This is a genomic window from Pseudomonas sp. QLc11A (genome assembly GCF_052112305.1).
Classification (GTDB): Bacteria; Pseudomonadota; Gammaproteobacteria; order Pseudomonadales; family Pseudomonadaceae; genus Aquipseudomonas; species Aquipseudomonas laurylsulfatiphila.
Genome location: NZ_JAVAJJ010000021.1, coordinates 1 through 115,343 on the forward strand (window position 1 = coordinate 1; position 115,343 = coordinate 115,343).

A 115,343-nucleotide genomic window follows, 5' to 3' on the forward strand; every position below is an offset into this window, starting at 1 on the left:
CAGGTGGGGTGATTGGGGGGGGTGGTTGTGTTCGGTGTTCGGTGTACATATCCATTTCTGCGGTAACGGCGGCTTATGGTTCCGCCCTTACGGCGGGTCACTTTGAAAAGCGCAAAGTAACCAAACGCTCTTGCCCCTGACATTCGGTGCCTCGCCTAGGCTCGGCATGCCCTCGCTCCGGTCCTGCTCCGTGGGCCCGCCGCCATCGGCCATCCATGGCCGGCGACGGCTAACCCGGCATCCATGCCGGGTTGCCCACTGCGCAGAACCTCCACTCGGCCTCACGAGGGGGCGTGTACCGCAACAGCGTCCGAGGCGACCTACCGGTCGGCCTGGTTGCTGGGTGCGCTCGTCTGTTATGTACCTGTGGCTGTCAGGCCGTCTTCGCGAGCAGGCACACAGAGGACGTGGTTGTACACGGATTTTGCGCTCGACACCGCTCCCACAGGGATTGGGGACATCTGCAAATACCAGGTCAGTTGCCAGGCCGCCTTCGCTGGCAGGCCATTCAATTGCAGTTGATCGGCGTACACCCACGCTTCTCACCACTCATCAGGCCGAGCGTTAGCTCGCCTGCAGCTCTTGATCTTGATCCACCCGCCCCCTCGGCAGGCTGAGCGCAGGTGTTCATCCGGGGATTGGCGCGCAGCGCCGTTCGACGCAGTCGAACTCATTGCATGTAGGTCGAAGCGAAGCCGACCGGAGGGCAATGCCCCCGGATGAATACCGGAGCGAAGGAACGCCGAGCTTTAGCGAGGGGCCGTACGTAAGGGGCGAGACCTTTTGGTTCCTTTTGGCTGGGCCGGCACTCCGGGCGTTTGCCAAAAGGGACTCGCCGTAAGGGCGAAACCATAAGCCGCCGTTACCCAAAAAACGGATATGTACTCAATCACCCAAGAACCTGGTCGGCCCGAAGGCCGCCAAGGTCAACAGCAGACTCAAGCCAAACTCTTGCTGACCACCTCAAACACATCACTGGACAACTGCCCCGAAGCCCGAATCCGCTCCAGCTCCCCCTTCATCAAAGCCTGCCGAGCGCTGTCGTACTTGCGCCAGCGAGTCAAAGGCGCCAACTGACGCGACGCGATCTGCGGGTTAAACCCGTTCAACTCGATCACCAGATCCGCCAGGAAGCGATACCCGGAACCATCCGCCGCATGGAAGTTGATCAGGTTCTGCCCGGCAAACGCGCCGATCAACGCCCGCACCTTGTTCGGGTTCTTGATGTTGAACGCCGGGTGTTGCATCAACGCCTTGACCCGCGCAAGTCCGCCCGGCAACACGCTACCGGCCTGGACACTGAACCATTGGTCCATGACCAGCGGGTTGTCCTTGAAGTGTTCGGCGAAGCTGGTCAGGGCCTTGGCCTTCTCGGCCTCGAACGGCGAGTTGACCAATACGGCGAGTGCAGTCAGGCGCTCGGTCATGTTGTCGCACGCGTCGAACTGCTCCAGCGTCGCCGCCAGAACCTCCGGCTTGCCGCTGAGCATCAGGTACGACAGCGCAATGTTCTGCAAGGCGCGACGGGCAAAATGTTCCGCCTCGGCCACGTACGGCGTTTGCTTCGAAAGTTCGCGGTTGGCCTGGTAACGCAGCCACAAGCCCTCGAACAACGCGTCAGCCAATTGCTTGCGGGCAAACTCGCGGGCGTTGTGAATCGCTTCGACGTCCGCCACTTCGCTGATTTCGGTCAGGTACGCTTCGCTTGGCAGCGAGAGCATTTCGGCGACCATGGCCTGATCCAGCGATTCGTCCGAGAGCACCGTGCGCAGTGCCGACACCAGGCGCTGATCGAGCACCAGCGTTTCGCCCTTCTGCTGCTGGGCGATCAGCTCTTGCAGCACCTGCACCGACAGTTGCTGGCCGGCATCCCAGCGGTTGAAGCCGTCGCTGTCGTGCTGCATCAGGAACATCAACTGGTCGCGGTTGTACGGGAAGCTCAGTTTCACCGGTGCCGAGAAGCCACGCAGCAACGACGGCAGCGGATGTTCGGCGATGTCGACGAAGGTGAAAGTCTGCTCGGCTTCGGTCACCGAGATCACCCGTGAAGTGCCTTGCGCGGTGGTTTCACCAGCCAGACGCAGGGCAATCTCGCCACCCTTGCTATCGAGCAGCCCCAGCTCAACCGGGATCACGAACGGCAGTTTTTCAACCTTGTCCGGGGTTTGCGGGCAGCTCTGGCGGAAGGTCAGGCTGTAGGTTTTCGCCGCGGCATCAAAGGACTCGCTCACCGCCAGACGGGGTGTACCGGCCTGGCTGTACCAGCGCTTGAACTGGGTCAGGTCGACGCCATTGGCATCTTCCATGGCCTTGATGAAGTCATCGCAGGTCACGGCCTGACCGTCGTGGCGTTCGAAGTAAAGGTCGCTGCCTTTGCGGAAGCCTTCGGCGCCGAGCAAGGTGTGGATCATGCCGACCACTTCCGAGCCCTTTTCGTACACGGTCAGGGTGTAGAAGTTGGAAATCTCGATGAAGCTGTCCGGGCGCACGGCGTGGGCCATGGGGCCGGCGTCTTCGGCGAACTGGTGGGTGCGCAGGTACGCCACGTCCTGGATGCGCTTGACTGTGGCCGAGTTCATGTCCGATGAGAAACCGGCATCGCGGAACACGGTGAAGCCTTCCTTGAGCGACAGCTGGAACCAGTCGCGGCAGGTCACGCGGTTGCCCGACCAGTTGTGGAAGTATTCGTGGGCGACGATCGCCTCGACCCGCTGGTGCGCGGCGTCGGTGGCAGTTTCGGCCTTGGCCAGCACGGCACTGGAGTTGAAGATGTTGAGGCCCTTGTTCTCCATGGCGCCCATGTTGAAGTCGTTCACGGCGACGATCATGAAGATGTCCAGATCGTACTCGCGACCGTAGACCTCTTCGTCCCAGCGCATGGACTTCTTCAGGCTGTTCATGGCGTGCTGGCACTTGTCGATGTTTTCCGGCTCGACGTAAATGCGCAGCGCCACGTTGCGCTCGCTCAGGGTGGTGAAGCTGTCTTCGACGCACCACAGGTCACCGGCCACCAGCGCGAACAGGTACGCCGGTTTCTTGAACGGGTCTTCCCAGGTCGCCCAGTGCCGGCCATCTTCGCCGGGGCCGGAAGCGATCGGGTTGCCGTTGGACAGCAGCACCGGATAGCTGTGCTGCTCGGCGACGACCGTGGTGGTGAAGGTGCTCATCACGTCCGGGCGGTCGAGGTAATAGGTGATCTTGCGAAAGCCCTCGGCCTCGCACTGGGTGCAGAACATCGTGCCGGACTTGTACAGGCCTTCCAGCGCGGTGTTGGTTTCCGGATGGATCCTGACGCTGGTATCGACCGTGAAGGTCGCGCTGGTCGGGTGCAGGGTCAGGTGATTCTCGGTCAGCTGATACTGCGCAGCAGAAAGCGCCTGGTCGGCCAGGGTGACCGACAGCAATTCCAGCTGCTGGCCATCCAGCACCAGCGGCGGCAGCCCCGGGCCACGCTCGGGGTTGCGGCGCATCACCAGTTGCGCATGGACCAGGCTGTGGTCCTCGTACAACTCGAAGGTCAGGTGTGTTTCGTCGATCAGGTACTCGGGCGCCTGATAGTCCTTGAGGTAGATCATCTTCGGTTGTTCGGTGCGCATGCTGGAGTCCTTACTGATGCACGGCGAGCTGGTAAGCCGTGTATTTACGAATGTTGATCACGCCGGTGTCGAAGATCAGGTATTGGCCCTTGACCCCCATCAGCGTGCCTTCGGCAATCGGGTTCTTGTCCAGGTTGAAGCTGACAATCTTCGCCGGGTATTGCTCGACCGGGTAGCGGATTTCCAGCGGTTCGACGCCGGTAACCGTCTGGATCGCCTGCAAGCCGAAACGTTCCTGCAACCCTTGCAAGCCTTCGGCACAGCTGTCGAACAGTTGATCGCGGACCTCGGCCAGGTTGACCGCCGCCGCATCGCCCTTGAGTAAAGCACGCCAGTTGGTCTTGTCCGCCACCTGGCTGCGAAACAGATCCTCGACGAAACCCGACTGTTGCCGGGTCGAGACGCGCACGATCGGCAAGGCCTGGCTCGCACCCTGGTCGAGCCAGCGGGTCGGCAACTGGGTAGCGCGGGTAATCCCGACTTTGATCCCCGACGAGTTGGCCAGGTACACCACGTGATCGGTCATGCAGAACTTCTCGCCCCACTCCGGCTCACGGCAGGTGCCGGCGTCGAAGTGGCAGCGCTCCGGGCTCATGATGCACAGGTCACACTGGGCCAATTTGGTCATGCACGGGTAGCAGTAACCCTGGCTGAAACTGGTCTTGGTCTTGCGTCCGCAATGGGTGCAGTGGATCGCCCCCAGGTATTCCAGGCGCACCGTAGTCCCGATCAACGGATTGACCGGAACCTCGGTGTCGCCCAGACGGAAAGCGTATTGCACGTTCGGCCCGTCAAGGCGTGCCGACATTTTGCTGATTGCACCGCGGCCAATCTCGATCAATGGATGGCATCCGACTTGAACAGGATATTCGGCACTTCGATCGACTTCGAGGCGCATTCCTGCGGCCCCATGTAGCCGGTACGCTGGTCTTCGGGCAGGTTCTGGATTTCCCAGGCGATCATCGCCTGCAGCGACAGCTCGCGTTGTTCGGCGGTGAGTTTGCCACCGTCGGACCATTTGCCGATTTCCACGGCCAGTTTCAGGCTTTCGTAGATATCGGAGGTGATGTTCTGGATCATTTCGTTAAAAGAGGACATTGGGTCTCCGTCTCTTTATTGCATGTTCTTGAATTAGGCGGCCAGTTTACGGCGGTTATACAAACCGCCCAACAAACCGGTGAAGCATCCGATGAGTAACCCGCTGACGTGGGCCGCGTTGGCGATTTCGCCGAAGCCGATCATCGAGACCAGCCCGGACAGGCACAGCAGCAACCACACCAGCATCATCACCAGCACGCCGCGCGGCAGGCGATAGGCCGGGTTCGGTGCCAGCAGCTGGAAGATCCAGCAATGCCCGAGCAGGCCGTACAGTACGCCGGACAGACCGCCGAACAAGGTCGGGCCGCTGAAGTAGTATTGGGCGTAGTTGGACACCAGGCTGAACAGCAGGGTCAGGCCGATCAGGTTGATGCTGCCCTGGCGCGACTCGATACGCCGCCCCAGTTCCCAGTACCACATGCCGTTCATCGCCAGGTGCAGGATGCCGAAGTGGATCAGCATCGGCGTGAACAGGCGCCACCACTGCCCCGCCGCCAGGCTGTCGGCCAGCGGTGTGAAGTGGATGTATTCGCCGACTACGCGAAATTTCAGGAAGGTCAGCCAGCGCATCGTTTCCAGGTTGTCACCGAGCAAGGTGATCGCACCGACGATGAGGCTCAGCAGCAATACCAGTGCAGTGGCCCTGGCGTATTTCAACTGTTCGACAAAGCCCGGACGCTTGACGGTCTGCGCCACCGGAATGTCCAGTTGCTGATCGGGATCGCCCCCAGGAAACCGTTCGTACAGTGCGCGCACGTCTTCACTGATATTGTCCGGCACCCACAGCACTTGCTCGCCCGCTTCTTCGCTGACCCGATGGGGCACTTGCATGCGTTTGAGCAAGGTGACGAACCCGCTCAAGTCCACCGCCAGGGGCAGACGCAATACCGCTACAGCACTCATTGCAGCACCTCCGGCCGCTCGACATCGACCCAGACGAATTTATCCGGATCGAGGCGGGTTTCCTGATCCAGTCGGTAGGCAACCAGTTTGCCGTAGAGCACTGCGCTGTAATCCAGGCAGGCCAGGTTCGGGCGAATCGGTGCCGGCTTGCCGCTGCGCCAGTAATGGCCGACGAACAACAACGGTTCATCGACGCCATAGCGCAGCAAGCTGTTCTTTTCAGTGGACGTCAGCGGCGTGCGGGCCACGGGCTCAGGCAGCGCGTCCGGCTGGAACACGATGTCGCCGTAGGTTTTCGGATCGTCTTCCCAGAACTTGGTGCGAAAGAACGAACGCACCAGGCCGTCGCCGCTGGTCATGGTCAGGCCATGGGGCAAGCGCATGTCGGTGCCGCGCAGCAGGCGATCGAACACGGTGCAGGCAAACGAACCCGACTCCGCCGACGCCTGGAGAAAATGCTCGTCGACACAACCGTTGGGGAACAACGCCCGCAGCGGCTCGATCAGCCCGGCATCCCAACAGGCGTGGACCACGCGAAAACGCCCGGCATCGACGAACAGCGGCAGCTCATAGAACCATTGCTGGAAGTCGTGCCAGTCAGCCGGATGGCCTTCGAACTGGGTCAGGGTTTCTTGCAGCAGGCGGGCATGGCGCGGCGTGTGCTCGCGCACGAACTGCTTGCCGCTGCCGGGCAGCGCCGGGGTGCTCCAGCCCAGCGCATTGAACTCATGGTTGCCCATGATGCACAGCGCCTGACCGGCCTCGACCATGTCGTGGACGATGTGCAGCGCCTCGCGAATCCGCGGGCCGCGGTCGATGATATCGCCGACGAACACCGCCATGCGCGAGGCATGCCGCCAGACGCCACCCTGTTTGTGATAACCGAGTCGGTCGAGCAAGTGCTCCAGGGTCAGGGCGCAACCGTGCACGTCACCGATCAGGTCGTAGCTACGCGCGGGATCGAGCATCAGTCGCCTCCACCCCCCAGCTTGCTGCCCCAGCCGAGCTTGGTCCGGCAGACTTCGTAGTAGTTGTGGTCGAGCGGGTGAATCAGCCGCAGTTTCTGGGCCTTTTTGCTGACGGTAATGGTGTCGCCGGGCGCGCAGGTGAAGTGGTTCTGCCCGTCACACGAGACTTGCGGGTAAATCTGCATATCCTTGGACACGACGATTTTCAGCTCACTGTTGCCATCGACCACGATCGGTCTGCCCGACAAGGTATGGGGGTACATCGGCACAATAACAATAGCGTCGAGCTTGGGGTGCATGATCGGCCCGCCGGCAGACAACGCGTAGGCGGTGGAACCGGTCGGCGTGGCGACGATCAGGCCGTCGGCCTTTTGGCTGCAGACGAACTGGCCGTCGATGTACAGCTCGAATTCGATCATTCGCGTGGATTTGCCAGGGTGCAGCACGACGTCGTTCAGGGCATCGCCCTGGCCGATCGCCTCACCGTGGCGGCGGACCTCGGCCTGCAGCAGGAAGCGGTTTTCCACCAGATAGTGGCCGTCCAGCACTTCGGCGACCTTGGCTTCCAGCTCGTCGGGGCGGATGTCGGTCAGGAAACCCAGGCTGCCCCGGTTGATGCCGAGCACCGGAATATTGTGTTTGGCCAGCGCCCGGGCAGCGCCGAGCAGACTGCCGTCACCACCGACCACGATGACCATGTCGCAGACTTCGCCGAGCATCTTGCGCGACGAGGTTTGCAGGCCGTGCCCTGGCAGCACTTCGGCGATGGTGTCTTCGAGGATCACGTGCAGGTGACGATCGAGCAGAAACCGTTTCAGTCGGCGGACGGTATCCAGCACCTGGGAACTGCCCAGGCGACCGATGATGCCGATATTGCGAAATTGCTCCATGAGGCTCCTGCGGGGATCTGTGTGGCGGCGAAAACCACGATTATGGGCGAAAGCCGCCCGTAGACAAAATCCTTTCAGCTTCAAGGGTGTGCCTGGGTTTCGGGCTATGCTCGCAAGATGATGCTATTTCCGGATTTGCTCCACCTGCCCCATCAGTTACGCCATCCCGAAGTGCGTGACCTGGCGTGGGTCATCCTCGCCCCGCCCATGCTGGACGATACCCCGTGGCCGCAACGCCACCCGTTGGCTGGCAGCGACTGGGTGCAGGCTCCCGACCGGCTGGAGCAGTGGCTGCGACAGCTGGACCGGGACAGTTATGGCTTGCTGCATTGGCTGGCCCAGGCCCGCACCCGCCGCCTGGGTCTGTACTACGAACGCCTCTGGCAATTTGCCGTGCAGCACGCGCCGGGCATTGAACTGATTGCCGCCAACATGCCGATTCGCCGCGAAGGGCACACCCTGGGTGAGCTGGACATGCTGCTGCGCGACCGCGACGGGGTGCATCACCTGGAACTGGCGATCAAGCTCTACCTCGGCCCGCAATCGGGCGACGGACACGACACCGCCCAGTGGCTGGGCCCGGGCTGCCACGATCGGCTCGACCGCAAACTGGCGCACCTGAGCCAGCATCAGTTACCGATTTCCGCACGTCCCGAGAGCCGTGAAGTACTGGCGGCGCTGGATATCCAGGCCTTCAGCGCCCATTTATGGCTGGGGGGTTATTTGCTGTACCCCTGGCCCGGACAGGCCGCCCCGCCGTCGGGTGCCCATCCGCAGCATCTGCGCGGTCGCTGGCTGCATCAAAAGGACTGGCCGGCGCTAATTGCCCAAAGCCCGCCCGGTCGCTGGCAACCCCTGCCCCGCCATGCCTGGCTGGCACCGGCGCACTATTGGGCGGAGCACACCTGGACCCCTGAACAGATGCGGGCATGGCTCAATGACCTTGACCCGCTGGCGCCGGCACAACTGCTGGTGCGCCTGACGGAAAATGCCAACGGTGACTGGGAAGAGGCCGAACGCCTGTTTCTGGTGGCGGATCTTTGGCCGAATGTGCCGGGACAGGGTTGAGTCCAGTATTGCCTGAGCCGGCCTCCTCGCGAGCAAGCCCGCTCCCACAGGGTTCCTCAGTGGATACAAGACTTGCGTTCGGCTGAGGCCCAATGTGGGAGCGGGCTTGGTCCGGGCGGCGATCCGACGAAGGGGCCAACACGGTCTAAAGAGATAACCACCCAGCGCTTCGCACGCCAAAGCGCTGGCTAACGACCATCAGACTTTCTTGTGCTGCTCGACCCATTGCCCATAGGCATTGATGAAATTTTGCAGGAACGGCTTGACCGACTCGGATAATTTGCCCGCCTCGTCGAACGCCGAACCGGCGTTCCCCAGATAGGCCTCCGGTTGCTGCATCAGCGGCACATTGAGAAACACCATGGATTGACGCAGGTTGTGGTTGGCACCAAACCCGCCGACGGCCCCCGGCGAAACGCTGATAACCGCGCCCGGCTTGCCGTTCCAGGCACTTTTCCCATAGGGGCGCGAGCCCACGTCAATCGCGTTTTTCAACGGTGCCGGCACCGAGCGGTTGTATTCCGGGGTCACGAACAGCACCGCGTCGGATGTACTCACTTGTTGTCGGAAAGTGCTGTAGGCTGCCGGCGGTGAAGCGCCATCGATGTCTTCGTTGTAGAGCGGCAGATCGCCAATTTCGACGATGTTCAGCTTCAGATTGGCCGGTGCCAGGTCAGCCAGGGCCCGTGCGACCTTGCGGTTGATCGATTCCTTTCTCAAGCTGCCGACCACGACGGCGACCGAATAGACGTTGCTCATGGGAATGTCTCGACTGTCCGATAGGAAGAGCTTGTAGTTATAGATGACGATTCAAGCAGCGGGCGACTGAAAACGCCGTCCCTGATTATTTTTTCCCTGTAGGAAAACTTACCTCACCCAGACACGGTCTACAGAACCGCAAATTGAGTGATTTATCTCCAGAGGTTCTAAGCAGATGGCAGCAGTACTTGTCGGTCAGTTCCATGCAAGAGACGCGCAAGGCCGTATTTATTCGGTGCACGAGTTCCAGGAATCCACCCCGGCGGTAGACGGTTCCGGGCCTGTCACCACTTATAAGCTGGCCATTGGCGACCGTGTCAACAAGGTCGACGACAATCAATTCATGCTGGTGCAAACCGGCGTGACCATTACCCGCGAACCGCAAACCGTCAGCGCCTCATAACCCGTCGTTATGAGCAGAAGTCATATGCGCGGACTTGGGGTAGGATTCAGCCACTGACTCCTCCACCTGCTGAACATGGACTTCACGCATGCGCTTACGCCATATCGAAGTGATCCAGGCGCTCCTGCAGACCGGTCACCTGGGCACCGCCGCCGAATGGCTGCAGTTGCCAGTGACCGAAGTCGAGCGCTTGCTGCGCGACGCCGAGGATCAGTTGGGGTTCATGTTGTTCGCCAGCGTTCGCGGACGATTGCAGGCCACCCGCGAAGCGCAGCAACTGCAGGTGGAAATTGTCCGGGTCTACGACGCGCTCGAACCGGTGCAGCTTCTGGCCAACAGCCTCAGGCAATACCTGGCGCCGCCGCTGCGCATCATCTGCACCCCGCCCCTGGCCAACCAATTGTTGCCACACAGTATCGCGGCCCTGCGCCGACGCCTGCCCGACGCGCCTTGCACACTGCTGAGCCAACCGACCCGCGAGATCGTCAGAAGCCTGCTGCTGCGTGAAAGCGATCTGGGCCTGAGCCTGCACGACCCCGATCACGCCGACCTCGATTGCCAGGTGATTGCCCAGGGCAAACTTCAGTTGCTCGCGCCCCACGGCTGGCTGCAACCGAAGCAGAAATACATTTCACTGCAGGACCTGGCCGGTCAATCGATGATCGGCCTGGAGGGACACGACCCGCTGAGCCCGGCACTGGAAAACAAACTGCACGGCTTGCGCCCTGCCCCGGTGATTCAAACCCGGGTGCAGACGCACCAGATGATGCGCAGCATGGTCGAGGCCGGCGAAGGCCTGGCCATCGTCGACCCCTTTACTGCCGTCGGTGCCAAAGCCTCGGGACTGGACAGCTGCCCGCTGGCACCCGCTATCCCGATCAGTCTCTACGCCCTGTCCCTGAAAAACGCCGAAGCGTCTCCGGCGGTTCAGGCCCTGTTGGCCATCGTCACGGAACAAGCCGCGGCGATGCTGACGAACTGAGCGGGTTTTCCAGCGGGTTTTCGAACAATCGATACCAGAACAGCGCCACTTCGGCGGTGTTCGGATCGATGCCCCGATAGCGCAGGTGGTCGATCCCGCCGATCATGTAACCGCAGCGTTCGTAGAGCCGGCAGGCCCCCAGGTTGTTGTTCTGGGTTTCGAGCATGATGCCCGGGAGTTTCTTCTTGCGGCTCCAGAACTGCGCCACATCCAGCAGGGCCTTGGCCACACCGTGCCGTCGGGCCGGTGCATGCACCGCCAGTTCGTCGATATGGGCAAAGCCGTTCCAGTTGGTACTGACCACCAGGTGCCCCACGGGCTGGTCATCCAGATAAGCCATGAAGATCGCGCTGTCGGCGGCATTGCGAAAGCTGCTGAACTCCTCCGGATCGATGCCGTAGCACTTGCGATAAGGTGTGATCGGCGTCACCGGCCACAGTGCGACCGGTTTGCCGATTTCGGCCGCACCATAGGCCGCGACTTCGAAACTGAAGTCACTGCCCCAGATGTACGCGGCAAAACCTTCATCGGCAACCCGTACCGACAACCCTGGGTAATTCGGATTTATAACCGGCTGCATACTGGGAAAGGTCCTCACTCCTTGATGCAATCGACGGTGTAGCACCGCCCACTGCCCTGATCTTCGTGTTGCAATCCGTGCACATCAGCAACGAACCCCGGAAAACTGCTATCGAACGTGCGGGCAAACGCCAGGTAATCGATGATCGAGCGGGTCGACTCGGTAAAGCGTTCACCCGGCATGATCAACGGAATGCCGGGCGGATACGGCACCAGCATCACCGCGGCGATCCGTCCGTGCAGCGCATCGATCGATACGGCTTCGACTTCACCGCGCACCAATTGATCATAGGCGTCCGCCGGCTTCATCGCGACTTCCGGCAGTACGGTGTACATGCGCTTGAGGTGCCTGGCGGTGGCATTGCTGCGATAACAGGCATGCAACTGATCGCACAGATCACGCAGGCCCATGCCCTGATACCGCGCGACATTCTCCTGCGCCACGCAAGGCAGGCAACTGGCCAGGCTGACGTTGGCGTCATAACTGCGCTTGAACTCCAGCAATTCGGTGAGCAGCGTGCTCCACTTGCCCTTGGTGATGCCCATGGAGAACAGCACCAGGAACGAATACAGCCCGGTCTTCTCAACCACCAGGCCACGCTCCCAAAGGAACTTGCTGACCACCGCCGCCGGAATCCCACGCTCGCTGAGGGCACCACCGGCCGTCAGCCCCGGCATCACCAGCGTGACCTTGATCGGGTCCAGCAGCACATAATCGTCAGTCACGCCGCCAAAGCCGTGCCAGTCGGCCTCCGGCTGCAGCAACCAGTCCTCGGTGACGACCCGCTCGATGCCTTGCGCCGACGGCGGTTGCCAGATCGAAAACCACCAGTCATCAGCGGCAATATGCTGGCGCAAGTTAGCCAGCGCCCGGCGAAAACTCAGGGCTTCGTCGAACATTTCCTGCAACAGCGAACGCCCGGCCGGCCCTTCCATCATCGCCGAAGCCACATCCAGCGAGGCGATGATGCCGTACTGCGGCGAGGTCGAGATGTGCATCATGAACGCTTCGTTGAAGCGATCCCGGTCCAGTTGCCGCGCGCCGCCGTCGCGAACGTGAATCATCGACGCCTGACTGAAGGCCGCCAGCAACTTGTGGGTGGAATGGGTGGTGAACACCAACGGACTGCCTTCATCACGGGACGTGCCCATGCCGTAGCGCCCGGCAAAAAACTCATGGAACGCCGCATAGGCGTACCAGGCCTCGTCGAAGTGCAATACCTCGACGCTGTTGCCCAGTTGCTGCCTGATCAGTTCGGCGTTGTAGCAAAGGCCGTCATAGGTCGAATTGGTCACTACGGCAAGCTTGACCTTCGGTGCACGCCCCTTGGTCAGCGGGCTGGCGTCGATCTTGGCCTGGATCGATTCGCGGCTGAACTCGCTCAGGGGAATCGGGCCGATGATCCCCAGCTCATTACGCTCCGGACACAAGTACAGCGGGATCGCGCCGGTCATGATGATCGAGTGCAGCACCGACTTGTGGCAATTGCGATCCACCAGCACCAGGTCATCGCGAGCGACCACCGAATGCCAGACAATCTTGTTGGCCGTGGACGTGCCATTGATCACGAAAAAGGTGTGATCGGCACCAAAGTTGCGGGCTGCGCGGGCCTCGGCTTCAGCCAGGGGGCCGGTGTGATCGAGCAAGGACCCGAGCTCCGGCACCGACACCGAAAGATCCGAGCGCAGGGTGTTTTCCCCGAAAAACTGGTGAAACGCCTGCCCGACCGGACTTTTGTGATACGCCACCCCTCCGCCGTGACCGGGGGTGTGCCACGAGTAATTGGAATCCGCGGTGTGCTGCACCAGGGCCTTGAAGAATGGCGGCAACAGGCCATCAAGGTACTTGCGCGCAGCACGGGCCACCTGCCGGGCAAGAAAGGGCACGGTGTCTTCAAACAGGTAAAGAATGCCGCGCAGCTGGTTGAGCTCGGCCATGGCATCGGCGGGCGCGTTTTCCAGGGTCACTTTTTCGCCCAGGGCGAAGATCGGCAGATCCGGCGCACGCACTCGCGCCAGACCGATCAGTTCGGCCATGTTTTGCAATAAATGGGAATGGGTGCTGGCGTCCTCAGACGCTATCAACATGCAGGACAGGCCATGGTACGTCGACGCCACCAGTCGTCCTTCGGTGTAGTTCACCGCCGAAACGACGCTGAACCCTTCCTGCTCCAGCTCCCGGGCAATCCCCCGCACGCGGTCGCCGGCGACGCTGTCGGCCTTGATGTCGCGATGGACAATCAGGACCGGGAATTTCAAATCTTTATACATGAGGCTCAGTGTCCTGAGGCGGCAGACCAGAGCCTGCCAATCACCTCAGGGTAGAGTGTTACCGCGCAAGTGGCGAGCGGGATGCACCACTTTGTGGCGACGAGAGCGCTTCCCTGTGGCGAGGGGGCTTGCCTGTGGCGAGGGGGCTTGCCCCCGTTGGGTCGCGAAGCGACCCCCAACAATCTTTCGGATAAACCGCAGAGAATGGAATTATGTCTGCTTCGCAGCCGAACGGGGGCAAGCCCCCTCGCCACAAAAGCAGTGGTTGCAAAATGGGGGGAGTTACGCCTGCGCCTCAGCCTCAGCCAACTGCACCCACAACGCCGGGGCACCAGCGGATTTGCCGATGATTTCCAGGCGCGCCGCGTGGCGGGCCAGGTCGTCTTCGCTGGCGCGGATGATGCGCGTTGGCTGGCGATCCGCCGGCAAACGGCGGATTTCGGTGGCCGAATTGTCCGCCCCTTCACCGGAGCCATTGCCATCGGAGGCGTTACCGGCCAGGGACAGGCTGGTCTGCCCGCCGGTCATGGTCAGGTAGACGTCGGCGAGAATCTCGGAGTCGAGCAAGGCGCCGTGCAGCTCACGGCCGGAGTTGTCGACGCCATAACGTTTGCACAAGGCGTCGAGGCTGTTGCGCTGCCCCGGGTGACGTTCCCGGGCCATCATCAGGGTGTCGAGGATCGTGCAGTGCTGCGTGATGTCCGCGCGGTCCTGCTGCCCCATCAGGGCGAATTCGTTGTTGATGAAGCCAACGTCGAACGCCGCGTTATGGATGATCAGCTGCGCGCCCTTGATGAACTCGAAGAATTCTTCGGCCACCTCGGCAAAACGCGGCTTGCCCACGAGGAATTCGTTGGTAATGCCGTGGACGCCGATGGCGCCCTCGTCACTTTCGCGATCGGGCTGCAGGTACACATGAAAGTGCCGGCCCGTCAGGCGTCGGCCGATCAACTCGACACAACCGATTTCGATAATCCGGTGGCCGTCGGTCACCGGCATGCCGGTGGTTTCGGTGTCGAGTACAACGGATCTGGTGGCCATCAGTGCTCAGCTCTCAATCGGTCAATCGTGCAAAAGCGGTGATGTTAACACGCTCGCCCGGGTCTTTCAGGTGGACCGTGTTGCGCCCTTCGCGAGCGGGCTCGCTCACAAGGGCTCTTCGGCATATGGAGATCAACTGTGGGAGCGAGCCTGCTCGCGAAGGCCACGACTCGGTCCAGCAGTCGAGCCCAAATCAGTCCTGCTTGTACCCGCGCACTTCGTCAACGCCACGGTTGGCCAACTGGTCGGCGCGTTCGTTGCCGTGATGGCCAATGTGCCCGCGCACCCATTTCCAGGTGACCTTGTGGCGGTTGACCTGCTCGTCGAGCAACTTCCACAGATCAGCGTTTTTCACCGGCTCCTTCGCCGCGGTTTTCCAGCCGCGCTTCTTCCAGTTGTCCATCCACTCGTTGATGCCCTTCATCACGTACTGGGAGTCGGTCACCAGCAGCACCTCACAGGGACGCTTGAGCTCTTCCAGGCCACGGATCGCACCCATCAGCTCCATGCGGTTGTTGGTGGTATTGGCTTCGCCGCCCCAGAGTTCCTTTTCAACGCCCTTGCACACCAGCAGTGCGCCCCAGCCGCCAGGGCCGGGGTTGCCCTTGCAGGCGCCGTCGGTGAACAGTTCTACGCTATCGCTCATGCCAATCTATCCAGAAAATGCGCTGGCCCGCCGATCGCAGATCGACGACGCCCGAAGCCGGGACAGGCCCGGCCGCAAATGAAAAAGTGTGTGTTACGGTTCGATATTGCGACGGTTGACCTTGGCCATCGGCAAAGGAATCAATTTGCCCATCGGCTCGCGCCGCTCCTGACGGACCGGTCGCAGGCCCACCACGATCTTGCGCGCCACCAATAAATAGAAGCCGCCACCCGACAGTTGCCAGTCACCGGCCTTGCGCTCCCATCCGGCCAGGCGGGTTTGCCACGCCGCAGACGCAAGCGGCGGACGATAGCACCCGAAGCGGCGTTTCTCCAGCGCGAAGCCCAGCAGGTTCAGCCAGTCCGCGACCCGTGACGGCGAAATGCAGCGCGCCTTGCGCAACCCATCCTGGGCAAACACATGCCGCAGGCCCCAACTGCTCCAGGGATTGATGCCGACGATCAGCAGATGCCCGCCGGGGCGCACGCTGCTTGCAGCCTCGCGAAGCAACCCGTGGGGCGACAGGCAGAAATCCAGGCCATGCTGCAACACCACCACGTCGGCAGCGTGCTCGCTCAGCGGCCAGGCCTGTTCTTCACAGACGATCTCGACCCCCGGCAACGGCGCGCCAAGGCGTACGTTGCGCTGCACCTGCGGCGCTGACGGCGGGGTCTGGGCCGACGGACCGTAATGCACCAGATAGCCACCAAAGAACCGCCCGAGCTCGTCTTCGAGCATGCGACGCTCTTCGTCCAGCAGGAATTGCCCGATCGGACCTTCCAGCCACTCGCGGGCGGCGCTGATCAACGCCAGCCAGTCAGGATCAGCCTGTGCGAACGCTTTATCAGTCATTGCATTCTCCAACACGCCAGGAAGTTCTAAGATGCGCCATTGTTTTCCGCTTGGCGAATCCGACGATGATACAGATCACAGCCCTGCCCGCCTTCACCGACAACTACATCTGGTTGTTACAAGACCACCGCAGCAAACGCTGCGCGGTGGTCGACCCGGGTGATGCCGCCCCGGTACACGCCTGGCTTGCGGCCAATCCGGGCTGGGTACTGAGTGATATTTTGATCACTCACCACCATCATGACCACGTCGGCGGGGTCGAACAGCTGAAAAAAGCGACGGACGCGAAAGTCTATGGTCCGGCCAGCGAAAAGATCCCGGCGCGGGACGTTGCGCTCAAGGACAACGAGCGCATCAGCGTGCTCGGGCTGGACTTCGATATCTTCGCGGTCCCCGGCCACACCCTGGGACATATCGTCTATTACCATCACGGCTTGCTGTTCTGCGGCGACACCCTGTTTGCCGCCGGTTGCGGGCGGTTGTTCGAAGGCACGCCACAGCAAATGTACAGCTCGCTGACACGTCTCGCGGAGTTGCCGGAAGACACGCTGGTCTACTGCACCCACGAATACACCCTGAGCAATCTGAAGTTTGCCGCAGCCGTCGAACCGAACAATCCGGATACGGCCGAACGCCTGGCCAAAGTCACCCGCCAACGGGAATCCGGGATCATGACGCTGCCGTCGACACTGGCACTGGAAAAGCTGACAAACCCGTTTTTGCGCGCCGGTGAAACATCCGTTAAAGAAAAAGCGGACGAACGGACCGGCACCGATAACTCGGCGCCCGATATGGTTTTTGCTGCGCTTCGCGCTTGGAAAGACACGTTCTAAAGGGGTCCCCAAAGGCTGTAACAATTCTGAAAGGTTGACCGCGCAGGGTGCGCTTTCTAGAATCGCCCGACATTTTTGCCCGGAACTTACTTCCAGCCAATGTCGTCACCTATTCGCAAAGCCATCAGTTCCGACGCATTGACCCGCCTGGCTCAAGCCATTGCGGTGGCTGTGTCCGCCACCCTGGCGGGCTGTTCCAGCCATGCGCCGCAGACCGATGCGGCGCACACGCAGAACATCGCCGCGCGCGCCAAGCAGAAGCCGATCTGGCTCAGCGAAAAGCCCAGCCCGCAAATTCCACAGGACGTCTGGGAGCGTATGCGCCAAGGCTTCCAGTTGCAGGACGGGCTGGGTGTCAACCCGCGTATCGAGCAGCAGCGCCTGTGGTTCGCCAGCAATCCGTCTTTCCTCGAAAACGCCGGTGAACGTGGCAGCCTCTACATTCACTACATCGTCGAGCGCCTTGAAGAACGCAACATGCCGCTGGAACTGGCCCTGCTGCCAGTGATTGAGAGTGCCTACAACCCGATGGCCTATTCCCGGGCCAACGCGGTGGGTCTTTGGCAATTCATCCCGTCCACCGGGCGTTACTTCAACCTGCGCCAGACCCGTTTCTATGATGGCCGTCGCGACATCACCGCGTCGACCACCGCCGCGCTGGATTACCTGACCCGCCTGCACGACATGTTCAACGGCGACTGGATGCTGGCCCTGGCGGCCTACAACGCCGGCGAAGGCACCGTCAGCCGGGCCATCGAGCGCAACGAGCGTCTCGGTCTGCCGACCGATTACTGGAACCTGCCACTGCCCTCCGAAACCCAGGCCTACGTGCCGAAGTTGCTGGCGCTGTCGCAAGTGGTGATGGCGCCGGAAGCCTACGGCGTGAACCTCAACCCGATCGCCAACGAACCCTATTTCCAGGTCGTCGAAATCAACCAGCGCATGGACCTGTCCAAGGTCGCTGAAGTGGCCAACATCGACGAAGATGAACTGTTCCAGCTCAACCCGGCCTTCAAGCAGCGCACCACCATCGACGGCCCGCAGCACCTGCTGGTGCCGACTTCCAAGGCGCAACTGCTGACCAGCAGCCTGCAGACCATGCGTCCTGAAGAGTTGATCAGCAAGAAATCGCTCAAGCCGGTCTTCGAAGGTGCCGACGACACCCAGGTCGCCAGCGCCAGGCGGTCCTACCGGGTCAAGCGGGGGGACAACCTCGGCTCCATCGCCAAGGCCAACAACGTTGACGTGAAGGACCTGCAACGCTGGAACAAACTGACCGGCAAGAATCTCAAGCCCGGCCAGACCCTGGTGATGCAGGACAACAGCAAACGCAGCTCCGGGCGCGTCAACACCGTGATTGCCGCCAACTCCAAAAAGCAGCAGACCAAGTACAAGGTCCAGCAAGGCGACTCGCTGTACATCGTGGCCAAGCGCTTCAACGTCGAGATGCAGCACCTCAAGCGCTGGAATCCTCGTGTCGGCCAGGCGCTGAAGCCCGGCCAGATGTTGACAGTGGCCAATCCGCATTAAAAAAGAGCCCCTGATTTCAGGGGCTTTTTTATGTCTTCACAGTTTTTGTGGGCTGCTCAAAAACCTGTGGGAGCGAGCTTGCTCGCGATGACGGCGTATAAGTTTGCATTGATGGCGACTGACACGCCGCCATCGCGAGCAAGCTCGCTCCCACAGGGATTGTGGCCCGGCCGATATTACGCATTTGCCCCCCGTCTTTTTCCTGTCCATACAAGCTGTTACTGTACGGTCCACAAAGCCCAAGCCGCCTGGATCGGATCTCCTATTTGAAGCGTCCCCTGCCCCTGCTCCTGATCAGCCTGGCCTTGAGCTCCACCGCAAGCGCGACGATCAGCGAAAGCCATGGTTATGCGCAGTTCGGCACGCTCAAGTACCCGGCCCGATTTACCCACTTCGACTGGGTCAACCCGCAAGCGCCCAAAGGCGGTACGTTGCGGGTGATGGCGTTTGGCACCTTCGATACGCTCAACCCGTACACCTTCAAGGGCACCAGCCCGGTCACCACGCCGAACTTCCTGCAATACGGCATCAACGAACTCAACGAACCGCTGATGGTCGGCACCGGGCAGTACGCGCCGTCGGGTGACGAGCCCGCGTCCAGCTATGGCCTGATCGCCCAGTCGGTGGAGTTCAGCGAGGACCGCAGTTGGGTGGTGTTCAACCTGCGTCCTGAAGCACGCTTCCATGACGGCACGCCGATTACCGCCTTCGACGTTGCGTTCTCCTACCGCACGCTGCTCAAGGAAGGGCATCCGCTGTACCGCACCAACCTTCAGGAGGTGCTGCGGGTCGACATCCTCAACCCCCAGCGCATCCGTTTCGTGTTCAAGCGCGCCGGCAATCCGCTGCTGATCCTGCGCCTGGGCGAAATGCCGGTGTTGCCACAGCACTACTGGAAGGGCCGTGACTTCAAGGCCACCACGTTCGAACCGCCACTGGGCAGCGGGCCGTACCGCATCACGACGGTCACGCCAGGACGCCAGATCGTCTTCGAACGGGTCAAGGATTATTGGGGCAAGGACCTGTCGGTCAATCGCGGCAAGTACAACGTCGACCGCATGGAAGTCGAGTTCTACCGCGACAGCGACGTCGCATTCGAGGCGTTCAAGGCCGGTGAATTCGACATCTATATCGAGCATCAGGCGAAGAACTGGGACACCGGCTACAACTTCCCCGCCCTACGCCGTGGTGACGTGATCAAGGCACAGATTCCCCACCAGATCCCGACCCAGACCCAGGGCCTGTTCATGAACAGCCGCCGACCGACTTTCTCGGATGCCAGGGTCCGTGAAGCACTGGGGCTGATGTTCAACTTTGAATGGACCAACCGCGCGCTGTTCAGCGGTGCCTACAAGCGCGCCATGAGCTATTACCCCAACAGCGAGTTCTCGGCCGGCGGCTTGCCGGTCGGGCATGAATGGCTGTTGCTCAAGCCCTACCGTGAACAACTGCCGGCCAGGCTCTTTACCGAGCCGTTCAGCCTGCCGCAGACCGATGGCCGCGGCATCCCCCGGGAGACCTTGCGCAAAGCCCTCGGCCTGCTCGCCGAAGCCGGCTGGAAGCTCAATGGCCAGCACCTGCAAAACGCCGCAGGCCAACCCTTGCGCCTGGAGCTGTTGCTGGTCAACCCGAATCTGGAACGCATCCTCCAGCCTTATGTCGAGAACCTCGCCAGCATCGGCATCGATGCGCGGCTGCGCACGGTCGATCGCGCGCAATACAAACAGCGCCTCGACCAGTTCGATTTCGATATGATCCTGATGACCCTCAACCAGACCCTCAGCCCGGGCCTGGAACAATGGCAGTACTTTCATTCCAGCCAGGCGGGGGTCAAGGGCAGCAAGAACTACGCAGGCATTGCCAACCCGGTGGTCGACCATCTGCTCGAACAGTTGCTGGCCGCCCAGACCCGTGACCAGCAAGTCGCCGCCGGCAAGGCCCTTGACCGCGTGCTGCTGTGGCAGCACTACATCGTTCCCAACTGGTACCTCAATTATCACCGTCTGGCGTACCGCAACCGGCTCGCCTTTGTCACCACGCCGCCTTACACCCTGGGCCTGAATGCGTGGTGGCTGAAATCTTCGGAGAAAGATCAATGACCCCCATCCGCACCCTGCTCCTGCAGGCCAGCGGCCTGTTGTTCGCCGGACTGGCCTGCGCCGCCCCGCAACACGCCGTGACCCTGTACAACGAGCCGCCGAAATACCCGGCCGACTTCAAGCACTTCGACTACGTCAATCCCGACGCGCCCAAGGGCGGGATCTTCCGCCAGGCCGGATTCGGTGGCTTCGACAGCCTCAACCCGTTCATCAGCAAAGGCGTGCCGGCGGATGATATCGGCATCATCTACGACACCCTGGCCAAGCAAGGCCTGGACGAACCGTTCACCGAGTACGGCCTGATCGCCCGGCTGATCGAGAAAGCCCCGGACAACGGCTGGGTGCGCTTCTACCTGCGCCCCGAAGCTCGCTTCCATGACGGCCATCCGGTACGCGCCGAGGACGTGGTGTTCAGCTTCCAGATGCTGACCAAGGACGGCGCACCGATGTACCGCGGTTACTACAACGACGTGGCCGAAGTGATCGCCGAAGACCCGTTGACCGTGCTGTTCAAGTTCAAGCACACCAACAACCGCGAGCTGCCGCTGATCCTCGGCCAGTTGCCGGTGCTGCCCAAGCATTGGTGGGCCGACCGCGACTTCAACAAGGGCAACCTCGAGATCCCGTTGGGCAGCGGCCCGTACAAGGTCGGCGAAGTGAAGGCCGGGCGCTCGGTGCGCTACGAGCGGGTCAAGGATTACTGGGGCAAGGACCTGCCGGTCAATCGCGGTTTCTATAACTTCGACGTGATGACCACCGATTACTACCGCGACAACACCGTGGCCCTGGAAGCGCTCAAGGCCGGGCAGTTCGACTACTGGCTGGAGATGACCGCGAAGAACTGGGCCAACGCCTACAACATCCCGGCGGTCACCGAGGGCCGACTGGTGAAGGAGCAGATTCCCAACGGCAACCCGACCGGCATGCAAGGCTTCGTGTTCAATATGCGTCGCCCGGTGTTCCAGGATGTGCGTGTGCGCCAGGCCCTGTCACTGTTGCTGGATTTCGAATGGACCAACAAGCAACTGTTCAACGGGGCCTATGTGCGTACCCGCAGTTACTTCGAGAACTCGGAAATGGCTGCCACCGGCCTGCCTGACGCCGAGCAGGTGGCGATCCTCGAACCGTTCCGCGCCAAGCTGCCGTCGCAGGTGTTCAGCGAAGCCTTCCAGAACCCGACTACCGACGGCAGTGGCATGATCCGCGCCCAGCAACGGCAAGCCTATCAACTGTTGCAGGAGGCCGGCTGGCGCATCGTCGATGACAAAATGGTCGACGCCACCGGCAAGCCGGTGGTCATTGAGTTCCTGTTGGCCCAGACCGAATTCGAACGGGTACTGCTGCCGTTCAAGCGCAACCTGAGCGACCTGGGTATCGATCTGGTGATCCGCCGGGTCGACGTCTCGCAGTACATCAACCGCGTGCGTTCCCGGGACTTCGACATGATCGTCGGCAGCTTCCCGCAGTCCAACTCACCGGGTAACGAACAACGGGAATTCTGGATGTCGGCCGCCGCCGACAAACCCGGCAGTCGCAATTCCATGGGGCTCAAAGATCCGGTGGTCGATCAACTGGTCGAGCGACTGATCAACGCCGATTCGCGCAAAAGCCTGGTGGCCCATGCCCGCGCGCTGGACCGCGTTCTGCAATGGGGCTATTACGTAATACCCAACTGGCACATCAAGACCTGGCGCGTGGCGTACTGGAACCACCTCGGCCACCCGAAGGTCTCGCCCAAGTACGACATCGGCACGGCCACCTGGTGGGTCAAGCCCGACATCAAGCCGGCGATAGAAGTCGAAACCATACTGCAGGCCGATCCTGCGGGCACGGAGTAATCAGATGCTGGCGTACATTTTTCGTCGACTGTTGCTGATCATTCCGACCCTGTTCGGCATCTTGCTGATCAATTTCGTGATCATCCAGGCCGCCCCGGGCGGGCCGGTGGAACAGATGATCGCCAAGCTCGAAGGCTTCGAAGGCGCCACCAGCCGCATCGCCGGCGGCGGTGCCGAAGTCTCGGTGGCAGGCTCGGCCTATCGCGGCGCCCAGGGCCTGGACCCGGCGCTGATCAAGGAAATCGAGCACATGTACGGCTTCGACAAATCGGCGCCCGAACGCTTGTGGATCATGGTCAAGAACTATGCGTCGCTGGATTTCGGCGACAGCTTCTTTCGCGACGCCAAGGTCATCGACCTGATCAAGGAAAAGATGCCGGTCTCGATCTCCCTCGGGCTGTGGAGCACCCTGATCATGTACCTGGTGTCGATCCCGCTGGGGATCGCCAAGGCCACGCGACACGGCAGCCATTTCGACGTCTGGACCAGTTCGGCAATCATCGTCGGCTACGCGATCCCGGCGTTCCTGTTCGCCATCCTGTTGATCGTGGTATTCGCCGGCGGCAGCTATCTGGACTGGTTCCCGTTGCGCGGGCTGACCTCGAACAACTTCGATGAACTGAGCATGGGCGGCAAGATCCTCGACTACTTCTGGCACCTGGCGCTGCCGGTGACCGCACTGGTGATCGGCAACTTCGCGACCATGACCCTGCTGACCAAAAACAGTTTCCTCGACGAGATCAACAAGCAGTACGTGATCACCGCCAGGGCCAAGGGCCTGACCAACCACCGCGTGCTGTACGGCCATGTGTTCCGCAACGCCATGCTGCTGGTGATCGCCGGTTTCCCTTCAGCCTTTATCGGTATCTTCTTCACCGGTTCGCTGCTGGTGGAGGTGATCTTCTCCCTTGACGGCCTGGGCCTGATGAGTTTCGAAGCGGCGATCAACCGCGATTACCCGGTGGTGTTCGGCACGCTGTTCATCTTCACGTTGCTGGGGCTGGTGGTGAAACTGATCGGCGACCTCACCTACACCTTTGTCGATCCGCGCATCGACTTCGAAAGCCGGGAGCATTGAGATGAACCTGTCCCCTCTCAATCGCCGACGCTTTGAACTGTTCAAGGCCAACAAGCGTGGCTGGTGGTCGCTGTGGCTGTTCCTGATCCTGTTCGGCGCCAGCCTGGGTGCCGAGTTGATCGCCAACGACAAGCCGCTGGCGGTGCATTACGACAACAACTGGTACTTCCCGGCGCTCAAGCGCTACCCGGAAACCACCTTCGGCGGCGAATTTCCGCTGGAAGCCAACTACAAGAGCCCGTACATCCGCGAACTGCTCAAGGCCAAGGACGCCTGGGTGCTGTGGGCGCCGATTCCCTACAGCTACCAGAGCATCAACTACGACCTGAAAGTCCCGGCCCCGGCCCCGCCCTCGACGGACAACCTGCTGGGCACCGACGACCAGGGCCGCGACGTGCTGGCCCGGGTGATCTACGGTTTCCGCATTTCGGTGCTGTTCGCCCTGACCCTGACCGTGTTCAGTTCGATCATCGGCGTGATCGCAGGCGCCTTGCAGGGTTTTTACGGCGGCTGGGTGGACCTGGCCGGGCAGCGCTTCCTGGAGATCTGGTCCGGGCTGCCGGTGCTGTACCTGCTGATCATCCTTGCCAGCTTCGTGCAACCCAACTTCTGGTGGCTGCTGGGGATCATGCTGCTGTTCTCGTGGATGAGCCTGGTGGACGTGGTGCGCGCCGAATTCCTGCGCGGGCGCAACCTGGAATACGTGCGTGCCGCCCGCGCCCTGGGCATGCAGAACGGCGCGATCATGTTCCGCCATATCCTGCCCAATGCGATGGTCTCGACCATGACCTTCATGCCATTCATCCTCACCGGCGCCATCGGCACATTGACCGCCCTGGACTTCCTCGGTTTCGGTCTGCCGGCGGGCAGCCCGTCGCTGGGTGAACTGGTGGCCCAGGGTAAATCAAACCTGCAGGCGCCCTGGCTGGGCATCAGCGCCTTTGCGGTGCTGGCCCTGATGTTGAGCCTGCTGGTGTTCATCGGCGAATCCGCTCGCGATGCCTTCGACCCGAGGAAGTGAAATGAATCAGGACAATCTGATCGAAGTGCGCAACCTGTCCGTCGAGTTTGTCGTCGGCAATCGTTGTCAGCGGGCCGTCGAAGGCGTCAGCTTCGACATCAGGCGCGGCGAAACCCTGGCCCTGGTCGGCGAGAGCGGTTCCGGTAAATCGGTGACCGCGCATTCGATCCTGCGCCTGCTGCCCTACCCGCTCGCCCGCCATCCCTCCGGCACCATCGAGTATTCCGGGCAGAACCTGCTGGACCTGAAGGAAAAAACCATCCGCCACATCCGTGGCAACCGGATTGCAATGATCTTCCAGGAGCCGATGACCTCGCTCAACCCGCTGCACTCGATCGAAAAGCAGATCAACGAGGTGCTGGGCATCCACAAGGGCCTGAGCGGCAAGGTGGCGACCAAACGCACCCTGGAACTGCTGGAGATGGTCGGCATCCCCGAGCCACACAAGCGCCTCAAGGCCCTGCCCCACGAATTGTCCGGCGGCCAGCGTCAGCGGGTGATGATCGCCATGGCCCTGGCCAACGAACCGGAACTGCTGATCGCCGACGAGCCGACCACCGCGCTGGACGTGACCGTTCAGCTGAAAATCCTCGAATTGCTCAAGCAATTGCAGGCCCGCCTGGGCATGGCGCTGCTGCTGATCAGCCACGATTTGAACCTTGTGCAAAGAATTGCGCATCGCGTATGTGTCATGCAGCAAGGTTGCATCGTCGAACAGGCATCGTGCGAAGAATTGTTCCGCGCGCCGCAGCATCCGTACACTCGGGAACTGCTGGCAGCGGAGCCCGGCGGCAAGCCTGCCAGCAACGTGATCGGCCCGCCCTTGCTGGCGGTCGAGGACCTGAAAGTCTGGTTTCCGATCAAGAAAGGCTTGCTCAAGCGCACGGTGGATTACGTCAAGGCGGTCGACGGCATCAACTTCAGCCTGCCCCAGGGCCAGACCCTGGGGATAGTGGGTGAAAGCGGTTCCGGCAAATCGACCCTGGGCCTGGCGATTTTGCGGTTGATCGCCAGCAAAGGCGCCATTCGCTTTGAAGGCCAGCCGCTGGACAGCCTGACACAGCAACAGGTCCGGCCGCTGCGGCGGCAGATGCAAGTGGTGTTTCAGGACCCGTACGGCAGCCTGAGCCCGCGGATGTGCGTGAACGACATCGTTGGCGAAGGCCTGCGGATCCACAAGATGGGCACCGAGGCGGAACAGGAACAAGCGATCATTGCAGCACTCAAGGAGGTAGGCCTGGATCCGGACACCCGGCACCGCTACCCCCACGAATTTTCCGGCGGGCAACGGCAGAGAATCGCCATTGCCCGGGCATTGGTGTTAAAACCGGCGTTGATTTTGCTGGACGAGCCGACTTCGGCCCTCGACCGCACGGTACAACGCCAGGTAGTGGAGCTTTTGCGTTCGCTGCAAACCAAGTACAACCTGACGTATCTGTTTATCAGCCATGACCTGGCTGTGGTGAAAGCGCTGAGCCACCAGCTGATGGTGGTCAAGCATGGCCAAGTGGTCGAACAGGGAGACGCGCAAAGCATTTTTGCCGCCCCCCAACATCCGTATACACAGCAGTTGCTGGAAGCCGCTTTTTTGGCTCCGGCCACTGCGCAATAACCTGAAAGAGGAGCAACACATGGGTTTTCTCGCCGGTAAGCGCGTACTGATCGTCGGTGTCGCCAGCAAGCTGTCCATCGCATCCGGCATTGCTGCCGCCATGCATCGCGAGGGCGCTGAGCTTGCCTTCACTTATCAGAACGACAAACTCAAGGGTCGTGTCGAAGAGTTCGCACAGAGCTGGGGCTCCAACCCTGACCTGTGCTTCCCGTGCGACGTGGCCAGCGATGAAGAAATCGCCAAGGTCTTCGTTGAGCTGGGCAAGAAGTGGGACGGCCTGGACTGCATCGTGCACTCCGTGGGCTTCGCCCCGGGCGACCAACTGGACGGCGACTTCACCGAAGCCACCACCCGTGAAGGTTTCCGCATCGCTCACGACATCAGCGCCTACAGCTTCGTGGCCCTGGCCAAGGCCGGCCGCGAAATGATGAAAGGCCGCAACGGCAGCCTGCTGACCCTGTCGTACCTGGGCGCCGAGCGCACCATGCCGAACTACAACGTGATGGGCATGGCCAAGGCTTCCCTGGAAGCCGGCGTACGTTACCTGGCCGGCTCCCTGGGCCCGGACGGTACCCGCGTCAACTGCGTATCGGCCGGTCCGATCCGTACCCTCGCCGCTTCCGGCATCAAGAACTTCCGCAAGATGCTGGCCGCCAACGAAGCGCAAACTCCGCTGCGCCGCAACGTCACCATCGAAGAAGTCGGCAACGCCGGCGCCTTCCTGTGCTCGGACCTGGCGTCCGGCATCAGCGGTGAAATCATGTACGTGGACGGTGGCTTCAACACCACGGCCATGGGCAGCCTCGAAGAGTAATCTTCGGTCAGCCAATAAAAACCCGTCTCTTTTGGCGGGTTTTTTATGCCTGTGATTTCCCCGGCCGATGCAGCCGCCCCCTGTAGGAGCGAGCTTGCTCGCGAAAAACCCGGGCACGCCGCGTTCATCCAGACTGCGCGCGTTATCGTTAACGACCTTCGCGAGCAAGCTCGCTCCTACAGGGTTAGAGTTGTGTCAGGCATTGGGCGAACAACTGCTGAATCGGCTGAGTCCGCTGACTATAGCGCTGCAACAACACAATCTCCCGATAGAACGTCAACTCGCCCAAGGGAATGACTCGCACCCCGGCCCCATGCTCAAGCCACAACCCCGCCTGCGGCAACAACGAAATCCCCAACCCACACTCAACCATTTTGACAATGGCCTCCAGCTCATCCAGTTCCAGCGCCCCGTGCACCTCGATCTGCTGTTCGCGCAAGAACCGCGTCACCAGTCGCCCGCCAAACGAATTGCGGTCGTAGCGCACATGCGGGTGCTCGGCGAGCAGTTGCAACGGGGCATCGCCGTCCAGGTTCGCCGGTACGATCAGCACGAACGGCTCCCGGCGAATCACCTGCGCGGACAATTCCTTGGGCAGCTCGAATGGCGGCTTGATCAGGATCGCCAGGTCCACTTCCCCGGTGTCCACCTGACTCAGCAGGTTCAGTGACACACCCGGCACCAGCCTGGGCTCCAGCAAGGGCGCCTGCTGGCGCAATCGCAGCAGCGCCTGAGGCAGCAGCCCGGTCTGGGCGGTCGCCACCGCGCCGATTTTCAACTCGCCACGGTACTCGCTGACATCGTCACTGACCGCCATGCGGCTGAAGGTCTCGAGCATTTCCCTGGCCATCGGCAATGCACGCTGCCCCGCCGCATTGAGCAGCGCCTGGCGGCCGGTGCGGTCGAACAGACGGATGCCCAGGGCCTGTTCCAGATTGCGAATCTGCGCGCTGACCGCCGACTGCGTCAGGCCGATGTGCATGCCGGCCGCGGCGAACGTGCCGTGACGCGCCACGGCGACAAAGGTTTTCAGTTCTCGCAGCATGGCGGCCTCGATTGATCGACATTATTTGAGCTCGACGCAAAAATTATCGTCTTTCAATCAAAAAGCACAGGACTAAACTCAACCCACGCCCACCCACCAACGAGGTTCGCCCGATGCAGCTCTCCCCTTTTCACCTGGCCATTCCGGTCTACGACTTGCCCGCCGCCCGGCACTTCTATGGCGCGGTGTTTGGCCTGGAAGAAGGTCGGTCGAGCGACCATTGGGTCGATTTCAATTTTTTCGGCCATCAACTGGTGATTCACCTGGCGCCGAAAAACCCTTCGCAAGAGGCAGCCCACACCAACGCCGTCGATGGCCACGATGTGCCGGTGCCGCATTTTGGCGTGGTGCTCGGGATGGCGGAGTGGGAAGCGCTGGCCGAGCGGCTGAAGTCGCTGGGAACTCGCTTCGTGATTGAGCCGGGGATTCGTTTTCAGGGGCTGGTGGGCGAACAGGCGACGATGTTTCTGTTCGATCCTTGCGGGAATGCGCTGGAATTCAAGGCGTTCAAGGATATTGGGCAGTTGTTTGCCAAGTGAGGATATGCGCTGCCTGTTCGGCCGCCTTCGCGGGCAAGCCCGCTCCCACAGGGTCTTGTGGTCATCCGATCATTTGAGAACACCGCCGGCCATTGTGGGAGCGGGCTTGCCCGCGAAGAGGCCCGCCAACACAACACAGCCCTAACGGCTCATCAAACTTTCAGCCTCCCCCAACAGCTCCTCGATCGAACCATGCACAACCGGGTCATATTCGACCTGCACAACACTGAAGCGAATGTCATAACTGCGATGCGCCGCAGCGTTGCGCTCGTCGAGTATCTCATTGAGTCGTGCCTTGATCGCCCCAGTCTCCACGGTGCCAGACCCTGTCAGCAGCGCCACGAAGCGGTCGCCTTCGAGCCGGCCGACCACATCGTTTTCACGAAAGCCGATACGCAGGACATCGGCGAAGGTCTTGAGCGCATCGTCACCTTTGGCCCGGCCATACAGATAGCTGATGCGCTTGAACTCATCGAGGGAGAAGTACAGCAGCGTCGCTGGCGTCTCCAGCGCCCGGCAAGCCTCCAGCCCGAGGCGGGCCAGCGCGGTGAAGCCATGGCGATTGGACAGCAGCGTCAGCTCATCCATGCTTGCCATTTGCACACCCGCCAGCTCTCGCTCGGCCTGGCGCGCCATTTCACGCAGCCGCTCCCGTTCTTGCTGTGGCGTGAGCAACGGGCTCGCGGAACGGCCCGATTTGCCCGTTTTGCCTGAGATCAACATCGTTCACTCCCATTGCTGGTATGCACGTTAGAGTCGCCCATACCCGCATTGACTCCCTGCAAGCGTGCCGTTGGTCAGCTACCCGCCACCGGACACGGCCCTCCTGCGTCGGCCCAGCGTTTGAATTGGCTGACGAAGATGTCGTGCGGCACCGGCACCGGCGCGCGATTGCCACCCGGGTTCCAGCCCCACAGCACCAGTTTGTCGTCGCTGACGTGCTTGATCAGCGCGGCGAAGTCCCGGTCGCCGTTGCTGGTGCGATCCTTGATCATCGCGCACAGACGGTCGGCCGGCAGGCCGATCCAGGCCATCCGCTGCGCTGCCGGCGGCAGGCTCCAGTGTGGCGCCCCGGGCGGCGCATGAGGACCATAACTGGCCGGTGGATTGCTTTGCCCATGGCAGGTTGCACAGGGCAACCCGGCGGCGCCCTTGCCGTCCATACCACGCACGACATTCATCGCGTGGGGCACGCCGGTATCGAATTGCAGCGGCGAATCCCCGGGAATGTGGCAGTTCTGGCAACGCGGGCTCTGGAAGACCTTCTGCACGGTGTCGAACGCCTGCAAGGCCTCGCGGTCTTCGGCGAATACATGCGACGCGTAGGCCACAAGACAGATCAGAATCACCGTCCCGAGCAACCAGTGGTGACGTTTCATCTCACACCCCCGACAGTTGCAAGGGCAGCTCGCGCAGACGCTGCCCGGTCAGGGCAAACACCGCGTTGGCCACAGCCGGCGCCGTGGGTGGCACACCGGCTTCGCCGATACCGCCGGGTTTGTTGCTGCTGGGCACGATATACACTTCGACCACCGGCATTTCGTTGAGCCGCAGCACCTGATAGTCGTGATAGTTGGACTGCACCACCTGCCCGTCCTTGAGCGTCAGCTTGCTGTGCAAGGCGAAGCTCAGGCCAAAGGTGATGCACGACTCCATCTGCGCGGCGATGCTCTGCGGGTTGACCGCAATGCCGCAGTCCACCGCACACACCACGCGGTGCACGCGGATGGCGAGATTGTCCTGGGACACCTCGGCCACCTGGGCCACGTAACTGCCGAAGGATTCATGCACCGCCACCCCCAGGGCATGGCCATCGGGCAGCGACGCCGTCCAGTTGGCCTTCTCCACCGCCAGGTTCAATACACCGAGGTGGCGCGGATGGTCCTTGAGCAAGGTGCGCCGGTACTCCACCGGGTCCTTGCCCGCCGCCGTCGCCAGCTCATCGATCAGCGACTCCATGACAAACGCGGTGTGGGTGTGCCCCACCGAACGCAGCCACAACACGCTGATCCCGGTTTGTGGCGAGTGCAGTTCGATCTGGTGATTGGCCAGCCCTCCGATGTAGGGGCTGTCGGCCACGCCTTCGACCGAGGTCTTGTCGATCCCGTCCTTGACCATGCTCGCTTCGAGCGAGGTCCCGGCCATGATCGACTGCCCGACCATCACATGCTTCCAGGCCAGCGGCAGGCCGTCAGCGCCCAGCCCGATACGCGCATGGTGCAGGAACGCCGAACGGTAATAGCCGCCACGGATGTCGTCCTCCCGTGCCCACACGGTTTTCACCGGCACACCGGCGGCCTTGGCGACATGCACCGCTTCGCTGACGAAATCCGAGGTCGGATTGGCCCGGCGCCCGAAGCCGCCGCCGAGAAACTCGGTATGGATCTTGACCTGCTCGGGTTTGAGCCCGGTGATTTGCCCGGCGACCATCTGGTCCAGGGTCTGGAACTGGGTGCCGGTCCAGATTTCGCACTTGTCCTTGCTGATGCTCACGGTGCAGTTGAGCGGTTCCATCGGCGCGTGGGCCAGATAAGGCACACTGTATTCGGCGTCGATGGTCTTGGCCGCTTTCGCCAGCGCAGCCGGGGTATCGCCCGCCTGACCGGCGTTCAGCCCAGGGGTAGCGGCGAGTTTGCGGAAGCTTTCCAGCAGCGCCTGGCTATTGAGCCCCGCGTTCGGCCCCGGGTTCCACTCGACTTTCAGCGCATCGCGCCCCAGCTTCGCCGCCCAGTAATGATCGGCAATCACCGCAATGCCCGTCGGCACTTGCACCACTTTGTGCACGCCGGGAATCGCCAGCGCCTCGGCGCCTTCAAAGGATTTGACGCTGCCGCCAAAGGTGGGCGAACGGGCGACCATCGCCGTCATCAGCCCATCGAACTGCACGTCCATGCCGAATTTCGCCCGGCCGGTGATTTTCTCCGGTGTGTCCAGACGCTGGGTGGGTTTACCGATCAGCCGCCAGTCTTTCGCGTCCTTGAGTTTGATCGAGGCGGGGTCCGGCGGTGGCAGCTGTCCGGCGTCATCGGCCAACTCGCCGTAGGTGGCGCGATGCTCACCGGCAACCACCACGCCCGACTCTGTATGAATTTCGGAGGGAGCAACGTTGAAACGCTTGGCCGCGGCATCGATCAACATCAAGCGCGCCGCCGCGCCGGCCTGACGATAGCGATCGAACTCCATCCAGGTCGAGGTCGAGCCGCCGGTGATCTGCATCCCGCCAAACCCGGGCATACCGTAGTCGGCGGCCGATGCAGGGGAATGCTCGACGCGGATCTTCGACCAGTCGGCGTCCAGTTCCTCGGCAATCAGCATGGTCAGGCCGGTCCAGATGCCCTGGCCCATTTCCGAATGGCCGAGCAACACGGTGACGCTGTTGTCATTGCCAATACGCAGGAAAGCGTTGGGGGCAAACACGTTGCCCTGATTCTCCGCGCCCATGGCGAACCGATGGGCGCCGGGCATGACAAACGCCACCACCAGCCCACCGCCCAGCACAGCACTGCCCTTGAGAAAACCCCGGCGCGATAACGCGTTGATGCTGTTCATGGCCACCTCAACCCAGCTCGGCGGCGCGCTTGACCGCCGCGCGAATCCGCGGGTAAGTGCCGCAGCGGCAGATGTTGCCGGACAGCGCCTGATCGATGTCGCTGTCGGTCGGTTTGGGAATTTTCGCCAGCAACGCCGCCGCCGACATGATCTGCCCGGACTGGCAGTAACCGCACTGAACCACGTCGAGTTCCGCCCAGGCCTTTTGCACCGGATGCGAGCCGTCCGCCGACAGGCCTTCGATGGTGAGAATCTTTTGTCCATGGGCGACGGCAGTAGCCGGTGTGATGCAGGAGCGTAGCGGCGCGCCATCGACGTGCACTGTGCAGGCTCCACATTGGGCCATGCCGCAACCGAACTTGGTGCCGGTAAGGTGGGCGACATCGCGCAAGACCCAGAGCAACGGCATGTCGGCGGGGACATCCAGCTCCTGATCCTGGCCATTGATGTTCAGGGTGAGCATGGCGCGGTTCCTCAGACTCACGGTGATCTGAAGGGGCGTCGCTGCAGCCTTGTACAACCTGCGCGCGCCTCGGGTATCCCTTCAGCTAAGCGCAGATTTGCCGCCAGACCATTGCGCATCGACCACCGGTCATGCAAAGGCCGCCTCGATGGACGGCCCTGGAACCCTTCACTAGAGCCTTGGCCCCAACAAGATCCCGGTGTAGCGCCAGACAAAAACCGCAAAAGCGCTACACCACAACAGCGCCGACAGCGCCAATCCAAGACTTGAAAAAGGCACCAGCCCTACCCGGCACGCCCCCGCCAGCAACACCAGGGCAAACCCTGCAACGACCGCCCCGGACGGCTGCAGCAAACGCCCGGTATGCCCCAGACTGACCCGCGCGATCATCGCCAGAATCAACCCGCCGATACCGCCGACGGCCAGCGAATGGGTGGCCAGGCTTTGTTGCGCCAGCCAACCCAGGTGCCACAGCGCCATGGCCAGTGTCGCCACGGCGAGCCAGGCGTAAGCCAGGTACAGCGACCACAGCAGCGACACGCGCCACAGGCCGCGGTCATGCCAGCGCCACAGGCGCAGCAGATGCAAAGCGCTGATCAACGCAAACAGCGGCGCCAGCCACACACGGGGGACGTCATTCAAACCGGCGGCAAAGGACAGCGCCGCCAGCATGGCGCTGACCAGCAGCACCTTACCCGGCAACGGATGGGCCGCAGCCGTTGCCGGGCGGTTCAAGCCGCGCTGGATAAAGAACGGAATCACCCGCCCGCCAATCACACTCATCAGCGCACCGACCAACCACAGGGCGGCCAGCACGCCATGCCGTTGCAGGTTGCCGTCATCAACGGCAAAACCCAGCAAGGTCAATGCCTGACACCCGGCCAGCAGCGACACCATCAACAGAATCGGATAATTCTCGCGCTTGCCCGCCGCCACCAGGTCGCGCCCCAACGCCCATGCCAGCAGCGGCAGAAAAGGCACCTGCAAGGCCAGCAGCAAGGATGCAGGCATCGGCAGCCACCAGGCCAGCCGCGCCAGCAGCCACACCAGCACCAGGCCGATCAGCGGCCAGCCCTTGAGCCCCGGTCGACCTGTCCAGTTCGGCACCGCGGTCAGGAGGAACCCGGCGATGATGGCAGCGGCAAATCCGAAGGGCATTTCATGTCGATGCCAGGCCAGCATGCCGCCCACGGGTTGCGCTTGGGGTAAACGGCCGTACAGCCACATTGCCCAGACCGCCACGGAGAAGCTGGCGAACCCGGCCCCGGCCAGAAAGAACGGCCGAAAACCAACACTGAAAAGCGCTGCAGCGCCAAGCTTACGCATCAAGCCACCACCCGGAGCAGGCTTGGGCTCTGGCGATATCTCTGAGGGTTGCTGAAGTAGTCGGACATTTTGCGTTTTCCTGAAGGCGTTCAGTTGTACCTCTTCTGCATCATGTTTCGTGCCAATGAGATATCTCCCGGTAAATCAATGACCTCAGAAAGTCGCAGTCAATATGACTCATGCAAAAAATAGTCCTTATGACACACACAAGAGTCATAACGACTGCAAGCTCATTCGAGCCCGGGCCGAACCTGATAAAAGCAAACCAATATCATTTGCACAGTCATAGGCCTTTTGTTTTAATCGCGATCAATTCTTATTTGCATAAGCGTGCAGATCGCCCATGGACATGTGCTCACGATGACGGTTGCCGACTCCTCCTGCGTCCAGAACCTCTACGCCAGCCACCATCACTGGCTGCACGAGTTGTTGCGCCGGCGCTTGAACAATGCGTTCGATGCCGCCGACCTGGCCCATGACACCTTCATACGGGTGCTCAAGCGTCCGCAGGTGTTTGACGGGGAAACCCACGAACGCTCTTACCTGGCGACCATCGCCCGGGGTCTGTGCATTGACCACTGGCGTCGTCGCCAGCTGGAACAGGCCTGGCTCGAGACCCTGGCCGCGCAGCCCCAGGCCGTCCAGCCTTCGCCGGAGCAGCGGGCGATCATCGTCGAAACCCTGTACGAAGTGGATGCCATGCTGCAGCGCTTGCCCCAGCGGGTGCGTGATGCGTTCGTTCTGGCGCAGATGCATGGGCTGCCCTACCGAAACATTGCCGAAGAAATCGGCGTGAGCGAGCGCATGGTGAAAAAGTACCTGGCCCAGGCGCTGATGCATTGCGCAATGCTCGAAGCCGAACTCGACGGCCTGCTGATTCAATGACCCGCGCCGCCAGAAACGCCATCAGCCACGCCAGCCTCGAACAGGCGGCAAGCTGGTACGTGCAACTCAACGATCACCACGCCAGCGAGCAGGAACGCGAGCATTGGCAAGCCTGGCTGGCGCAAAGCGGCGAGCACCAGGCCGCGTGGCACTATGTCGAGCGTGTGAGCCAGCGCGTTGCCGCGCTACAGGACAATCATCAGCAGGCGGCCGGCCACGTATTACGCAACAGCGGACGCGCTTCCATCAGCCGCCGCCAGACGGTCAAGAGCCTGCTGGTCCTGGTGTCGGGCAGTTGGCTCGGCTGGAGCGCATGGCGGCAAGGCGCCCTGCCGCTGACCCTGACCCGATGGACCGCCGACCTCTCCACCGGCACCGGCGAAACCCGGGAAGCCCGGCTCAGCGATGGCAGCCGAATCTGGCTCAACGCCCTCAGTGCACTGGATGTACGTTTCGACACCGCACAGCGGTTACTGCTGTTGCAGGCCGGAGAGGTGTTGGTCGACACCGCCAGCGACACCAGCCGCCCGTTGCTGGTGCAAACCGTCGAGGGCCGCCTGCGCGCGCTGGGTACGCGTTTCAGCGTGTGCCAACAAGACCGGCAAACGCTGTTGAATGTCTACGAAGGCGCAGTTGAGGTGCGCACCACCCAGGGTCAAGTGCAGGTGGTCAAGGCCGGACAGCAGTTGTGCTTTACACAAGACCACACACCGACACCGACCGCTGCGTCGGCCAGCCGCGAAGCCTGGCGCCGCGGCCTGTTACTGGCGGACAACCTGCCGCTGGGGCAGTTGCTCGAAGAACTGAGCCGCTATCGTCCCGGACATCTGGGATGTGACCCGGCGGTAGCCGGGCTGCCGGTCATGGGTGCCTTCCCGCTCAAGGACACCGATCAGGCCTTGCGCCTGCTGGAAGCGGCATTGCCGGTACGGGTGCAGAAGCCGCTGCAGTGGTGGGTCAACGTAGGCCCGAAAACCTGATGAGCGTTTTTTCCGGTGCGTCGGTTCCCTTTTGCCTTTTTCGCTCGGTTAATCCTTCAAGCACTTCGAATGCAGATTGATCCGACTTCCGGGAACTCCATGCCGCGCGCCACCCTTACTCGCCAGCGCTTCGCCTTGCATCCGCTGGTGCTGGCGCTGGCGGTGGTCTTGCCGGGCCTGGACGTGTCGCGCAGTCAAGCCACCCCTCTGGTCGAGAGCGAACAACCCGGCAACCAGACACGCCATTACGCAATCGCCGGCGGATCGCTGGTGAGCGTTCTCAACCGCTTTGCCGAACAGGCCGGGATCTTTCTCGCCGGACACAATGAACTCGCTGCCGACAAACGCAGCCCGGGGCTCAACGGTGTCTACAGCCAGCAGCAAGCGTTGCAACAACTGCTGCAAGGCAGCGGCCTGCAAGCGCAACGCCAGGGGAACGGCGGGTATGTGCTGCACACCGCCCCCGTCATACAAGGCCCGCTGGAACTGGGGGCGACCAACATTTCCGGGCAGGCACCCGGGACGATCAGCGAAGACTCTCATTCCTACACCGTCGGCTCGACGTCTTCAGCCACCGGCCTGCCGCTGTCTCTGCGCGAGACGCCGCAATCGGTCACGGTCATCACCCGCCAACTCATGGACGACCAGGGCGCCACCAGCATCGTCGACGCCCTGCGCCGCGCGCCCGGTATCAGCGTGCAAAACTACGACAGCGAGCGCTGGGAGTTTTCCAGCCGTGGCCTGCCAATCACCAACTTCCAGTACGACGGCGTCAATACCGACTACGACGGTGTCTACGACTACGGCACCACCAGCACCGACATGGCCCCCTATGACCGCGTCGAAATCATCAAGGGCGCGACCGGCCTGATGACCGGGGCGGGTGATCCCTCGGCGACCGTCAACCTGATTCGCAAGCGCCCGACCCCGGCATTCAAAGCCTCGGTCAGCGGCACCGTCGGCTCCTGGGACACCTATCGCAGCGAAGGCGATATTTCCGGCCCGCTGAGCGCCAGCGCCAATGTCCGCGGGCGTCTGGTCGGGGTCTATCAGGACCGCAGCGCCTACGTCGATCACTACCGCAACGCCAGGGACATCGCCTACGGCATTGTCGAGGCCGACTTGACCCCGGACACCCTCGTCACCCTCGGTATCGACCAGCAAAACACCCGCTCCCGAGGCGCCAGCTGGACCGGTTTCCCGATGTACTACAGCGACGGCTCGCGCACCGATTTCTCCCGTTCCTTCAACCCGGCCACCGACTGGAGCCGTCGCGATTTCACCAACCAGACGCTGTTCGCCAACGTGCAGCAACAACTGGCCAACGACTGGGCACTCAAGGTCAGTTACGACCGCAAGCACCGTCAGCACGATACCTTCCTCGCCTCCGCCAGTGGCGGCAACCCGGACCCGGTCAGCGGTGAAGGCATGTTCATGTACATGGGCAAGTTCAAGGGCGACCAGATGCAGGACAACGTCGACGTCAACCTGAGCGGACCGTTCACCCTGGCAGGTCGCGAGCACGAACTGATCGCCGGGTTCATGTCGATGAACACCCGCCAGGACATCCCGGTGTACGGCTCGGTGTATCCGCCGGTGGACGGCAGTATCTTCGATTGGCGCGGCGAGTTTGCCAAACCCGAGATCCCCCGGGTGGGCACCGACGACATCGTCCAGCGCCAGACCGGCGCCTACCTGGCCGCCCGGCTCAAACCCCTCGACGACCTGGCGCTGATCCTCGGCGCACGTGTCAGCAACTTCAGCGGACACGACGACCTGGACTACAGTGACCCGCACAGCGCCGACCTGCGCGACAGTTATCGCCGGAGTGGTGTCGTCACGCCTTACGCCGGGCTTGTCTATGATCTCGACGACACCTGGTCGGTGTACACCAGCTACACCAGCATCTATCAGCCGCAAATGAGCAAGGACGCCAACCGCCAACTGCTCGATCCGGTACAAGGCAAAAGTCTTGAAGCGGGCATCAAGGCCGAATACTTTGGCGGGCGCCTGAACGCCAGCTTCGCCCTGTACCGCATCGAACAGGACAACATCGCCGAACATGTCAGCGGCGATGATGCCGAGTCGGTGTACCGCGCCGTCCAGGGCGCCACCACCCAAGGCTTCGAGTTCGAACTGGCCGGCGAGTTGCGTGACGGCTGGAACCTGTCGGCCGGCTACACCTACAACCACACCCGCGATGCCCAGGGTGATTACGTCTACGGTTCGGTGCTGCAAACCACGGCACCGGAACAGCTGGTGCGGGTCTTCAGCACCTACCGCCTGCCAGGCGCGTGGGACGGGCTCACCGTTGGCGCCGGCCTGAATTGGCAAAGCGAATTCTTCGGCAAGGTGTTCCGTCCCGACCCTGCCGACGACCTGAACTTCGGTCAGTACACAACGATCACCCAACCCGTCTACACCCTGGTGGACGCGATGGCGCGCTATCGCTTCAACGAGCACCTGAGCACTACGCTGAACGTGAAGAACCTGTTCGACAAAACCTACTACACCGGGCTGGGCAACTTCGGCACCGGGTTTTATGGCGAACCGCGCACCCTGCAACTGACCACCCGGTGGGCGTTCTGATCGCGCCCTGAAACGGCTGTTTGGCGATCTACGGTACTGCCGACCCCACTCAGGCTGGCTACGCTGTATTCCTGCATGCATAACCTGCCGAGGAGTGCCCGCCATGCAACGCGTACAAAAACTCACGCCCTGCCTGTGGTTCGACGATCAGGCCGAAGCAGCGGCGAAGTTCTATTGCTCGATCTTCGACCATTCGAAAATCACCGCTATCACCCATTACGGCCACGCCGGTTTCGAATTCCACGGCCGGCCCGAAGGCTCGGTCATGACCGTCAGCTTCGAGCTCGACGGGCAGAGTTTCACCGGCCTCAACGGCGGCCCCCTGTTCAAGTTCACTGAGGCGGTTTCGTTTCAGGTCAATTGCCTGAGCCAGGAAGAAGTCGACCATTACTGGGGCAACCTGTCGGCCGGTGGCGCTCCCGAGGCCCAGCAATGTGGCTGGCTGAAAGACAAGTTCGGGCTGTCGTGGCAGATCGTCCCCGTCGCGATGATGGACATGCTCAAAGACCCCGACACGAAAAAATCCCAACGGGCCATGCAGGCGATGATGCAAATGAAAAAACTCGATATCGCCACACTGCAACGAGCCTTTGACGGCGAGAGCTAATACACTCCGGCACTGACCTGCCGAGGAGAGAGCATGAAGCACGCCGTTGCCAAGAACGCCGACAAGGCCCCGCGCTTCTGGCGCGATGACGCCCTGCCCTTCATTGAAGCCCGCGCCATCGCCGACGGGCGCGAGGTCTGCTACACCCGGCACGCCCACGAACACTTTTCCATCGGGGCAATCACCGCCGGGCGCAGCACCTATCTCCATGAGCAGTCAGCCTTCGAGGTCAGCGCCGGCACGGTGGTGCTGATGAACCCCGGCGACGTCCACGCCTGCAACCCGATCGAAGACCAACCCTGGTCGTACCTGATGCTGTACGTCGATACGCCGTGGCTGACCGATTTGCAGCGCCAGCTCGGGTTCAGCGATGACGCGGCGTTTCGCCGTTTTTCAGCGACCCATACGCGCGATGCCAACCTGTTTGCCGGCCTCGTCGACTTGTATGAAGTGCTGGTCGACCCGCAGCAGGATGTCCTGCGCAAGCACAGCGTGGCCGTGGAGTTTTTCACTGACGTTCAGCTACGACTCAACCCGGTCGATCAACCGTTGCGCGAACCCAATTTCAAGCTCGAGCGTGCCGCCGATTACATCCGCGACCACTGCACCCAAAACCTCAGGCTCGAAGACATTTGCGAGGCCGCGCAATTGTCGCCGTCCTACCTGATCCGCGCCTTCAAACAGCATTACGGCATGACGCCCCACGCGTTCCTGGTGAACCGGCGCATCCAGTTCGCCCAGGATCAATTGCGCAGCGGCAAGCTGATCGCGGACGTGGCACTGGAAGCGGGGTTTGCCGATCAGGCGCATTTTCAACGGGCGTTCAAACAGCATCTGGCGGCGACACCGGGGCAGTATCGGGGGTGAGGCAGCACAATACCTCTTGGCAAAGATGCTCTTGAATCTGACTCTCCCCTGTGGCGAGGGGGCTTGCCCCCGTTGGGCTGCGAAGCGGCCCTCGGCGCTCTTTCAGACATACTCTGCATGCAGGATTTACGACGGCTACGCCGCCGAACGGGGGCGAGCCCCCTCGCCACAAAGTACTTTCTTGCCACAAAACCTGTGTTGATGGCAGCTACGGCAACACCAGATACACCGCACTCACCACCAACAACGCCGCCATCACCCGATTGAACAACCGCATCCCCGCGGGATTGTTCAGAAACCCGCGCAAAAACGTCCCGGCATACGCCCAGCAACCCACCGACGCATAACAGATCACCAGATAAATCGCGGCAAACTGCCAGACCAGACGTGCCTCGCCATCGGCGACAAACGCGCCCATGCCGGCCACGCAGGCCAGCCAGGCCTTGGGGTTGAGCCATTGCATGATGGCGCCATACAACATCGACGGGGCCTGCGCCGACTCACTGGCTTGCACCTGCCCATTGTCGGCCGCCAGCTTGAAGGCCATGTACAACAGAAAGGCTACGCCGGCCCATTGCACTCCCTGGGTCAACGCCGGCCACTGTTGCAACAATTCATGCAGGCCCAGCCCCATCAGCACCAACAACAGGACAAACCCCAGCGTGGCCCCGGCCACGTGACGCTGGCTGGCCCGGAAGCCAAACCGCGCGCCGGCACTCAACGCCACAATATTGACCGGCCCCGGGGTGATGGACGCGACCAGCGCAAACGCCGCCATGGACATCATCAGACTCATTGCACACCTTCTTCCATCGAGTTGAACAAGGCCCTCAAGGTAAAGAGCCGAGCGGCTCGCGTATTGAACAAAACTGCCCTGCAGCGCTATGAGTAATAACCGACGACGCTTTTCACTTTGCCCAGGGCAATGCGCAGCGAGTCCATGTCCACCGAGCCCAACGCCAGGCGTATCGCGTGGGGCACATGGGTTGACGTCGCAAAGGGCTCGGCCGGCGACACCGACACTTGCTCGCGCATCAGCGCCATGGCGATCTGGTCGGCCCGGGCGTCTTCCGCCAAGGGCAACCAGATGAAGTAGGAATTCGGGTGACTGACGGTCCTGAGCCCCGCCAACACCGCCCGGGCCAGGGCTTGCCTGGCCCGGGCGTCCGCACGTTTTTGCGCTTCCAGCTGGAGGACGGTGCCATCGTCGAGCCAGGCCGTGGCGATGGCGGTCATCACGCCGGGGGTGTTCCAGGTGGTTGCCATGATGGTGCGTTCGAAGGCGGCGATCCATTGCGCCGGTGCGGCGATAAAGCCGACGCGCAAGCCAGTGGCGATATTCTTCGACAGACCGGACACGTACACCGTTCTCTCCGGCGCCAGCTCGGCCAGCGGAGGCGGCACGTTTTCGGCCAGGAACGCGTAGGCGGCGTCCTCGATGATCGTGAGGTCATGCTGGCGCGCTATCACCACCAGTTGCTCGCGTTGATCGGCGTCCATCACCCAGCCCAGCGGGTTATGCAAGGTCGGCATCGAGTAAACCGCGCGCACCGATCGGCTGCGGCAGAGTCTTGCCAGGGCCGGCAGATCAGGCCCGGTATCCGTGACCGGAATGGGCAAGACTTCCAGATGCAGGGTTTCGGCCAGCGTCTTGAAACCGGGATAGGTCAGCGCATCAGCGGCGATGACATCGCCGGGCTTGAGCAGCGTCATCAGCGTCACCGCCAGGCCATGCTGGGCACCACTGACGATCAACACCTGTTCGGCCGGCACGTTCAGCCCGCGCTCTTCCAGATGACGCGCGACCGAGGCCCGTTCATGCAGGCGCCCGGCGTGGGGCTGGTAACGCAGGAGCGCCTCCAGGTCACCGGACAACGCCAGTTGACGCAAGGCATGGCGCAGCAGGTCGGCCTGGCCAGGCAATGACGGGTAGTTGAAATTGAGGTCAATCATCCCCGCCGCCACCACGTGCTGCGAAATGCCCTGCCCCGGCGGCAGCGAGGTCTCCCTGACAAAGGTCCCGCGACCAGTTTCGCCACTGACCAGGCCCATGCCCTCCAGCTCGGCATAGACCCGGCTGGCGGTGACCAGCGCCAGACCGTGCTCGGTTGCCAGTTGCCGGTGCGTCGGCAGGCGCGTGCCCGGCGGCAAACACCCGGAACGGATGTCGGCGGCAAAGGCATCCACCAGCGTTTTATAACGGGATCGAGGCATGTCGAGATGTATCCATGACAATTTTTTGATTGTATCGATACTCGCTCATACGATGGGTTTCGTGCAATCAGACAATGAGCGTGAGCCAAATGGAACGGACTTCGAACCTGCAACACCGGACGCTGGAAAACACCACCAGCGGCTGGATCAACGGACTGATCGGTGTGGTGATTTTCAGCGGCTCGCTGCCGGCGACCAGGGTGGCGGTGCTGGAATTCGATCCGGTGTTCCTGACGGTTGCGCGGGCGACCATCGCGGCGGTCCTGGCGCTGTGCCTGCTGGGGTTATTCAAGGAAAAACGCCCGGCGCGCCAGCAACTGGTCCCGCTGATCATAGTCGCCCTCGGCGTGGTCATCGGTTTCCCCCTGCTGACAGCCCTGGCGTTGCAATACGTGACGTCCGCGCACTCCATCGTCTTCGTCGGCCTGTTGCCCCTGGCGACGGCGGTGTTTGGCGTCCTGCGCGGCGGCGAACGACCTCGGGCGGCGTTCTGGATTTTCTCGCTGCTGGGCAGCCTGTTGGTGGTCGGCTTTGCCCTGTCCCAGGGGCTGAGCGCCTCCCCGCAGGGCGACATCCTGATGCTGCTGGCGATCCTTGCCTGTGGCCTGGGTTATGCCGAAGGCGCGAAGCTGTCGCGCACCCTCGGTGGCTGGCAGGTGATTTCCTGGGCGCTGGTGCTGTCGCTGCCGGTCGTGGCGCTGCTCAGCTGGATGCGCATGCCGGCTTCGTTCAGCGGCATCAGCACGCCTGCCTGGTTCAGCCTGGCTTACGTCGCGCTGTTCAGCATGCTGATCGGTTTCGTGTTCTGGTATCGCGGCCTGGCCCAAGGAGGCATCGCCGCTGTTGGACAATTGCAGCTGCTGCAGCCGTTTTTCGGGCTGACCCTGGCGGCGACCCTGCTGCATGAACAGGTCAGCCTCGGCATGCTGGGTGTGACCGTCGCGGTGATCCTGTGCGTCGCCGGGGCGAAAAAATTCGCCAAATGAGCCCTGATACGGTGGTTTACGCCCATCACTGTATGGGGCTGACCACCGCCGGGCTGTGATAAAAATAGCGCTCTTGCTTCAGGAGCCGACCATGGACCTCGCCACCCTCACCCTGTTTCTGCCGGCCTGCTTCGCCCTCAACATGGCACCCGGCCCCAACAACCTGCTGTCGGTCAGCAATTCGACCCGCTATGGCTACCGCACCGCGTGCGTGGCCGGTATCGGCCGGTTGCTGGCGTTCGCCGGGATGATCGCCCTGGCCTCGGCGGGGTTGGCGGTGGTGCTGCAGACCTCAGAGCTGTTGTTCTACGCCATCAAGATCCTGGGCGCGGCGTACCTGTTCTACCTCGCCTGGCAATTGTGGCGCGCCGATCCTGGTGTCGAGAGTGTCGCCACCAGCGCGCCAGCGGGCACCTTGGCACTGGCGCGGCAGGAGTTCCTGGTGGCGGCCGGCAACCCCAAGGCGATCCTGATCTTCACCGCGTTCCTGCCCCAATTCGTCGACTCGACCCAGGCCATTGCGCCGCAGTTCATGGTGTTGGGCGCGCTGTTCCTGGTGCTGGAATGGATCGCCATCGGCGCCTATGCCTACATGGGCCTGCACATGCGCCGCTGGTTCGCCAGGCCGTCCGGCAAGCGCCTGTTCAACCGCTGCTGCGCCGGGTTGCTGTCGGCGGCGGCTTCGGTGTTGCTGATGGCGCGACGCGCCTGAACATTCCCCCTGCCCATGGAGTGCAAATACCAATGGATCACCCAACACCAGAGCCTCAAGCGGTATGCAGCCCCATCACCGGCAGCGCGATGTTCATCGTCGCCACATTGGCGCCCGGCGGGGATGCGGCCGCTAAAGTGCGGGCCTGGTGTGCAGACATCGCGGCCCTCACGCGCTCGGTCGGCAAACGTGTTCCCTCCGGCAATTTGTCGTGCATCTGTGGCTTTGGCTCCAGTGCCTGGAACACCTTGTTCGGCGGCCCGCGCCCGGCTTCGCTGCACGGGTTTCGCGAGTTCGGCGGCGAAGGACGTCGAGCGCTGGCAACGCCGGGCGACATCTTGCTGCACATTCGCGCCGAGCAGATGGACCTGTGCTTCGAGCTGGCCACGCAATTGCTCTCGTCCCTTGGAGACGCGGTCACGGTCGTCGATGAAGTTCAGGGCTTTCGCTATTTCGATATGCGCAGCATCATCGGCTTTGTCGATGGCACCGAAAACCCGGTCGGTCGCAAGGCTGCCCACTTCACGATGGTCGGCGATGAAGACCCGCTGTTTGCCGCGGGCAGCTATGTGCTGGTGCAGAAATACCTGCACGACATGACGGCCTGGAATGCGCTCTCCGTCGAGGCTCAGGAACAGGTGATCGGGCGCACGAAATTGTCCGATATCGAACTGGATGACTCGATCAAACCCAGTTGCTCCCACAGCGCCTTGACGACGATCACCAAGGACGGGCAGGAAGTGAAAATCCTGCGCGACAACATGCCGTTTGGCCGGCCCGGTGCCGGTGAGTTCGGCACGTATTTCATCGGCTATGCCCGTTCGCCTGAGCCTATGGAACAAATGCTCGAGAACATGTTTGTCGGCAAGCCGCCTGGCAATTACGACCGCCTGCTGGATTTCAGCACGGCAGTCACGGGCGGCTTGTTCTTTGTGCCTTCGGCCGATCTGCTGGAAGAACTGGCCGATCGCGAGCCATCCCACACCTGATTGGAAACCACTGGAATTCGCTGTCGATTTTCCGGTGGAGGTCCCCCATGACGCCCTCTATGCTGCGCCCATGAACCTACAAAAAACGCTGCTCCCGCCCCGCGCCGAGATGGTTCGTGCCATGCTCGAACGAGACACCTCCTACGAGGGCGTGTTCTTCACGGCGGTCAAGACCACAGGCATCTTCTGCCGCCCCGGCTGCACCGCTCGCAGCCCGAAGCCTGAGAATGTCGAGTTCTTTGCCAACGCCGAGCAATGCCTGGCGGCGGGCTACCGCGCCTGCCTGCGCTGCAAACCGCTGGACACCGCTGCCAGCGCGCCGGGCTGGGTGCAGAGCCTGTTCAAATCAGTAGATGCCGACCCGGAGCAGCGCTGGACCGACGCCCAGCTACTGGCCGCAGGCATCGAGCCGCTGAAACTGCGCCGCTGGTTCAAGCAGCATTTCGGCATGACCTTCCACGCGTGGCTACGCGCCCGGCGTCTGGGCATGGCATTGGGCGGGATCAAACAGGGCGACTCCATCGACGCCGTCGCCTTCGATTCCGGCTACGAGTCCCTGAGCGGCTTTCGCGATGCCTTTCAAAAGTCGTTTCACATCACCCCGGGCCGCGCGGCCAACAGCGAGCCGCTGCTGTTCACCCGCCTGACCACGCCGCTGGGGCCGATGATCGCCATGGCCGAACGGCGCGGGCTGGTGCTGCTGGAGTTTCTCGATCAGGCCTCACTGACCCCGTCGATCGAAGCGCTGCAAAACCGTTTCGGTTATGCCGTGGCCCCGGGGCACAACACCCATTTGCAGCAGATCGAAGCGCAATTGTCGGCGTACTTCGCCGGGACGTTGACTGAGTTCAGCGTTGCCCTGCACATGCCCGGCAGCGAGTTCTCCCGCCGCGTCTGGGCTGAACTGGCGAAGATCCCCTACGGCCAGACCACCACCTACGGCACCATTGCGGCGACCTTGGGCAAGCCCGGTGCCAGTCGGGCGGTAGGCCTGGCCAACGGGCATAACCGCTTATCGATTGTCGTGCCGTGCCACCGCGTGATCGGCGCCGACGGCTCGCTGACCGGCTACGCTGGAGGCCAGCCGCGCAAGGCGTTTCTGCTCAGGCTGGAAAACGCTGCGGTGCAGCTCACGGAGCAGTTGGCGCTCTGATCCCCTACAGGCTTTTCATAAGGAAGGAAACTCGATGGACAGGCTCGACAATCAACTGCACCAACTGCATCACGAGGGTCTGCTGATCCTCACCAACGTCGCCGATGCCGCCGGGGCGCGGCTGGTGGAGCAACTGGGCAATAAGGCCGTGGCCACCAGCAGCGCCGCGGTGGCCTGGGTACATGGCTATCCGGACGGCAACACCCTGCCCCTTGAGCGCCTGGTCTCGACCGTCGAGTCGATTGCCCGGGTCATTTCGGTGCCGCTGACCGTGGACATCGAGGCCGGTTACTCCGACGACCTGGAGCGAGTGGCACAGGTGGTTGACGCGGTGATCGCAGCCGGCGCGGTCGGGATCAATATCGAGGACGGTTCCTCGCCGCCGGAGTTGCTGGTACGCAAGATTGAAATCGCGCGCCAGGTGGCCGATCGACGTAACGTGAACCTGTTCATCAATGCGCGCACCGATGTCTATCTGCGCGGCCTGGTGCCTGCCGAAGACCGCGTCGCCGAAACCCTCAGGCGCGCCGCGCTGTATCAGGCGGCCGGTGCCAATGGCCTGTTTGCCGCGGGCGTTACCGCCGAGTACGAGATCAAGGCGCTGTGCCACGGCACCTCGCTGCCATTGAATGTGCTGGGGTTCCCGGGCCTGCCGTCGCCCGAAGCGCTTGAAGCGCTCGGCGTACGCCGTCTGAGCGCCGGTTCCGGCATTGCCGAATTCCTTTATGGCGCCATGGCCGGCATTGCCCAAAGCTTTCTGCAAACCGGCAAGTTCGACAGCCACAACCTGAAGGCTTTCACCTATAGCGAAATCAACGCCCTGTTGAAACCGTCCGGGAAAGCCTGAGCCCATGTCCGAGGGCTATCAGGCGGCCAGTAAGTTCCTGGCCGCCATCGATGACGACTGGCGTCGCCACATCGACGCCATCGGCCCCTGCCTGCACCAGCCGCATGCGGCGCGTGATCCCTATGAATCGCTGGTGCGGGCGATTGCCTATCAGCAACTGCACGCCAAGGCCGGCGATGCGATTGTCGGGCGGCTGCTGGCGCTGTTCGGTTCGGGCGCCTTTCCCCGGCCTGAACAGATCGTCGCCACGGATTTCGACCGATTGCGCAGTTGCGGCTTTTCCGCGAGCAAGATCGCGACCATCCAGGGTATCGCCCAGGCATCGCTGGACGGCGTGGTGCCGGATTACGCCACGGCGCTGGCCATGGACGATGAAGCGCTGATCGAGCGGTTGATCACGTTGCGCGGCGTCGGGCGCTGGACCGTGGAGATGCTGCTGATCTACAGCCTGGAACGCCCGGACATCCTGCCGGCCGACGACTTTGGCGTGCGTGAGGGTTATCGCCGGCTCAAGGGGCTCCAGGTGCAGCCGACGCGCAAGCAGATGATCGAGATCGGCTCGGCGTGGAGCCCTTACCGGACGGTGGCGGCCTGGTATTTGTGGCGGGTGCCCACCCGGTAGACCGCGTTATCGTTCTTCGCGGGCAAGCCCGCTCCCACAGTGTCCGAGTCGTACACAAAAAATATGTATACCGCTAAACCTGTGGGCGCGGGCTTGCCCGCGAAGACGTCAGTCCAGTCAACACAGCATCACAACCCCGACTTCAACCGACTGAACGCCCGGATCAACGCCCGGTTGAATGCCTTGCCATTGTCATTCTTGCTGTACAGCAAAGCCTTGACCGCGGCCGGTGGATACGTCCCCGGATCATTGCGGATCGCCGGGTCGATCAAGCCATCGGCCGCCGTGATCGCATTGGCGTAATGGATGGTGTCGGTGATCGGCGCGATCACTTGCGGGGTCATCAGGTAGTCCATCAAGGCAAGAGCGGCCTTCGGATGCGGCGCATCCCTGGGAATGACCATGGCATCAAACCAGATCAACGTGCCCTCCTTCGGAATCCGGTACTTGAGCGAATAGGGTTTGCCCGCTGCCTCGGCCTGGCCCGCCGCGATGCCCACGTTGCCGTTCCACGACATCGCCACGCAGGTGTTGCCGTTGGCCAAGTCGCTGATATTCAGGTCGTTGTCGAAGTAGCGAATGTACGGCCGAATCTTCGCCAGTTGCTGCTCGGCGAGTTTCAGGTCGTCGAGGTTCTGGCGATTGATGTCCAGCCCCATGTACTTCATGACCGCCGCGAACACTTCATTGGGATCGTTGAGCAGGCTGACCCCGCAATCGGCGAATTTCGAGACCACGGCCGGGTCGAACAGCATCGCCCAACTGTCGGTCGGCGCGTCGGCCAGGCGCTGTTTCACGGCCTGTTCCTGATAACCCACGCCCGTGGTGCCCCAGGCGTAGATCCCGGCATAGCGGTTGCCCGGATCGAACACGGCCATGTGCTGGCGGAACTCCTCGCCGACGCCGGCGAAATGCGGCAGTTGCTGCTTGTCGACCGTCTGCACCGCACCACTCTCGATGGCGCGCGACAGGTGCTGCCCCGCCGTCAATACCAGGTCGTAGCCACTGTGGCCGGTGAGCAGCTTGGTCTCGACGGTTTCCAGGGAGTCGAAGTGGTCGACCACCACATGAATGCCGGTTTTTTCCTCGAAGTTTTTCAGGGTGTCCGGGGCCAGGTACTCGCCCCAGATATACAGGTTGACCACCGGCTTGGCGGTGTCGGCGGCCTGCACACACAGGGGTGCAAGCACCAGCAGTATTGCTTGAGTCAGTTTGTGCAGGCCCATGGTCAGACTCCCTTTTTGTTGCAAGCAGTGCCGGCGTACTGCGGCATGGTGATGCACGCGACGTTGCCGCCGCCGAGGAGGATTTCCCGGGAGTTTTCGATGCCGACGATGCTGTGTTTCGGAAACAGCTCGGCCAGGGTCGCCAGCGCCACCTTGTCGTTGCGATCACCAAACAGCGGCACCACGATGGCGCTGTTGCCGGCGTAGTAATTGATGTACGACGCGCAGATCTTCGTCCCGGCCTGGCGGGTATGGGTGCTGTCCTGCTGGTCCAGCCCTTCGGCTTCTTCGGCCGTCCATTGCAGCACATCCGGCTGCGGCAGCTTGTGCACGATCAGCTCGCGGCCGCGACTGTCGCGGGTGCTGCGCAGGATGTCATAGGCTTCCTGATAGATTTCCCACTGCGGGTCGTCGCGGTTGTCGGTCCATTGCAGCACCACTTCACCGGGGCGCACGAAGCAGGCGAGGTCGTCGACGTGGCCATCGGTTTCGTCGAACTTGCAGCCCCGCGGCAGCCAGATCACCTGCTCGGCGCCGAGGTAGTCGGTCAGGCGACGGGTGACTTCGTCCTTGCCCAGATGCTGGTTGCGGTTACGGTTGAGCAAGCATTGCTCGGTGGTGAGGATGCTGCCCTGGCCGTCGCTCTGGATGCCGCCCAGTTCGGCAATCAAGGGGGCGCGATAGCGGTCAAAGCGTTCGATTTCGAGGATCTTGCTCGCGATCTGGTCGTCCTTGTCCCACGGGTAGTACAGGCCGCCGTCGAGTCCGCCGTAGGCATTGAATTCAAAGTCGACGCCGCGCACTTCGCCGCTCTGGTCATTGACCACAAAGCACGGGCCGCTGTCGCGGAACCAGGTGTCGTTGCAGGTCATTTCCACCACACGCACCTGCGGCGGCAACTGGCGGCGCGCGGTGGCGAACTGTGCCGCCGAGGCGCACACGGTGACCGGTTCGCTCATGGAAATGGCGGTGACGATCTGCACCCAGACTTTCTGCGCAGGCTTGGCGCCGTTGCGCCAGACGTCGGTGCGCTCCGGCCAGCCGAGCCAGCAACCGGACTTGGCTTCGAATTCGCCGGGCAGACGGAAACCGTCCTGTTTGGGAGTGGTGTCGAGCAAACGGGCCATGGTCAAACCTCTTCATCAGGGATTGGAATGACCACAGGCTAAGGGCGTTGGTGACAGGCTCGCCAACGATGATTATTTCGGAATACTTGAATTCAACTCATCAATCGAGCAACTGATCGTTGAACCATTCCAGCATCTGCGCGACTGCCGGACGTTCCAGCCGCACCCGTTCGCACACCAGTGCGTATTGGCCCAGGGCGGTCATGCTCGAGGTAAACGGCCGTACCAGCCGACCGCTGAGCAAGTCCTCCTGGGCCGTCAGGTTGTCCCCCATGGCCACGCCCTGCCCTTGCGCCGCCGCCTCCAGCGCAAGCCCGGCGTGGGCGAAATACAACTGGCGGTCGGGGCGCTGGTCGCCGGCGTGGCTGGTGAGCCACGCAGTCCAGGTCTTGCCGTCCTGGTCGTCGTGCAGCAGGCAATGGCGGGCCAGGTCCTTCGGGGTTTTCAGCGAGCCCAGGTTGAACAGGCCGGGGCTGCACACCGGGAAGAATTGCAACGCCGGCAGCGGCCGGACGAAATACGCGCTGCTGTCCACCGGGCCGGTGCCGTAGGTGATCGCCAGGTCGATGTCTTCCCCCGGCGCCGTGGCGTCGATCGGTTGTTCGTACAGGTGCAGGGTGATGTGCGGATAGCGCGCATAGAAATCCGTGAGACGGCTCATCAGCCACTTTTGCGCCAGCTCGGCGGTCACCGCCAGACGCAGCACCGCAAGCGATGAAGGATCGCGCAGTTCATCGCAGGCATCGCCAATCAGTTCGAACGCCTGTTGCAAACTCTGCATCAGGCGCCCGGCGGCCAGGGTCGGGCGAATCTGCCGGCCTTCGCGCACGAACAGCGGCACACCAAGCTGCTCCTCGAGCTGGCGAATCTGGTGGCTGACCGCACTGTCGGTGACACACAACTCGGCCGCCGCCCGGCCGAAATGGGCATGGCGGGCGGCGCATTCGAAGGTTCGCAGGGCTGCCAGGGAAGGTAATCGTCGCATCAGGTCGTGTCCCGGTTTCGAGGGGGACATGCTGACTTGGCCTGTGGCAGGCGTCCAGTGGGACCGCGTTGTCGTTCTTCGCGAGCAAGCCCGCTCCCACATTTAGAATGCAATCCCCTGTGGGAGCGGGCTTGCTCGCGAATAGGACAGCCCATTCACCTCAAATCCAATGACCTATCACGCGGACTGATCAACTCGACCTCGACCTTCAACCGCTGGGCCGGTTTGGAAGTGACCCAAACCGGCGATCAACTGAAGCTGTTGGCGACCGGCGACGCGATTCTGGTGCCTGTCCAATAGCAACGACGGTCCATTACCCTGAAGAATCCATCACCCAGCGGCATCAGCGTTTCAGCCTGGCTCACTGAGAATAATTATCAGTTTTTTCAGGCGGCAGTTCCCCTTTGCATGTTTCGTTCGGTTAACCCCTCAGAAGCACTTCAACTACCGATCGATTCGATGCAAAGGGATCCCCATGTCGCACCCGCTTGTCGCCCGTTTCCGTTTTGCCCTGTGCCCTCTGGCGCTGGCCCTGCCCGCCGCCCTGATGAGCCTCGCCGCCCACGCCGCTGAAACCGATGCCGAGAAAAAACCGGCTAAGGACGACGGTGTACTGCAGCTGGGCGCAACGACCATTTCCGCCCAGGCGCTGGGCGCCACCACCGAAGGCACCCACTCCTACACCACCGGTTCAACGTCTTCGGCCACCGGCCTGCCCCTGTCGATCCGCGAAACGCCGCAATCGGTGACCGTCATCACCCGCCAGCAGATGGACGACCGCGGCGTGCAGACCATCGGCGACGCGCTCCGCAACACTCCCGGGATTTCGACGCAGAAGTACGACAGTGACCGCACCGAGTTTTCCGCCCGTGGCTTTGCCATCACCAACTTCCAGTACGACGGCATCAACATCCCCTATGACGGCGTCTACGGTGAAAACCCTAACAACAGCGACGACGCCTCCAGCCTGGACCGCATCGAAATCGTCAAGGGTGCGACCGGCCTGATGACCGGCTCGGGCGACCCGTCCGCCACCGTCAACCTGATCCGCAAGAAGCCGACCAAGGAATTCAAGGCGTCGATCAGCGGCACCGTCGGATCGTGGGATGCCTATCGCAGCGTCGGCGACATTTCCGGTTCGCTGAACGATTCCGGCAGCGTGCGTGGCCGTTTTGTCGGCGCCTATTCCGACAAGAACTCCTACCAGGATCACTACAGCCAGAAGAAGGACTTGTTCTACGGCGTCCTCGAAGCCGACCTGACTCCCGACACCCTGCTGACCTTCGGCATCGACAAGTCCAGCGCCACCCCGCGAGGTTCGTCCTGGACCGGCAACCCGGTGTACTTCTCGGACGGCGGCCGTACCGACTTCCCGCGTCACTTCAACCCGGGTGCCGACTGGAGTCGTCGCGACTTCGACGACATCACCTACTTCGCCTCCCTGGAACAGGCCCTGGCCAACGACTGGAAGTTCAAGGCCACGTTCGACCAGAAAACCACCGATCACGACACTCGCCTGGCCTCGGCCAGTGGCGGCAACCCGGACCGTGCCACCGGTGAAGGCATGTTTCTGTACTGGGGTCGCTGGGAAGGTCATCGCGTGCAAAACACCGCTGACGTGAACGTCACCGGCCCCTTCTCCCTGGGAGGCCGCGAGCATGAACTGGTGGCCGGCTTCATGGCCTCCCACTCGCGCCAGACCGGCGCGACCTTCGACACCAGTGCCTTCGCCATGGTCCCGGGGAGCATTTACGACTGGAATGGCGATCTGCCGGAACAGGACTTCCCGAAGAACGGCAAGTACGAACGCACCCAAAGCCAGAACGGCCTGTACCTGGCCACGCGCCTGCACGCGACCGATGACCTGTCGATCATCCTCGGCAGCCGCTTGAGCACCTTCAAGTACAACGAAGACTATTCGTACTATCCGGGTGCGGGACTCGATGACACCCATGCCAGCTACAAGGAACATGGCGTAGTCACGCCTTATGCCGGTGTGGTCTATGACCTGGACGACACCTACTCGGCCTACGCCAGCTACACCAGCATCTACCAGCCGCAAACCTACAAGGACATCAACGGTACGACCCTGGCACCGGTCGAAGGCGACAGCTACGAAGCCGGCCTGAAAGCCGCCTACTTCGACGGGCGACTGAATGCCAGCCTGGCCTTCTTCCGCATCGAGCAAGACAACCTCGCTGAATCGATCGGCACCAACCCGGTGACCAACGAAGGCATCTACAAGGCCATCGACGGCGCGACCACCAAAGGCGTGGAGCTGGAACTGGCCGGTGAACTGGCCGAAGGTTGGAACGTGTCGGCCGGCTACACCTACGCCCGCACCCGTGACGCCGACGAACAGCGCGTCTTCGGCTTCCCGCTGTCCACCAGCAAACCGGAACACGTCGTGCGTACGTTCACCACCTACCGCCTGCCCGGCGCACTGGACAAGGTGACCATCGGAGGCGGCATCAGCTGGCAGAACGCGTTCTACGGCAAGATCTACAGCCCGACCGTGGGCGACTACACCCGCATCAAGCAAGGCGGATACACCCTCGTCGACCTGATGAGCCGCTATCAGTTCAATGAGAACCTGAGCTTCACCGTCAACGCCAACAACGTCTTCGACAAACGCTACCTGACGGGCCTGGGCAACTTCGACACCACGTACTACGGCGAACCACGCAACGTGATGTTGACCACCAAGTGGGATTTCTGAAGCTGAACACCTGAAAAAACCGGCCTTTTTTGGCCGGTTTTTTTGGGACTTTCACTGGTTTGGAGGGCACGGTCCCTTGTGGGAGCTGGCTTGCCAGCGATGGTCGTTAACGATAACGCGTATGAACTGGATAAACGCGGCGCACTGGAGTCCATCGCCAGCAGGCTGGCTCCTACAGTTTCAGCGTGGGCACGGTCCCTTGTGGGAGCTGGCTTGCCAGCGATGGTCGTTAGCGATAACGCGTTTGAGTGGGATGAACGCGGCGCATCTGAGTCCATCGCCAGCAGGCTGGCTCCTACAGTTTCAGCGTGGGCATGGTCCCTTGTGGGAGCTGGCTTGCCAGCGATGGTCGTTAACGATAACGCGGGTGAGCTGGATGAACGCGGCGCACTTGAGTCCATCGCCAGCAAGCTGGCTTCTACAGTTTTAGCGTGGGCACGGTCCCTTGTGGGAGCTGGCTTGCCAGCGATGGTCGTTAACGATAACGCGGGTGAACTGGATAAACGCGGCGCACTGGAGTCCATCGCCAGCAAGCTGGCTCCTACAGTTTTAGCGTGGGCACGGTCCCTTGTGGGAGCTGGCTTGCCAGCGATGGTCGTTAACGATAACGCATGTGAACTGGATAAACGCGGCGCACTGGAGTCCATCGCCAGCAGGCTGGCTCCTACAGTTTTAGCGTGGGCGCGGTCCCTTGTGGGAGCTGGCTTGCCAGCGATGGTCGTTAACGATAACGCATGTGAACTGGATAAACGCGGCGCACTGGAGTCCATCGCCAGCAAGCTGGCTCCTACAGTTTCAGCGTGGGCACGGTCCTTTGTGGGAGCTGGCTTGCCTGCGATGGTCGTTAACGATTACGCGTGTGAACTGGATAGACGCGGCGCACTTGAGTCCATCGCCAGCAAGCTGGCTCCTACAGTTTTCCGGGATTGCGTGAAATTTTTTTGCGTCGATAGCCCTGCGGGCTCTCCCGCGAGGCTTATGCCGCAGCCGGTACGCCGCTATGGAAACGGAATTCCACATCCGGGGATTCGATCAGTTCCTGTTCGGCGGCGCGGACCCTGTCGATCACCTGGGCGATGTCCCTGGCGTCGCCATACTGGTAGGCCAGTTTCAGGTATCCCTGGAAATGCCGGGCCTCGCTCTTGAGCAGGCCGAAATAGAACTTGCCCAGTTCTTCGTCCAGATGCGGCACCAGCGCTTCGAAACGCTCACAACTGCGAGCCTCGATGAAGGCGCCCACCACCAAGGTGTCCACCAGTTTCACCGGCTCGTGACTGCGCACCACCTTGCGCAGGCCCGACGCATAACGCCCGGCGGACAGCTGGCGCAGCGCAATCTTGCGGCGCTTCATCAGGCGCATGACCTGCTCGTGGTGCACCAGTTCTTCCCGGGCCAGACGCGACATCATGTTGATCAGGTCGACGTGGGAATGGTACTTGGCGATCAGGCTCAACGCGGTGCTGGCGGCCTTGAATTCGCAGTTCTTGTGGTCGATCAGCAAGGTTTCCTGATCGGCCAGCGCGGCTTGAACCCAGCCGTCGGGGGTGCGGCAGCCAAGGAACTCGTGAATTTCGGGAAGGATCATGGGGCTCACGGACAAATAGGTTCAAAACGAAGGGCGCCGATTATACCGGCCTGCCCGCAGACCACCAGTCGCCAACCGTTGATATGCATCAAGTCCCCGAATCGCAGGCAGCAACTATAGTTGTGCAACGCCGTGCCTTTTTTATTCTCAGGAGATCGCGCTCATGCAAGCCGTACGCAGCATTCTGGTGGTCATCGACCCCGAACACTCCGAAAGCCTCGCGCTCAAGCGGGCGAAGCTGATCGCCGGCGTGACCCAGGCGCAGTTGCATCTGCTGGTGTGCGACCCCAAGCATGATCACAGTGGCATGTTGGGTGTGCTCAAGGCCGCTTTACAGGGAGACGGATACAGCGTCACCACCGAGCAGGCCTGGAACCAGAGCCTGCATCAAACCATCGTCGAGGTGCAGCAAGCCGAAGGCTGCGGTCTGGTGGTAAAGCAGCACTATCCCGACAGCGCCCTGAAAAAAGCCCTGCTGACACCCGAGGACTGGAAATTGCTGCGCGAATGCCCTTCCCCGGTACTGCTGGTGAAAACCGCTGGCTCATGGAAAGACAAAGTGATCCTGGCAGCCATCGACGTCGGCAACACCGACCTCGAACACCGCCACCTGCACAACACCATCATTGATCATGGCTATGACATCGCAACCCTGGCCAAGGCCCGTTTGCACGTGATCAGCGCCCACCCGTCGCCGATGCTGTCGTCGGCCGACCCCACGTTTCAACTCAGCGAAACCATCCAGGCGCGCTACCGCGAGCAATGCAAGTCGTTCCAGGCCGAGTTCGACATCGACGATGATCACCTGCACATCGAGGAAGGTCCGGCGGACGTGTTGATTCCGTTCATGGTGCACAAGCTGCAGGCGGCCGTGACCGTCATCGGTACCGTGGCGCGTAGCGGGTTGTCAGGCGTGTTGATCGGCAATACGGCGGAAGTGGTGCTCGATTCGGTTGAAAGTGACGTATTGGTGCTCAAGCCGCAGGAGATCGAGGATCATCTTGAGGAGATTGCCGGCAAGCACTGAGGTTTGTGGTGATTGAAAGGCCGTCTTCGCGAGCAAGCCCGCTCCCACACTGGATCTTCAGCAGACACAACTTTTGTGTAAAACCGGGGATAAATGTGGGAGCGGGCTTGCTCGCGAAGCTTTAAAAAAATTTAGCCTCCAAACGCATCCCTCAGAAACCCCGGCGCAATGTAGCGCTGGTAATGCGCCTCGGAGAGCAGGAAAAATTCCCGATCAATGGCATCGCGCAATTCCGGCAGGTTCCAGTCGCGAAACTCCGGCAGCAATACCATCCCGTAGGCTTCCAGGTTGTTGATCACCCGCGCCCCCCGGGCGATCAACTGGTAGGCCCAGCAATATTCCGACTGATGGGGCACGAAACGGATCTTGCGTTGCTCCAGCTGCATCCGCAGCTGCGCCGGATCGAAAATTTCCACCTTGGCGGCCATCACTTGCGACAGCAATTGCTCAAGACGCAGCCATACAGCGCGCTTTTCCTCCTCGTTGTAACCGTTCCAGTGGATCACTTCGTGGTGGAAACGCTTGCAGCCACGGCACACCAGGTCACCGTAAACAGTGGAGCAAAGGCCGACGCACGGCGTCTTGATGGTCTGATTGGGCATAGGTAGGCAAAACGCGAAAAAGCAGAACAGGCCGGCATGTTAGTCCTTTGTCCACCATTGATCACCCCTCAAAGTTCAGGGCCATGGGTAAATCGGCGTTTACCGGCCGCCACCAAAGTCCAATAAAACCTGACTTACCTTAAATTTTTTTTTGCCGTAGAATCAGCCTGCCTTTTTAGGCGCCAATGTCCGTTAGAAGCTGTTTTCAAAGCGTCACGAGCACAGTCGTTCCTTCAGAGCGGTGTTGGCGAGGGGTTTTTCCAGCGGGGAAAAGCCCAACGCCAACCCTCATCAGCTCCCGTTCTGCAGGCGTAAAACTTTGAAAGCAGCTTCTGTAAGGAATTGTCGGTAATTCTGGCTAAGTGGCTCACAACGCCATGCAGCGCATGAGTACGGCAATTTCGGGATGAGCGTCCCGGACACCCATTTGGGACCACTGATGAGGGTAATAACTGTGCTTGAAGCCTACCGCAAACATATCGAAGAGCGCGCAGCACTGGGTATCGTTCCCCAGCCGCTTAACGCCGAACAAACTGCAGGCCTGGTCGAGCTGCTGAAAAATCCCCCGGCTGGCGAAGAAGCATTCCTCGTTGACCTGATCACCGATCGCGTTCCGCCAGGCGTGGACGAAGCGGCCTATGTCAAGGCCGGCTTCCTGTCCGCCATCGCCAAAGGCGAAGCCACCTCCCCCCTGATCGACAAGAAGCGCGCTGTTGAACTGCTCGGCACCATGCAGGGCGGCTACAACATCGTGACTCTGGTAAACCTGCTGGACGACGCCGAACTGGCGCCAGTAGCTGCCGAAGAACTCAAGCACACCCTGCTGATGTTCGATGCTTTCCACGACGTCGCAGAAAAAGCCAAGAACGGTAACGTTCACGCCAAAGGCGTGCTGCAATCCTGGGCTGACGGCGAGTGGTTCGTGAAGCGCCCGACCCTGGCCGACAAGATCAGCCTGCGCGTGTTCAAGGTCACCGGCGAAACCAACACCGACGACCTGTCCCCTGCGCCTGATGCCTGGTCCCGTCCGGACATCCCGCTGCACGCCCTGGCCATGCTGAAAATGGCTCGCGACGGCATCGTGCCTGACGTACAAGGCGTCACCGGCCCGATGAAGCAGATCGAAGAAATGCGCAACGCCGGCTTCCCGATCGCCTACGTCGGCGACGTGGTCGGTACCGGTTCTTCGCGTAAATCGGCCACCAACTCGGTGCTGTGGTTCTTCGGCGACGACGTTCCTTACGTGCCGAACAAGCGTGCCGGCGGTTTCTGCTTCGGCAGCAAGATCGCTCCGATCTTCTACAACACCATGGAAGATGCCGGCGCACTGCCAATCGAATTCGACGTTTCCAACATGCACATGGGCGACGTGATCGACCTGTACCCGCATGCTGGCAAAGTCTGCAAGCACGGCACCGACGAAGTCCTGACCACCTTCGAAATGAAGACCCCGGTCCTGTTGGACGAAGTTCGCGCCGGCGGCCGTATTCCGCTGATCATCGGCCGTGGCCTGACCGAGAAGGCTCGCGCCGAGCTGGGTCTGCCACCTTCGACCCTGTTCAAGAAGCCTGAAGCACCGGCTGAAAGCACCAAGGGCTTCACCCTGGCACAGAAAATGGTCGGCAAGGCTTGCGGCGTGACCGGCGTTCGTCCGGGCACCTACTGCGAACCGAAGATGACCACCGTGGGTTCCCAGGACACCACCGGTCCAATGACCCGTGACGAACTGAAAGACCTGGCGTGCCTGGGCTTCTCGACCGATCTGGTGATGCAGTCCTTCTGCCACACCGCGGCTTATCCAAAGCCGATCGACGTGACCACCCACCACACCCTGCCTGACTTCATCATGACCCGCGGCGGCGTTTCCCTGCGCCCGGGCGACGGCATCATCCACTCGTGGCTGAACCGCATGCTGCTGCCAGACACCGTCGGTACCGGTGGTGACTCCCACACCCGTTTCCCGATCGGCATCTCGTTCCCGGCCGGTTCCGGTCTGGTTGCGTTCGCCGCAGCCACCGGCGTCATGCCGCTGGACATGCCTGAGTCGATCCTGGTTCGCTTCAAAGGCGAACTGCAGCCAGGCGTCACCCTGCGTGACCTGGTTCACGCCATTCCTTACTACGCGATCCAGGCTGGCCTGTTGACCGTAGAGAAGAAAGGCAAGAAGAACGCCTTCTCCGGTCGCATCCTGGAGATCGAAGGTCTGCCTAAACTGACCGTAGAACAAGCGTTCGAACTGTCTGACGCCTCGGCTGAACGTTCGGCTGCCGGTTGCACCATCCAGCTGTCCAAAGAGTCGATTGCCGAATACCTGCAGTCCAACATCACCCTGCTGCGCTGGATGATCGGCGAAGGCTACGGCGATGCACGTACTCTGGAACGTCGCGCTCAAGCGATGGAAGCCTGGCTGGCCAACCCTGAGCTGCTGGAAGCGGACAAGGACGCCGAATACGCCGAAGTCATCGAGATCGACCTGGCCGACATCAAGGAGCCTGTACTGTGCGCTCCGAACGACCCGGACGACGCTCGCCTGCTCTCCAGCGTTGCTGGCGAGAAGATCGACGAAGTGTTCATCGGTTCGTGCATGACCAACATCGGTCACTTCCGCGCTGCCGGCAAGTTGCTGGAACAGGTCAAGGGTCAGTTGCCAACCCGTCTGTGGCTGTCGCCGCCGACCAAGATGGACGCTCACCAGCTGACCGAAGAAGGCTACTACGGCATCTACGGCAAGGCCGGCGCGCGCATGGAAATGCCGGGCTGCTCGCTGTGCATGGGTAACCAGGCACGTGTAGAGCCGAACTCGACCGTTGTGTCGACTTCGACCCGTAACTTCCCGAACCGTCTGGGTGACGGCGCGAACGTCTACCTGGCTTCGGCTGAGCTTGCGTCCGTGGCTTCCATCCTGGGTCGCCTGCCGACCGTCGAGGAGTACATGGAATACGCTGGCAAGATCGACAGCATGGCGGCCGATGTCTACCGCTACCTGTCCTTCGACCAGATCGCCGAGTTCCGTGAAGCTGCTGCGAACGCCAACATCCCGGTCGTTCAAGCCTAACGTTGCAACGCAATGAAAAACGCTGCCCATCGTGAGATGGGCGGCGTTTTTTTATGCCTTCAATTTGAACACTACCCCCTGTGGGAGCGAGCCTGCTCGCGAAAGCGTCAGTACATTCAACATCGACATTGGCTGACCCACCGTCTTCGCGAGCAGGCTCGCTCCCACAGGGAGTCATGCATTCAACTGAAGCGCCTGTTTCACCGCACCATCCACACTCAGCCCACTCAGCACCACCCCGTTAGCCTTCACCTGCGACAATACCTCCAACGCCCCTTGTGCGTCGTCCTTCAGACGCGCCAGGATCAGGCACGGGCCTTCCTCATGCACATGCACGAAAAACGCCTGCAACGCCTCAATGCTGGTGCCATCCAGATCCGGCGACTCCTCCAGACTGAGAATCACCGTATGAATCGGCGTTTGCGAATGCCGGATCAAGTGCAAGGCAGCGCCGAGAATCCGCTCGACATTGGCAAAGAACAACGCCTCACCCGGCCGCACAATCAACACACCAGGCACGACCTGCGCCGTTGGATGGCGTTGCAGGTCGACAAAGTCGTGACCGCCATCGATGCGCCCGAGAATCTGGATATCCGCCGCCGACAGTTGCTTGAGCATCAGCAACACACTGATCGCCACCGCCACCAGCAAGCCATCCAGCACACCCAGTAGCAATACCGAACCCACGGCGCAGATCACCAGCAAGCGGTCACGGCGCCAGATGAAATAGCGTCCCAGCGGTTGCAGGCTCAAGCCACGCCCCAACGCATGGATAACGATGGCGGCGAGAATCGGTTCCGGAGTCAGGGCGATATACGGCAGCACCGTAAGGACAATGAGCAGCACCACCAGCGCCGCCACGATCCCGGCCAGGCGTGAAGTGGCGCCGGCAGCCTCATTGGCCGACGTCGCCGAATACCCCGCGCCCGCCGGCATGCCGTGGAACAGACCGGACAACAGGTTGGAAGCCCCCAGCGCCAGCAGGTCGCGGTTCGAGGTGACGCGATCACCGTGCTTGAGCGCATAGGCACTGATCGAGCCATACGACTCGGCATACAGAATCATCACCATGGCAAACGCCAGCTCACCCACACGCAGCCAGTCGGTAAACGGCAATACCGGCAGCTTCGGCACCTCCAGGCCCAGGTCGATCAAGCCGATCAGCTTCACGCCATAGTCCGGCAGGTCCAGCCACTGCCCCGCCGCGATGCCGATCACCACCACCAGCAAACCACCCGGCAGGCGCCGAAACCGCGCGAACAGCCATAACAAGGCCAATGCCACGGCGCCGACAGCAGCTGCGGCCCAGTTCCATTGCGGCAGTTGTGCCAGCAATTGCGGCAGAAAACCCACCAGGTTGGCTTCGGTCAAATGCACGCCCACTACGCTGGCGACCTGCTTGAGAATGATGGTCAGCGCCAGGCCAAAGGCAAAACCACGCAGCACCGGCTTGGCGATGAACGAGGTCACGCTGCCGAGCTTGAACAGCCCGGCCAGCAGGAAAAACGCCCCGGTCACCAGCACCAGGCCGATGGCCAGGGTCGAGCGAAGCTCAGGGTCGCCATTGGCCAGGGTGGTGGTCGCGGCGGCCAGCACGGCGGCGGAGGATGAAGTGGCCGAGACAATGGCAAAACGGCTGGTACCGAACAGGCCATAACACAGCAACCCGGCAAACAAGGCGATCACCCCGGCCTGGGGCGCCAGTGCGGCGATGCTTGAATAGGCGACAGCTTCGGGCAACAACAGGCCGGCTATCGACAACCCGGCCAACAGGTCCTGCCAACGCTTGGGTTGCTCGGTGGGGTTTGCGTTGGGGGCGCTCGACAATCGAATGTCTCCAGGCGAAAAAAAGCCGCTGCACGTATCACGTGCAGCGGCCACTGTAGCTGAAAATCAAAGGATCGCAGCCTGCGATCTCTTGATCTTTGACTTATGCGCTCAACGAATAAATCAACGCCGTGATCGCCACCAGACCCACCGCCGTCACGAAGACGTTGGACGCCTGACCGCGATAGCGTGCCATCGCCGGCACCTTGCGGATGGCGTACATCGGCATCAGGAACAGGATCGCCGCGATCACCGGGCCACCGAGGGTTTCGATCATGCCCAGGATGCTCGGGTTCAGCGTGGCGACGATCCAGCACACCACCAGCATGAACGCGGCGGTCATGCGGTCCAGGGTCTTGGCGGACGGACGCTGGCCGCTCTTGACGATCAGCCCCTTGAGACCTTCGCTGGCGCCGATGTAGTGCCCCAGGAACGACTTGGAAATGGCCACGAAGGCAATCAACGGCGCCGCGAAGGCGATGGTCGGATTGCTGAAGTGGTTGGCCAGGTAAGACAGGATCGACAGGTTCTGTGCCTTGGCTTCAGCCAGTTGCGCTGGCGACAGGGTCAGCACGCAACTGAAGACGAAGAACAGCACCATCACCACCATCAACAGGTGCGCCCGGGACAGGATCTGCGAGCTGCGCTCCTCGGCGTGATCGCCGTAGCGACGCTTCTGGTCCACGGCGAAGGCCGAGATGATCGGCGAATGGTTGAACGAGAACACCATCACCGGAATCGCCAGCCACAGGGTGTGCAACAGCGCCGACGGTGCCGGCACGCTGCTGGCGGTGGTCAGGATGCCGCCGTTCCAGTGCGGAACCAGGTACACCGCCAGGAACAGCAGGGCGACGATGAACGGGTAGACCATCAGGCTCATGGCCTTGACGATCAGTTGCTCACCGCAACGCACCACCGCCAGCAGGCCGAGGATCAGCACCAGCGACAGCACGGCGCGCGGTGGCGGCGTGATGTGCAGTTGATGCTCGAGGAAGCTGCCCACGGTGTTGGTCAGGGCCACGCTGTAGATCAGCAGGATCGGGAAAATGGCGAAGAAGTACAGCAAGGTGATCAGCGCACCGGCCTTGATGCCGAAATGCTCTTCCACCACTTCAGTGATGTCGGCGCCTTCGCGACCGGACAACACAAAACGGGTCAGCCCGCGGTGCGCGTAGAACGTCATCGGGAACGCCAGCAACGCCAGGATCAGCAGCGGCCAGAAACCGCCGAGGCCCGCATTGATCGGCAAAAACAGGGTGCCCGCACCAATCGCCGTGCCAAACAGGCCCAGCATCCACGTGGTGTCCTGGCGATTCCAGCTCGAAAGCGTTGCGGGTGTTGCTGCTACATAGCGTTTGTTGACGCTATTGGCCTGATCATTCATCCGGTGGGATCTCCACATTCCGGTCACTTGCCACCCGGTCAGAACGCGTCGGAATACCCGACAGGCAGCGCCCTGACCGGAACAGGGGCGCGATTCTGGAGGATTAGTGAACAGAAGCAAAGACTTAGGTGAGGAACGGTGGTACCAGATTGGCAAAAAACAGACCTGTGGGAGCGAGCCTGCTCGCGAATACCTTGGCACATCCAACATTCACTTTGGCTGACACACCGCCATCGCGAGCAGGCTCGCTCCCACAAGGATCTGTCGTGTACTTGTGCTTCATCGCCAAATAGCAGTCCGCACTTGATAAAGGTCTACCATCATGTATTTTTAATCAACCTGCATTCCTCCTGGAGTCTTCCCATGCCACTGGTTCGCGTCGACATCAAAAAACATCAGGACCCCACCCACGCCAAACGCATCGGCCAACTGATCTACGCCGCCATGCACAGCACCATCGGCGTGCCGGAGAACGATAATTTTCAGATACTCGCCGAACACGATGAGCAGCATTTCATCTTTGATCCCGGTTATCTGGGTATCGACCGCACGGACCAGTTGGTGGTGATCCAGATCACCATGAGCGAGGGGCGAACCGTCGAGCAGAAAAAACGCCTCTACAAAACCATCGCCGAAAGCCTTCACACAGAGCTGGGCGTGCGTCTGGAGGACGTTTTCATCAATCTGGTGGAAGTCAAAAAAGAGAACTGGTCGTTCGGCAACGGAATTGCCCAATACGCCCTCTGATATTCAACCTGAAATCGAGAAAGACCCATGCCCCGCGTTTCCCGCAAACAAGCCGACCTCAACCGCGAGACCATCGTCGATGCCGCCACGCGGCTGTTCCGCGAACGCGGTTTGCACGGGATCAGCGTGGTCGATGTGATGGCCGCCGCAGGCCTGACCCACGGCGGCTTCTACGGGCACTTCGAATCCCGCGAAGCCCTGGCGCAAGAGGCCAGTGGCCGGGCTTTCGAGCAGGCCGCGCAACGCTGGCAAGCACGGGTGGCCGATCAGGAGAGCAAGGACACCGCCCGCCGCGCCGTGGTCGAAACGTACCTGTCCAGCGAAAGCCGGGACAATCCGGGTGACAGCTGCCCGGTGGTGGCCTTTGCCGGGGACATGTGCCACGAGGCCGCCGAGAGCGGTTTGCGTCAAACCTACCTGCTGGGCCTGAACAACCTGCTCGATTCCCTGGGCTCACTGCTCGACACCGAAGACGAGGCCGACAAACGGCAACAGGCGCTGGTGCAGTATTCGCTGATGTTCGGCGCGCTGATGTTGTCCCGGGCGACCCGCGGCGATCCACTGTCGGATGAAATTCTCGAGGCGGCCCGGGCAGCACTCTCGGCGTCGTCTTTAAGCATTCCCGGGAAACTGTAGGAGCCAGCCTGCTGGCGATGGACTCCAGTGCGCCGCGATCATCCAGTTCGCCCGCGTAATCGTTGACGACCATCGCTGGCAAGCCAGCTCCCACAAAGGACCGCGCCCACGCTAAAACTGTAGGAACAGCCGGTCGACGCTCGATTGCTGGCGATGGACTCAAGCGCACCGCGTTAATCCAGCTCACACGCGTCATCGTTAACGACCATCGCAGGCAAGCCAGCTCCCACAAGGGACCGCGCCCACGCTGAAACTGTAGGAGCCAGCCTGCTGGCGATGGACTCCAGTGCACCGCGTTTATCCGGTTCACACGCGTTATCGTTAACGACCATCGCTGGCAAGCCAGCTCCCACAAGGGGCCATGCCCACGCTGAAACTGTAGGAGCCAGCCTGCTGGCGCTGGACTCAAACGCGCCGCGTATATCCAGTCCACACGCGTTATCGTTAACGACCATCGCCGGCGGTTGCCAAGCTATCCTGAAATCAGCAATCTCAAGCGACGTTCGAGCCGTTTTTCCGATGCCCACAGGGAGCCAAGCATGCCTGTAACCGTTCTGGTACTGGTTGAAACCATCAATGATTACCTGCCTATCCTCGAACATCAGGGCTTCCACCTGATACTGGCCCCGACGCCAGCCGAGCGTGCCGAAGCCATCGCCCGCCACGCCGGGCAGATCGACGCCGTCCTGACCCGTGGACCATTGGGGCTCTATGCCGATGAAATCGCCGCGCTGCCCAGACTCAAGATCATCTGCGTGATCGGCGCCGGTTATGAACACGTCGACCTGCAGGCCGCCGCCGACCGGAGCATCACTGTCACCAATGGTGCCGGGGTCAACGCCTCGTCCGTCGCCGACCATGCCATGGCGCTGCTGCTGTCGCTGGTACGTGACGTGCCCCGCTGTGACGCCGCCGTTCGGCGCGGCGAGTGGCCGAAAATCATGCGCCCTTCCCTCGCCGGCAAGCGCCTGGGCATCCTCGGCCTCGGCGCGGTCGGCATGGCCATCGCCAAACGTGCCAGTGCCGGCTTCGACATGAGCATCTGCTACCACAATCGCCAACGTCGCCGCGATGTGCCCTACACGTTCTGCTCGACCCCGACCGAACTGGCGCGCGCCTCGGACTTCCTGATCGTCGCCACGCCGGGCGGGCTGGGCACCAAACACCTGATCAATCGCCAGGTCCTCGACGCCTTGGGCCCCAAGGGTTTTATCGTCAACATCGCCCGGGCCAGCGTGATTGCCACCGCCGACCTGATCACCGCCCTGGAGCAACGCCGGATCGCCGGCGCCGCGCTGGATGTGTTCGACGCAGAACCGAAGGTGCCGGATGCGCTCAAGACCCTGAGCAACGTGATCCTCACGCCCCATGTCGCCGGACTGTCCCCGGAAGCCACCCAGGGCACCGTCGAACTGGTGGGCAAGAACCTCGTGGCGTTTTTCTCCAGCCAACCGGTGCTGACGCCGATCGACTTGCCGCCAGCCATGAGCCGGGTCGTTCATTGAGCGCAATTCAAACAGCTGTATCAAAAACAATGATTGGCCGGCAACACGCTCACCTATAAGAGCCGATCGCGGTTGTGGGTGCGGGGTGTGCGCATTAGATTAGCCAATAGTTTCAGGCCTCCAGAATAAGCAGAAGGGATAAGCATGGCGCTTACTGACCAGTCCACCCGTATCCGCACCGGCGAAGAGCTCGATGCCAGCCTGATCGATCCATACCTCAAGGCCCATATTCCGGGGCTCAGCGGTTTGCCGAAGATCAGCCAGTTCCCGGGCGGCGCGTCGAACCTCACTTACTTGCTGGAATACCCCGAGCAGGAATTCGTCCTGCGTCGACCGCCCTTTGGCCACAAGGCCAAGTCGGCTCACGACATGGGCCGTGAATTCCGCATCCTCAATCAACTGCGCGACGGATTTCCGTACTGCCCGAAAGCCTACGTGCACTGCACCGACGAATCGGTGATCGGTGCCGAGTTCTACGTGATGGAACGGGTCAACGGCATCATCCTGCGCTCCGACCTGCCGCCGGAGCTGGGGCTGGACGCGGCGAAAACCCAAGCCCTGTGCAAGAGCTTCATCGACAAATTCGTCGAACTGCACCAGGTCGACTACAACGCCTACGGCCTGGGTGACCTCGGCAAGCCCGAAGGCTACGTGGCGCGCCAGATCAAAGGCTGGAGCGATCGCTACGAGAAGGCCCTGACCCCGGACGCGCCACAATGGCAAACGGTGAAAGCCTGGCTCAACGACAAGATGCCGGCCGACCACCCGACCTCCAGCATCGTGCACAACGACTACCGCTTCGACAACGTCATCCTCGACCCCGCCAACCCGATGCAGATCATCGGCGTGCTCGACTGGGAACTGACCACCCTGGGCGATCCGCTGATGGACCTGGGCAACACCCTGGCGTACTGGATCGAAGCCGATGATCCGGCACCGGTGCAGATGATGCGCCGCCAGCCAAGCCACGCGCCGGGCATGTTGACCCGCCGCGAGTTCGTCGATTACTACGCCCAACGCTCGGGCATCCAGATCGACAATTTCGACTTCTACTACACCTACGGCCTGTTCCGCCTGGCCGGCATCGTGCAGCAGATCTACTACCGCTTCTACCACGGCCAGACCCAGGACAAACGCTTCGCCCAGTTCATTCACATGAACAAGCTGCTGGAGCAGATGAGCTTGCAGGTGATCCAGAAATCCAGCCTTTGACCGTACGCGATCCCTGTAGGAGCGAGCCCGCTCGCGATGATCGTGAACGATAACGCGCACTGACTGGCCTCAACAGCATTGGCCGCAACCCGGCATTTGACTCGATAACAAGACATTCTATAAGGGAATCCCATGTCCAAGACTCAGTTGTTCGACCTCGACGGCAAGATCGCTTTCGTCTCCGGCGCCAGCCGTGGCATCGGTGAAGCCATCGCCAAACTGCTGGCCCAGCAAGGCGCCCACGTGATCGTCTCCAGCCGCAAGCTTGAAGGCTGCCAACACGTCGCCGACGCCATCATCGCCGCCGGCGGCAAAGCCACCGCCATCGCCTGCCACATCGGCGAAATGGAACAGATCAGCCAGGTCTTCGCCGGCATCAAGGAACAGTTCGGCCGCCTCGACATCCTGGTCAACAACGCCGCGACCAACCCGCAGTTCTGCAACGTCCTGGACACCGACCTCAGCGCCTTCCAGAAAACCGTCGACGTGAACATTCGCGGCTACTTCTTCATGTCGGTCGAAGCCGGCAAGCTGATGCGCGAAAACGGCGGCGGCAGCATCATCAACGTTGCTTCGATCAACGGCGTTTCGCCGGGGATTTTCCAGGGCATCTACTCGGTGACCAAGGCGGCGGTGATCAACATGACCAAGGTGTTTGCCAAGGAATGCGCGCAGTTCGGGATTCGTTGCAATGCCCTGTTGCCGGGTCTGACCGATACTAAATTCGCCTCGGCACTGGTGAAAAACGAAGCCATTCTGAACACCGCCTTGCAGCAGATTCCGCTCAAGCGTGTGGCGGATCCGAGTGAAATGGCGGGGGCGGTGCTTTACCTCGCCAGCGATGCTTCGAGCTATACCACTGGGGTTTCGTTGAATGTCGATGGTGGTTTCCTGTCCTGATTCTGTTTGCAAATGAAAGAAAGGCAGCCGATCAAGGCGATTGGCTGCCTTTTGTTCACACTGTTACCACCGGTCGCGCGGCAATCAAATCACTTTGGCCTGCAAACAAACTCGACCTTCACCGCTGCCGGATAGCAAACAGACTTAGTGCCAGCTAATGAGTACCCGCTTCAGTAACTAAAGTAACTAAAGTAACTAAAGTAACTGTGCGCTTTGAACTATCAAGATAGGAACTTTCATTATCGGATACATCAACGCCATCAATTTAACGACAGCCTCATCCGCCAGATTGTTCTAAATCAACTGGCTGACCGCAATTTTCATTGGTTTGATCACGCCCCCCGCCCCGACCACAGAAATCTGGAAGGTGCCACTTCTGTTATATCCAGTCACCTGCCAACTCCAATTTGGCCCTCCTATTCCTCCAAATGGCGGTGCACTTTGTATATCGCCTTCGGATAGCCCCTGTAAGGGCTGACAAGTCAACGTAATATTGTGTCCGGCGATCGGACTGCGCGGCTTAGGGACTAGCGTAACTTCCTGAGCTTGTCCCCTTATGAATACATTTCCACTGGCAGGCACACTTTGCCCACCAATCTTCACCTCAACCTCATCTCTGAGTTCCCCTGACACCAATTTGCTGACTGCCAAGGTAATCGGTGTGGACATGCCCTTACCCACCAATGCCAGTTGGAACGTTCCGCTATGTATCCTCCCGATTACTGCCCAGCTATACGTGGTTTGCTCACTGCCGAAGGCCGGTATACTCACCACGCTGTCGCTAGCCAGTCCGCTTTTGATACTCCAGGTCAGGGTGACTGGAAGGCCGGCCAGCGGGCTGTTGGGTTTGGGGGTCAACGTCACTATGCGACCATGATTCCGATAAAACCAATTGCCCTCGGCGGGCACGGCGGCGTCGGCAATCTTCACGTCAGCCTCATCCGCCAGGTTGCTCGACAGCAACTTGCTGACAGCCAAGGTAATCGGTGTGGTCATGCCCTTGCCCGACAAGGCCAATTGAAAGGTGCCACTTTTGGTGTTCCCGGTCACTGCCCAGCTATGGGTAGTTGGCTCACTGCCGAAGGCCGGTGCACTCACCACATTGGTGACATCCAGGCCACTTTTGATTGCACAGGTCAGCTTGACCGGAAGGCCGGCCAGCGGGCTGTTGGGCTTGGGGGTCAATGTCACCGTTTGCGCCTTGCCCCGGTAAAACCAATTACCCCCGGCAGGCACGGCGACGCCGCCGATCTTCACGTCTGCCTCATCCGCCAGATTGTTCGACAGCAACTTGCTGACAGCCAAGGTAATCGGTGTGGTCATGCCCTTGCCTGACAAGGTCATTTGGAAGGTACCGCTTTTGGTGTTCCCGCCCACTAACCAGCTATGAGTAGTGGGCTCACTGCCGAAGCTCGGTGAACTCACCACGTTGGCGACATCCAGGCCACTTTTGATTGCGCAGGTCAGCTTGACCGGAAGGCCGGCCAGCGGGCTGCCTGATTTGGGAGTCAACGTCACCGTTTGCGACTTGCCCCGGTAAAACCAATTACCCCCGGCAGGCACGGTGACGCCGCCGATCTTCGCGTCTGCCTCATCCGCCAGATTGCTCGACAGCAACTTACTGACAGCCAAGGTAATCGGTGTGGTCATGCCCTTGCCCGACAAGGCCAATTGGAAGGTGCCGCTTTTGGTGTTCCCGGTCACTGCCCAGCTATGGGTAGTTGACTCACTGCCGAAAGCCGGTGCACTCACCACGTTGGCGACATCCAGGCCACTTTTGATTGCACAGGTCAACGTGACCGGATGGCCGGCCAGCGGGCTGCCTGATTTGGGAGTCAACGTCACCGTTTGCGCCTTGCCCCGGTAAAACCAATTACCCCCGGCGGGTACGGCGACGCCGCCGATCTTCACGTCTGCCTCATCCGCCAGGTTGCTCGAAATCACCAGGCTTCGATGCTCCCACGACTCCAGCACTTCCCTGCTGAAAAACACCAGGGCGATACGACCGCTCTTGCCAGTGCCCGGCGTAATCTTCCAAGTGAACTTGCCATCGACGGGAGCCACCCAATTGCCAAAATCCGGCAATGCAGCGATGCTCAAACCGCCATCCTCAGGCAGCCCCAGATTCAGCGCCCTGGCGATTGCGGGTGGGGCCTCCACCGTCACAACGTTCTCCTGCCCACGGAGCAAAACAGGTGCCGTACCCCTTTCCACTTTATTACCGTTGATCGACAACGTGGCTTGGTCCCAAGGGCTTGGTGCAACGGTTGCAGCTTTTAATTCGTCGGTCATGACGACGTTTCCTTTTTAGCGTTGGACAAAAAACAGTCCATTCACTATCAGGAAAAATCGATATACCGAAAACTGCCATAACTGACAGGGTTACTAGACCAAGCTGCGATAAAAACCGCTGATGGCATACAAGTCGTTCACGTTTTTCAAGGTGACCGGGTCGGTGCCGTACCTCGCCAGAAATGCATCGAGTCGGCCACAGCATTGGCAGCCGTGACGCCAATCAGCAGATCTCGGGTCCCGCTCTACCCAGGGCGACGATGAAAGCAATCACCATCACCCCGAGCAGGTCGAGGTTACTGCACATCGCGCCCGGGTTTACTGCGTAACGCAACGAGTCGTGGTGGTGACTCGGGTCACCTCGCCATTTTCAGCGCGCACATCGCCCAGTACATCGGTTTTATCCATGGCCTGGCAGGTGCGTACAGGAGGGGGTGGCGTGACCGCTGGAGGTGGTGGCGGGCTGGAACAGCCGCCGAGAATCGCTACGCACAATGCCAGCGACAGGGGTGAGATAACGCGTTTCCCAAGAGTTTTCATAGGTTGACCCGCGATAAGTGATCGACACATTTTTGTGACAACAAAACCGGCGCGCAAAATCCATACACCTGTCACAAAAATAAATATTTGCGAATCACTTATGGCCCAGCCAGTGGCCAATGCCAGCAAAAAGCTGGCAGTTCTTACATCACCGGGTCAGGGCGTTGCAGGGAATTGCACTGCAGTTCATAGCGCAATTCTTCGATCAGCGAAGCGACCGACTCTGCTGTTTGTAGCGTGCTCATGTTCAGGCCACTGACCACCAGGTCCACCTGACCCGACACCGGGTGATAGAGCTTGACGGTCAGCCAGTGTTCGCCGGTGATACTGCATTCACAGGCCAGGGGTGAAAAACTGTGCTCGATCAGCATCCTCAACTGCACCAGCGTAATCATTGCGACGGGCCCTGGTGGCTTGATGCAGGGTGTAACGGGTTCATGGGGCTATTCCTTTTGGCGGTTTACGCAGGGGGCGTACAGGTGACTTCAAGTCTCCTGCTGCATCCCCAGCCTAAGAGCCCCCACACCGGGTCGACACATGAATTTGCACCCTGCGCCTTAGTGCAATTGCACCTTAGCGCTGCCCCTTGGGCCGCCACTCGCTGGAGAACAGCCCCCGCTCCCGCGCCCAGACAATCGCCTCGCTGCGACTGTGTATATCGAGCTTGGAATACACCGCAGCCGCATGGTTGCGCACCGTGTTCGGCGCCAGCTTCAGGCGCGCGGCGATTTCCTTGTCGGCCAGGCCTTCGCAAATCAAGCCCAGCACATCGCGCTCACGGGCGGTCAGGTCAGTGAAGGACAGGTTGGGCAACTGCGCAGAATTCACGCTCTTCACGTTGGCCAGTTTTTCGATCAGCGTGCGGCTGAACCAGGAGGCGTCCTTCATCACTTCCTCGATGGCCGCCACCAGCTCCAGCTCGGTGCGCTTGCGCTCGGTGATGTCCATCAACACCAGCAGATAACAGGGTGTGCCCTGAATGTTCACGGTGTCCGCCGACACCGTGCAATCGATCAGCCCGGCGTCTTTTCTACGCACACGCACATCGATGCGGTCCAGGCTGCCGGTTTTCTCCAGGGCGGCGAACAGCTGGAGGCGTGCGTGCCGGTCTTCGAAGAAGTCGATCTGCGCAATGCCGATCCCACGCACCTCTTCACCGGGATAACCCAGGGTATCAAGGAAGGCTTCGTTGACATCCAGCACCAACTGATCCGCCGCGCGGCATACCAGTATCGGCACCGGCGACAGGCGAAAGGCCTTGGCGAAACGTTCTTCGCTTTGGCGCAGGGCGATTTCAGCCTTGTGCCGGGGCTCCATGTCGACAAAGGAAAACAGCATGCAGGCTTCGTCGTTGAGCTCCAGCGGCTGGCCGGCCACGATTACTTGCTTGCGACCACCGTCGGCCAAGCGCAACTCGGCCTGCATCTGGGGAATGGTCGCCCCTTCGCATAGACGCTGCCTGGCCAGTTCTTTGTGCTCGGCCTGGTCCAGCACGTCCAGCTCATAGGTCGAAGTGCCGATCACCTGGTCACGGGAGTAACCGGTCATTTCGAGGAACCCCGGGTTGACCTTGATGTAGCGCAAATCACTGAGCCGACAAATCACCGCCGGTGCCGGATTGGCCGTGAAGGTTTTTTCAAAACGCTGCTCGGCGCTGGCCCACTCGGTGACATCGTCCATGATCAACACCAGAGATTCCGGATCGCCACGGCTGTCGGCCAATACCAGGCTGCGCACGCGATGGACCCAGGTACGCGCTTCGTCCGCCGCCGGCGTCACTTCCACCAACACATCGCTGAACGTCTCGCCGCGCGCGACCCGGCTGATCGGGTAGCTGTCGACCGGCACCCCATGATTGTTGCGATAGCGCAAGGCGAAGCGTTTGGCATATGCCGCGGCAGTGGCACCCAGGTCACTGACTTGCGAAACACCGTGCATGGCCAGCGCCGCCTCGTTGGCCCACAGGATGCTCTGGTCGGGATCGAGCAGAATAACCCCGTCGGACAGTCCGGCGATGATCTGCTGCAACTGGCGGCGATTGGTTTCCGTGCTCAGGACGTCCTGGCTCATTGCATCTCCACAAGAATGGCGACCCTGTGAAGAATACGACCGCCCGGGCTTGCAATAGTGCAAAGAAACCTTGTGGGAGCGAGCCTGCTCCGGGCGGCTGTTTGACTAGTACAGATTCAACGATGCCTCCAGCCCTGCCAATTTTTCCGGATTACGCATGATGAACCGGTTGGGAGTTGCGATCTTTTGATCTTCAAGCCGCCAGTTTCCCCTTCGCGATGGCCTCAGAAGCCGCCAGCATCGCCCGCAACAACACCGCACACCCGGCCGCCAGATCATCCGGCGCGGCGTTTTCGATTTCGTTGTGGCTGATACCGCCTTCGCACGGCACAAAGATCATCCCCGCCGGACCGAGTTCGGCGAGGAAGATCGCGTCGTGCCCTGCTCCGCTGACGATATCCATGTGCGACAGGCCCAGGCCTTGGGCAGCGCCGCGCACCGCCTCGACGCAGCCCTTGTCGAAGTACAGCGGCGGGAAGTCGGCAGTCGGGGTGAGTTCGAAGGTCAGGCCATGTTCGTCGCAGGTGGTTTCGATGACTTCACGCACTTCGGCGATCATCGAGTCCAGGCGTTCCGGTTCCAGGTGGCGGAAATCCAGGGTCATGCGCACTTCGCCGGGAATGACATTGCGCGAGCCGGGATAGGCTTGCAGACAACCGACGGTGCCACAGGCATGAGGTTGATGGCTGAGGGCGGCGCGGTTGAGCGCACCGACGATCACTGCGGCGCCGACCAGGGCGTCCTTGCGCAGGTGCATCGGGGTCGGGCCGGCGTGGGCTTCGACGCCACGCAGTTTCAGGTCGAACCACTTCTGCCCGAGCGCGCCCATGACCACGCCTATGGTCTTGCGTTCGTCTTCAAGTATCGGGCCTTGCTCGATATGGGCTTCGAAATAGGCCCCGACTTTGTGGCCGCTGACTTTACGCGGGCCGGCGTAGCCAATGGCATTCAACGCGTCACCCACGGTCACGCCATCGGCATCGACCTTGGCCAGGGTTTCTTCGAGGGTGAATTTTTCCGCGAACACACCGGAGCCCATCATGCACGGGGCAAAGCGCGAGCCTTCTTCGTTGGTCCATACCACCACCTCCAGCGGTGCTTCGGTTTCGATGTTCAGGTCATTGAGGGTGCGCAGGACCTCGACGCCTGCCAAGACACCGAAGCAGCCATCGAACTTGCCGCCCGTGGGCTGGGTGTCGATGTGACTGCCGGTCATCACCGGTGGCAGGTCGGGATTGCGCCCGGGGCGACGGGCGAAGATGTTGCCGACGGCGTCGATGCTGACCGTGCAGCCGGCATCGACACACCATTTGACGAAGATGTCCCGAGCCTGGCGATCGAGATCGGTCAGGGCCAGGCGACACACGCCCCCCTTGACCGTGGCGCCGAGTTTGGCCAGCTCCATGAGCGACTGCCACAGGCGGTCGCGGTTGATGTGTTGATGGCTGGACTGCAGAACGTCGACGGCCGCGTTCATGATGATCTCCTCTGGCTGTTCTTGTGTGTTTCTTCAGGTGTTTCTTCGGTGGACTCAAAGCCCTCATCGCGAGCAAGCTCGCTCCCACATTGGATCTCCAGTGTTTACAGATCCCCTGTGGGAGCGAGCTTGCTCGCGATAGGGCCAGTGCTCACACCGCCGATTTCGCTACAGATGGACTGGGCCACATCACACTCAACCCGTAATAAATAACCCCACCCAGCGCCGAGCCGGTGAACCAGCCGTAGCTGTAAAACCAGCTGAAGACATCGCTGCCAAGCGACAGCAGCGTCAACACCACCGGCACGCCGAAGGCCATGAAACCGCTCCAGTTCCACGCCGGATACACGTCATCGCGGTACAGGCCGGCAAGGTCCAGCTGCTGTTTCTTGATCAGGAAATAGTCCACCACCATGATCCCGGCGATCGGCCCGAGCAGGCTGGAATAGCCGAGCAACCAGTTGGAATAGACGGTTTCCAGGCTGAGGTCGGACACGATCAGGCCGAGCTTTTTCAACAGCTCACGGGCCATCAACGCCAAGCCGACGAAGCCGGTCAGCAGCACGGCATTGGTGCGGTTGATCACTTTGGGGGCGATGTTCTGGAAGTCATTGGTCGGCGACACGATATTGGCTGCGGTATTGGTCGACAGCGTGGCGATGATGATCAGCGCCATGGCCAGTGCGACCCACACCGGGCTCTGGATATGGCCGATCAGGGTCACCGGATCGGAAACCGTCACGCCCACCAGTTTCACCGAGGCCGCGGTCATCACCACACCCAGGGAAGCAAACAGGAACATGGTCAACGGCAGGCCGATGATCTGCCCGACAATCTGATCCTTCTGGCTTTTCGCGTAGCGGCTGAAGTCCGGAATGTTCAGTGACAACGTGGCCCAGAAACCGACCATCGCGGTCAGCCCGGCGGCGAAGTAACTGGCTACCCCGGCGCCTTCGGGACGCTTGGCCGGAATCGCCAGCAACTCGGTCATCGACACGTTCGGCATGGCCCAGACCAGCAGCCCTACACCCACCAGAACCAACAGCGGTGCAGACAGGGTTTCCAGCCATTTGATCGACTCGGCGCCGCGTATCACCACCCACAGGTTCAGCGCCCAGAACACCATGAAGCCAATGACCTCGCCGGTGCCGCCCAGGGACTTCCAGCCCTCGAACACCGAACCGAGGAACAGGTGAATCGCCAGCCCGCCGAACATGGTCTGGATGCCGAACCAGCCGCACGCCACCAGGGCGCGGATCAGGCACGGAATATTGGAACCGAGCACGCCGAAGGACGAGCGCAGCAACACCGGAAAGGGAATGCCGTACTTGGTGCCGGGAAAGGCGTTCAGGGTCAGGGGAATCAGCACGATGATGTTGGCAAACAGAATCGCCAGCAGCGCTTCACCGACCGTCAGGCCGAAGTACGCGGTCAGCACGCCACCGAGGGTATAGGTCGGCACGCAGATCGCCATGCCCACCCACAGCGCGGTGATGTGCCATTTGTTCCAGGTGCGTTCGCGCACCTTGGTCGGTGCAATGTCGTGGTTGTAACGGGGACTGTCGAGGACATCGCTGCCGGCTTCCAGCTCAAACAAGCCGTCGCGCTCGGTCACTTGCGATCTGATCTGTTGCATGGCCGCTCCACTGTTCTTTGAATTATTTTTTTGCTCATCGGGGACTGGCGGCATCAATAAACGTGCCGGGTACCCCGATTACGCATCGGGCAGTTCCATAAACACATTGCAACCAACTGATGTTTATCAGTTTTATTCGCTGACTCGACTATTTGTCAGGCCACTCAGGCCGAATGCCAGGCAAGTTGTCCGGACAGTCAGGACTCAAACTGGTGCGTTGATCTTTTTTTCAATGGCCGCGCATCAACCATAGACCATACTCAAACAGCTGATTTCACATAAGAAATCTTGACTATTTTTCGATCCTGTCAAGTGCGTCAAAATGGTGAGGTCGCTCACCATTTTGGTGATTCTTGTATTTAATCGTTAAATATCAATCAGTTAATAACTGAATAAGCTTATAAAAAATATTCTTGCCGATTCGAATAACTGCAGCTAGCGTTTAATCCTGACAGCATTGACAGGAATACACCTGTTGACGCTGGCGTCACATAAAACATCTAGAGCCGGCACAAGCCGGTCATTGCCTGCGAGGAACTCGGAATGTCTCTGTTGATCCGTGGCGCCACCGTTATTACCCATGATGAAAGTTATCGCGCCGATGTGTATTGCGCAGACGGCGTGATCAAGGCCATCGGCGAAAAACTCGATATCCCTGCAGGCGCCGAAGTGCTCGACGGCAGCGGCCAATACCTGATGCCCGGCGGCATCGACCCGCACACCCACATGCAACTGCCGTTCATGGGCACCGTGGCCAGCGAAGACTTCTACAGTGGCACGGCGGCAGGACTGGCTGGCGGCACCACCTCGATCATCGACTTCGTGATTCCCAATCCGCAGCAATCCTTGCTCGAAGCCTTCCATCAATGGCGCGGCTGGGCCGAGAAGTCGGCGTCGGACTACGGCTTTCACGTCGCCATCACCTGGTGGAGCGAACAGGTCCGCGAGGAAATGGCCGAACTGGTCAGCCAGCACGGCGTCAACAGCTTCAAGCACTTCATGGCCTACAAGAACGCGATCATGGCCGCCGATGACACCCTGGTGGCGAGCTTCGAACGCTGCCTGGAACTGGGCGCGGTACCGACCGTGCATGCGGAAAACGGCGAACTGGTCTATCACCTGCAACGCAAGCTGATGGCCCAGGGCATCACCGGGCCGGAAGCGCATCCGCTGTCGCGGCCATCACAGGTTGAAGGCGAGGCCGCGAGCCGGGCGATCCGCATCGCCGAAACCCTGGGTACGCCGCTGTATCTGGTGCACGTCTCGACCAAGGAAGCCCTCGACGAAATCACCTACGCCCGGGGCAAGGGCCAGCCGGTCTACGGCGAAGTGCTGGCTGGGCACCTGCTGCTGGACGACAGTGTCTACCGCCACCCGGACTGGCAAACCGCCGCCGGTTATGTGATGAGCCCGCCGTTCCGCCCTCGCGGTCATCAAGAGGCGCTCTGGCATGGCCTGCAATCGGGCAACCTGCACACCACCGCCACCGACCACTGCTGCTTCTGCGCCGAGCAAAAAGCCGCAGGTCGCGACGACTTCAGCAAGATCCCCAACGGTACCGCCGGCATCGAAGACCGCATGGCGGTGTTGTGGGATGAAGGGGTGAACAGCGGACGCTTCTCGATGCAGCAATTCGTCGCCCTGACGTCCACCAACACCGCGAAGATCTTCAACCTCTACCCACGCAAAGGCGCGATTCGTGTGGGGGCCGATGCCGACCTGGTGCTGTGGGACCCGCAAGGCACGCGGACCATTTCCGCCAAGACCCACCATCAGCAGGTGGACTTCAACATCTTCGAAGGCAAGACCGTGCGCGGCGTGCCCAGCCACACCATCAGCCAGGGCCGGGTGGTCTGGGCCGACGGTGACCTGCGGGCCGAGCGTGGCGCCGGGCGCTACATCGAACGGCCGGCGTACCCGGCGGTGTTTGATTTGCTGAGCAAGCGGGCCGAGCTGAATCAGCCGGTCGCTGTGAAACGCTGAAAGCGGCCTGCGGCCTATCGCGAGCAAGCTCGCTCCCACAGGTTTTGTGAACACCCGAGATCCTGTGGGAGCGAGCTTGCTCGCGATGAGGCCGGTACAGGCAACACAAAACAATGCCCATCAGAGGCAATACCTCAAATAACCGTGAGGCCAACACCGTGATCAAGACCCTGGACCACCTCCCGCATCCCGTTGAGAATGCGGCCGCCCTCGCCGGCCATTTCACCGACCTGGCGCCGCCGCTCAACGAGCGACAGGCGCACCTGGAAGCTTCGCGCTGCCTGTATTGCTACGACGCGCCCTGCGTGAATGCCTGTCCGAGCGAAATCGACATCCCCTCGTTCATCCGCAATATCCAGCAGGACAACGTGCAAGGCGCCGCGCAGAAGATCCTTTCGGCCAACATCCTCGGCGGCAGTTGCGCCCGGGTGTGCCCGACGGAAATCCTTTGCCAGCAAGCCTGCGTGCGCAACAACGCCCACGAATGCGCGCCGGTCATGATCGGCCTGTTGCAGCGCTACGCCGTGGACAACGCCAACTTCAGCACTCACCCGTTCCAGCGTGCTGCAGCCACCGGCAAACGCATCGCCGTGGTGGGCGCAGGTCCAGCCGGATTGTCCTGCGCCCACCGCAGCGCCATGCACGGGCATGACGTGGTGATCTTCGAGGCGCGGGAAAAAGCTGGCGGCCTCAATGAATACGGGATCGCCAAATACAAACTGGTGGACGACTACGCGCAACGGGAGCTTGAGTTCCTGCTGGAAATCGGCGGAATCGAAATCCGCCACGGGCAAAAACTCGGGGACAACCTGACCCTCAGCGAACTGCATCAACAGTTCGATGCGGTGTTCCTCGGCCTCGGGCTCAATGCCAGCAAGCAACTGGGCCTGGACCACGAAGACGCGCCCGGCCTGCTCGCCGCCACCGACTACATCCGCGAACTGCGCCAGGCCGATGACCTGAGCCAATTGCCCCTGGCCGACCATTGCATCGTCCTCGGCGCGGGCAACACCGCCATTGACATGGCCGTGCAAATGGCCCGTCTCGGCGCCCGTGACGTGAACCTGGTGTACCGGCGCGGCGTCGAAGACATGGGCGCCACCCATCACGAACAGGAGATTGCCAAGGCCAATCAGGTGCGGCTGATGACCTGGGCACAACCTGAAGAAGTGCTACTCGACGACCACGGCCGGGTGCGCGGCATGCGCTTCGCCCGCACCCATCTGGTCGAAGGTCGCCTGCAAACCACCGGTGAAACCTTCGAACTGGCCGCCGACGCGATCTTCAAGGCCATCGGCCAGGCCTTCGACAGCGACGCCCTGGCCGATCCGCTGGCGCGCGAACTCAAGCGCCAGGGCGAGCGCATCGCCGTCGATGAACAGCTGCGCACCAGCATCCCCGGCGTGTATGCCGGCGGCGACTGCACCAGCCTCGATCAAGACCTCACCGTGCAAGCGGTGCAACACGGCAAGCGCGCCGCCGAGGCGATCAACGCTCAACTGATGCTCAACGTGGAGGCTGCGTAAATGGCCGATCTGTCGATTGTCTTCGCCGGCATCAAGGCACCCAATCCGTTCTGGCTGGCCTCCGCGCCACCCACCGACAAAGCCTATAACGTGGTCCGCGCCTTCGAGGCCGGATGGGGCGGCGTGGTCTGGAAAACCCTGGGGGAAGATCCGGCGGCGGTGAACGTGTCGTCGCGCTACTCGGCGCACTTCGGGGCGAACAGGGAGGTGCTTGGTTTTAACAACATCGAGCTGATCACCGACCGCTCGCTGGAGATCAACCTGCGGGAAATCACCCAGGTCAAAAAGGACTGGCCGGACCGCGCGCTGATCGTGTCCTTGATGGTGCCCTGCGTCGAGGAATCCTGGAAACACATCCTGCCGCTGGTGGAAGCCACTGGCGCCGACGGCATCGAACTGAACTTCGGTTGCCCCCACGGCATGCCGGAACGCGGCATGGGCGCCGCGGTCGGCCAGGTGCCGGAATACGTGGAACAGGTCACGCGCTGGTGCAAGACCTATTGCTCGCTGCCGGTGATCGTCAAGCTCACGCCGAACATCACCGACATCCGCATCGCCGCCCGCGCGGCCCACCGTGGCGGTGCCGATGCGGTGTCGCTGATCAACACCATCAACTCGATCACCAGCGTCAACCTCGAACGCATGGTGGCCAATCCCATGGTCGGCAGCCAGAGCACCCATGGCGGTTACTGTGGCTCGGCCGTCAAGCCGATTGCCTTGAACATGGTCGCCGAAATCGCCCGTGACCCGCAGACCCAAGGCCTGCCAATCAGCGGCATCGGCGGCATTGGCAACTGGCGCGACGCCGCGGAATTCATCGCGTTGGGCAGCGGCGCGGTGCAGGTGTGCACGGCGGCGATGCTGCATGGCTTCCGGATTGTCGAAGACATGAAGGACGGCTTGTCACGCTGGATGGACAGTCAGGGCTACGCCAGCGTTTCGGAGTTTTCCGGCCGCGCGGTGGGCAACACCACGGACTGGAAGTACCTGGACATCAACTATCAGGTGATCGCGAAAATCGACCAGGAGGCGTGCATCGGCTGTGGTCGTTGCCACATTGCCTGTGAGGACACCTCGCACCAGGCCGTGGCCAGCCTCAAGCAAGCGGATGGCACGCACAAGTACCAGGTGATCGATGAGGAGTGCGTGGGCTGCAACCTGTGCCAGATCACCTGCCCGGTGCAGGACTGTATCGAGATGGTGCCGGTGGAGACTGGCAAGCCGTTCCTGGACTGGAATCATGATCCGAGGAATCCGTATCACGTCAGCCCTTGAGGCCAGCGGCGCCTGAGCTGACGCCATCGCGAGCAAGCTCGCTCCCACAGGGATCGCATAAACACCGAGATCCCCTGTGGGAGCGGGCTTGCCCGCGAAGAGGCCAGCAGCCACACCACAAAACTCAAGGCTCCAACCCGATCCCCCGCAAAATCACACTGGTCACCGTCTGCACTGCTTTTTCAAATTGCATGTCCGACAGCGGCTGGTGGTCGTTGAGAATATTCACCTGGTGATCGAAGTCGGCATAGTGCTGGGTCGAGGCCCAGATCATGTACAACAGGCTCGACGGCTCCACCGGCAGGATGCGTTTGTCGTCCACCCACTGGCGGATTTTCGCTTCCTTCATCTTGGCCCAGTCGTACAGGCTCGCATCCAGCGCTGCGCCGAGGGTCGGCGCGCCGTGGATGATTTCGTTGGCCCAGACTTTCGACCCATAAGGCCGGCTGCGGGAATGGTTCATCTTGGCGCGGATGTAGCTGCTGAGCACCACGCGCGGGTCGTCGAACATCTCGAAGCACAGCGCGTCCTGCTTCCAGACTTCCAGCAAATCGAACAGCACTGCGCTGTACAGTTCGGTCTTGGTGCTGAAGTAGTAATGCAGGTTGGAACGCGGCAGTTGCACTTGCGCGGCGATGTCGGCCATGGCCGTGCTGCCGAAGCCCTTTTCAGCGAAGACCTTTTCCGCCCCCAGCAGGATTTTTTCGACGTTACTGCGACGAATCTCGATCTTGTGATTGCCCATGCGGGTCCCCGACAACAGCGTTGAGCAAGACTAGCATCCGCTCTGGACTGCGGCGACAGGGGAAAACGAATCTCCGTACAGCCGCAGTCAGAAAGCTGAGAGCCTAATCCACCCCGCCACAAGTCATCGTATAACTTCCGATTGACAACCCCCAAAAATCCCGCAAATATCGCCCGCAATGTTGTACGACGACGTATGACAACTATAAAAACAAGAAACAAGGGAGCGTCACCGTGAGCAAGCTCGTCCGCAATTCGTCCGCCCGTTCTTCGCGTGCATACCTTTCTCGTCGTCATACCCTGAGCCTGATCGGCTGCAGCGGGCTGGCCCTCGCCTTGCCCATCACCGGCCAGGCCGCAGGTTTCACCGACGACGCCAAGGCCACGCTGAACCTGCGTAACGCCTACATCAACCGCAACTACACCAACCCGGCCTACCCCCAGGGCAAGGCTGAAGAGTGGACGCAAAACTTCATTCTCGATGCCAGGTCCGGGTTCACCCAGGGCACCGTGGGTTTCGGTGTCGATGTACTGGGCCTGTATTCGCAGAAGCTCGATGGCGGCAAGGGCACTGGCGGTACGCAGCTGTTGCCGATCCACGACGACGGCCGCCCCGCCGACAATTTCGGCCGCTTGGGCGTGGCGCTCAAAGGCAAGATTTCGAAAACCGAATTGAAGGTCGGTGAATGGATGCCGGTGCTGCCGATCCTGCGCTCCGACGATGGCCGCTCACTGCCGCAAACCTTCCAGGGCGCCCAGGTGACGTCCACCGAAATCAGCGGCCTGACGCTGTATGGCGGTCAATTCCAGAAAAACAGCCCGCGCAATGACGCGAGCATGGAAGACATGTTCATGAACGGAAAAACCGCGTTCACCTCCGACCGTTTCAACTTCGGCGGCGGTGAATACGCGTTCAATGAAAAGCGCACGCAGGTCGGCGTCTGGTACTCGGAACTGAGCGACATCTACCAGCAGCAATACTTCAACCTGACCCACAGCCAGCCCGTCGGCGACTGGACCCTGGGGGCCAACCTGGGCTACTTCATCGGCAAGGAAGACGGCAGCGCCAAGGCCGGTGACCTCGACAACAAGACCGCGTTTGCCCTGCTCTCGGCCAAATATGGCGGCAACACCTTCTATGTCGGCCTGCAAAAGCTCACCGGCGACGACGTGTGGATGCGGGTCAATGGCACCAGCGGCGGCACCCTGGCCAACGACAGCTACAACTCCAGCTATGACAACGCCCGGGAGAAATCCTGGCAGGTACGCCACGACTACAACTTCGTCGCCCTCGGCATTCCCGGCCTGACCCTGATGAACCGCTACATCAGCGGTGACAACGTGCACACCGGCGCCATCACCGACGGCAAGGAATGGGGCCGCGAATCCGAACTGGCCTACACGGTGCAGAGCGGTGCGCTGAAAAACCTCAACGTGAAATGGCGTAACGCGAGTATCCGCAAGAGTTTCAGCACCAACGAATTCGATGAAAACCGCATTTTCATCAGCTATCCGATTTCGTTGTTGTAACTCTCGGGATCAAATCGCCCTCTGTAGGAGCGAGCTTGCTCGCGATGGTCGTCAACGATAACGCTGGAAACCTGATACCCCGTGGCGTTCTCGGGTTCATCGCGAGCAGGCTCGCTCCTACAGGACAGGACAGGACAGGACGACCCTCCGTCAATTTCCACCCATGCCGCGTTGACAAGCAGCGGAAACCCTAACGATACTTCAACCAAGTCATACGACAACCTACAACAAATCAAAAACAACAACCGCGCACCCAGGATTCCCATGACCACCACAGCAACCGCCCGCCCCCCTTTCAACCGCCTTCTGCTGACCGGCGCCGCCGGTGGCCTCGGCAAAGTCCTGCGCGAAAGCCTGCGCCCTTACGCCAATGTCATTCGCCTGTCGGACATCGCCGACATCGCGCCCGCCATCGATGATCGCGAAGAAGTGATGCCGTGCGACCTCGCCGACAAGCAAGCGGTGCATCAACTGGTCGAAGGCGTGGACGCGATCCTGCACTTCGGCGGCGTGTCGACCGAGCACTCGTTCGAACAGATCCTCGGCGCCAACATCTGTGGCGTGTTCCACATCTACGAAGCCGCGCGCCGCCATGGGGTGAAGCGGGTGATCTTCGCCAGTTCCAACCATGTGATCGGCTTCTACCGGCAGGACGAAGTCATCGACGCCCACTCCCCTCGCCGCCCCGACAGCTACTACGGCCTGTCCAAGTCCTATGGCGAGGACATGGCCACGTTCTACTTCGACCGCTATGGCATCGAGACCGTCAGCGTGCGCATCGGCTCCTCATTCCCCGAGCCGCACAACCGGCGGATGATGAGCACCTGGCTGAGTTTCGGCGACCTGACGCAACTGCTCGAACGTGCCTTGTACACCCCGAACGTCGGCCACACCGTGGTCTACGGCGTGTCCGACAACAAGGACGTCTGGTGGGACAACCGCTACGCTACGGCCCTGGGTTTTGTCGCGCAGGACAGCTCCGAACAGTTCCGCGAAAAAATCGAAGCCCAGCCGATGCCTGCCGCCGATGACCCGGCGCGGCTGTACCAGGGCGGCGCCTTTTGCGTAGCCGGCCCGTTCGGTGACTGAACCTTCGCGCCCCGCTTGATCCCCACAACAAAAACCAAGGGAATGAGTTGCCATGCAAGCTGAATTGATTGTCGACGCCCGTAACGCAGTCGGTGAAAGCCCGGTCTGGGTGCCTGAGGAAAGCGCTCTGTACTGGGTCGATATTCCCGCCGGCGGTTTACAGCGCTGGAGTGCCGACACCGGGCAGGTGACTACCTGGAAAACCCCGCAGATGCTCGCTTGCATCGCGCCTCATGCCGACGGCGGCTGGGTCACCGGCATGGAAAGCGGGTTCTTCCGTGTGCATCCGCGCAACGACGGCAGCCTCGACAGTGAACCCTTGGCCCACGTCGACCATGCCCGCGCCGACATGCGCCTGAACGACGGCCGCTGCGATCGTCAGGGCCGCTTCTGGGCCGGCAGCATGGTGCTGAACATGGGCGCCAACGCCGCCGGAAGGTTGTACCGCTACAGCGCCGGGCAACGCGGGCCGCTCGATTCCAGGCTGAGCGGGTTCATCGTGCCCAACGGCCTGGGCTTCAGCCCGGACGGGCGCACGATGTACCTGTCCGACTCCCATCCGCAGATCCAGCAGATCTGGGCCTTCGACTACGACACCGAAACCGGCACCCCTTCCAACCGCCGCGTGTTCGTTGACATGAACCGGCACGAAGGCCGACCCGACGGTGCAGCGGTGGACGCCGATGGCTGCTACTGGATTTGCGCCAACGACGCCGGCTTGATCCACCGTTTTACCCCCGATGGCCGACTTGACCGTTCCCTGGCCGTACCGGTGAAAAAACCCACCATGTGCGCCTTCGGTGGCCCTCGACTGGACACGCTGTTCGTGACCTCAATCCGCCCCGGCGACGACCATGACCCGCAGTCACTGGCCGGGGGCGTGTTCGCGCTCGATCCTGGCGTGAAGGGATTGCCGGAACCGCGATTTCAGGATCAGTGATGACCATGACGCCCGCACTTCTCGAGCTCGAAGACGAATACACTCAGCTGACACTCGCCCCCGAACTCGGCGCCAGCATCGTCAACTGGACCGTGCGCAGCAGCGGACAGCCCTTGCTGCGCCACGCCGATGAGCACGCCCTGAACACCGGCCTGCCCGGCAAGCTCGGCTGCTTTCCCTTGATCCCCTGGTCCAACCGCATTGCCGAAGGCGGTTTCGATTGCCCCGATGGCTGGCTGGCACTGGCGCCCAACAGCCTCACCGATCCCCTGCCGATCCATGGCAGCGCCTGGCAGCAGGCGTGGGATGTGGTTTCCCGGTCGGAAAATGAAGTGGTCCTGCAACTCGACAGCACAACCCCCTTCGCTTATCGCGCCCGCCAGCGTTTCCATCTGAGCCAGGGCAAACTCAGCATCGAACTGAGCGTCACCCATCTGGCTGAACCTGCCGCCTGGCATGGTCTGGGTCTGCATCCGTATCTGCCGCGCACCGCCAACACCCGACTGCAGGCCGCGGCTCGCGAGGTATGGTTGTGCAACGAGAAAAAACTACCGACGCAACTCAGCCCATTGCCAGTCGAGTGGGATTTTCAGCAACTGAAGCCATTGCCCGAATCGCTCGTGGACAACGGCTTCTGCGAATGGAACGGCCACTGCCTGATCCGCCAGCCCGACCTCGGATACGAACTGGACTGTCAAGCCACCGGCAGCGATTACTACCTGCTCTACTGCCCCGTGGGCCTGGAATTTTTCTGCATCGAACCGGTGAGCCACCCGGTCAACGCGCACCACTTGCCCGGTCGGCCGGGGTTGCGTTTGCTGGAACAAGGTCAAGCCATCGAACTGGGCTTGACCCTGCAGTATCGGCCGTTTCAGGCAGACGCCCCCAACAGTTGACTCAACACCGCTCGCAACTTGCCAGGCTTCACCGGTTTGTTCAGCAAGGGGGCGTTGAGCCGCTGCAACGCACGCCGACAATGGTCGGTGCGGTCGGCAGTAATGATCACCGCAGGAATGTCCTGGTGGAAATGCTCACGCAAATGTCGCACCACATCACAGCCGACCACCCCGTGATCGAGGTGGTAGTCCGCGAGAATCAGCTCCGGCGCCTGCCCGCCTAATGCCTCCAGCGCAGCCGCTTCATCGGTGGCGACCAGAACGTCGCAGCCCCACTGCCCGAGCAACGCGCCCATGCTTTGGAGAATGCTCACTTCGTTGTCGATCACCAGTAAACGGCGTCCCGGCAACGGGTTGCCGGTGCCCGGCTGTGGCACCGCCTGGCTCACGGGCAATGGAACCTCGTCGGATAACGGCACCTCGATGCTGAACATCGAACCCCGCCCCGGCAACGAGTGAACGCCAATCCTGTAGCCAAGGATCTTGGCGATGCGCTCGACAATCGCCAACCCCAGGCCCACGCCCTTGCGGTCGGCGGCGCGGCCGACGTCCAGTTGGTTGAACTCGAGGAAGATCGAATCGAGCCGGTCGGCGGCGATGCCACGCCCGGTGTCCCAGACCTCCAGGCGCAACATCTCGCCCCGACGCCTTGCCGCCAGCAGGATGCTGCCTTCATCGGTGTAGCGGCAGGCATTGCTGAGGAAGTTGCGCAGGATCCGCGTCATCAGGCGCAAGTCGGTGCTGATGGCGTAATCGGCCATGTGCACCCGCAGGTTCAAACCGGCCGCCTGGGCGACGGACTGGAACTCCGACACCAGAGGCCCCAGCAGTTCGTCGAGGCGGTACAACGCAACGTCCGGCTTGACCGCGGCCTGATCGAGCCGGGAAATGTCCAGCAGATCCGTCAGCAGGTCTTCGGCGCCTTCCAGGGCCTGGTGAGTGCGTTCCACCAGCACCTGCTCAGCTTGCGGCAACTTGCGTTCGCGCAAGGTCGAAATCAGCAACCGCGCGGCGTTCAGCGGTTGCAGCAGGTCGTGGCTGGCGGCGGCGAGGTATTTGTCCTTGCTGTGGTTGGCGGCCTCGGCGGCATCGCGGGCATCGCGCAAGGCCTTGGCAATCTGTTTACGCTGGGTGATCTGCTGCTGAAGGTTACGGTTGGCTTCGAGCAATTCATCGGTGCGCGCGACGACGCGCTGCTCCAGTTCGTCATTGAGTTGCTGCAGGCGTCGCTGGGCCAGCTTGCGCTCGGTGATATCGGAGACGAACCCTTCCACCAGGCCTTCCTGGCCGGGCTTGAGCAGCAGGTTCATCAACACATCCAGGTGACTGCCATCCTTGCGCCGCAAGCGGGTTTCATAGCCGTGCAGGCTGCGCTGGTGCCTGAGGATTTCGCCGATGGCTTCCAGTTCCTGCGCGCCGTCGACGAACAGGGTGCTGCCCAGGTCGGTCAGGGAGAACAGCACCTCCTGCGGGTCCTGGTAGCCGAGCATGTGTGCCAGCGCCGGGTTGGCGGCGCGCATGCCATCGTGCAGGCTGGCCTGGAAGATCCCGTGCACCGCGTTTTCGAACAGCCACTTGTAGCGGTTGCGCTCGGCTTCCAGATCATCCAGGCGCGCGGCCAGTTCCGGGTAATGACTCTTGCGCGCAGAATGGCTGCCCAGCCCCAGCAGCCCGGTCAGGGCCCGTTGTTGCTCGTCAGAGGGCTTCGCCATAGACGACCTCGACATCACGCTGGCTGGATTCGCGCGGGTTGGTCAGGATGCACGGATCGTGCATCGCATGTTGCGACAGGAACGGAATGTCCGAGGTCCTGACGCCATGCAAACCGAGGGTTTCGTGAAAGCCGATGGCGTGCTTGAGGGCGATCAGGTGTTCGACCAGGCGCCCGCAGATCTGCCGGTGATTCAGACCCCGGCAGTCGATACCGAACGTCTCGGCGATCACCTTGAAACGCTCTGGTGCCGAGTTGTAATTGAAGGCCACCACATGCTCGACCAGCACCGCGTTGCACAGGCCGTGGGGCAGGTCGAGAAAACCGCCGAGGCTGTGGGACATGGCATGCACCGCGCCCAGGATGGCGTTGGAGAACGCCAGCCCGGCCTGCATGCTGCCGAGCATGATCTTCTCGCGCAGGGCAATGTCGCTCGGGTTGGCGATCATCTGCACCAGGTTGCCATTGATCAGGCGCATCGCCTCCAGCGCATGAGGATCGGTCAACGGCCCGTGGCCGGTGGACACGAAGGCTTCGATGGCATGCACCAAGGCGTCGATGCCGGTGCAGGCCGACAGGAACGGATCCATGCTCAGGGTGGTTTCCGGGTCGATCAGCGAAACATCCGGCACCACGGCCTTGCTGACGATGGAGAACTTCATGCGCTCCTGCTGATTGGAAATGATCACGAATTGCGAGACATCGGCCGAGGTGCCGGCGGTGGTCGGAATCAGGATCAGCGGCGGGCTGGGCACGCGGATGGTATCAACGCCCTCGAAATCGAGAATGCTGCGGCCATGGGCGACGACAATGCCGATGCCTTTGCCGCAGTCCATCGGGCTGCCGCCGCCCACTGCGACGATCACGTCGCAGTGGTTTTCCCGGTACATTTCGGCACCGAGCATCACCTCTTCAACCCGAGGGTTGGGCGAGACATCGCTGTACAGGCAGTACTCGATGCCCAGCGCCTGCAGGCTGGCCTCGACATCGGCGACCCAACCGGCGGCGATCACGCCGGGGTCACTGACCACCAGGACCTTGCGTGCGCCAAAGGTCTTGGCGTAATTGCCGACACTGTGCCGGCTACCGGCACCGAAGATGATTTCGGGGGAAACGAACTTGCGCAACTGGTTGAGACTCTGGCTCATTGGAAAGCCTGTTTTTATTGTTTTGGAAGGTAGAAACCACACTAAACCATCCTGCCGTGAATGCAATCAGACCAATGGCTGGATTCACCACAGCCCCCCTGTAGGAGCGAGCTTGCTCGCGATGGTGTGTCAGTCGACACCCATTTTTCTGACACTCCATCGCGAGCAAGCTCGCTCCTACAGGGGGTTGTGTCGTTCGGGTTAGCCGCGGTAGATCAGCTGCGAAGCCTTCGCGTTGCGCAGCGTCAGGTGTTCGATCCCCAACCCCGGCGCCTCGGCTTCCTCGCGGGCCTTGAGGATCACCCCGTGATGGGGCGACTTGCTGCACACCGGGTCGGCATTGGCGGCATCACCGGTCAACATGAAGGCCTGGCAGCGGCACCCTCCCAGGTCCTTGTGCTTTTCGTCGCAGGAACGGCACGGCTCTTTCATCCAGTCGTCGCCGCGAAAACGATTGAAGCCGAATGAATCGTTCCAGATGTGCGAGAGGCTGTGTTCGCGCACGTTGGGAAACGCTACCGGCAACTGTCGGGCGCTGTGGCAAGGCAAGGCGGTGCCGTCGGGGGTGATGTCGAGAAACAGGTTGGCCCAGCCGTTCATGCAGGTCTTGGGACGTTCCTCGTAGTAGTCCGGGGTGACGAAGATCAGCTTGCACGGGTGGCCCTGGGCTTCAAGGCGTTCGCGGTATTGGTTAGTGATGCGCTCGGCGCGCTGCAATTGCTCGCGGGTGGGCAGCAGGCCGACGCGGTTGAGTTCAGCCCAGCCGTAGAACTGGCAGGTGGCCAATTCGACAAAGTCCGCCTCCAGCTCCAGGCACAGCTCGATGATCTGCGCGATCCGGTCGATGTTGTGCCGATGGGTGACGAAGTTCAGCACCATCGGATAGCCCTGGGCTTTCACCGCACGGGCCATGGCGAGTTTCTGGGCAAAGGCCTTGCGCGAACCGGCGAGCATGTTGTTCACCGCTTCGTCGGCGGCCTGGAAGCTGATCTGGATATGATCCAGCCCGGCCACCTTGAAGTCGCGCACCTTCTGCTCAGTCAGGCCGATGCCGGAGGTGATCAGATTGGTGTAATAGCCCATGTCCCGGGCGGCCTTGATCAGTTCGGCGAGGTCCTGGCGCACCAGCGGCTCACCACCGGAAAAGCCCAATTGCGCGGCGCCCATGTCCCGCGCCTCGCGAAATACGCGAATCCATTCTTGCGTGCTCAGTTCCTCGCCGTGCCGGGCAAAGTCCAACGGATTGGAGCAATAGGGGCACTGCAACGGACAGCGGTAAGTCAGCTCGGCGAGCAGCCACAACGGCGGTCCGGGCAGCGTCTCACTCGATCCAGAATTGCGCATGGGCTACCTCCAGAAACGCCAGCACGTCTTCGTCGATCCCGGGTACGCCGGGGAAATTCGCGCTCAATCGCTCAATGATCGCCGCCACGCTGCGCTGGCCATCCACCAGATCGAGAATCTGCCCGGCACTGGCGTTGAGCTTGATCATGCCTTCGGGGTACAGCAGCACATGGCAGTCCTGACGGGGCTCCCATTGCAGACGAAAACCGCGACGCAAGGCCGGTGACTGTTGGCGATCGATCAGGCTCACAGGGCGATCCCCCGATGCCAGACGTTGTCGCCGGTAACCGTGTGATACGGCGGGCGCGCAAGTTCGTAGGCCATGCTCATGGCATCGAGCATGCTCCACAGCACGTCGAGCTTGAATTGCAGGATCTGCAGCATGCGTTGTTGCCCCTCGGCCGTCACGTAGTGCGCCAGGGTGATGCGCAACCCATGCTCGACATCGCGCCGTGCCTGACTCAGGCGCGTGCGGAAATAGTCGTAGCCGGCGACGTCGATCCACGGGTAATGGGTCGGCCAGGCATCGAGTCGCGACTGATGGATCTGTGGGGCAAAGAGTTCGGTCAGCGAGCTGCTGGCCGCTTCCTGCCAGCAGGCGCGACGGGCGAAATTGACGTAGGCGTCCACCGCGAAACGCACGCCGGGCAGCACCAGCTCCTGGGAGAGGATCTGCTCACGATCCAGACCCACGGCTTCGCCCAGGCGCAGCCAGGCTTCGATTCCGCCCTCGCTGCCGGGGACGCCGTCGTGGTCGAGAATCCGTTGCAGCCACTCCCGGCGCACGTCGCGGTCCGGGCAGTTGGCGAGAATCGCGGCGTCCTTCAGGGGAATGTTGATCTGATAGTAGAAGCGATTGGCGACCCAGCCCTGGATCTGCTCGCGGCTGGCGCGGCCGGCGTACATGGCTTGATGGAAAGGATGGTGGATGTGGTAGTAGGCGCCCTTGGCGCGCAGGGCGGCTTCGAATTCTGTGGGGGACATGGGAGTGTCGGTCATTGCGGGTCTCCGGGGAATCTTCGGTGTCTGTTCCGGCCTCTTCGCGGGCAAGCCCGCTCCCACAGGGTTCGGCAGTGTCCACAAAACCTGTGGGAGCGGGCTTGCCCGCGAAGGCGTCCTTCGCTACAGCTCAATACTCATGCCGTCATAAGCCACTTCAATCCCCCGCCGCTCCAGCAAAGCCCGCTCGGCCGAGTCTTCATCGAGAATGGGATTGGTGTTGTTGATGTGGATCAGCACCTTGCGCTGGCAGTTGAAACCCTCCAGCACTTCAAGCATCCCGCCGGGGCCGCTTTGTGGGAGGTGCCCCATTTCGCTGCCCAGGCTCTGGCCGACTTCGCAGATACGCATCTCGTCATCGCGCCACAGGGTGCCGTCCAGCAGCAGGCAATCGGCACGCTGCATCCAGCCCAGCACTTCATCGTCGATTCGGCCAAGGCCCGGGGCATAGAACAGCGAGGCGCCGTTGCGCAGGTCTTCGATGAACAGGCCAATGGTGTCGCCTGGTTGCGGGTTGCCGCGATTGGGCGAATACGGCGGCGCGTTACTCACCAGGGGAATCGCGCGAAATTGCAAATGCCCGCAGGCCGCTATGCCGAACGGCTGGCGATCGAGGCCGACCGGTTGCCATTGCAGTCCGCCGTTCCAGTGTCCGAGCATGTTGAACAACGGGAAACCGCTGCTCAGGTCCTGATGCACACGCTCGGTGCACCAGACGTCATGGGGGCAGCCTTCGCGCAAGCTGAGCAAACCGGTGCAATGGTCGATCTGGCTGTCCAGCAGCACGATGCCGGCGATGGCGCTGTCACGCAGGCGCCGCGCCGGTTGCAGAGGCGCAAAACTTTCGAGTTGCGCGCGAATGTCCGGTGACGCGTTGCACAGCACCCACTCCACACCGTCGTCACTCAGGGCAATCGACGACTGCGTACGGCGCTGGGCCCGCAGGCTGCCATTGCGCACACCGGCGCACTGGCGGCAGTTGCAGTTCCATTGCGGAAAACCACCGCCAGCGGCGGAACCGAGAACGCGGATGTGCATGGCAGATGCTCCGGAAGGCAGGCCCGGCCAACGCATCGGCTGGCCGGGTGATCAATCAACGGTTGGCGAAATACATCGTCACTTCGAAGCCAATGCGCAGATCGGTAAACGCGGGTTTAGTCCACATGGGTCATTCCTCTTCTTGTGCCGGGTGATTCCGGTAGAGCCATTAATGCACGGGGCGTTGAGTGCCCGAATGCTACTTTCGAAGGAGGTGGCGGGGTGATTTGGTAGGGGGTGCCGAGCAAATTTCCAGAACCCCACATCCCCATGTGGGAGCGAGCCTGCTCGCGAAAGCGGTCTGACAGTCGACATCAACGGCGAATGTGCTGACCTCTTCGCGAGCAGGCTCGCTCCCACAGGTTTTTCAGTGTTCTTGAGTGATCAGAAGAACCCCAGCGGATTGATGTCGTAGCTCACCAGCAGGTTTTTGGTCTGCTGATAGTGGTCGAGCATCATCTTGTGGTTTTCCCGGCCGACGCCGGACTTCTTGTACCCGCCGAACGCGGCGTGCGCGGGGTACAGGTGGTAGCAGTTGGTCCACACCCGTCCGGCCTTGATCGCCCGGCCCATGCGGTAGGCGCGGTTGATGTCGCGGGTCCACAGGCCGGCGCCGAGGCCGAACTCGCTGTCGTTGGCAATCGCCAGGGCTTCGGCTTCGTCCTTGAAGGTGGTGACACCCACCACCGGGCCGAAGATTTCTTCCTGGAACACGCGCATCTTGTTGTGGCCCTTGAGCAGGGTCGGCTGGATGTAGTAACCGCTGGACAGGTCGCCCTCCAGACGCTCGGCCGCGCCGCCGGTGAGCAGCTCGGCGCCCTCCTCCTGGGCAATGGTCAGGTACGAGAGGATCTTGTCGTATTGCTGCTCGGACGCCTGGGCGCCGACCATGGTCTCGGTGTCCAGCGGGTTGCCGCGCTTGATCCTGGCGATCTTCTTCATCACCTCGGCCATGAACGGCTCGTAGATCGACTCCTGCACCAGCGCCCGGGACGGGCAGGTGCAGACTTCGCCCTGGTTGAAGAACGCCAGCACCAGGCCTTCGGCGGCTTTTTCGATGAACGCCGGTTCCGCGTTCATGATGTCCTCGAAGAAGATGTTCGGCGACTTGCCGCCCAGTTCAACGGTGCTCGGGATGATGTTCTCGGCGGCGCAATGCATGATGTGCGCGCCCACCGGGGTCGAACCGGTGAAGGCGATCTTGGCGATGCGCTTGCTGGTGGCCAGGGCCTCGCCGGCTTCGCGACCGAAGCCCTGGACGATGTTCAGCACGCCCGCTGGCAGCAGGTCAGCGATCAGCTCGGCGAACACCATGATCGACAGCGGCGTTTGCTCGGCAGGCTTGAGCACTATGCAGTTGCCGGCGGCGAGCGCCGGGGCGAGTTTCCAGGCGGCCATCAGCAGCGGGAAATTCCACGGAATGATCTGCCCGACCACGCCCAGGGGCTCATGGAAGTGATAGGCCGTGGTCAGCTCGTTGATCTCGGCAGCCCCGCCTTCCTGGGCACGAATGCAGCCGGCGAAGTAACGGAAGTGGTCGGCCGCCAGCGGTACGTCGGCGTTCAGGGTTTCGCGCACGGCCTTGCCGTTGTCCCAGGTTTCGGTGACGGCCAGGACCTCAAGGTTCTGCTCGATGCGGTCGGCGATCTTCAGCAGCACCAGGGAGCGGTCCTGGGCCGAGGTCTTGCCCCAGGCGTCGGCAGCGGCATGGGCGGCGTCGAGGGCCTTGTCGATGTCGGCGGCGCTGGAGCGCGGGAATTCGGCGATCACTTCACCGTTGACCGGCGAGGTGTTGGTGAAGTACTCGCCATTGATCGGGGCAACGAACTCGCCACCGATGAAGTTGCCGTAGCGCGGCTTGAAGGTAATGACGGCGCCTGGGGTTCCGGGTTGTGCGTAGATCATGGTGGGCCTCTGTCTGGGTCGATGCCTGTCGTACTGACAGGCGATGAGCCGATACTAAAGAGCCCCGCGTACCAGACGAATGCGTCGTTGGCAGGAGGGGCTCTCGTTATTTGGTCGTAGGTTTCACACAGATCACTGTAGGAGCGAGCCTGCTCGCGATGAACCCGAGAACGCCGCGGGGTTTCAGGTTTCCAGCGTTATCGTTGACGACCATCGCGAGCAAGCTCGCTCCCACAAGGGATCAGTGCTTGGCCACAAGGTCCTTGGGCAGCTTGAACGTCCAGAGCATGCCACCCTGGTTGAAGTCCTTCACCCGCTTGGCCACTTCGCCGCCCCACAGCGGTACCGCGCCGCCCCAGCCGGAGAGCACCGAGACATACTGTTCGCCGTCCATTTCCCAGGTGATGGGCGAGCCGAGCACGCCGGAGCCGGTCTGGAATTCCCAGACCTTTTCGCCGGTCTTGGCGTTGAACGCCTGCAGGAAACCTTCAGGCGTGCCGGTGAACACCAGGTTGCCCTTGGTGGTCAGCACCCCGCCCCACAGCGGCGCGTAATTCTTGTGACGCCAGACTTCCTTGCCGGTTTTCGGATCGATGGCCCGCAGCACGCCGATGTAGTCTTCGTTCAACGGCTTGATGGTGAAGCCGGCACCGAGGAACGCCGCGCCTTTCTTGTAGGCGATGCCTTCGTTCCAGATGTCCATACCCCATTCATTGGACGGCACATAGAACAGCCCGGTGTCCCGGTTGTAGGCCATCGGCATCCAGTTTTTCGCACCGAGGAACGCCGGTGCCACGAACACCGAGCTGCCCTTGGCTTCCGAACCCGGGGCGCCGGGACGGCTGGCTTCGTTGTAGATCGGCCGGCCGTCCTTATCCAGGCCAGTGGCCCAGGTGATCTTGTCCACGAACGGGAAGCCACGGATGAATTTGCCGTTGGTACGATCCAGCACGTAGAAAAAACCGTTACGGTCGGCCGTGGCCGCTGCCTTGATCTCCTTGCCGCCTTCGTTGTAGTTGAACGACACCAACTCGTTCACGCCGTCGTAGTCCCAACCGTCGTGAGGCGTGCTCTGGAAGTGCCACTTGATGGTGCCGTCGTCCGGGTTGAGCGCCAGGCGCGATGAGGAGTAGAGGTTGTCGCCAGGGCGCAGGTGCGAGTTCCACGGCGCCGGGTTGCCGGTACCGAACAGCAGCAGGTTGGTTTCCGGATCGTAATAACCGCCAAGCCAAGGGGCCGCACCGCCGGTTTTCCACAGATCGCCCGGCCAGGTCTTGCCCGCCTCGCCACCGGAGATGCCGTTCTCCACGGCTTTGCCGTCCTTGTAGACGTAGCCCATATGGCCTTCGACCGTCGGCCGGGTCCACAGCAGATCACCGTTTTTCGGGTCGTAGGCCTCGATCTTGCCCACCACGCCGAACTCGCCACCGGCCACGCCGGTAATCAGCTTGCCGTTGATCACCAGCGGCGCGGCGCTGATCGAGTAGCCTTCCTTGTGATCGGCGACTTTCTTGCTCCACACCACCTTGCCGGTGTCCTTGTTCAGCGCCACAAGCTTGGCGTCGAGGGTGCCGAAGATCACCAGGTCGCCATACAGCGCGACGCCACGGTTGATCACGTCGCAGCAAGGGCGGATGTCATCGGGCAGACGCGCATCGTATTGCCACAGTTTCTTGCCGGTGCGCGCATCCACGGCGAAGACCCGGGAGTAGGAACCGGTCATGTACATCACGCCGTCCTTGACCATCGGCTGCGCTTGCTGGCCACGCTGTTTTTCACCGCCGAAGGAAAACGCCCAGGCCGGGCGCAGCTCCTTGACGTTGTCGACGTTGAGAATATCCAGCGGGCTGTAGCGCTGCCCTTGAACGCCGAGGCCGTTGGTCACGACCTGTTCCGGGTTCTTCGGGTCCTGGAGAATGTCCTGGTCGGAAACCCCGGCCAATGCCTGGCCGGACAACAGCATGGCACTGAGCAGCAAGCTCAGGACGAAGGGCTGGCGACGTGCGGGTTGAGTCATGACGGCTTCCTCTGCGGATTTTTGTTATGTCCGGAAATTTTCCGGTCTGGTGCAGATTCTTGGGCGCCGCCGCCCTGACAACAATTGCCCGCAATGAGGAGATTGCTAGTTCCTTGGTACAGGGTGGGAGGAGATGGACACAAGATTTTTTTAACAGCACCGGCCCCTGTAGGAGCGAGCCTGCTCGCGATGGACTCAAGGACACCGCTGGGTGTCAGGCTGCCAGCGTTATCGTTAACGTCCATCGCGAGCAGGCTCGCTCCTACAGGGGATCTGTGGTCGGCTACTTGCTGGCAGAATCCACCCGCGTCATCCGCTCGCGCTCGTAGCGCGGGTACAGATGACTGACGCTGCGGATCAGTTCATAACGGCTCAGGCTGATCCCGGCGAAGCGTTCGGGGATGGGGCTGCGGATCATCTCGGCCATATCACTGCCATTGGCCGCGCCGTCGCGCATGAGCTGATCGAGCCAGCTCAGGTAATCGCGCATCTGCTCGAAGGGTTGTCGATCACTGGCCACCGGCCCATGGCCCGGCACGACCTGCGTCCAGGGCAAGCCTTGCAGGGTCGCGATGTCCGCCAGCCACACTGACAGCCCCGGACTGTTGGGCGTGGTCAGCGCCCGCTGATAAAACACCAGGTCCCCGGCATACAGCACGCCGGTTTGCTGGTCGAGAATAGCCAGATCCGCGCCCGTATGCCCACCCAGGCTCAGCAGACGCAGATCGTGATTCCCAAAACTTTTCACGCCGGGTGTCAGCGTCTGCGTCGGCAGCAACACTTCGGTGCCACGCATCCAGTCGCCGACCATCCGGTACATATTCTCGGCCATGGCATCGCCTTGCCGGTGCAACAGTTCGGTGGTGCCGGCCAGGGCGCCGATCGGCACGTCGGTGAAGGCTTGATTGCCCAGCACATGGTCCGGGTGGTGATGGGTCAGCAAGACCTCGATCACCGGCTTGTCGGTGGTGGCGGCAATGGCCTTGCGCATCGCTTCGCCGTAACGCCGGGACGGCCCGGTGTCGATCACCACCACACCGCGTTCAGTGACGATAAACGCCGTGTTGACGATGTTGCCGCCGTTGGCCTTGGCGAAATTATCGGTACTGCCTTCCAGCAGCCAGGTGTCCCGGGCGATCTGCCGGGGCTTGAGTGAGTAGTCGAGATCGGCCAGGGCCGGCAGACTGACGCTTAACACCATCAACAGGATCCAGCGCATGCCACGCTCCTTGGGGTCAGGGGATCGACGCATCGAACTCATTGCCACTGTTGTCCCGCAGTAACAGACGTGTTTGCCCTGCCCCCTCGATGTCAAAGGCCAGGTTGGGGTTTTCGCTGACCGCGGGGAACAGCTCCAGCCGGGCCAGCACGTGTTGGTTGTGGTCACGCAGCTCGGCATGGTTGATGAAGAATTCCGGAATGCCGCTGACCATGCCGTTGTCCATGGGATGGGCCACCTGCATACGCAAACGGCTGAATCCGTCCCGGGGATAGCGCCCGCCGAGCACTTCGCCGATGTGTTCCTCCCAGCCCGGCTGGGTGCGCACCAGGCTCGGCGCGGTGCAACCGCCACCTGCGGCGTCAATCAGGGTCGAGCCGACATGCCACAGCCCGTCGCGGGTCAACACCGCCGCGCGCAGGGGCGTGGCCTGTTCGATGCGAATGCGCAACGACAGCCAGGGCAAAACCGAATCCAGCGGCTGGAAGTCGACGATTTTCGGCAACGGATTCAGTTCTGCCCAGGCGAGGATTCTCACCACCTCGCCCTTGAACGCCCGGGCGTCGATTTCCAGCGGCACCTGCCGGGCGTCTTCGGCAAACGGCGGCGCCAGCAGCTTGACCCGTTCATCGAAAACGAACGGCGCATTGCCCAGAAACTGCTGGTGATAGAAAGCCCACATCACCGATGGCACCGGGTCTTTGCCAGGATCGATAGCGCCAGCCTGCGCCGTCAGGCTCAACCAGCAGGCCAACAGACAACTCCCTCGCCATTTCATCGCCTGCTCCTTATTGATACATCTCGGGCACGTCGTATTGCAGGCCGTAACGGCCGTAGATGGTCTTCACCGAACCCTCGCGGATCAGGCCTTCGAGCGCCTCTTCCACGGCATAGGCCAGTTGCCGGTTGCTTTCGTGCACCGCCATGCCGATTTCCCAGAGCTGCTTGCCCATGTTCGGGTAGGCATTTTCTGCCAGCGCCAGCTGCGGGTCGGCCGTTTCGTGCACTTGCCAGTCGATTTCGCCGCGCATGGCCATCACCGCGTCGACCTCACCGGCCTTCATCGCGGCAAACGCCTGGGGCACGCCGGGGTAGTGATGGGTCTTGCCGGCGAGCATGCCGTTGAACACCGAAGTCAGGTAGAACGACGGCACGCTGTCGACTTCGACACCAATCGGGTGCTGCTCGAACACCGCGACGCTGGCGACCTTGTCCAGCCTTCGGCGGTCATAGGCCACCTGCCATTGTTCGTTCTGGTACGGACCGAACATCACCACATGGCCGTTGACCAGCTCACCGACTTCGTTGCGCCTCTGCGCGTAGTCGTGGTCGTAGGGCACGCGCATCATCAGGTCGGCCAGTTGCTGGTTGTGCAAGGCACTGGCACGCCAGATGTAATCGCGCAGGTCGTCATCGAGCTTTTCCCCGGCCGGCGCCCAGATCAGCGTCAGGCGCACGCCGAGCGCCTTGGCCAGGGCTTCGGCCAGCTCGACATCGACACCCTGGGGTTTGCCGGCACGTTCAAAGCTGTAGGGGGCGAAGTCCTTGTAGACCGCAACCTTCAGCTCCCCGGCGGCGATCATTTCGTCGTAGTTGCGAACCTGCGCCTGCGCCGCCTGGCAGCACAGCCACAGAGCGCTGATCAACACCGCGAACAGGCGCATGGGTCACTCCTCGACGTGCACAGTGTCCAGATAAGTGCGCACCGCCCACAGGGCTTCCTGGCTCAGGTAGTCGGCCATCTTCGGCATGTACACGCGACCGTCGCGTACCGCGCCATGGCGCACCCTTTCGACGAACCATTCATCGCCCGCCTCGCCGACATCGAGCATGCGCAGGTCGGGGGCGATGCCGCCGGACTTGGCCTCCAGGCCATGACAGGCCGCGCAGTTCTGGGTATAGGCCGAAGCGCCGATTTCCACTGCCTTGTCGTGTTCCGGGGCAGTGCGATACGGGTTTACCGCGGCCCAGCCATCGGCATCGAGCTGCACACCGGCATCTTTTATCGGGGTCAGGCCCTGGGTGGCGACAGCCTGTGGCACCACGTTGCCGTGGGCCCAGACCGAACCTGCGCTGATCAAACTGGCCAATAGACCGGTCACGAGCAAGGCGTTGCGTTTTGTTGTCATTGTCATGCCCTCTGGATTGCACGCAAAACCTCTTGGCAGAGGCTATGGCAGCCATCTTAGAAAGCCCTGCGCTCAGACCCCATGCTGCTTTGGTGGTCGCCACCTACTCCCTTGGTCGTAAGGCGATCGTTGGACACCGGACGCGGGCCCTGGAGCCGGTCGACGCCGATCAGGGTCAGGATCAGCAGAAACGGCAGGAGCAGTGCTTTGACGATACGCATGGTCAATCCCCTCCAGATCAGTGGCCGTGGTTACCCATGCTAGAACCGCGCCGTGTGTGGCGGGCTACTACCTTGGTACTGGCCCTTCGGTACTTTCTGCATATTTTCACCGCCCCCCAGGCTTCCTATGCTGGCGCTAACGGTCATGGAGAGCCTTATGCGCCAGCTTGCCCCTTACGCCCTGATCTACCTGCTGGCGATTGCCTGCGCCGCCGGCCTGGCCACCCAAAGCCAGGCCGCCGATGCGCCCTTGCAGGTGCGGATCGGCTACCTGGGCTATCGCCCCGACCCCGGCCCGTTGCTGTCCAACGTCATTCCCGAACCCACCGATGCCGGGCTGCGCGGCGCCGAACTGGCGATCACCGACAGCAACAGCACCGGGCGTTTTCTCAACCACGGCTACAGCCTGGTCAGCGCCAGCGTCGACAGCCCCGAAGCCTTGCTCGAAGCGGCGAAGGCTCAGCACGAACAAGGCCTGCGCCTGTTTGTGGTGAATGCCCCCGCGGCCAGCCTGCGCCAATTGAGTGCGGCACTGCCCGACAGTTTGCTGATCAACGCCGGCAGTGCCGATGACAGCCTGCGCACCACCGCTTGCCTGCCGAACGTGCTGCACACCTTGCCGAGCCGGGCGATGCTCGCCGATGCGCTGGCGCAGTTTCTGGTGTTGCGCAAATGGCAGCGGGCGCTGCTGATTGTCGGCCCGACGCCCGACGATCAAGCCTATGCCGCCGCCCTGCGCCGCGGGGCCAAGCGTTTCGGCTTGCAACTGGTGGCGGAAAAAACCTGGAGCTTCGATAACGACCAACGCCGCAGCGCCCAGGCCGACATGCCGCTGTTCACCCAGACCGCCGAGTACGACGTGGTACTGGTGGCCGATGAACGCGGCGACTTCGGTGAATACGTGCCCTACCAGACCTGGTACCCGCGCCCGGTCGCCGGCACCCAGGGCCTGACCCCGGTGGGCTGGCACAAGACCGTGGAAACCTACGGCGCCGCGCAGCTGCAAAAACGCTTTGAAGCCCTGACCGGGCGCTGGATGAATGACCGCGATTTCGCCGCCTGGATGGCCGTGCGCAGCATCGCCAGTGCCGTGAGCAAATTGCGCCAGGCCGAGCCGATGGCGATCCGCACGCTGGAAATCAGCGACCAGTTGCCCCTCGACGGTTTCAAGGGCCGCAAGCTCAGCTACCGGCCGTGGAACGGCCAGTTGCGCCAGCCGATTCCTATCGTCCAGCCCCGGGCACTGGTCAGCACCTCGCCCCAGGACGGCTTTCTGCACCCGTTCAACGAGATGGACAGCCTGGGCTACGACAAACCCGAGGTCAGCTGCCGCTTTCCCTGATCCGAACATCACAACAACAAGGAATCCGCCATGCGCCGCACCCTGCTCTCGTGCACCTTGCTGCTCGCCGCTGGCCATGCCGTTGCCAGCACTGCCTGGGTCTCCAACGAAAAGGACAACAGCCTGAGCCTGATCGACATGCAGACCCTGCAAGTCACCGACACCCTGCCCGTCGGCCAGCGCCCCCGGGGCCTGCTGCTGTCCCATGACAACAAGCTGTTGTACATCTGCGCCAGCGACTCGGACCGGGTCCAGGTGATGGACGTGGCCACACGCAAGATCATCAAGGAACTGCCCTCGGGTAAAGACCCGGAGCAATTCGCCCTGCACCCGAACAACCGCTGGTTGTACGTCTCCAATGAAGACGATGCGCTGGTCACGGTGATCGACACCGAGACCTCCAAGGTGCTCGGCCAGATCGATGTCGGCGTCGAGCCCGAGGGCATGGCCGTCAGCCCTGACGGTAAGTGGGCGGTCAACACCAGCGAAACCACCAACATGCTGCACTGGATCGACACCAGCACCCAGACCCTGGCCGACAGCACTCTGGTGGACCAGCGTCCGCGCTTCGTCGAGTTCTCCCCCGATGGCGCCAGGCTCTGGGCCTCGGCGGAAATCGGCGGCACCGTGACCATTCTCGATGTAGCCAGCCGCACCGTGCTCAAGACCCTGAACTTCCAGATCAAGGGCGTGCACCCGGACAAGGTCCAGCCGGTCGGCATCAAGCTCAGCGCCGATGGCAAGTACGGCTTCGTCGCCCTCGGCCCGGCCAACCATGTGGCGGTGATCGATGCCAGGACCTTCGAGATTCTCGATTATCTGCTGGTGGGTCGACGGGTCTGGCAGATGGCGTTCACCCCGGATCAGAAACAGTTGCTGGCCACCAACGGCGTCAGCGGCGATGTCTCGGTGATCGATGTCGACAGCCTCAAGGTCAGCAAATCGGTGAAGGTCGGGCGCTATCCCTGGGGCGTGGTGGTGACGCCATGAACGCCCTTGAAGTCAGTGACCTGAGCTTTGCCTACGGCGCCCGGGAGGCCTTGCGCAAAGTGAGTTTCAGCCTGGAACCCGGGCGTTTCGCCGCGCTGCTGGGACCCAACGGCGCCGGCAAGTCGACCCTGATTGCCCTGCTGACCCGGCTCTATGATCTGCAGCACGGCGAGATCCGCGTCGGTGGCTGTTCATTGCGCAGCGCGGCACGCCCGGCGCTCAGGCAATTGGGCGTGGTGTTCCAGCAAAGCACCCTGGACCTGGATCTCAGCGTCGAGCAGAACCTGCGATATCACGCGGCATTGCATGGCCTGTCCCGGTGCCAGACCGACCTTCGGGTCGACGCCGAACTGGCCCGTCAGGCCCTGACCGAGCGCCGCCGCGAACGGGTGCGTGAGCTCAATGGCGGTCATCGTCGCCGGGTGGAAATTGCCCGCGCCCTGTTGCATGAGCCGCGCCTTTTGCTGCTCGATGAAGCCAGTGTCGGCCTCGACCCGGCGAGTCGCCTGGCGCTCAACCAGCACATCCGCAGCCTGTGTCGCGAGGAGCACATCAGCGTGCTCTGGACCACCCACCTGCTCGACGAAGTGCAACCCAGCGATGACTTGCTGATCCTGCATCAAGGCCGGCTGGTGGCCAGCGGACAGGCCGATGCCCTGAGCCTGGAGCACGGCGGTGACCTCGGTTCGGCCTTCACCCGCCTGACTACATCGGGAGCTGCCCAATGAACGCTTACTGGCAATGTTTCAGCGGTATCGTGCTGCGCGAGTGGCTGCGCTTTGTGCTGCAACGCACACGATTTCTCAGCGCCCTGGTGCGGCCGTTGCTGTGGTTGCTGGTGTTTGCCGCCGGTTTTCGCGCGGCGCTGGGGATAGCGATCATCGAGCCCTACGACACCTACATTCCGTACGAGGTCTACATCATTCCCGGCCTGGCCTGCATGATCCTGCTGTTCAATGGCATGCAGGGGTCTCTGTCGATGGTCTACGACCGCGAGATGGGCAGCATGCGCGTGCTGCTGACCAGCCCTCTGCCCCGAACCTTCCTGCTGTGCAGCAAACTGGTGGCCACGTCACTGATTTCGCTGTTGCAGGTGTATGCGTTCCTGGCGATTGCCTGGGCTTACGGCGTGCGGCCACCGGCCATGGGCCTGTTGCTGGCGTTGCCGGCGCTGCTGCTGGTGGCGTTGATGCTCAGCGCACTGGGCCTGTTGCTGTCGAACGCGATCCGCCAGCTGGAGAACTTTGCCGGGGTGATGAATTTCGTGATCTTCCCGCTGTTTTTCCTGTCATCGGCGCTGTATCCGCTGTGGAAGATGCGCGAGGCCAGCGAATGGCTGTACTGGCTGTGCGCGGTAAATCCGTTCACCCATGCGGTGGAGCTGGTGCGCTTTGCCCTGTATGAACGCCTCAATCCGCTGGCGCTGGCGGTGTGCGCGGGGTTGACGCTGCTGTTCGCATTGCTCGCCGTACTGACCTTCAACCCGCAGCATGCGGCCTTGCGTAAATCCGGGTAAATACATCCCCTGTGGGAGCGAGCTTGCTCGCGATAGCGGCGGCACATTCAATAAATGAATTGACTGACATAACGCTATCGCGAGCAAGCTCGCTCCCACAGGGGTTCTTCATTAAGCAGGGTGAAATTACTACTTTAGTACTGGTTTCCCTGTCTATCGTCGCATTCCCAACATCCCCCAACTGGCATGTAATAGGTCCATAACTATAAGGACTGACCCCATGCCGCGTGCCCGACGTTGCCTGTTGCGCCCTACTCTCGCCGCCCTGTCGCTGGGCCTGCTGCTGAGCACCGCGCAGGCCGACACCGCACTGTTCTCTCGCGACGGCTATCGCATCGGCCTGTACCGCAGCCCGACGCCGGACCAACTGCAAGGCGCAACCATCGTCGATACCCACGCCCTGCAAGCCCTGCTCGGCCAAACCCCGCGCCCGCTGCTGATCGATGTCTACCGCCGCCAGTGGCTGCAAGGGCAATTCATCGAAGACCAGCCCCATGAAAACCTGCCCGGCAGCCATTGGCTGGCCAATACCGGTGACGGTGAGCTGACGCCGCAATGGCAGGACTATTTCGCCGCCAACCTGAAAAAGCTGACCGCCGGCGACCCGACGCAACCGCTGGTCTTCTATTGCCGCTCCGACTGCTGGTTGAGCTGGAATGCGGTCAAGCGCGCAGCCACCATGGGCTATAAGACCCTGTACTGGTATCGCGATGGCCTGGACGCCTGGCAAGCGGCCAATCTGCCGGTTTCGCCAGCCAGGCCCGAACCCTTTCCCTGAGCTTTACGCGTGCGTGTTGTTGCCACACCATAATCAAAATAATGAGGTGAAAGGCCATGTACAAAATTCTGATTGCCGATGATCACCCGCTGTTTCGCGAAGCCATCCACAACGTCATCAGCGACGGTTTTGCCGGCAGCGAAGTGATGGAAACCGCCGACCTGGACAGCGCCCTGGCACTGACCCAGGAACACGATGACCTGGACCTGATCCTGCTCGACCTGAACATGCCCGGCATGCACGGGCTCAATGGCCTGATCAACCTGCGTAACGAAGCGCCAACCATTCCGGTGGTGATTGTCTCCGCCGAACAGGACAAACAGATCGTGCTGCAAGCCATCACCTACGGCGCGGTGGGTTTCATCACCAAGTCTTCACCCCGCGCCCAGATGACCGATGCCATCCAGCAGATTCTCAATGGCAATGTCTACCTGCCCCCGGACATCATCCGCACCGCCAAAAGCAGCACCCACCGGCGGATGAACGACACCCCGAGCTTCCCGCCCGAACTGCTCCAGGCCCTGACCCGCAAGCAGTTGCAGGTATTGGAGCGCATGACCAAGGGCGAATCGAACAAACAGATCGCCTACACCCTGGAAATCGCCGAGACCACGGTCAAGGCCCACGTCTCGGCGATCCTGCGCAAGCTCAACGTGCACAACCGGGTGCAGGCGATCCTGAGTGCCGGGGATATTGATTTCGGGTCTTATCTGCGGCGGTGAGTCAAGACCGCGTCGCTCTCATCGCGAGCAAGCTCGCTCCCACAGGTACGATGCTATCCCTGTGGGAGCGAGCTTGCTCGCGATAGCGGTGGCAGAAACGCCGGGTTCTCAAGGCCGGCCGAGTAGATGACTCATCGCCGTCTTCAGCTTCATCGGCCGCACCGGCTTGTGCATCAGGGTGTGGCCCAGTTCGCGGATCTGCTGCTTGAGTTCATTGCTGTAGTTGGCCGTGATCATCATCGCCGGGAGCGGTGACGCGCGCCGGGCATTGATGCGCGCCACGGCGTCGACACCGTTGCGATCGTTGTCCAGGTGGTAATCGGCAATCAGCAGGTCGGCCTCGGCGTGGAAATTGTCCACTTGCCGCGCCAGGTCCTCCTCCGACAGCGCCGTCACCACCCGACACCCCCACCCCTCCAGCAAGGTGCGCATGCCGGCACAGATAGTCGCGTCGTTGTCCAGCACCCATATCCGCGCCCCCCGCAGGCGCTCGAGCATCGGCTCGCTCATCTGCAACGCAGGCTGCGGTTTCGGCGCGGTGGCGCTCAACGGCACTTCGACCGAAAACATCGAGCCCCGGCCCGGCCATGAGCGCACATGGATGGGATGCCCGAGGATGCCGGCAATCTTCTCTACGATCGCCAGACCCAGGCCCAGGCCGCGATCCTGATCGGGGCGCTGCACATCACCACGCTTGAACTCCTGGAAAATCTCCTCCAGGCGATGCTCGGCAATGCCCATGCCGCTGTCCCAGACTTCGATCGTCAGGCACTGATGATGCCGCCGGCAACCGAGCACCACGCGACCACTGTAGGTATAGCGAATCGCATTGCTCAGCAGGTTGCGCAGAATCCGCGCCAGCAGCTGGATGTCACTGCGTACCAGCGCCGAACAGCCGATGAAGTGCAATTGCAGGCCTTCACTGCGCGCCACCTGGGTGTATTCGGCGGCCAGGTTGTCCAGCAGTTCACTGAGGGCGAACGGCGCAATGTCGGCCTTGATCACCCCCGCATCGAGCTTGGAAATATCCACCAGGGTGCCGAGCAGGTTCTCCACGTCTTCCAGGGAATTGCTCACGTTGCGCACCAGAATCTCGCTGGACATCGGCTCGCGCCGTTCCAGCAAGGCACTGGTAAACAGGCGCGCGGCATTCAACGGTTGCAGCAGGTCATGGCTGACGGCGGCAAGGAACTTGGTCTTCGACAGGTTGGCCTGCTCGGCTTCCTGCTTGGCCTCGCGCAAGCGTGACTCGACCAGGCGTCGCTCATCGATCTCGCGCAGCAGCTGGTCGTTGAGGGTGGTCAATTCCGCCGTGCGCTCGCGTACCCGCAGCTCCAGGTTCTGATACGCCTGATGCAGCGCCTCGGCGGTACGGCGGCGTTCGGTGATGTCGCGGATCAGCACGAAAATCCCCACCACCTCGCCACTGGCCAGACGGTTGGGCACATAGGAGCGCAGCATGTAGCGCTCCTGGTTGTTGACGTTGGTTTCGGCGAACTCGAATGTCACGCTCTCGCCGGCCAATGCCCTGGCCACGTAGGGCTCCAGCCGCTGGTAATGCTGCTCGCTGTGCACTTCGCGCAGGCTCTGGCCGAGCATCACGCCGCGAGGCCAGCAGTACCACTCTTCGTAGACCTTGTTGGTGAACTCGTAGACCAGGTCGGCATTGAGGTAGGCAATCAATGCCGGGACGTGATCGGTGATCAGGCGAATCCAGTGTTCGCTTTCACTCAGCGCCTCGGCGTGCTGGTAGCGCTCGGTGATGTCGGTGAAGGTGTTGACGAAACCGCCGGTGGGCAACGGATGGGTGCGAATTTCCAGGACCCGGCCATCGTACAGGCGTTGCTCGCATTCGCGCACCGGTCGTCCATTGCCATCGCGACTGGCCGGGGTCAGCAGGTTCAGCTCGCTGTCGGCGATCACTTCGGCAAACGGGCGATGGGCCGCCACCGGCGCCAGGCCGCTCAACTCCAGGAACCGACGGTTCCACAACTCCAGGATGCCCTCGGCGCTGACCATCGCCACCCCTTGGGACAGGTTGTCGACCGCCCGTTGCAACAGATGCGACTTCTGCGCCACCGCCTGCTCACGGCGTACGGTTTCGCTGAGTTTGACGTCGGTGATGTCGGTGAACAGGATCACCCGCCCTCCTTCCTGGGTCGGGCGCTCGCTGACTTGCAGCCAGCGCCCGTTCTGCAGGCGGTAAAGCAGGTTTTCGTCGGCATGCCCGCGCGGCTCTTCCGTGAACAGGGCGTTGTTCATCATCAGTCGCTTGACCTCGGTCAGGCGCATGCCGGCGTTGATCCGCACCCGGCTGTTGCTCCAGAACGCCTTGAAGCGACTGTTGAACAGCACGATGCGCTGCTCGGCGTCGAACAGCACGAAGGCGTCGGAAATGCTTTCGATGGCATCGATCAGGTGTTGGTGCGCCGTTTCCGCGCGCAGGCGGGCTTCGCTGAGCAAATGATTACCGGCCTTGAGTTCGGCCATGGCCTGGTTCAGGGCATCGGTGCGTTCGCGCACTTGCTCGGCCAGCACCACCGAATGCTGGAATGCCGCGTACGGATCGTTGCCGCGGGTTCCCCCGGACTCGACCCGCTCGATCAGCGCGCCATTGATGCGCTGCAGTTTGTGGTTTTCCAGGCGCAGCCCGGCCAGCTCGGCCTGCAGCTCAGCGATGTCCTGGGGCACGGCCACGGGCAATGGCAACGCCGGTGAAGGTCTGGTTGATGTGCATGCCATTGAACTGTTCTCCATAGGTGTTGAAACCCATCACCCGTTGCTCACGCAAAAAACCGCCGATCTGATCAAGACTGCCGTCGTCTTCGAGTTCCAGACGCCGCAGGAAACAGTCGCAACCGATGGTCAGCAGCAAATCGCCCAGGCGCTCCTGCAATCCTTCGAACAGGCGCTGCAGGTTCGGCAGCATCGGCCCCGGGGTCATGGCGGTGAGGACGATGCCGTTTTCCACGGCGCAGTAGAAACTCAGGCTCAGGTCCGGATGCACCTGCTGGATGGCCCGCACGTAGTATTGCTGGTTGATCCGCACCGCCAACGGGTGCGCGGCAAAGACCCGGTGATCAAGCTGCGCCACCGGCACGCCGATGTGCCGGGCGTACTCCTCGGCAGCCGGCTCGGCATTGAGCTCGAAGACCCGGCGCAAGGTGCTGTCGGCCCCGGTGACCACCAGCTTTTCGGCGCGGGGCAGCACGTGGTGGGTGGTGAACACTTCGAAATCCAGCCAGGTATTGACCAGCACCACCACGGCCGCGCCGCTGTGGAACTCGCCATCGAAGTACACATGGGTATGGGTCAGGTAGTTATCGTCGCCGGCCGAACCGCCGAAATGCGGAATGTCGCCCAAGGCCGCACTCAAGGCTGCCAGGACCATTTCTTCACGACTGGACAGGCCATCGAGCAGGGTCAGGGCAAAGCTGTTGCCCTTGATCGGGGCCAGGGTGTTGCTGCGACAGCCACTGACCAGGCGCTCGACCATTTGCTGGGCGTCGATCAGGCTGAAGTGTTCCATCTGGTCGATCAGTTCGATCGAGATGGAAAAGTGCCGGTGGTCGAAGCCCACCGCCGTCACGCAATTGCGCCCATAGCCCAGCGGGGTGATTTCCCCGGCGCTGGTGCAGCCCGCCAGGCGAATGCCACCGAAGCTTTGCTGCAAGGCCTGGCCCAGCGCCTGCAAGTCGTATTCGGCGGAACAGAAGAACAGTACGAACCCCAGGTGCGGGTGCAACAACTGTCGTGCCAGTTCCTGCGCGACCTGTCGGGCATCGGTGGCCTGGGACATTGCACTGACGACGCCTTCGCTCTGCTGCATCCTTACCTCCCGCAGGTGCGTGTGTATGAGGCACGAGTGTACGAAGTCTGTGGGGTGCGACGAATGCTACTTGGGTAGCGGGTAGCCGCTTCGATGGGATGAGACGGTTGGCAGCCCTCGCCGCGATGCGCACGGCCAGGGCCACCTCCCGGGGTTACCAGGTCAGCACCGCGCCCACGGCAAAGGTGTCGGTGTCTTCGTTCTGCTCGTCGGTGTCGTGACCGTTGATTTCAAACTGGTTGTACTCAGCCACCAGCTTGAGGTTGTCGTTCACGTCATGGAACAACGCGATGCCGCGGGTCTCGTAGTCCGCGCCGCTGCCGACCACACCGTTGCCGTCGTCATTGGTCTTGCCGTAGGACAAGGCCAGGCGGTTCTTGCCCAGTTTGTAGGAGCCCTGCATCAGGTAGCCGTCACTGTCGACGTTGCGCAGGGTCGGCTCGCCGGCATTGTTGGTGAAAAACGGGTTGATACCCTTGGCCTGGAAGCCGGACCCGGTGAGGGACAAGCCGCCCATCTTCGCCTGCACGCCATAACCGACCCCCTTGGAGGTGACGGTCTCGACCGTGGAATCGGTGTTGTCCGAGGTCTGGTAGCTGCCGTTGACCCAGCTGTAGATCTTTGCCCCGGCCAGGTCGAACTGATAGGTGACTTCACTCTCGGTACGCGGATTTTCCTGATAGGCCTTGCCCGTCGGGCTGCTGTCGTTGGTGTCCACCGGGTCCATGATGCCGACCGCCACGCGCAGTCCGTCCATCACCGGGGTGCGATAGGTGATCTGCGAGGTCGGGAACGGATACGGGTAACCGGTGCCGATGTTGCCGAACGACACCCCGCCGCCATCCACCAGCCCCAACGTATCGCTGACCTGGCCGTAACCGGCGAGCATTTCGTCGAGCAGGATGTTGGAACGGGCGAACAAGCCGAAGTCCTTGCCGATCAGTACCTCGCCCCACTCCGGGTTGGCCACGGTGCCGAAGAACTGCCGCACATCGATGGCGGTGTCGGTGCCGTTGGTTTCGCTGTCGTTGATGGTGACCCAGAACGAGGCACGGGCGCCGAGCTTGAGATCGTCTACCTGCTTGCCCATGTTGAACCCCAGGTAGTTGGGCAAAAAGCCCATCTTGACCCGTGACTGCCGACGGTCGTATTGATCGCCGGCGCGGTCGACATCGCTGTTTACATAGAAGGCGTTGATATAGCCGTCGGTGGAGAACGTGGTCTGGTCCTTGTCGTACAGCATGATATCCGCCTCAGCCACCTGGCTCAGGCCCAGGGCAGACAGGCTGGCGATAAAGGCTGGCAGAAAACGATGCGTGACGTTCTTATTGTTGTGCATGGCGCGCTCCGAAACGGGGGACTGAGTGTCGGAGGCGATTATCGAAACCTGACGGGCGGCGCCATACGCTGCCTTGGGGCTGGTTTTGAGGTGCTTTGGATTGGCTGGCGGCGCGTGACCGCTATGGCGTAAGACCGCTCGTCGGTGAGGCTCGCCACTTAGGGCGTAGGCCTGTGGACCCGACTGGCATCCACAGGAACCGGCACCGCCTAGGCGTTGGCCTTGAGCAACATGTAGGCGGCGACCATCACGCAGATGCTGGCGAACCCGACCTGCAACGCCCGCGCCGGCACCCGGGCGCACAGCTTGCGACCGATGATCATGCCGATGATGCTCGTGCCAATGAAGGTGGCACCCACACTGTCGATGCGCACGCCGGCATGGAACGCGCCGATCACGCCGATGGCCGAAATCAGGCTGATCACCATCAGCGAAGTAGCGATGATTCCGCGCATCTGCACGTCAGTCAGTTGCTTGAACGCCGGGACAATCAGGAAGCCGCCGCCCACCCCCAGCAATCCCGAGACCACACCCGTGACCGCTCCGAGCGCGGCGAGGGTCGCGGTGCATTTGGCGGTCCAGGAAAAGCGCCCGGTCTGTTGATCGAGCATGCAGTTTTTCTGGCCCCAGTTGGCGTGCCCGTGGTCGCTCGGGCCTTCGTCCTTGCGTTCACGGCGCAACATCCGCCAGGCCACCATGACCATCAGCAGGCTGAACAGGATCATCAGGATTTTTTCCGGCAACTGATGGGCGAAGTAGATGCCCACCGGCGAAAACACCGCACCGAGCGCGGCGATCAGCAACGCCGCGCGATACCGCACCAGGCCATGGCGCAATCCATCGATGGCGCCGACCGCTGCCGCACTGCCCACCGCAAACAACGCCACCGGAGCGGCCTGGGTCATGCTCCAGCCCAATCCCAATACCAGGGCCGGCACCGCGAGAATCCCGCCGCCCGCTCCAGTCAACCCCAATACCAACCCCATTACCACGCCAAACAGACTTGCCAGCAACATAGGGAGTTCTCAGTCGACCCTGGACAGACGCGTCAGCCACTCGCGACCCTTGAGCATACCGTTCCAATAGAACCACGGTAGCAGTGTTGCCTTGAGCCACCACGCCGAGCGGCGCGGCGTCGTCGGGTCAAGGGGAAAGGTCGGCAGCAATTTGCCCGCATAACCGAACTCGGCAAGGATCACCTTGCCCTTCTCCACCGTCAGCGGACAGGAGCCATAGCCGTCGTACTTCAGTGGCAGTGGTTGTTGCTTGCGCAAGGCCAGCAGGTTTTCGGCCACGACCACTATCTGCTTGCGCACCGCCGCGGCGGTTTTTGCATTGCTGGTGCCGCAGATATCCCCCAACGCGAAGATGCCTGGATAGCGCGGATGCTGCAGGCTGTGGGGATCGACCTCGCACCAGCCGGCGGCGTCGGCCAGCGGACTCCGGGCGACGAAATCCGGGGCCACCTGAGGCGGTACGACATGCAGCAGGTCAAAGGTTTTTGCCTGGCGGGTGACAGTGCCCTCGGCGTCCTTGACCTCGAACCACGCGGTTTTCGCAGGGCCGTCGACCTTGACCAGATTCGAATTGAATGCCAGCCGGGCGTTGTACTTCTCGATGTACTTCATCAGCGGCGGGACAAAGGTCGCCACGCCGAACAGTGCCGCGCCCGCGAGATTGAACTCGACGTCAATGTTGTTCAGCACACCGTTCCTGTTCCAGTGATCACAGGACAGGTACAGCGCTTTTTGAGGCGCTCCCGCACATTTGATCGGCATGGCCGGCTGTGTGAACAGCACCTTGCCGCCGCGCAGTTTCTGCACCTGGTCCCAGGTGTAGGTCGCGTGCCGGTAGCTGTAATTGGAGGTCACGCCGTGCTGGCCGAGGGTCTCCTCCAGGCCTTCGATTTTTTCCCAGGCCAGGCGCAGGCCGGGGCAGACGACCAGGTTCTGATAGCTGACCGTGCGCGCGTCACTGAGGATGAGCCGGCCATGATCGGGGTCGATGCCGGTCACGGCAGCCTGCACCCAATTGACCCCGCGCGGCATCACCGACGCCATTGGCCGCACGGTGTTTTCCACGTTGTAGGCGCCACCGCCGACCAGCGTCCAGGCCGGTTGATAGAAATGCCGGGAGTCGGGTTCGATCACCGTGATGTTGAGGTGCGGGCTACGCTTGAGCAGGCTGGCGACAAGGCCTATGCCCGCCGTGCCGCCGCCGATCACCACGATATCTGCACTGATGGATGGGCCCCAGTGTTGATCGTTCATTGCTTGTTCCTTTTGCTGCACGCAAGGATTGTTACCGGTCAAACCACAAAACCAATGTGGGAGCGAGCCTGCTCGCGAAGGTGGCGGGTCAGTCGATAAAGATGTGGACTGACACTACGCTTTCGCGAGCAGGCTCGCTCCCACAGGTTCGGTGTGTTGAATAAAATCAAGGTTGAACCCAGCTTTTAAGCACCGCCCCGCAATACAGCCCGGAGAGGGTTTTCATCACCTGGATCACCTCGTGACTGGCGAGACCGTAAAAAATGTACTTGCCTTCACGACGGGTCGCGACCAGTCCTTCATCGCGCAGGATCCCCAGTTGCTGGGACAGGGTCGGTTGGCGCACGCCGGTCATTTTTTCCAGCTCGCCGACGTTGCGCTCGCCCTGGGTCAGCTGGCACAGGATCAACAGGCGATCCTCATTGGCCAGGGCCTTGAGCAGCGCACAAGCCTTGGAGGCCGAGGCGCGCAGTTGGGCGACTTCACATTCGGTCAGACTGGATTGCATTTGCAGGATGCCTTCAACGTCACTTAAGCTGCGAACATTATGTTTTTACATAAAGTGTTGCAACTGACTTTTCCACCCCTGCACAGGTTCGTGTCCATGCCCGCACTGATTGAAGCTTTCCTCGACCCCGCCTCCTCGACCTACAGCTACGTGGTCTACGAGGCCGATGGCGGGCAGTGTGCGATTGTCGACCCCGTGCTCGACTACGACGGTGCCGCCGGGCGTACCGCGACCACCCAGGCTGACAAAATCATCGCCTTCGTCCGTGCCCGCAAACTGCAAGTGCAATGGCTGCTGGAAACCCACGCCCACGCCGATCACCTGTCCGCCGCACCCTATCTGCGCCAGAAGCTGGGTGGAAAAATCGCCATCGGCGAGTCGATCAGCAAGGTCCAGGACGTGTTCAAGGCGCTGTTCAATCTGGAGCCATCATTTCGAGTCGACGGTTCGCAGTTCGATCACCTCTTTGCCCCCGACGAGTCGTTCATGATCGGCAACCTCAAGGCGACCGCCCTGCACGTGCCCGGCCATACGCCGGCGGACATGGCCTACCTGATCGACGGTGATGTGATTCTGGTGGGCGATACGATGTTCATGCCCGATGTCGGCTCTGCCCGTTGTGACTTCCCCGGTGGCAATGCCAACCAGATGTTTGCCTCGATCCGCAAGCTGCTGGCCTTCCCCGCCAGCGTGCGCCTGTACGTCTGCCACGACTACCCGCCGGAAGGCCGCACTCCCGAATGCATGACCACCGTCGGTGAACAGCGCAAAAACAACATTCACGTGCGCGACGGTATCGACGAAAACGCCTTCGTGGAAATGCGCACCCGGCGCGATTCGGGTTTGGGGATGCCGACACTGTTACTGCCGGCGATCCAGGTGAATGTGCGGGCGGGGAACTTGCCGCCGGCCGAGGACAACGGCGTGACCTACCTGAAAATCCCCCTGAACAAATTCTGACCCTGTAGGAGCGAGCTTGCTCGCGATGGACGTTAACGATAACGCGAGTTTTCTGAACAAACGCGTTGCCCTCAAGTCCATCGCGAGCAAGCTCGCTCCTACAAGGTGATCGTTATTTCAGGTGCCCAGCGTCAGCCCATTGGCCGGCAACGGCAGCGCGGTTTTGTACCTAACCTGCTTGAGCGCAAAGCTCGAACGTATGTTCGCCACTCCAGGCACCTTGGTCAGAAAATCCATCATGAAACGCTCCAGCGACTGGATGGTCGGCACCAGCACCCGGATCAGGTAGTCCGGGTCGCCGGCCATCAGGTAGCACTCCATCACCTCGGGGCGATCGGAAATCGCCTCTTCGAAATGCTGCAACGCCTCTTCCACCTGCTTCTCCAGGCTGACGTGAATGAACACGTTCACGTGCAACCCCAGCAGGTCGGCATCAAGCAACGTCACTTGCTCGCGGATCACCCCCAGTTCTTCCATGGCCTTGACCCGGTTGAAACACGGCGTCGGTGAGAGGTTCACCGAGCGTGCAAGGTCGGCGTTAGTGATGCGCGCATTCTCCTGAAGGCTGTTGAGAATGCCGATGTCGGTACGGTCCAGTTTGCGCATGAGACAAAACCACCTGTTTTTTATGCTTATGCAGGTTTTTTATCTGCAAATGATCTTTAGCGCAACGAAACAGAGAGAAATATTCTTCTTGGGCGGGCCTATGATTGTTGTAGGACAAGAATTCTTCTACCGAACGAAATCTGTCAGCTCACTACAAGAAATTCACAAGATCGAGCGTAGAAGCCATGACCCAAGCGTATGAACCGCTGCGCCTGCACGTCCCCGAACCCTCGGGCCGTCCCGGCTGTAAAACCGACTTCTCCTACCTGCATCTGACCGATGCCGGCACGGTGCGCAAACCCCCAATCGATGTTGAACCGGCTGACACGGCTGACCTGGCCCGTGGCCTGATCCGCGTGCTCGACGACCAGGGCAATGCCCTTGGGCCGTGGGCCGAAAACGTGCCGGTGGAGATCCTGCGCAAGGGCATGCGCGCCATGCTCAAGACCCGCATCTACGACAACCGCATGGTGGTCGCCCAGCGTCAGAAAAAGATGTCGTTCTACATGCAGAGCCTCGGCGAGGAAGCCATCGGCAGCGCCCAGGCCCTGGCCTTGAACATCGACGACATGTGCTTCCCGACCTACCGCCAGCAAAGCATCCTGATGGCCCGCGACGTGCCGCTGGTCGACTTGATCTGCCAGCTGCTGTCCAACGAGCGCGATCCGCTCAAGGGCCGGCAATTGCCGATCATGTACTCGGTCAAGGAGTCCGGTTTCTTCACCATCTCCGGCAACCTCGCCACCCAGTTCATCCAGGGCGTGGGCTGGGGCATGGCCTCGGCGATCAAGGGCGACACCAAAATCGCTTCGGCCTGGATCGGCGACGGCGCCACCGCCGAGTCGGACTTCCACACCGCCCTGACCTTCGCCCACGTGTACCGCGCGCCGGTGATCCTCAACGTGGTCAACAACCAGTGGGCAATCTCCACCTTCCAGGCAATCGCCGGTGGTGAAGCCACCA

Annotated in this window: 101 protein-coding genes (1 of these 101 running past the window's edge); 46 read left to right on the forward strand and 55 right to left on the reverse strand. The window is 61.6% G+C overall.

The window, feature by feature from the left end; genetic code table 11:
• Positions 1 to 938: 938 nt before the first annotated feature.
• Genes pepN through Q8X48_RS25160 form a run of 6 tightly spaced genes read right to left on the reverse strand, consistent with a single transcriptional unit; the run spans position 939 to position 7,455 of the window.
• Positions 939 to 3,596 (reverse strand): aminopeptidase N, encoded by a 2,658-nt coding sequence (pepN, locus tag Q8X48_RS25135; protein WP_407801784.1) that lies wholly within the window; start codon positions 3,594 to 3,596, stop codon positions 939 to 941.
• A 10-nt stretch (positions 3,597 to 3,606) separates the two neighbouring features.
• A complete protein-coding gene (locus Q8X48_RS25140) occupies positions 3,607 to 4,437 on the reverse strand; it encodes a DUF2797 domain-containing protein (RefSeq protein WP_407801783.1) in 831 nt (276 codons plus the stop codon).
• Positions 4,434 to 4,694, reverse strand: coding sequence for a YeaC family protein (locus tag Q8X48_RS25145; protein WP_407801782.1), 261 nt, complete (start codon positions 4,692 to 4,694; stop codon positions 4,434 to 4,436). Before Q8X48_RS25145 ends, Q8X48_RS25140 begins: the two co-directional genes overlap by 4 nt.
• A gap of 33 nt (positions 4,695 to 4,727) precedes the next feature.
• On the reverse strand, positions 4,728 to 5,597 hold the full coding sequence (locus Q8X48_RS25150; RefSeq protein ID WP_407801781.1) for a rhomboid family intramembrane serine protease: 870 nt from the start codon (positions 5,595 to 5,597) through the stop codon (positions 4,728 to 4,730).
• The gene (locus tag Q8X48_RS25155) at positions 5,594 to 6,568 is read right to left on the reverse strand and encodes a metallophosphoesterase (protein WP_371918120.1); all 975 of its coding nucleotides are present in this window, start codon (positions 6,566 to 6,568) and stop codon (positions 5,594 to 5,596) included. Before Q8X48_RS25155 ends, Q8X48_RS25150 begins: the two co-directional genes overlap by 4 nt.
• Complete coding sequence (locus Q8X48_RS25160; RefSeq protein ID WP_007979142.1) at positions 6,565 to 7,455, reverse strand: NAD(+) kinase; 891 nt, start codon at positions 7,453 to 7,455, stop codon at positions 6,565 to 6,567. The genes Q8X48_RS25155 and Q8X48_RS25160 overlap by 4 nt, the downstream gene beginning before the upstream one ends.
• A gap of 117 nt (positions 7,456 to 7,572) precedes the next feature.
• On the opposite strand from Q8X48_RS25160, the gene Q8X48_RS25165 reads away from it, so the two are divergent.
• Positions 7,573 to 8,523 (forward strand): DUF1853 family protein, encoded by a 951-nt coding sequence (locus Q8X48_RS25165; protein WP_015095367.1) that lies wholly within the window; start codon positions 7,573 to 7,575, stop codon positions 8,521 to 8,523.
• Between the two features lie 198 nt (positions 8,524 to 8,721).
• Here the strand turns inward: Q8X48_RS25165 and Q8X48_RS25170 are convergent, their stop codons facing one another.
• Complete coding sequence (locus Q8X48_RS25170) at positions 8,722 to 9,282, reverse strand: NADPH-dependent FMN reductase (protein WP_407801780.1); 561 nt, start codon at positions 9,280 to 9,282, stop codon at positions 8,722 to 8,724.
• Between the two features lie 175 nt (positions 9,283 to 9,457).
• On the opposite strand from Q8X48_RS25170, the gene Q8X48_RS25175 reads away from it, so the two are divergent.
• Together Q8X48_RS25175 and Q8X48_RS25180 are read left to right on the forward strand one after the other, a co-directional pair.
• Positions 9,458 to 9,685 (forward strand): hypothetical protein, encoded by a 228-nt coding sequence (locus Q8X48_RS25175; protein WP_015095369.1) that lies wholly within the window; start codon positions 9,458 to 9,460, stop codon positions 9,683 to 9,685.
• A gap of 88 nt (positions 9,686 to 9,773) precedes the next feature.
• Positions 9,774 to 10,667, forward strand: coding sequence for a LysR substrate-binding domain-containing protein (locus tag Q8X48_RS25180; RefSeq protein ID WP_407801779.1), 894 nt, complete (start codon positions 9,774 to 9,776; stop codon positions 10,665 to 10,667).
• Here the strand turns inward: Q8X48_RS25180 and Q8X48_RS25185 are convergent.
• The 5 genes from Q8X48_RS25185 to Q8X48_RS25205 all read right to left on the reverse strand — a co-directional run bounded on the left by Q8X48_RS25185 (position 10,633) and on the right by Q8X48_RS25205 (position 16,056).
• Positions 10,633 to 11,247, reverse strand: a complete 615-nt coding sequence (locus Q8X48_RS25185) for a GNAT family N-acetyltransferase (RefSeq protein ID WP_407801778.1) — start codon at positions 11,245 to 11,247, stop codon at positions 10,633 to 10,635. The two genes, Q8X48_RS25180 and Q8X48_RS25185, sit on opposite strands and share 35 nt — an antisense overlap.
• A 14-nt stretch (positions 11,248 to 11,261) precedes the next feature.
• The gene (locus Q8X48_RS25190) at positions 11,262 to 13,517 is read right to left on the reverse strand and encodes an Orn/Lys/Arg decarboxylase N-terminal domain-containing protein (protein ID WP_407801777.1); all 2,256 of its coding nucleotides are present in this window, start codon (positions 13,515 to 13,517) and stop codon (positions 11,262 to 11,264) included.
• Between the two features lie 282 nt (positions 13,518 to 13,799).
• Complete coding sequence (gene dnaQ, locus Q8X48_RS25195) at positions 13,800 to 14,558, reverse strand: DNA polymerase III subunit epsilon (RefSeq protein ID WP_007979124.1); 759 nt, start codon at positions 14,556 to 14,558, stop codon at positions 13,800 to 13,802.
• Positions 14,559 to 14,751: 193 nt separating this feature from the next.
• Complete coding sequence (gene rnhA / locus Q8X48_RS25200) at positions 14,752 to 15,204, reverse strand: ribonuclease HI (RefSeq protein ID WP_007996378.1); 453 nt, start codon at positions 15,202 to 15,204, stop codon at positions 14,752 to 14,754.
• Positions 15,205 to 15,297: 93 nt separating this feature from the next.
• On the reverse strand, positions 15,298 to 16,056 hold the full coding sequence (locus Q8X48_RS25205; protein WP_407801776.1) for a class I SAM-dependent methyltransferase: 759 nt from the start codon (positions 16,054 to 16,056) through the stop codon (positions 15,298 to 15,300).
• Positions 16,057 to 16,121: 65 nt separating this feature from the next.
• Between Q8X48_RS25205 and gloB the strand changes: the two genes are divergently transcribed.
• The 8 genes from gloB (at position 16,122) to fabI (ending at position 26,881) form a co-directional block, all read left to right on the forward strand.
• Positions 16,122 to 16,889: a hydroxyacylglutathione hydrolase gene (gene gloB, locus Q8X48_RS25210; RefSeq protein ID WP_407801775.1), complete on the forward strand. Its 768-nt coding sequence runs from the start codon at positions 16,122 to 16,124 to the stop codon at positions 16,887 to 16,889.
• A 99-nt stretch (positions 16,890 to 16,988) separates the two neighbouring features.
• The gene (locus tag Q8X48_RS25215; RefSeq protein ID WP_126046054.1) at positions 16,989 to 18,419 is read left to right on the forward strand and encodes a transglycosylase SLT domain-containing protein; all 1,431 of its coding nucleotides are present in this window, start codon (positions 16,989 to 16,991) and stop codon (positions 18,417 to 18,419) included.
• A gap of 278 nt (positions 18,420 to 18,697) precedes the next feature.
• Positions 18,698 to 20,518, forward strand: coding sequence for an extracellular solute-binding protein (locus Q8X48_RS25220; RefSeq protein WP_407801787.1), 1,821 nt, complete (start codon positions 18,698 to 18,700; stop codon positions 20,516 to 20,518).
• Positions 20,515 to 22,356, forward strand: a complete 1,842-nt coding sequence (locus Q8X48_RS25225; protein WP_407801773.1) for an extracellular solute-binding protein — start codon at positions 20,515 to 20,517, stop codon at positions 22,354 to 22,356. The genes Q8X48_RS25220 and Q8X48_RS25225 overlap by 4 nt, the downstream gene beginning before the upstream one ends.
• A 4-nt stretch (positions 22,357 to 22,360) precedes the next feature.
• The gene (locus Q8X48_RS25230) at positions 22,361 to 23,434 is read left to right on the forward strand and encodes a microcin C ABC transporter permease YejB (RefSeq protein ID WP_007979116.1); all 1,074 of its coding nucleotides are present in this window, start codon (positions 22,361 to 22,363) and stop codon (positions 23,432 to 23,434) included.
• A gap of 1 nt (position 23,435) precedes the next feature.
• Positions 23,436 to 24,455, forward strand: coding sequence for an ABC transporter permease (locus Q8X48_RS25235; RefSeq protein WP_015095378.1), 1,020 nt, complete (start codon positions 23,436 to 23,438; stop codon positions 24,453 to 24,455).
• Position 24,456: 1 nt separating this feature from the next.
• A complete protein-coding gene (locus tag Q8X48_RS25240; RefSeq protein WP_407801772.1) occupies positions 24,457 to 26,067 on the forward strand; it encodes an ABC transporter ATP-binding protein in 1,611 nt (536 codons plus the stop codon).
• 19 nt (positions 26,068 to 26,086) lie between these two features.
• Complete coding sequence (gene fabI / locus Q8X48_RS25245) at positions 26,087 to 26,881, forward strand: enoyl-ACP reductase FabI (RefSeq protein WP_008028639.1); 795 nt, start codon at positions 26,087 to 26,089, stop codon at positions 26,879 to 26,881.
• 184 nt (positions 26,882 to 27,065) lie between these two features.
• On the opposite strand, the gene Q8X48_RS25250 is transcribed toward fabI, so the two are convergent.
• Positions 27,066 to 27,926, reverse strand: a complete 861-nt coding sequence (locus tag Q8X48_RS25250; RefSeq protein WP_407801771.1) for a LysR family transcriptional regulator — start codon at positions 27,924 to 27,926, stop codon at positions 27,066 to 27,068.
• Between the two features lie 113 nt (positions 27,927 to 28,039).
• Between Q8X48_RS25250 and Q8X48_RS25255 the strand changes: the two genes are divergently transcribed.
• Entirely contained in the window at positions 28,040 to 28,465 is a 426-nt protein-coding gene (locus Q8X48_RS25255) for a VOC family protein (RefSeq protein WP_015095381.1), read from the forward strand.
• A gap of 141 nt (positions 28,466 to 28,606) precedes the next feature.
• Here the strand turns inward: Q8X48_RS25255 and Q8X48_RS25260 are convergent, their stop codons facing one another.
• The 5 genes from Q8X48_RS25260 to Q8X48_RS25280 all read right to left on the reverse strand — a co-directional run bounded on the left by Q8X48_RS25260 (position 28,607) and on the right by Q8X48_RS25280 (position 33,803).
• The gene (locus Q8X48_RS25260) at positions 28,607 to 29,188 is read right to left on the reverse strand and encodes a GGDEF domain-containing protein (protein WP_407801769.1); all 582 of its coding nucleotides are present in this window, start codon (positions 29,186 to 29,188) and stop codon (positions 28,607 to 28,609) included.
• A gap of 74 nt (positions 29,189 to 29,262) precedes the next feature.
• A complete protein-coding gene (locus tag Q8X48_RS25265) occupies positions 29,263 to 29,844 on the reverse strand; it encodes a hypothetical protein (protein WP_407801768.1) in 582 nt (193 codons plus the stop codon).
• Position 29,845: 1 nt separating this feature from the next.
• Complete coding sequence (locus tag Q8X48_RS25270; protein ID WP_407801767.1) at positions 29,846 to 32,014, reverse strand: xanthine dehydrogenase family protein molybdopterin-binding subunit; 2,169 nt, start codon at positions 32,012 to 32,014, stop codon at positions 29,846 to 29,848.
• Between the two features lie 7 nt (positions 32,015 to 32,021).
• Entirely contained in the window at positions 32,022 to 32,477 is a 456-nt protein-coding gene (locus Q8X48_RS25275) for a (2Fe-2S)-binding protein (protein ID WP_015095385.1), read from the reverse strand.
• Between the two features lie 171 nt (positions 32,478 to 32,648).
• A complete protein-coding gene (locus Q8X48_RS25280) occupies positions 32,649 to 33,803 on the reverse strand; it encodes an NnrS family protein (protein WP_407801766.1) in 1,155 nt (384 codons plus the stop codon).
• Positions 33,804 to 34,163: 360 nt separating this feature from the next.
• On the opposite strand from Q8X48_RS25280, the gene Q8X48_RS25285 reads away from it, so the two are divergent.
• The 5 genes from Q8X48_RS25285 (at position 34,164) to Q8X48_RS25305 (ending at position 39,731) form a co-directional block, all read left to right on the forward strand.
• Positions 34,164 to 34,688, forward strand: coding sequence for a sigma-70 family RNA polymerase sigma factor (locus tag Q8X48_RS25285; protein ID WP_407801765.1), 525 nt, complete (start codon positions 34,164 to 34,166; stop codon positions 34,686 to 34,688).
• Positions 34,685 to 35,668 carry a FecR domain-containing protein gene (locus Q8X48_RS25290; RefSeq protein WP_407801764.1) on the forward strand — a complete coding sequence of 328 codons (984 nt, stop codon included), beginning with the start codon at positions 34,685 to 34,687 and terminating at the stop codon, positions 35,666 to 35,668. Before Q8X48_RS25285 ends, Q8X48_RS25290 begins: the two co-directional genes overlap by 4 nt.
• A 99-nt stretch (positions 35,669 to 35,767) precedes the next feature.
• On the forward strand, positions 35,768 to 38,257 hold the full coding sequence (locus Q8X48_RS25295) for a TonB-dependent siderophore receptor (protein WP_407801763.1): 2,490 nt from the start codon (positions 35,768 to 35,770) through the stop codon (positions 38,255 to 38,257).
• A 103-nt stretch (positions 38,258 to 38,360) separates the two neighbouring features.
• Positions 38,361 to 38,864, forward strand: a complete 504-nt coding sequence (locus Q8X48_RS25300) for a VOC family protein (RefSeq protein WP_407801761.1) — start codon at positions 38,361 to 38,363, stop codon at positions 38,862 to 38,864.
• Between the two features lie 33 nt (positions 38,865 to 38,897).
• Positions 38,898 to 39,731, forward strand: coding sequence for an AraC family transcriptional regulator (locus Q8X48_RS25305; RefSeq protein ID WP_407801760.1), 834 nt, complete (start codon positions 38,898 to 38,900; stop codon positions 39,729 to 39,731).
• 208 nt (positions 39,732 to 39,939) lie between these two features.
• Here the strand turns inward: Q8X48_RS25305 and Q8X48_RS25310 are convergent, their stop codons facing one another.
• Together Q8X48_RS25310 and Q8X48_RS25315 are read right to left on the reverse strand one after the other, a co-directional pair.
• Positions 39,940 to 40,527, reverse strand: coding sequence for a LysE family translocator (locus Q8X48_RS25310; RefSeq protein WP_007976274.1), 588 nt, complete (start codon positions 40,525 to 40,527; stop codon positions 39,940 to 39,942).
• Positions 40,528 to 40,613: 86 nt separating this feature from the next.
• Complete coding sequence (locus Q8X48_RS25315) at positions 40,614 to 41,945, reverse strand: aminotransferase-like domain-containing protein (protein WP_407801759.1); 1,332 nt, start codon at positions 41,943 to 41,945, stop codon at positions 40,614 to 40,616.
• Positions 41,946 to 42,034: 89 nt separating this feature from the next.
• On the opposite strand from Q8X48_RS25315, the gene Q8X48_RS25320 reads away from it, so the two are divergent.
• The 6 genes from Q8X48_RS25320 (at position 42,035) to Q8X48_RS25345 (ending at position 47,254) form a co-directional block, all read left to right on the forward strand.
• Positions 42,035 to 42,931 carry a DMT family transporter gene (locus Q8X48_RS25320; RefSeq protein WP_407801758.1) on the forward strand — a complete coding sequence of 299 codons (897 nt, stop codon included), beginning with the start codon at positions 42,035 to 42,037 and terminating at the stop codon, positions 42,929 to 42,931.
• Positions 42,932 to 43,022: 91 nt separating this feature from the next.
• A complete protein-coding gene (locus Q8X48_RS25325; RefSeq protein WP_217835391.1) occupies positions 43,023 to 43,643 on the forward strand; it encodes a LysE family translocator in 621 nt (206 codons plus the stop codon).
• Positions 43,644 to 43,675: 32 nt separating this feature from the next.
• Complete coding sequence (locus Q8X48_RS25330; RefSeq protein WP_407801756.1) at positions 43,676 to 44,632, forward strand: Dyp-type peroxidase; 957 nt, start codon at positions 43,676 to 43,678, stop codon at positions 44,630 to 44,632.
• A 70-nt stretch (positions 44,633 to 44,702) separates the two neighbouring features.
• On the forward strand, positions 44,703 to 45,785 hold the full coding sequence (locus Q8X48_RS25335) for a bifunctional transcriptional activator/DNA repair enzyme AdaA (RefSeq protein WP_407801755.1): 1,083 nt from the start codon (positions 44,703 to 44,705) through the stop codon (positions 45,783 to 45,785).
• Between the two features lie 34 nt (positions 45,786 to 45,819).
• Entirely contained in the window at positions 45,820 to 46,632 is an 813-nt protein-coding gene (locus tag Q8X48_RS25340) for an isocitrate lyase/PEP mutase family protein (protein ID WP_407801754.1), read from the forward strand.
• Positions 46,633 to 46,636: 4 nt separating this feature from the next.
• On the forward strand, positions 46,637 to 47,254 hold the full coding sequence (locus Q8X48_RS25345) for a DNA-3-methyladenine glycosylase family protein (RefSeq protein WP_407801753.1): 618 nt from the start codon (positions 46,637 to 46,639) through the stop codon (positions 47,252 to 47,254).
• A gap of 128 nt (positions 47,255 to 47,382) precedes the next feature.
• Here the strand turns inward: Q8X48_RS25345 and Q8X48_RS25350 are convergent, their stop codons facing one another.
• The 3 genes from Q8X48_RS25350 to Q8X48_RS25360 form a co-directional block, all read right to left on the reverse strand.
• On the reverse strand, positions 47,383 to 48,480 hold the full coding sequence (locus tag Q8X48_RS25350) for an extracellular solute-binding protein (RefSeq protein WP_217835395.1): 1,098 nt from the start codon (positions 48,478 to 48,480) through the stop codon (positions 47,383 to 47,385).
• 2 nt (positions 48,481 to 48,482) lie between these two features.
• A complete protein-coding gene (gene aguA, locus Q8X48_RS25355; protein ID WP_095966968.1) occupies positions 48,483 to 49,607 on the reverse strand; it encodes an agmatine deiminase in 1,125 nt (374 codons plus the stop codon).
• Positions 49,608 to 49,707: 100 nt separating this feature from the next.
• Positions 49,708 to 50,592, reverse strand: coding sequence for a LysR substrate-binding domain-containing protein (locus Q8X48_RS25360; protein ID WP_095967103.1), 885 nt, complete (start codon positions 50,590 to 50,592; stop codon positions 49,708 to 49,710).
• 475 nt (positions 50,593 to 51,067) lie between these two features.
• Here Q8X48_RS25360 and Q8X48_RS25365 point away from each other — a divergent pair, with 475 nt between their 5' ends.
• Complete coding sequence (locus Q8X48_RS25365; RefSeq protein WP_407801752.1) at positions 51,068 to 53,311, forward strand: TonB-dependent siderophore receptor; 2,244 nt, start codon at positions 51,068 to 51,070, stop codon at positions 53,309 to 53,311.
• Positions 53,312 to 54,287: 976 nt separating this feature from the next.
• On the opposite strand, the gene Q8X48_RS25370 is transcribed toward Q8X48_RS25365, so the two are convergent.
• Entirely contained in the window at positions 54,288 to 54,896 is a 609-nt protein-coding gene (locus Q8X48_RS25370; protein WP_102673626.1) for a tRNA-(ms[2]io[6]A)-hydroxylase, read from the reverse strand.
• A 163-nt stretch (positions 54,897 to 55,059) separates the two neighbouring features.
• Between Q8X48_RS25370 and Q8X48_RS25375 the strand changes: the two genes are divergently transcribed.
• Positions 55,060 to 55,923 (forward strand): universal stress protein, encoded by an 864-nt coding sequence (locus Q8X48_RS25375; RefSeq protein ID WP_407801751.1) that lies wholly within the window; start codon positions 55,060 to 55,062, stop codon positions 55,921 to 55,923.
• 131 nt (positions 55,924 to 56,054) lie between these two features.
• Here Q8X48_RS25375 and Q8X48_RS25380 read toward each other — a convergent pair whose 3' ends face one another.
• The gene (locus Q8X48_RS25380; RefSeq protein WP_102673627.1) at positions 56,055 to 56,525 is read right to left on the reverse strand and encodes a DUF1289 domain-containing protein; all 471 of its coding nucleotides are present in this window, start codon (positions 56,523 to 56,525) and stop codon (positions 56,055 to 56,057) included.
• A gap of 454 nt (positions 56,526 to 56,979) precedes the next feature.
• On the opposite strand from Q8X48_RS25380, the gene acnB reads away from it, so the two are divergent.
• Positions 56,980 to 59,580 (forward strand): bifunctional aconitate hydratase 2/2-methylisocitrate dehydratase, encoded by a 2,601-nt coding sequence (gene acnB / locus Q8X48_RS25385; protein WP_407801786.1) that lies wholly within the window; start codon positions 56,980 to 56,982, stop codon positions 59,578 to 59,580.
• A gap of 174 nt (positions 59,581 to 59,754) precedes the next feature.
• On the opposite strand, the gene Q8X48_RS25390 is transcribed toward acnB, so the two are convergent.
• Entirely contained in the window at positions 59,755 to 61,407 is a 1,653-nt protein-coding gene (locus Q8X48_RS25390) for a SulP family inorganic anion transporter (protein WP_407801750.1), read from the reverse strand.
• Between the two features lie 103 nt (positions 61,408 to 61,510).
• Positions 61,511 to 62,791: a serine/threonine transporter gene (locus tag Q8X48_RS25395; RefSeq protein ID WP_407801749.1), complete on the reverse strand. Its 1,281-nt coding sequence runs from the start codon at positions 62,789 to 62,791 to the stop codon at positions 61,511 to 61,513.
• Positions 62,792 to 63,154: 363 nt separating this feature from the next.
• Here Q8X48_RS25395 and Q8X48_RS25400 point away from each other — a divergent pair, with 363 nt between their 5' ends.
• Together Q8X48_RS25400 and Q8X48_RS25405 are read left to right on the forward strand one after the other, a co-directional pair.
• The gene (locus Q8X48_RS25400; protein WP_015095408.1) at positions 63,155 to 63,538 is read left to right on the forward strand and encodes a tautomerase family protein; all 384 of its coding nucleotides are present in this window, start codon (positions 63,155 to 63,157) and stop codon (positions 63,536 to 63,538) included.
• Positions 63,539 to 63,565: 27 nt separating this feature from the next.
• Positions 63,566 to 64,174, forward strand: coding sequence for a TetR/AcrR family transcriptional regulator (locus tag Q8X48_RS25405; RefSeq protein ID WP_407801748.1), 609 nt, complete (start codon positions 63,566 to 63,568; stop codon positions 64,172 to 64,174).
• A gap of 173 nt (positions 64,175 to 64,347) precedes the next feature.
• Here Q8X48_RS25405 and Q8X48_RS25410 read toward each other — a convergent pair whose 3' ends face one another.
• On the reverse strand, positions 64,348 to 64,629 hold the full coding sequence (locus Q8X48_RS25410; RefSeq protein ID WP_407802791.1) for a hypothetical protein: 282 nt from the start codon (positions 64,627 to 64,629) through the stop codon (positions 64,348 to 64,350).
• Between the two features lie 84 nt (positions 64,630 to 64,713).
• Here Q8X48_RS25410 and Q8X48_RS25415 point away from each other — a divergent pair, with 84 nt between their 5' ends.
• The 3 genes from Q8X48_RS25415 to Q8X48_RS25425 all read left to right on the forward strand — a co-directional run bounded on the left by Q8X48_RS25415 (position 64,714) and on the right by Q8X48_RS25425 (position 67,791).
• Entirely contained in the window at positions 64,714 to 65,679 is a 966-nt protein-coding gene (locus tag Q8X48_RS25415) for a 2-hydroxyacid dehydrogenase (RefSeq protein WP_407801747.1), read from the forward strand.
• Between the two features lie 144 nt (positions 65,680 to 65,823).
• Positions 65,824 to 66,891: a phosphotransferase family protein gene (locus Q8X48_RS25420; protein WP_407801746.1), complete on the forward strand. Its 1,068-nt coding sequence runs from the start codon at positions 65,824 to 65,826 to the stop codon at positions 66,889 to 66,891.
• Between the two features lie 132 nt (positions 66,892 to 67,023).
• Positions 67,024 to 67,791 (forward strand): SDR family oxidoreductase, encoded by a 768-nt coding sequence (locus Q8X48_RS25425; RefSeq protein WP_007976320.1) that lies wholly within the window; start codon positions 67,024 to 67,026, stop codon positions 67,789 to 67,791.
• 294 nt (positions 67,792 to 68,085) lie between these two features.
• Here the strand turns inward: Q8X48_RS25425 and Q8X48_RS25430 are convergent, their stop codons facing one another.
• The 5 genes from Q8X48_RS25430 to Q8X48_RS25450 all read right to left on the reverse strand — a co-directional run bounded on the left by Q8X48_RS25430 (position 68,086) and on the right by Q8X48_RS25450 (position 75,806).
• Positions 68,086 to 70,083, reverse strand: coding sequence for a hypothetical protein (locus tag Q8X48_RS25430; RefSeq protein ID WP_407801745.1), 1,998 nt, complete (start codon positions 70,081 to 70,083; stop codon positions 68,086 to 68,088).
• A 683-nt stretch (positions 70,084 to 70,766) separates the two neighbouring features.
• Entirely contained in the window at positions 70,767 to 71,018 is a 252-nt protein-coding gene (locus Q8X48_RS25435; protein WP_015095413.1) for a DUF1652 domain-containing protein, read from the reverse strand.
• Positions 71,019 to 71,196: 178 nt separating this feature from the next.
• Positions 71,197 to 72,693: a helix-turn-helix transcriptional regulator gene (locus tag Q8X48_RS25440; protein WP_407801744.1), complete on the reverse strand. Its 1,497-nt coding sequence runs from the start codon at positions 72,691 to 72,693 to the stop codon at positions 71,197 to 71,199.
• Between the two features lie 193 nt (positions 72,694 to 72,886).
• Positions 72,887 to 74,170: a Zn-dependent hydrolase gene (locus Q8X48_RS25445; RefSeq protein ID WP_407801743.1), complete on the reverse strand. Its 1,284-nt coding sequence runs from the start codon at positions 74,168 to 74,170 to the stop codon at positions 72,887 to 72,889.
• Positions 74,171 to 74,321: 151 nt separating this feature from the next.
• Entirely contained in the window at positions 74,322 to 75,806 is a 1,485-nt protein-coding gene (locus Q8X48_RS25450; RefSeq protein ID WP_407801742.1) for an NCS1 family nucleobase:cation symporter-1, read from the reverse strand.
• A 543-nt stretch (positions 75,807 to 76,349) separates the two neighbouring features.
• Here Q8X48_RS25450 and hydA point away from each other — a divergent pair.
• The 3 genes from hydA to preA all read left to right on the forward strand — a co-directional run bounded on the left by hydA (position 76,350) and on the right by preA (position 80,590).
• A complete protein-coding gene (gene hydA / locus Q8X48_RS25455) occupies positions 76,350 to 77,789 on the forward strand; it encodes a dihydropyrimidinase (RefSeq protein WP_102674546.1) in 1,440 nt (479 codons plus the stop codon).
• 158 nt (positions 77,790 to 77,947) lie between these two features.
• On the forward strand, positions 77,948 to 79,315 hold the full coding sequence (locus Q8X48_RS25460) for an NAD(P)-dependent oxidoreductase (protein WP_407801785.1): 1,368 nt from the start codon (positions 77,948 to 77,950) through the stop codon (positions 79,313 to 79,315).
• Positions 79,316 to 80,590 carry an NAD-dependent dihydropyrimidine dehydrogenase subunit PreA gene (gene preA, locus Q8X48_RS25465; protein WP_407801741.1) on the forward strand — a complete coding sequence of 425 codons (1,275 nt, stop codon included), beginning with the start codon at positions 79,316 to 79,318 and terminating at the stop codon, positions 80,588 to 80,590.
• 124 nt (positions 80,591 to 80,714) lie between these two features.
• On the opposite strand, the gene Q8X48_RS25470 is transcribed toward preA, so the two are convergent.
• Entirely contained in the window at positions 80,715 to 81,335 is a 621-nt protein-coding gene (locus Q8X48_RS25470; RefSeq protein WP_015095419.1) for a TetR/AcrR family transcriptional regulator, read from the reverse strand.
• 233 nt (positions 81,336 to 81,568) lie between these two features.
• Here Q8X48_RS25470 and Q8X48_RS25475 point away from each other — a divergent pair, with 233 nt between their 5' ends.
• From Q8X48_RS25475 to Q8X48_RS25490, 4 genes are all read left to right on the forward strand, one after another.
• Entirely contained in the window at positions 81,569 to 82,864 is a 1,296-nt protein-coding gene (locus Q8X48_RS25475; protein WP_126046085.1) for an OprD family porin, read from the forward strand.
• 264 nt (positions 82,865 to 83,128) lie between these two features.
• Positions 83,129 to 83,953, forward strand: coding sequence for an NAD-dependent epimerase/dehydratase family protein (locus Q8X48_RS25480; protein ID WP_095967651.1), 825 nt, complete (start codon positions 83,129 to 83,131; stop codon positions 83,951 to 83,953).
• 52 nt (positions 83,954 to 84,005) lie between these two features.
• A complete protein-coding gene (locus Q8X48_RS25485; protein ID WP_407801739.1) occupies positions 84,006 to 84,893 on the forward strand; it encodes an SMP-30/gluconolactonase/LRE family protein in 888 nt (295 codons plus the stop codon).
• Between the two features lie 5 nt (positions 84,894 to 84,898).
• On the forward strand, positions 84,899 to 85,789 hold the full coding sequence (locus Q8X48_RS25490; protein ID WP_407801738.1) for an aldose 1-epimerase: 891 nt from the start codon (positions 84,899 to 84,901) through the stop codon (positions 85,787 to 85,789).
• Here Q8X48_RS25490 and Q8X48_RS25495 read toward each other — a convergent pair.
• From Q8X48_RS25495 to Q8X48_RS25560, 14 genes are all read right to left on the reverse strand, one after another.
• Entirely contained in the window at positions 85,765 to 87,501 is a 1,737-nt protein-coding gene (locus Q8X48_RS25495) for a PAS domain-containing hybrid sensor histidine kinase/response regulator (RefSeq protein ID WP_407801737.1), read from the reverse strand. The genes Q8X48_RS25490 and Q8X48_RS25495 overlap by 25 nt on opposite strands.
• Complete coding sequence (gene ercA, locus Q8X48_RS25500) at positions 87,485 to 88,648, reverse strand: alcohol dehydrogenase-like regulatory protein ErcA (RefSeq protein WP_007972176.1); 1,164 nt, start codon at positions 88,646 to 88,648, stop codon at positions 87,485 to 87,487. Before ercA ends, Q8X48_RS25495 begins: the two co-directional genes overlap by 17 nt.
• A 201-nt stretch (positions 88,649 to 88,849) precedes the next feature.
• On the reverse strand, positions 88,850 to 89,992 hold the full coding sequence (gene pqqE, locus Q8X48_RS25505; RefSeq protein WP_407801736.1) for a pyrroloquinoline quinone biosynthesis protein PqqE: 1,143 nt from the start codon (positions 89,990 to 89,992) through the stop codon (positions 88,850 to 88,852).
• Entirely contained in the window at positions 89,970 to 90,242 is a 273-nt protein-coding gene (gene pqqD / locus Q8X48_RS25510; protein WP_007972043.1) for a pyrroloquinoline quinone biosynthesis peptide chaperone PqqD, read from the reverse strand. The genes pqqE and pqqD overlap by 23 nt, the downstream gene beginning before the upstream one ends.
• Positions 90,239 to 90,991: a pyrroloquinoline-quinone synthase PqqC gene (gene pqqC / locus Q8X48_RS25515; RefSeq protein ID WP_407801735.1), complete on the reverse strand. Its 753-nt coding sequence runs from the start codon at positions 90,989 to 90,991 to the stop codon at positions 90,239 to 90,241. The genes pqqD and pqqC overlap by 4 nt, the downstream gene beginning before the upstream one ends.
• Positions 90,992 to 91,114: 123 nt before the next feature.
• On the reverse strand, positions 91,115 to 92,029 hold the full coding sequence (gene pqqB / locus Q8X48_RS25520) for a pyrroloquinoline quinone biosynthesis protein PqqB (RefSeq protein ID WP_407801734.1): 915 nt from the start codon (positions 92,027 to 92,029) through the stop codon (positions 91,115 to 91,117).
• Positions 92,030 to 92,084: 55 nt separating this feature from the next.
• The gene (pqqA, locus tag Q8X48_RS25525) at positions 92,085 to 92,156 is read right to left on the reverse strand and encodes a pyrroloquinoline quinone precursor peptide PqqA (RefSeq protein WP_003253598.1); all 72 of its coding nucleotides are present in this window, start codon (positions 92,154 to 92,156) and stop codon (positions 92,085 to 92,087) included.
• Between the two features lie 257 nt (positions 92,157 to 92,413).
• Positions 92,414 to 93,934 carry an acetaldehyde dehydrogenase ExaC gene (gene exaC, locus Q8X48_RS25530; RefSeq protein WP_015095428.1) on the reverse strand — a complete coding sequence of 507 codons (1,521 nt, stop codon included), beginning with the start codon at positions 93,932 to 93,934 and terminating at the stop codon, positions 92,414 to 92,416.
• A gap of 241 nt (positions 93,935 to 94,175) precedes the next feature.
• On the reverse strand, positions 94,176 to 95,951 hold the full coding sequence (locus Q8X48_RS25535) for a PQQ-dependent methanol/ethanol family dehydrogenase (protein WP_407801733.1): 1,776 nt from the start codon (positions 95,949 to 95,951) through the stop codon (positions 94,176 to 94,178).
• 283 nt (positions 95,952 to 96,234) lie between these two features.
• Positions 96,235 to 97,170 carry a quinoprotein relay system zinc metallohydrolase 1 gene (locus Q8X48_RS25540; RefSeq protein WP_407801732.1) on the reverse strand — a complete coding sequence of 312 codons (936 nt, stop codon included), beginning with the start codon at positions 97,168 to 97,170 and terminating at the stop codon, positions 96,235 to 96,237.
• A 16-nt stretch (positions 97,171 to 97,186) separates the two neighbouring features.
• Positions 97,187 to 97,948, reverse strand: coding sequence for a quinoprotein dehydrogenase-associated SoxYZ-like carrier (locus Q8X48_RS25545; RefSeq protein WP_407801731.1), 762 nt, complete (start codon positions 97,946 to 97,948; stop codon positions 97,187 to 97,189).
• Between the two features lie 10 nt (positions 97,949 to 97,958).
• Positions 97,959 to 98,834: a substrate-binding periplasmic protein gene (locus Q8X48_RS25550; protein ID WP_407801730.1), complete on the reverse strand. Its 876-nt coding sequence runs from the start codon at positions 98,832 to 98,834 to the stop codon at positions 97,959 to 97,961.
• Positions 98,835 to 98,837: 3 nt separating this feature from the next.
• Positions 98,838 to 99,299: a cytochrome c-550 PedF gene (gene pedF, locus Q8X48_RS25555; RefSeq protein ID WP_007976613.1), complete on the reverse strand. Its 462-nt coding sequence runs from the start codon at positions 99,297 to 99,299 to the stop codon at positions 98,838 to 98,840.
• A gap of 56 nt (positions 99,300 to 99,355) precedes the next feature.
• A complete protein-coding gene (locus tag Q8X48_RS25560; RefSeq protein ID WP_177325098.1) occupies positions 99,356 to 99,520 on the reverse strand; it encodes a hypothetical protein in 165 nt (54 codons plus the stop codon).
• 157 nt (positions 99,521 to 99,677) lie between these two features.
• Between Q8X48_RS25560 and Q8X48_RS25565 the strand changes: the two genes are divergently transcribed.
• From Q8X48_RS25565 to Q8X48_RS25590, 6 genes are all read left to right on the forward strand, one after another.
• A complete protein-coding gene (locus Q8X48_RS25565; RefSeq protein WP_407801729.1) occupies positions 99,678 to 100,862 on the forward strand; it encodes an ABC transporter substrate-binding protein in 1,185 nt (394 codons plus the stop codon).
• A gap of 30 nt (positions 100,863 to 100,892) precedes the next feature.
• Entirely contained in the window at positions 100,893 to 101,852 is a 960-nt protein-coding gene (locus tag Q8X48_RS25570; RefSeq protein ID WP_407801728.1) for a YVTN family beta-propeller repeat protein, read from the forward strand.
• A complete protein-coding gene (locus Q8X48_RS25575; RefSeq protein ID WP_407801727.1) occupies positions 101,849 to 102,580 on the forward strand; it encodes an ABC transporter ATP-binding protein in 732 nt (243 codons plus the stop codon). Before Q8X48_RS25570 ends, Q8X48_RS25575 begins: the two co-directional genes overlap by 4 nt.
• Positions 102,577 to 103,368, forward strand: a complete 792-nt coding sequence (locus Q8X48_RS25580; protein ID WP_015095437.1) for an ABC transporter permease — start codon at positions 102,577 to 102,579, stop codon at positions 103,366 to 103,368. The genes Q8X48_RS25575 and Q8X48_RS25580 overlap by 4 nt, the downstream gene beginning before the upstream one ends.
• Positions 103,369 to 103,588: 220 nt before the next feature.
• Positions 103,589 to 104,146 (forward strand): PQQ-dependent catabolism-associated CXXCW motif protein, encoded by a 558-nt coding sequence (locus Q8X48_RS25585; protein ID WP_407801726.1) that lies wholly within the window; start codon positions 103,589 to 103,591, stop codon positions 104,144 to 104,146.
• 56 nt (positions 104,147 to 104,202) lie between these two features.
• Positions 104,203 to 104,868, forward strand: coding sequence for a response regulator transcription factor (locus Q8X48_RS25590; protein WP_007976602.1), 666 nt, complete (start codon positions 104,203 to 104,205; stop codon positions 104,866 to 104,868).
• Between the two features lie 108 nt (positions 104,869 to 104,976).
• On the opposite strand, the gene nahK is transcribed toward Q8X48_RS25590, so the two are convergent.
• The 6 genes from nahK to Q8X48_RS25620 form a co-directional block, all read right to left on the reverse strand.
• Positions 104,977 to 107,610, reverse strand: coding sequence for a hybrid sensor histidine kinase/response regulator NahK/ErcS' (gene nahK, locus Q8X48_RS25595; protein ID WP_407801725.1), 2,634 nt, complete (start codon positions 107,608 to 107,610; stop codon positions 104,977 to 104,979).
• Entirely contained in the window at positions 107,540 to 108,697 is a 1,158-nt protein-coding gene (gene nosP, locus Q8X48_RS25600; RefSeq protein ID WP_095967634.1) for a nitric oxide-sensing protein NosP, read from the reverse strand. The genes nahK and nosP overlap by 71 nt, the downstream gene beginning before the upstream one ends.
• A gap of 154 nt (positions 108,698 to 108,851) precedes the next feature.
• Positions 108,852 to 110,036 carry a porin gene (locus Q8X48_RS25605; RefSeq protein ID WP_126046098.1) on the reverse strand — a complete coding sequence of 395 codons (1,185 nt, stop codon included), beginning with the start codon at positions 110,034 to 110,036 and terminating at the stop codon, positions 108,852 to 108,854.
• Positions 110,037 to 110,245: 209 nt separating this feature from the next.
• Positions 110,246 to 111,052: a sulfite exporter TauE/SafE family protein gene (locus tag Q8X48_RS25610; protein WP_126046099.1), complete on the reverse strand. Its 807-nt coding sequence runs from the start codon at positions 111,050 to 111,052 to the stop codon at positions 110,246 to 110,248.
• Between the two features lie 9 nt (positions 111,053 to 111,061).
• Positions 111,062 to 112,306, reverse strand: coding sequence for an FAD/NAD(P)-binding oxidoreductase (locus tag Q8X48_RS25615; protein WP_407801724.1), 1,245 nt, complete (start codon positions 112,304 to 112,306; stop codon positions 111,062 to 111,064).
• Between the two features lie 166 nt (positions 112,307 to 112,472).
• Entirely contained in the window at positions 112,473 to 112,814 is a 342-nt protein-coding gene (locus Q8X48_RS25620) for an ArsR/SmtB family transcription factor (protein WP_007976596.1), read from the reverse strand.
• Positions 112,815 to 112,910: 96 nt separating this feature from the next.
• Here Q8X48_RS25620 and Q8X48_RS25625 point away from each other — a divergent pair, with 96 nt between their 5' ends.
• Positions 112,911 to 113,774, forward strand: coding sequence for an MBL fold metallo-hydrolase (locus tag Q8X48_RS25625; protein ID WP_407801723.1), 864 nt, complete (start codon positions 112,911 to 112,913; stop codon positions 113,772 to 113,774).
• Positions 113,775 to 113,891: 117 nt separating this feature from the next.
• On the opposite strand, the gene bkdR is transcribed toward Q8X48_RS25625, so the two are convergent.
• Positions 113,892 to 114,380, reverse strand: a complete 489-nt coding sequence (gene bkdR, locus Q8X48_RS25630) for a Bkd operon transcriptional regulator BkdR (protein WP_095967630.1) — start codon at positions 114,378 to 114,380, stop codon at positions 113,892 to 113,894.
• Positions 114,381 to 114,565: 185 nt separating this feature from the next.
• On the opposite strand from bkdR, the gene Q8X48_RS25635 reads away from it, so the two are divergent.
• Positions 114,566 to 115,343: the 5' portion of a 3-methyl-2-oxobutanoate dehydrogenase (2-methylpropanoyl-transferring) subunit alpha gene (locus Q8X48_RS25635; RefSeq protein ID WP_007976592.1), read on the forward strand. 458 nt of this gene lie beyond the right edge of the window; 778 of the gene's 1,236 nt are visible here — the first part of the coding sequence; the start codon lies at positions 114,566 to 114,568; its stop codon lies off the right edge, out of view.

Bases quoted from the DNA above. Each gene is read 5' to 3' on its own strand.
- pepN (WP_407801784.1), bottom strand. From the start codon at position 3,596: ATGCGCACCGAACAACCGAAGATGATCTACCTCAAGGACTATCAGGCG.
- Q8X48_RS25145 (WP_407801782.1), bottom strand. From the start codon at position 4,694: ATGTCCTCTTTTAACGAAATGATCCAGAACATCACCTCCGATATCTAC.
- Q8X48_RS25150 (WP_407801781.1), bottom strand. From the start codon at position 5,597: ATGAGTGCTGTAGCGGTATTGCGTCTGCCCCTGGCGGTGGACTTGAGC.
- Q8X48_RS25160 (WP_007979142.1), bottom strand. From the start codon at position 7,455: ATGGAGCAATTTCGCAATATCGGCATCATCGGTCGCCTGGGCAGTTCC.
- Q8X48_RS25165 (WP_015095367.1), top strand. From the start codon at position 7,573: ATGATGCTATTTCCGGATTTGCTCCACCTGCCCCATCAGTTACGCCAT.
- Q8X48_RS25170 (WP_407801780.1), bottom strand. From the start codon at position 9,282: ATGAGCAACGTCTATTCGGTCGCCGTCGTGGTCGGCAGCTTGAGAAAG.
- Q8X48_RS25175 (WP_015095369.1), top strand. From the start codon at position 9,458: ATGGCAGCAGTACTTGTCGGTCAGTTCCATGCAAGAGACGCGCAAGGC.
- Q8X48_RS25180 (WP_407801779.1), top strand. From the start codon at position 9,774: ATGCGCTTACGCCATATCGAAGTGATCCAGGCGCTCCTGCAGACCGGT.
- Q8X48_RS25185 (WP_407801778.1), bottom strand. From the start codon at position 11,247: ATGCAGCCGGTTATAAATCCGAATTACCCAGGGTTGTCGGTACGGGTT.
- Q8X48_RS25190 (WP_407801777.1), bottom strand. From the start codon at position 13,517: ATGTATAAAGATTTGAAATTCCCGGTCCTGATTGTCCATCGCGACATC.
- dnaQ (WP_007979124.1), bottom strand. From the start codon at position 14,558: ATGGCCACCAGATCCGTTGTACTCGACACCGAAACCACCGGCATGCCG.
- rnhA (WP_007996378.1), bottom strand. From the start codon at position 15,204: ATGAGCGATAGCGTAGAACTGTTCACCGACGGCGCCTGCAAGGGCAAC.
- Q8X48_RS25205 (WP_407801776.1), bottom strand. From the start codon at position 16,056: ATGACTGATAAAGCGTTCGCACAGGCTGATCCTGACTGGCTGGCGTTG.
- gloB (WP_407801775.1), top strand. From the start codon at position 16,122: ATGATACAGATCACAGCCCTGCCCGCCTTCACCGACAACTACATCTGG.
- Q8X48_RS25215 (WP_126046054.1), top strand. From the start codon at position 16,989: ATGTCGTCACCTATTCGCAAAGCCATCAGTTCCGACGCATTGACCCGC.
- Q8X48_RS25225 (WP_407801773.1), top strand. From the start codon at position 20,515: ATGACCCCCATCCGCACCCTGCTCCTGCAGGCCAGCGGCCTGTTGTTC.
- Q8X48_RS25230 (WP_007979116.1), top strand. From the start codon at position 22,361: ATGCTGGCGTACATTTTTCGTCGACTGTTGCTGATCATTCCGACCCTG.
- Q8X48_RS25235 (WP_015095378.1), top strand. From the start codon at position 23,436: ATGAACCTGTCCCCTCTCAATCGCCGACGCTTTGAACTGTTCAAGGCC.
- Q8X48_RS25240 (WP_407801772.1), top strand. From the start codon at position 24,457: ATGAATCAGGACAATCTGATCGAAGTGCGCAACCTGTCCGTCGAGTTT.
- fabI (WP_008028639.1), top strand. From the start codon at position 26,087: ATGGGTTTTCTCGCCGGTAAGCGCGTACTGATCGTCGGTGTCGCCAGC.
- Q8X48_RS25250 (WP_407801771.1), bottom strand. From the start codon at position 27,926: ATGCTGCGAGAACTGAAAACCTTTGTCGCCGTGGCGCGTCACGGCACG.
- Q8X48_RS25255 (WP_015095381.1), top strand. From the start codon at position 28,040: ATGCAGCTCTCCCCTTTTCACCTGGCCATTCCGGTCTACGACTTGCCC.
- Q8X48_RS25260 (WP_407801769.1), bottom strand. From the start codon at position 29,188: ATGTTGATCTCAGGCAAAACGGGCAAATCGGGCCGTTCCGCGAGCCCG.
- Q8X48_RS25265 (WP_407801768.1), bottom strand. From the start codon at position 29,844: ATGAAACGTCACCACTGGTTGCTCGGGACGGTGATTCTGATCTGTCTT.
- Q8X48_RS25270 (WP_407801767.1), bottom strand. From the start codon at position 32,014: ATGAACAGCATCAACGCGTTATCGCGCCGGGGTTTTCTCAAGGGCAGT.
- Q8X48_RS25275 (WP_015095385.1), bottom strand. From the start codon at position 32,477: ATGCTCACCCTGAACATCAATGGCCAGGATCAGGAGCTGGATGTCCCC.
- Q8X48_RS25280 (WP_407801766.1), bottom strand. From the start codon at position 33,803: ATGCGTAAGCTTGGCGCTGCAGCGCTTTTCAGTGTTGGTTTTCGGCCG.
- Q8X48_RS25285 (WP_407801765.1), top strand. From the start codon at position 34,164: ATGACGGTTGCCGACTCCTCCTGCGTCCAGAACCTCTACGCCAGCCAC.
- Q8X48_RS25290 (WP_407801764.1), top strand. From the start codon at position 34,685: ATGACCCGCGCCGCCAGAAACGCCATCAGCCACGCCAGCCTCGAACAG.
- Q8X48_RS25295 (WP_407801763.1), top strand. From the start codon at position 35,768: ATGCCGCGCGCCACCCTTACTCGCCAGCGCTTCGCCTTGCATCCGCTG.
- Q8X48_RS25300 (WP_407801761.1), top strand. From the start codon at position 38,361: ATGCAACGCGTACAAAAACTCACGCCCTGCCTGTGGTTCGACGATCAG.
- Q8X48_RS25305 (WP_407801760.1), top strand. From the start codon at position 38,898: ATGAAGCACGCCGTTGCCAAGAACGCCGACAAGGCCCCGCGCTTCTGG.
- Q8X48_RS25310 (WP_007976274.1), bottom strand. From the start codon at position 40,527: ATGAGTCTGATGATGTCCATGGCGGCGTTTGCGCTGGTCGCGTCCATC.
- Q8X48_RS25315 (WP_407801759.1), bottom strand. From the start codon at position 41,945: ATGCCTCGATCCCGTTATAAAACGCTGGTGGATGCCTTTGCCGCCGAC.
- Q8X48_RS25320 (WP_407801758.1), top strand. From the start codon at position 42,035: ATGGAACGGACTTCGAACCTGCAACACCGGACGCTGGAAAACACCACC.
- Q8X48_RS25325 (WP_217835391.1), top strand. From the start codon at position 43,023: ATGGACCTCGCCACCCTCACCCTGTTTCTGCCGGCCTGCTTCGCCCTC.
- Q8X48_RS25330 (WP_407801756.1), top strand. From the start codon at position 43,676: ATGGATCACCCAACACCAGAGCCTCAAGCGGTATGCAGCCCCATCACC.
- Q8X48_RS25335 (WP_407801755.1), top strand. From the start codon at position 44,703: ATGAACCTACAAAAAACGCTGCTCCCGCCCCGCGCCGAGATGGTTCGT.
- Q8X48_RS25340 (WP_407801754.1), top strand. From the start codon at position 45,820: ATGGACAGGCTCGACAATCAACTGCACCAACTGCATCACGAGGGTCTG.
- Q8X48_RS25345 (WP_407801753.1), top strand. From the start codon at position 46,637: ATGTCCGAGGGCTATCAGGCGGCCAGTAAGTTCCTGGCCGCCATCGAT.
- Q8X48_RS25350 (WP_217835395.1), bottom strand. From the start codon at position 48,480: ATGGGCCTGCACAAACTGACTCAAGCAATACTGCTGGTGCTTGCACCC.
- aguA (WP_095966968.1), bottom strand. From the start codon at position 49,607: ATGGCCCGTTTGCTCGACACCACTCCCAAACAGGACGGTTTCCGTCTG.
- Q8X48_RS25360 (WP_095967103.1), bottom strand. From the start codon at position 50,592: ATGCGACGATTACCTTCCCTGGCAGCCCTGCGAACCTTCGAATGCGCC.
- Q8X48_RS25365 (WP_407801752.1), top strand. From the start codon at position 51,068: ATGTCGCACCCGCTTGTCGCCCGTTTCCGTTTTGCCCTGTGCCCTCTG.
- Q8X48_RS25370 (WP_102673626.1), bottom strand. From the start codon at position 54,896: ATGATCCTTCCCGAAATTCACGAGTTCCTTGGCTGCCGCACCCCCGAC.
- Q8X48_RS25375 (WP_407801751.1), top strand. From the start codon at position 55,060: ATGCAAGCCGTACGCAGCATTCTGGTGGTCATCGACCCCGAACACTCC.
- Q8X48_RS25380 (WP_102673627.1), bottom strand. From the start codon at position 56,525: ATGCCCAATCAGACCATCAAGACGCCGTGCGTCGGCCTTTGCTCCACT.
- Q8X48_RS25395 (WP_407801749.1), bottom strand. From the start codon at position 62,791: ATGAATGATCAGGCCAATAGCGTCAACAAACGCTATGTAGCAGCAACA.
- Q8X48_RS25400 (WP_015095408.1), top strand. From the start codon at position 63,155: ATGCCACTGGTTCGCGTCGACATCAAAAAACATCAGGACCCCACCCAC.
- Q8X48_RS25405 (WP_407801748.1), top strand. From the start codon at position 63,566: ATGCCCCGCGTTTCCCGCAAACAAGCCGACCTCAACCGCGAGACCATC.
- Q8X48_RS25410 (WP_407802791.1), bottom strand. From the start codon at position 64,629: ATGGTCGTTAACGATAACGCGTGTGGACTGGATATACGCGGCGCGTTT.
- Q8X48_RS25415 (WP_407801747.1), top strand. From the start codon at position 64,714: ATGCCTGTAACCGTTCTGGTACTGGTTGAAACCATCAATGATTACCTG.
- Q8X48_RS25420 (WP_407801746.1), top strand. From the start codon at position 65,824: ATGGCGCTTACTGACCAGTCCACCCGTATCCGCACCGGCGAAGAGCTC.
- Q8X48_RS25425 (WP_007976320.1), top strand. From the start codon at position 67,024: ATGTCCAAGACTCAGTTGTTCGACCTCGACGGCAAGATCGCTTTCGTC.
- Q8X48_RS25430 (WP_407801745.1), bottom strand. From the start codon at position 70,083: ATGACCGACGAATTAAAAGCTGCAACCGTTGCACCAAGCCCTTGGGAC.
- Q8X48_RS25435 (WP_015095413.1), bottom strand. From the start codon at position 71,018: ATGATTACGCTGGTGCAGTTGAGGATGCTGATCGAGCACAGTTTTTCA.
- Q8X48_RS25440 (WP_407801744.1), bottom strand. From the start codon at position 72,693: ATGAGCCAGGACGTCCTGAGCACGGAAACCAATCGCCGCCAGTTGCAG.
- Q8X48_RS25445 (WP_407801743.1), bottom strand. From the start codon at position 74,170: ATGAACGCGGCCGTCGACGTTCTGCAGTCCAGCCATCAACACATCAAC.
- Q8X48_RS25450 (WP_407801742.1), bottom strand. From the start codon at position 75,806: ATGCAACAGATCAGATCGCAAGTGACCGAGCGCGACGGCTTGTTTGAG.
- hydA (WP_102674546.1), top strand. From the start codon at position 76,350: ATGTCTCTGTTGATCCGTGGCGCCACCGTTATTACCCATGATGAAAGT.
- preA (WP_407801741.1), top strand. From the start codon at position 79,316: ATGGCCGATCTGTCGATTGTCTTCGCCGGCATCAAGGCACCCAATCCG.
- Q8X48_RS25470 (WP_015095419.1), bottom strand. From the start codon at position 81,335: ATGGGCAATCACAAGATCGAGATTCGTCGCAGTAACGTCGAAAAAATC.
- Q8X48_RS25480 (WP_095967651.1), top strand. From the start codon at position 83,129: ATGACCACCACAGCAACCGCCCGCCCCCCTTTCAACCGCCTTCTGCTG.
- Q8X48_RS25485 (WP_407801739.1), top strand. From the start codon at position 84,006: ATGCAAGCTGAATTGATTGTCGACGCCCGTAACGCAGTCGGTGAAAGC.
- Q8X48_RS25490 (WP_407801738.1), top strand. From the start codon at position 84,899: ATGACGCCCGCACTTCTCGAGCTCGAAGACGAATACACTCAGCTGACA.
- Q8X48_RS25495 (WP_407801737.1), bottom strand. From the start codon at position 87,501: ATGGCGAAGCCCTCTGACGAGCAACAACGGGCCCTGACCGGGCTGCTG.
- ercA (WP_007972176.1), bottom strand. From the start codon at position 88,648: ATGAGCCAGAGTCTCAACCAGTTGCGCAAGTTCGTTTCCCCCGAAATC.
- pqqE (WP_407801736.1), bottom strand. From the start codon at position 89,992: ATGCGCAATTCTGGATCGAGTGAGACGCTGCCCGGACCGCCGTTGTGG.
- pqqC (WP_407801735.1), bottom strand. From the start codon at position 90,991: ATGACCGACACTCCCATGTCCCCCACAGAATTCGAAGCCGCCCTGCGC.
- pqqB (WP_407801734.1), bottom strand. From the start codon at position 92,029: ATGCACATCCGCGTTCTCGGTTCCGCCGCTGGCGGTGGTTTTCCGCAA.
- exaC (WP_015095428.1), bottom strand. From the start codon at position 93,934: ATGATCTACGCACAACCCGGAACCCCAGGCGCCGTCATTACCTTCAAG.
- Q8X48_RS25535 (WP_407801733.1), bottom strand. From the start codon at position 95,951: ATGACTCAACCCGCACGTCGCCAGCCCTTCGTCCTGAGCTTGCTGCTC.
- Q8X48_RS25540 (WP_407801732.1), bottom strand. From the start codon at position 97,170: ATGCGCTGGATCCTGTTGATGGTGTTAAGCGTCAGTCTGCCGGCCCTG.
- Q8X48_RS25545 (WP_407801731.1), bottom strand. From the start codon at position 97,948: ATGAAATGGCGAGGGAGTTGTCTGTTGGCCTGCTGGTTGAGCCTGACG.
- Q8X48_RS25550 (WP_407801730.1), bottom strand. From the start codon at position 98,834: ATGCGCCTGTTCGCGGTGTTGATCAGCGCTCTGTGGCTGTGCTGCCAG.
- pedF (WP_007976613.1), bottom strand. From the start codon at position 99,299: ATGACAACAAAACGCAACGCCTTGCTCGTGACCGGTCTATTGGCCAGT.
- Q8X48_RS25560 (WP_177325098.1), bottom strand. From the start codon at position 99,520: ATGCGTATCGTCAAAGCACTGCTCCTGCCGTTTCTGCTGATCCTGACC.
- Q8X48_RS25565 (WP_407801729.1), top strand. From the start codon at position 99,678: ATGCGCCAGCTTGCCCCTTACGCCCTGATCTACCTGCTGGCGATTGCC.
- Q8X48_RS25570 (WP_407801728.1), top strand. From the start codon at position 100,893: ATGCGCCGCACCCTGCTCTCGTGCACCTTGCTGCTCGCCGCTGGCCAT.
- Q8X48_RS25575 (WP_407801727.1), top strand. From the start codon at position 101,849: ATGAACGCCCTTGAAGTCAGTGACCTGAGCTTTGCCTACGGCGCCCGG.
- Q8X48_RS25580 (WP_015095437.1), top strand. From the start codon at position 102,577: ATGAACGCTTACTGGCAATGTTTCAGCGGTATCGTGCTGCGCGAGTGG.
- Q8X48_RS25585 (WP_407801726.1), top strand. From the start codon at position 103,589: ATGCCGCGTGCCCGACGTTGCCTGTTGCGCCCTACTCTCGCCGCCCTG.
- Q8X48_RS25590 (WP_007976602.1), top strand. From the start codon at position 104,203: ATGTACAAAATTCTGATTGCCGATGATCACCCGCTGTTTCGCGAAGCC.
- nahK (WP_407801725.1), bottom strand. From the start codon at position 107,610: ATGGCATGCACATCAACCAGACCTTCACCGGCGTTGCCATTGCCCGTG.
- nosP (WP_095967634.1), bottom strand. From the start codon at position 108,697: ATGCAGCAGAGCGAAGGCGTCGTCAGTGCAATGTCCCAGGCCACCGAT.
- Q8X48_RS25605 (WP_126046098.1), bottom strand. From the start codon at position 110,036: ATGCACAACAATAAGAACGTCACGCATCGTTTTCTGCCAGCCTTTATC.
- Q8X48_RS25610 (WP_126046099.1), bottom strand. From the start codon at position 111,052: ATGTTGCTGGCAAGTCTGTTTGGCGTGGTAATGGGGTTGGTATTGGGG.
- Q8X48_RS25615 (WP_407801724.1), bottom strand. From the start codon at position 112,306: ATGAACGATCAACACTGGGGCCCATCCATCAGTGCAGATATCGTGGTG.
- Q8X48_RS25620 (WP_007976596.1), bottom strand. From the start codon at position 112,814: ATGCAATCCAGTCTGACCGAATGTGAAGTCGCCCAACTGCGCGCCTCG.
- Q8X48_RS25625 (WP_407801723.1), top strand. From the start codon at position 112,911: ATGCCCGCACTGATTGAAGCTTTCCTCGACCCCGCCTCCTCGACCTAC.
- bkdR (WP_095967630.1), bottom strand. From the start codon at position 114,380: ATGCGCAAACTGGACCGTACCGACATCGGCATTCTCAACAGCCTTCAG.